At 56.9% G+C, this 115343-nt stretch carries 110 protein-coding genes (1 of these 110 running past the window's edge); 38 read left to right on the top strand and 72 right to left on the bottom strand.

Going from position 1 to position 115343, the window contains the following annotated elements:
- Together dxs and H5P17_RS05535 are read left to right on the top strand one after the other, a co-directional pair.
- Window positions 1-1064 carry the 3' portion of a 1-deoxy-D-xylulose-5-phosphate synthase gene (dxs, locus tag H5P17_RS05540; protein WP_182821759.1) on the top strand. The gene continues 802 nt to the left of window position 1, outside the view, so the window shows 1064 of its 1866 coding nt (coding positions 803-1866); the start codon falls outside the window, past its left edge; its stop codon occupies window positions 1062-1064.
- A 108-nt stretch (window positions 1065-1172) separates the two neighbouring features.
- Complete coding sequence (locus tag H5P17_RS05535) at window positions 1173-2147, top strand: aldo/keto reductase (RefSeq protein ID WP_182821757.1); 975 nt, start codon at window positions 1173-1175, stop codon at window positions 2145-2147.
- Between the two features lie 43 nt (window positions 2148-2190).
- Here the strand turns inward: H5P17_RS05535 and pgpA are convergent, their stop codons facing one another.
- The 6 genes from pgpA to nrdR form a co-directional block, all read right to left on the bottom strand.
- Complete coding sequence (gene pgpA, locus H5P17_RS05530) at window positions 2191-2685, bottom strand: phosphatidylglycerophosphatase A (RefSeq protein ID WP_041414271.1); 495 nt, start codon at window positions 2683-2685, stop codon at window positions 2191-2193.
- Between the two features lies 1 nt (window position 2686).
- On the bottom strand, window positions 2687-3670 hold the full coding sequence (gene thiL / locus H5P17_RS05525; RefSeq protein WP_182821755.1) for a thiamine-phosphate kinase: 984 nt from the start codon (window positions 3668-3670) through the stop codon (window positions 2687-2689).
- Between the two features lie 52 nt (window positions 3671-3722).
- Window positions 3723-4139 (bottom strand): transcription antitermination factor NusB, encoded by a 417-nt coding sequence (gene nusB, locus H5P17_RS05520; RefSeq protein ID WP_020825472.1) that lies wholly within the window; start codon window positions 4137-4139, stop codon window positions 3723-3725.
- Window positions 4140-4159: 20 nt separating this feature from the next.
- Window positions 4160-4630: a 6,7-dimethyl-8-ribityllumazine synthase gene (ribE, locus tag H5P17_RS05515; RefSeq protein ID WP_012005513.1), complete on the bottom strand. Its 471-nt coding sequence runs from the start codon at window positions 4628-4630 to the stop codon at window positions 4160-4162.
- A gap of 119 nt (window positions 4631-4749) precedes the next feature.
- Window positions 4750-5859: a bifunctional diaminohydroxyphosphoribosylaminopyrimidine deaminase/5-amino-6-(5-phosphoribosylamino)uracil reductase RibD gene (gene ribD / locus H5P17_RS05510; protein ID WP_182821753.1), complete on the bottom strand. Its 1110-nt coding sequence runs from the start codon at window positions 5857-5859 to the stop codon at window positions 4750-4752.
- Between the two features lie 11 nt (window positions 5860-5870).
- Window positions 5871-6320, bottom strand: coding sequence for a transcriptional regulator NrdR (nrdR, locus tag H5P17_RS05505; protein ID WP_004949256.1), 450 nt, complete (start codon window positions 6318-6320; stop codon window positions 5871-5873).
- A 186-nt stretch (window positions 6321-6506) separates the two neighbouring features.
- On the opposite strand from nrdR, the gene H5P17_RS05500 reads away from it, so the two are divergent.
- A complete protein-coding gene (locus H5P17_RS05500) occupies window positions 6507-7061 on the top strand; it encodes a DUF3251 domain-containing protein (protein WP_182821751.1) in 555 nt (184 codons plus the stop codon).
- A gap of 45 nt (window positions 7062-7106) precedes the next feature.
- Here H5P17_RS05500 and ttrA read toward each other — a convergent pair whose 3' ends face one another.
- The 3 genes from ttrA to ttrB are packed head-to-tail and all read right to left on the bottom strand — an operon-like array spanning window position 7107 to window position 11972.
- Window positions 7107-10190: a tetrathionate reductase subunit TtrA gene (gene ttrA, locus H5P17_RS05495; RefSeq protein ID WP_182821749.1), complete on the bottom strand. Its 3084-nt coding sequence runs from the start codon at window positions 10188-10190 to the stop codon at window positions 7107-7109.
- The gene (gene ttrC / locus H5P17_RS05490; protein WP_182821747.1) at window positions 10183-11241 is read right to left on the bottom strand and encodes a tetrathionate reductase subunit TtrC; all 1059 of its coding nucleotides are present in this window, start codon (window positions 11239-11241) and stop codon (window positions 10183-10185) included. The genes ttrA and ttrC overlap by 8 nt, the downstream gene beginning before the upstream one ends.
- On the bottom strand, window positions 11238-11972 hold the full coding sequence (gene ttrB / locus H5P17_RS05485) for a tetrathionate reductase subunit TtrB (protein ID WP_182821745.1): 735 nt from the start codon (window positions 11970-11972) through the stop codon (window positions 11238-11240). Before ttrB ends, ttrC begins: the two co-directional genes overlap by 4 nt.
- 153 nt (window positions 11973-12125) lie before the next feature.
- Between ttrB and ttrS the strand changes: the two genes are divergently transcribed.
- Together ttrS and ttrR are read left to right on the top strand one after the other, a co-directional pair.
- Complete coding sequence (gene ttrS / locus H5P17_RS05480; RefSeq protein WP_182821743.1) at window positions 12126-13880, top strand: tetrathionate respiration histidine kinase TtrS; 1755 nt, start codon at window positions 12126-12128, stop codon at window positions 13878-13880.
- Window positions 13858-14457, top strand: coding sequence for a tetrathionate respiration response regulator TtrR (ttrR, locus tag H5P17_RS05475; RefSeq protein ID WP_182821741.1), 600 nt, complete (start codon window positions 13858-13860; stop codon window positions 14455-14457). Before ttrS ends, ttrR begins: the two co-directional genes overlap by 23 nt.
- Window positions 14458-14525: 68 nt before the next feature.
- Here ttrR and secF read toward each other — a convergent pair whose 3' ends face one another.
- From secF to queA, 5 genes are all read right to left on the bottom strand, one after another.
- A complete protein-coding gene (gene secF / locus H5P17_RS05470) occupies window positions 14526-15494 on the bottom strand; it encodes a protein translocase subunit SecF (RefSeq protein WP_020825464.1) in 969 nt (322 codons plus the stop codon).
- Between the two features lie 10 nt (window positions 15495-15504).
- On the bottom strand, window positions 15505-17352 hold the full coding sequence (secD, locus tag H5P17_RS05465) for a protein translocase subunit SecD (protein ID WP_071827005.1): 1848 nt from the start codon (window positions 17350-17352) through the stop codon (window positions 15505-15507).
- A gap of 25 nt (window positions 17353-17377) precedes the next feature.
- Window positions 17378-17710, bottom strand: a complete 333-nt coding sequence (gene yajC, locus H5P17_RS05460; RefSeq protein WP_004949246.1) for a preprotein translocase subunit YajC — start codon at window positions 17708-17710, stop codon at window positions 17378-17380.
- A gap of 33 nt (window positions 17711-17743) precedes the next feature.
- Entirely contained in the window at window positions 17744-18868 is a 1125-nt protein-coding gene (tgt, locus tag H5P17_RS05455; protein WP_182821739.1) for a tRNA guanosine(34) transglycosylase Tgt, read from the bottom strand.
- 72 nt (window positions 18869-18940) lie between these two features.
- Complete coding sequence (queA, locus tag H5P17_RS05450) at window positions 18941-20011, bottom strand: tRNA preQ1(34) S-adenosylmethionine ribosyltransferase-isomerase QueA (protein ID WP_182821737.1); 1071 nt, start codon at window positions 20009-20011, stop codon at window positions 18941-18943.
- Window positions 20012-20255: 244 nt separating this feature from the next.
- Here queA and H5P17_RS05445 point away from each other — a divergent pair, with 244 nt between their 5' ends.
- From H5P17_RS05445 to ggt, 3 genes are all read left to right on the top strand, one after another.
- Window positions 20256-20837 (top strand): ACP phosphodiesterase, encoded by a 582-nt coding sequence (locus H5P17_RS05445; protein WP_182821735.1) that lies wholly within the window; start codon window positions 20256-20258, stop codon window positions 20835-20837.
- 229 nt (window positions 20838-21066) lie between these two features.
- Window positions 21067-21669 carry a peroxiredoxin C gene (locus H5P17_RS05440; protein WP_020825459.1) on the top strand — a complete coding sequence of 201 codons (603 nt, stop codon included), beginning with the start codon at window positions 21067-21069 and terminating at the stop codon, window positions 21667-21669.
- A 229-nt stretch (window positions 21670-21898) separates the two neighbouring features.
- On the top strand, window positions 21899-23662 hold the full coding sequence (gene ggt, locus H5P17_RS05435) for a gamma-glutamyltransferase (RefSeq protein WP_182821733.1): 1764 nt from the start codon (window positions 21899-21901) through the stop codon (window positions 23660-23662).
- A gap of 67 nt (window positions 23663-23729) precedes the next feature.
- Here the strand turns inward: ggt and malZ are convergent, their stop codons facing one another.
- Window positions 23730-25553, bottom strand: coding sequence for a maltodextrin glucosidase (gene malZ, locus H5P17_RS05430; RefSeq protein ID WP_182821731.1), 1824 nt, complete (start codon window positions 25551-25553; stop codon window positions 23730-23732).
- 249 nt (window positions 25554-25802) lie between these two features.
- Here malZ and H5P17_RS05425 point away from each other — a divergent pair, with 249 nt between their 5' ends.
- The 4 genes from H5P17_RS05425 (at window position 25803) to H5P17_RS05410 (ending at window position 28120) form a co-directional block, all read left to right on the top strand.
- Window positions 25803-27068 (top strand): mechanosensitive ion channel family protein, encoded by a 1266-nt coding sequence (locus H5P17_RS05425; protein ID WP_182821729.1) that lies wholly within the window; start codon window positions 25803-25805, stop codon window positions 27066-27068.
- Window positions 27069-27200: 132 nt separating this feature from the next.
- Window positions 27201-27470 (top strand): hypothetical protein, encoded by a 270-nt coding sequence (locus H5P17_RS05420; RefSeq protein ID WP_044552819.1) that lies wholly within the window; start codon window positions 27201-27203, stop codon window positions 27468-27470.
- Between the two features lie 84 nt (window positions 27471-27554).
- Window positions 27555-27833 (top strand): type II toxin-antitoxin system RelE/ParE family toxin, encoded by a 279-nt coding sequence (locus H5P17_RS05415; protein WP_182821727.1) that lies wholly within the window; start codon window positions 27555-27557, stop codon window positions 27831-27833.
- On the top strand, window positions 27833-28120 hold the full coding sequence (locus H5P17_RS05410) for a HigA family addiction module antitoxin (protein ID WP_044548648.1): 288 nt from the start codon (window positions 27833-27835) through the stop codon (window positions 28118-28120). Before H5P17_RS05415 ends, H5P17_RS05410 begins: the two co-directional genes overlap by 1 nt.
- 53 nt (window positions 28121-28173) lie before the next feature.
- Here H5P17_RS05410 and proY read toward each other — a convergent pair whose 3' ends face one another.
- The 6 genes from proY to phoB all read right to left on the bottom strand — a co-directional run bounded on the left by proY (window position 28174) and on the right by phoB (window position 35720).
- Window positions 28174-29580, bottom strand: a complete 1407-nt coding sequence (proY, locus tag H5P17_RS05405; RefSeq protein WP_182821725.1) for a proline-specific permease ProY — start codon at window positions 29578-29580, stop codon at window positions 28174-28176.
- A gap of 71 nt (window positions 29581-29651) precedes the next feature.
- Complete coding sequence (gene brnQ, locus H5P17_RS05400) at window positions 29652-30971, bottom strand: branched-chain amino acid transport system II carrier protein (protein ID WP_182821723.1); 1320 nt, start codon at window positions 30969-30971, stop codon at window positions 29652-29654.
- 447 nt (window positions 30972-31418) lie between these two features.
- On the bottom strand, window positions 31419-32525 hold the full coding sequence (locus H5P17_RS05395; RefSeq protein WP_182821721.1) for a cobalamin-independent methionine synthase II family protein: 1107 nt from the start codon (window positions 32523-32525) through the stop codon (window positions 31419-31421).
- 211 nt (window positions 32526-32736) lie between these two features.
- Window positions 32737-33675, bottom strand: coding sequence for a PstS family phosphate ABC transporter substrate-binding protein (locus H5P17_RS05390; protein ID WP_044548641.1), 939 nt, complete (start codon window positions 33673-33675; stop codon window positions 32737-32739).
- Between the two features lie 14 nt (window positions 33676-33689).
- Entirely contained in the window at window positions 33690-35006 is a 1317-nt protein-coding gene (gene phoR / locus H5P17_RS05385) for a phosphate regulon sensor histidine kinase PhoR (protein ID WP_044548640.1), read from the bottom strand.
- Between the two features lie 24 nt (window positions 35007-35030).
- Window positions 35031-35720 carry a phosphate response regulator transcription factor PhoB gene (gene phoB / locus H5P17_RS05380; RefSeq protein ID WP_020825449.1) on the bottom strand — a complete coding sequence of 230 codons (690 nt, stop codon included), beginning with the start codon at window positions 35718-35720 and terminating at the stop codon, window positions 35031-35033.
- Between the two features lie 201 nt (window positions 35721-35921).
- Between phoB and sbcD the strand changes: the two genes are divergently transcribed.
- The 3 genes from sbcD to licT all read left to right on the top strand — a co-directional run bounded on the left by sbcD (window position 35922) and on the right by licT (window position 41440).
- Complete coding sequence (gene sbcD / locus H5P17_RS05375) at window positions 35922-37154, top strand: exonuclease subunit SbcD (protein ID WP_182821719.1); 1233 nt, start codon at window positions 35922-35924, stop codon at window positions 37152-37154.
- On the top strand, window positions 37151-40402 hold the full coding sequence (gene sbcC / locus H5P17_RS05370) for an exonuclease subunit SbcC (protein WP_182821718.1): 3252 nt from the start codon (window positions 37151-37153) through the stop codon (window positions 40400-40402). The genes sbcD and sbcC overlap by 4 nt, the downstream gene beginning before the upstream one ends.
- 195 nt (window positions 40403-40597) lie before the next feature.
- Window positions 40598-41440: a BglG family transcription antiterminator LicT gene (licT, locus tag H5P17_RS05365; RefSeq protein WP_044552818.1), complete on the top strand. Its 843-nt coding sequence runs from the start codon at window positions 40598-40600 to the stop codon at window positions 41438-41440.
- A gap of 2 nt (window positions 41441-41442) precedes the next feature.
- Here licT and H5P17_RS05360 read toward each other — a convergent pair whose 3' ends face one another.
- The 3 genes from H5P17_RS05360 to mak form a co-directional block, all read right to left on the bottom strand.
- On the bottom strand, window positions 41443-41829 hold the full coding sequence (locus tag H5P17_RS05360) for a type II toxin-antitoxin system VapC family toxin (protein ID WP_182821716.1): 387 nt from the start codon (window positions 41827-41829) through the stop codon (window positions 41443-41445).
- Window positions 41826-42059 (bottom strand): type II toxin-antitoxin system Phd/YefM family antitoxin, encoded by a 234-nt coding sequence (locus tag H5P17_RS05355; protein ID WP_044548636.1) that lies wholly within the window; start codon window positions 42057-42059, stop codon window positions 41826-41828. The genes H5P17_RS05360 and H5P17_RS05355 overlap by 4 nt, the downstream gene beginning before the upstream one ends.
- A 102-nt stretch (window positions 42060-42161) precedes the next feature.
- Entirely contained in the window at window positions 42162-43070 is a 909-nt protein-coding gene (gene mak, locus H5P17_RS05350) for a fructokinase (protein ID WP_182821714.1), read from the bottom strand.
- A 211-nt stretch (window positions 43071-43281) separates the two neighbouring features.
- Between mak and H5P17_RS05345 the strand changes: the two genes are divergently transcribed.
- Complete coding sequence (locus H5P17_RS05345; protein ID WP_182821711.1) at window positions 43282-44022, top strand: response regulator; 741 nt, start codon at window positions 43282-43284, stop codon at window positions 44020-44022.
- On the opposite strand, the gene H5P17_RS05340 is transcribed toward H5P17_RS05345, so the two are convergent.
- The 6 genes from H5P17_RS05340 to H5P17_RS05315 form a co-directional block, all read right to left on the bottom strand.
- Complete coding sequence (locus H5P17_RS05340; RefSeq protein WP_182821709.1) at window positions 43997-45013, bottom strand: carbohydrate kinase family protein; 1017 nt, start codon at window positions 45011-45013, stop codon at window positions 43997-43999. The genes H5P17_RS05345 and H5P17_RS05340 overlap by 26 nt on opposite strands.
- The gene (locus tag H5P17_RS05335) at window positions 45010-45870 is read right to left on the bottom strand and encodes a ketose 1,6-bisphosphate aldolase (RefSeq protein ID WP_182821707.1); all 861 of its coding nucleotides are present in this window, start codon (window positions 45868-45870) and stop codon (window positions 45010-45012) included. The genes H5P17_RS05340 and H5P17_RS05335 overlap by 4 nt, the downstream gene beginning before the upstream one ends.
- A gap of 11 nt (window positions 45871-45881) precedes the next feature.
- Window positions 45882-46568, bottom strand: coding sequence for a D-lyxose/D-mannose family sugar isomerase (locus H5P17_RS05330; RefSeq protein ID WP_182821705.1), 687 nt, complete (start codon window positions 46566-46568; stop codon window positions 45882-45884).
- A gap of 62 nt (window positions 46569-46630) precedes the next feature.
- Window positions 46631-47572: an ABC transporter substrate-binding protein gene (locus tag H5P17_RS05325; RefSeq protein ID WP_044548627.1), complete on the bottom strand. Its 942-nt coding sequence runs from the start codon at window positions 47570-47572 to the stop codon at window positions 46631-46633.
- A 207-nt stretch (window positions 47573-47779) separates the two neighbouring features.
- On the bottom strand, window positions 47780-48769 hold the full coding sequence (locus tag H5P17_RS05320) for a ribose ABC transporter permease (RefSeq protein WP_044548626.1): 990 nt from the start codon (window positions 48767-48769) through the stop codon (window positions 47780-47782).
- Window positions 48770-48801: 32 nt separating this feature from the next.
- A complete protein-coding gene (locus tag H5P17_RS05315; RefSeq protein ID WP_044548625.1) occupies window positions 48802-50322 on the bottom strand; it encodes a sugar ABC transporter ATP-binding protein in 1521 nt (506 codons plus the stop codon).
- A gap of 140 nt (window positions 50323-50462) precedes the next feature.
- Between H5P17_RS05315 and H5P17_RS05310 the strand changes: the two genes are divergently transcribed.
- The 4 genes from H5P17_RS05310 to H5P17_RS05295 all read left to right on the top strand — a co-directional run bounded on the left by H5P17_RS05310 (window position 50463) and on the right by H5P17_RS05295 (window position 55020).
- Entirely contained in the window at window positions 50463-53075 is a 2613-nt protein-coding gene (locus tag H5P17_RS05310; RefSeq protein ID WP_182821703.1) for an ATP-binding protein, read from the top strand.
- 88 nt (window positions 53076-53163) lie between these two features.
- Complete coding sequence (rdgC, locus tag H5P17_RS05305) at window positions 53164-54075, top strand: recombination-associated protein RdgC (RefSeq protein WP_020825435.1); 912 nt, start codon at window positions 53164-53166, stop codon at window positions 54073-54075.
- Window positions 54076-54419: 344 nt separating this feature from the next.
- Entirely contained in the window at window positions 54420-54761 is a 342-nt protein-coding gene (locus H5P17_RS05300) for a hypothetical protein (RefSeq protein ID WP_182821855.1), read from the top strand.
- Between the two features lie 55 nt (window positions 54762-54816).
- The gene (locus H5P17_RS05295) at window positions 54817-55020 is read left to right on the top strand and encodes a hypothetical protein (protein WP_071827004.1); all 204 of its coding nucleotides are present in this window, start codon (window positions 54817-54819) and stop codon (window positions 55018-55020) included.
- A gap of 98 nt (window positions 55021-55118) precedes the next feature.
- Here the strand turns inward: H5P17_RS05295 and ppnP are convergent, their stop codons facing one another.
- The 14 genes from ppnP to H5P17_RS05225 all read right to left on the bottom strand — a co-directional run bounded on the left by ppnP (window position 55119) and on the right by H5P17_RS05225 (window position 69935).
- Window positions 55119-55409 carry a pyrimidine/purine nucleoside phosphorylase gene (gene ppnP, locus H5P17_RS05290; RefSeq protein WP_044548616.1) on the bottom strand — a complete coding sequence of 97 codons (291 nt, stop codon included), beginning with the start codon at window positions 55407-55409 and terminating at the stop codon, window positions 55119-55121.
- 211 nt (window positions 55410-55620) lie between these two features.
- A complete protein-coding gene (locus tag H5P17_RS05285) occupies window positions 55621-56298 on the bottom strand; it encodes an AroM family protein (protein ID WP_182821702.1) in 678 nt (225 codons plus the stop codon).
- 4 nt (window positions 56299-56302) lie between these two features.
- Window positions 56303-57232, bottom strand: a complete 930-nt coding sequence (locus tag H5P17_RS05280; protein ID WP_044548612.1) for a DUF1177 domain-containing protein — start codon at window positions 57230-57232, stop codon at window positions 56303-56305.
- 31 nt (window positions 57233-57263) lie between these two features.
- Window positions 57264-58829 carry an OPT/YSL family transporter gene (locus H5P17_RS05275; protein ID WP_044548610.1) on the bottom strand — a complete coding sequence of 522 codons (1566 nt, stop codon included), beginning with the start codon at window positions 58827-58829 and terminating at the stop codon, window positions 57264-57266.
- 200 nt (window positions 58830-59029) lie between these two features.
- Window positions 59030-59803, bottom strand: coding sequence for an IclR family transcriptional regulator (locus H5P17_RS05270; RefSeq protein WP_044548608.1), 774 nt, complete (start codon window positions 59801-59803; stop codon window positions 59030-59032).
- 264 nt (window positions 59804-60067) lie between these two features.
- On the bottom strand, window positions 60068-60868 hold the full coding sequence (locus H5P17_RS05265) for an energy transducer TonB (protein WP_044552817.1): 801 nt from the start codon (window positions 60866-60868) through the stop codon (window positions 60068-60070).
- A 5-nt stretch (window positions 60869-60873) separates the two neighbouring features.
- The gene (locus H5P17_RS05260) at window positions 60874-62205 is read right to left on the bottom strand and encodes an HlyD family type I secretion periplasmic adaptor subunit (protein ID WP_044552816.1); all 1332 of its coding nucleotides are present in this window, start codon (window positions 62203-62205) and stop codon (window positions 60874-60876) included.
- Window positions 62205-63983 (bottom strand): type I secretion system permease/ATPase, encoded by a 1779-nt coding sequence (locus H5P17_RS05255; protein WP_044548606.1) that lies wholly within the window; start codon window positions 63981-63983, stop codon window positions 62205-62207. Before H5P17_RS05255 ends, H5P17_RS05260 begins: the two co-directional genes overlap by 1 nt.
- Before the next feature lie 72 nt (window positions 63984-64055).
- Window positions 64056-64622: a heme acquisition protein HasA gene (locus tag H5P17_RS05250; RefSeq protein ID WP_044548605.1), complete on the bottom strand. Its 567-nt coding sequence runs from the start codon at window positions 64620-64622 to the stop codon at window positions 64056-64058.
- Between the two features lie 84 nt (window positions 64623-64706).
- Complete coding sequence (locus tag H5P17_RS05245) at window positions 64707-67394, bottom strand: TonB-dependent receptor (RefSeq protein WP_182821700.1); 2688 nt, start codon at window positions 67392-67394, stop codon at window positions 64707-64709.
- A gap of 215 nt (window positions 67395-67609) precedes the next feature.
- Entirely contained in the window at window positions 67610-68563 is a 954-nt protein-coding gene (locus H5P17_RS05240; protein ID WP_182821698.1) for a FecR family protein, read from the bottom strand.
- A gap of 76 nt (window positions 68564-68639) precedes the next feature.
- Entirely contained in the window at window positions 68640-69140 is a 501-nt protein-coding gene (locus H5P17_RS05235; RefSeq protein WP_044548599.1) for an RNA polymerase sigma factor, read from the bottom strand.
- Window positions 69141-69283: 143 nt separating this feature from the next.
- The gene (locus H5P17_RS05230) at window positions 69284-69484 is read right to left on the bottom strand and encodes a YaiA family protein (RefSeq protein ID WP_044548598.1); all 201 of its coding nucleotides are present in this window, start codon (window positions 69482-69484) and stop codon (window positions 69284-69286) included.
- A 46-nt stretch (window positions 69485-69530) separates the two neighbouring features.
- On the bottom strand, window positions 69531-69935 hold the full coding sequence (locus H5P17_RS05225; RefSeq protein ID WP_044548596.1) for a nuclear transport factor 2 family protein: 405 nt from the start codon (window positions 69933-69935) through the stop codon (window positions 69531-69533).
- Window positions 69936-70036: 101 nt separating this feature from the next.
- Between H5P17_RS05225 and H5P17_RS05220 the strand changes: the two genes are divergently transcribed.
- The gene (locus H5P17_RS05220) at window positions 70037-70795 is read left to right on the top strand and encodes an AraC family transcriptional regulator (RefSeq protein ID WP_220496718.1); all 759 of its coding nucleotides are present in this window, start codon (window positions 70037-70039) and stop codon (window positions 70793-70795) included.
- Here the strand turns inward: H5P17_RS05220 and H5P17_RS05215 are convergent.
- The 6 genes from H5P17_RS05215 to H5P17_RS05190 all read right to left on the bottom strand — a co-directional run bounded on the left by H5P17_RS05215 (window position 70752) and on the right by H5P17_RS05190 (window position 77133).
- Window positions 70752-71339, bottom strand: a complete 588-nt coding sequence (locus H5P17_RS05215) for a TetR/AcrR family transcriptional regulator (protein ID WP_044548592.1) — start codon at window positions 71337-71339, stop codon at window positions 70752-70754. The two genes, H5P17_RS05220 and H5P17_RS05215, sit on opposite strands and share 44 nt — an antisense overlap.
- Before the next feature lie 82 nt (window positions 71340-71421).
- Window positions 71422-72468 (bottom strand): aldo/keto reductase, encoded by a 1047-nt coding sequence (locus tag H5P17_RS05210; protein ID WP_182821696.1) that lies wholly within the window; start codon window positions 72466-72468, stop codon window positions 71422-71424.
- A 178-nt stretch (window positions 72469-72646) separates the two neighbouring features.
- The gene (gene aroL, locus H5P17_RS05205; RefSeq protein WP_182821694.1) at window positions 72647-73171 is read right to left on the bottom strand and encodes a shikimate kinase AroL; all 525 of its coding nucleotides are present in this window, start codon (window positions 73169-73171) and stop codon (window positions 72647-72649) included.
- A 115-nt stretch (window positions 73172-73286) separates the two neighbouring features.
- Entirely contained in the window at window positions 73287-73805 is a 519-nt protein-coding gene (locus tag H5P17_RS05200) for a GNAT family N-acetyltransferase (protein WP_182821692.1), read from the bottom strand.
- Between the two features lie 90 nt (window positions 73806-73895).
- Window positions 73896-76025, bottom strand: a complete 2130-nt coding sequence (locus H5P17_RS05195; RefSeq protein WP_182821690.1) for a TonB-dependent siderophore receptor — start codon at window positions 76023-76025, stop codon at window positions 73896-73898.
- On the bottom strand, window positions 76018-77133 hold the full coding sequence (locus H5P17_RS05190) for an ABC transporter substrate-binding protein (RefSeq protein ID WP_182821689.1): 1116 nt from the start codon (window positions 77131-77133) through the stop codon (window positions 76018-76020). Before H5P17_RS05190 ends, H5P17_RS05195 begins: the two co-directional genes overlap by 8 nt.
- A gap of 216 nt (window positions 77134-77349) precedes the next feature.
- Here H5P17_RS05190 and H5P17_RS05185 point away from each other — a divergent pair, with 216 nt between their 5' ends.
- Window positions 77350-77814 carry a GNAT family N-acetyltransferase gene (locus H5P17_RS05185; protein ID WP_182821687.1) on the top strand — a complete coding sequence of 155 codons (465 nt, stop codon included), beginning with the start codon at window positions 77350-77352 and terminating at the stop codon, window positions 77812-77814.
- Here the strand turns inward: H5P17_RS05185 and H5P17_RS05180 are convergent.
- Together H5P17_RS05180 and H5P17_RS05175 are read right to left on the bottom strand one after the other, a co-directional pair.
- Window positions 77811-78368, bottom strand: a complete 558-nt coding sequence (locus H5P17_RS05180) for a class I SAM-dependent methyltransferase (protein ID WP_182821685.1) — start codon at window positions 78366-78368, stop codon at window positions 77811-77813. The genes H5P17_RS05185 and H5P17_RS05180 overlap by 4 nt on opposite strands.
- A gap of 237 nt (window positions 78369-78605) precedes the next feature.
- Entirely contained in the window at window positions 78606-78890 is a 285-nt protein-coding gene (locus H5P17_RS05175; protein WP_044548577.1) for a DUF1471 domain-containing protein, read from the bottom strand.
- 306 nt (window positions 78891-79196) lie between these two features.
- Here H5P17_RS05175 and H5P17_RS05170 point away from each other — a divergent pair, with 306 nt between their 5' ends.
- Window positions 79197-80372, top strand: coding sequence for a low temperature requirement protein A (locus H5P17_RS05170; RefSeq protein WP_182821684.1), 1176 nt, complete (start codon window positions 79197-79199; stop codon window positions 80370-80372).
- A gap of 65 nt (window positions 80373-80437) precedes the next feature.
- Here H5P17_RS05170 and H5P17_RS05165 read toward each other — a convergent pair whose 3' ends face one another.
- Window positions 80438-81802, bottom strand: a complete 1365-nt coding sequence (locus tag H5P17_RS05165; protein WP_182821682.1) for an esterase-like activity of phytase family protein — start codon at window positions 81800-81802, stop codon at window positions 80438-80440.
- A 445-nt stretch (window positions 81803-82247) separates the two neighbouring features.
- Between H5P17_RS05165 and aqpZ the strand changes: the two genes are divergently transcribed.
- A complete protein-coding gene (gene aqpZ / locus H5P17_RS05160; RefSeq protein ID WP_182821680.1) occupies window positions 82248-82943 on the top strand; it encodes an aquaporin Z in 696 nt (231 codons plus the stop codon).
- Window positions 82944-83057: 114 nt separating this feature from the next.
- Here aqpZ and H5P17_RS05155 read toward each other — a convergent pair whose 3' ends face one another.
- Entirely contained in the window at window positions 83058-83828 is a 771-nt protein-coding gene (locus H5P17_RS05155; protein WP_182821678.1) for a class I SAM-dependent methyltransferase, read from the bottom strand.
- 117 nt (window positions 83829-83945) lie between these two features.
- On the opposite strand from H5P17_RS05155, the gene H5P17_RS05150 reads away from it, so the two are divergent.
- From H5P17_RS05150 to H5P17_RS05140, 3 genes are all read left to right on the top strand, one after another.
- Window positions 83946-84731: a helix-turn-helix transcriptional regulator gene (locus H5P17_RS05150; RefSeq protein ID WP_182821677.1), complete on the top strand. Its 786-nt coding sequence runs from the start codon at window positions 83946-83948 to the stop codon at window positions 84729-84731.
- A gap of 126 nt (window positions 84732-84857) precedes the next feature.
- A complete protein-coding gene (locus H5P17_RS05145) occupies window positions 84858-85610 on the top strand; it encodes a DUF2076 domain-containing protein (RefSeq protein ID WP_182821675.1) in 753 nt (250 codons plus the stop codon).
- A 98-nt stretch (window positions 85611-85708) separates the two neighbouring features.
- A complete protein-coding gene (locus tag H5P17_RS05140; RefSeq protein ID WP_182821673.1) occupies window positions 85709-86260 on the top strand; it encodes a GNAT family N-acetyltransferase in 552 nt (183 codons plus the stop codon).
- On the opposite strand, the gene H5P17_RS05135 is transcribed toward H5P17_RS05140, so the two are convergent.
- The 5 genes from H5P17_RS05135 to H5P17_RS05115 all read right to left on the bottom strand — a co-directional run bounded on the left by H5P17_RS05135 (window position 86248) and on the right by H5P17_RS05115 (window position 89261).
- Entirely contained in the window at window positions 86248-86511 is a 264-nt protein-coding gene (locus tag H5P17_RS05135) for a hypothetical protein (protein WP_044548565.1), read from the bottom strand. The genes H5P17_RS05140 and H5P17_RS05135 overlap by 13 nt on opposite strands.
- 85 nt (window positions 86512-86596) lie before the next feature.
- Window positions 86597-87049 carry a thiol-disulfide oxidoreductase DCC family protein gene (locus tag H5P17_RS05130; RefSeq protein ID WP_182821671.1) on the bottom strand — a complete coding sequence of 151 codons (453 nt, stop codon included), beginning with the start codon at window positions 87047-87049 and terminating at the stop codon, window positions 86597-86599.
- A 64-nt stretch (window positions 87050-87113) separates the two neighbouring features.
- A complete protein-coding gene (locus H5P17_RS05125) occupies window positions 87114-87446 on the bottom strand; it encodes a hypothetical protein (protein ID WP_020825408.1) in 333 nt (110 codons plus the stop codon).
- Between the two features lie 162 nt (window positions 87447-87608).
- On the bottom strand, window positions 87609-88244 hold the full coding sequence (ycaC, locus tag H5P17_RS05120; protein ID WP_044548560.1) for an isochorismate family cysteine hydrolase YcaC: 636 nt from the start codon (window positions 88242-88244) through the stop codon (window positions 87609-87611).
- Window positions 88245-88379: 135 nt separating this feature from the next.
- Window positions 88380-89261, bottom strand: a complete 882-nt coding sequence (locus tag H5P17_RS05115; protein ID WP_182821669.1) for a pirin family protein — start codon at window positions 89259-89261, stop codon at window positions 88380-88382.
- Window positions 89262-89389: 128 nt separating this feature from the next.
- On the opposite strand from H5P17_RS05115, the gene H5P17_RS05110 reads away from it, so the two are divergent.
- Window positions 89390-90298 (top strand): LysR family transcriptional regulator, encoded by a 909-nt coding sequence (locus H5P17_RS05110; protein WP_044548557.1) that lies wholly within the window; start codon window positions 89390-89392, stop codon window positions 90296-90298.
- Here H5P17_RS05110 and H5P17_RS05105 read toward each other — a convergent pair whose 3' ends face one another.
- Window positions 90299-90682 carry a VOC family protein gene (locus tag H5P17_RS05105; protein ID WP_044548556.1) on the bottom strand — a complete coding sequence of 128 codons (384 nt, stop codon included), beginning with the start codon at window positions 90680-90682 and terminating at the stop codon, window positions 90299-90301. It lies immediately after the preceding gene.
- 1 nt (window position 90683) lies between these two features.
- Window positions 90684-91466 (bottom strand): DeoR/GlpR family DNA-binding transcription regulator, encoded by a 783-nt coding sequence (locus H5P17_RS05100; RefSeq protein ID WP_182821667.1) that lies wholly within the window; start codon window positions 91464-91466, stop codon window positions 90684-90686.
- A gap of 134 nt (window positions 91467-91600) precedes the next feature.
- Here H5P17_RS05100 and H5P17_RS05095 point away from each other — a divergent pair, with 134 nt between their 5' ends.
- Together H5P17_RS05095 and H5P17_RS05090 are read left to right on the top strand one after the other, a co-directional pair.
- Window positions 91601-92290 carry a ZIP family metal transporter gene (locus tag H5P17_RS05095; RefSeq protein WP_044548553.1) on the top strand — a complete coding sequence of 230 codons (690 nt, stop codon included), beginning with the start codon at window positions 91601-91603 and terminating at the stop codon, window positions 92288-92290.
- Window positions 92291-92396: 106 nt separating this feature from the next.
- Complete coding sequence (locus tag H5P17_RS05090; protein ID WP_182821665.1) at window positions 92397-93014, top strand: hypothetical protein; 618 nt, start codon at window positions 92397-92399, stop codon at window positions 93012-93014.
- A gap of 9 nt (window positions 93015-93023) precedes the next feature.
- On the opposite strand, the gene H5P17_RS05085 is transcribed toward H5P17_RS05090, so the two are convergent.
- The 3 genes from H5P17_RS05085 to pagP form a co-directional block, all read right to left on the bottom strand.
- On the bottom strand, window positions 93024-93287 hold the full coding sequence (locus H5P17_RS05085) for a DUF333 domain-containing protein (protein WP_044548551.1): 264 nt from the start codon (window positions 93285-93287) through the stop codon (window positions 93024-93026).
- A 112-nt stretch (window positions 93288-93399) separates the two neighbouring features.
- Entirely contained in the window at window positions 93400-93885 is a 486-nt protein-coding gene (locus H5P17_RS05080) for a DUF2501 domain-containing protein (protein WP_020825399.1), read from the bottom strand.
- Between the two features lie 248 nt (window positions 93886-94133).
- Window positions 94134-94727, bottom strand: coding sequence for a lipid IV(A) palmitoyltransferase PagP (pagP, locus tag H5P17_RS05075; protein ID WP_182821663.1), 594 nt, complete (start codon window positions 94725-94727; stop codon window positions 94134-94136).
- Window positions 94728-95540: 813 nt separating this feature from the next.
- On the opposite strand from pagP, the gene H5P17_RS05070 reads away from it, so the two are divergent.
- Window positions 95541-97217 carry an alpha-keto acid decarboxylase family protein gene (locus H5P17_RS05070; protein WP_182821661.1) on the top strand — a complete coding sequence of 559 codons (1677 nt, stop codon included), beginning with the start codon at window positions 95541-95543 and terminating at the stop codon, window positions 97215-97217.
- 22 nt (window positions 97218-97239) lie between these two features.
- Here H5P17_RS05070 and H5P17_RS05065 read toward each other — a convergent pair whose 3' ends face one another.
- Window positions 97240-98112 carry a LysR family transcriptional regulator gene (locus tag H5P17_RS05065; protein ID WP_182821659.1) on the bottom strand — a complete coding sequence of 291 codons (873 nt, stop codon included), beginning with the start codon at window positions 98110-98112 and terminating at the stop codon, window positions 97240-97242.
- A gap of 106 nt (window positions 98113-98218) precedes the next feature.
- Here H5P17_RS05065 and H5P17_RS05060 point away from each other — a divergent pair, with 106 nt between their 5' ends.
- Both H5P17_RS05060 and H5P17_RS05055 read left to right on the top strand, forming a co-directional pair.
- Window positions 98219-99061 (top strand): alpha/beta fold hydrolase, encoded by an 843-nt coding sequence (locus H5P17_RS05060; RefSeq protein ID WP_182821657.1) that lies wholly within the window; start codon window positions 98219-98221, stop codon window positions 99059-99061.
- A 28-nt stretch (window positions 99062-99089) separates the two neighbouring features.
- Window positions 99090-99695 (top strand): glutathione S-transferase family protein, encoded by a 606-nt coding sequence (locus tag H5P17_RS05055; protein WP_182821655.1) that lies wholly within the window; start codon window positions 99090-99092, stop codon window positions 99693-99695.
- On the opposite strand, the gene H5P17_RS05050 is transcribed toward H5P17_RS05055, so the two are convergent.
- Window positions 99692-100810, bottom strand: a complete 1119-nt coding sequence (locus tag H5P17_RS05050; RefSeq protein WP_182821653.1) for a DUF1615 domain-containing protein — start codon at window positions 100808-100810, stop codon at window positions 99692-99694. The genes H5P17_RS05055 and H5P17_RS05050 overlap by 4 nt on opposite strands.
- 132 nt (window positions 100811-100942) lie before the next feature.
- Here H5P17_RS05050 and H5P17_RS05045 point away from each other — a divergent pair, with 132 nt between their 5' ends.
- The 4 genes from H5P17_RS05045 to H5P17_RS05030 all read left to right on the top strand — a co-directional run bounded on the left by H5P17_RS05045 (window position 100943) and on the right by H5P17_RS05030 (window position 104863).
- Window positions 100943-101413, top strand: a complete 471-nt coding sequence (locus tag H5P17_RS05045; RefSeq protein ID WP_182821651.1) for a GNAT family N-acetyltransferase — start codon at window positions 100943-100945, stop codon at window positions 101411-101413.
- A 119-nt stretch (window positions 101414-101532) separates the two neighbouring features.
- Window positions 101533-102393, top strand: coding sequence for an SAM-dependent methyltransferase TehB (gene tehB / locus H5P17_RS05040; RefSeq protein WP_182821649.1), 861 nt, complete (start codon window positions 101533-101535; stop codon window positions 102391-102393).
- 178 nt (window positions 102394-102571) lie between these two features.
- Window positions 102572-103210, top strand: a complete 639-nt coding sequence (gene leuE / locus H5P17_RS05035) for a leucine efflux protein LeuE (RefSeq protein WP_020825394.1) — start codon at window positions 102572-102574, stop codon at window positions 103208-103210.
- A gap of 153 nt (window positions 103211-103363) precedes the next feature.
- Window positions 103364-104863 (top strand): aldehyde dehydrogenase family protein, encoded by a 1500-nt coding sequence (locus H5P17_RS05030; protein WP_182821647.1) that lies wholly within the window; start codon window positions 103364-103366, stop codon window positions 104861-104863.
- 199 nt (window positions 104864-105062) lie between these two features.
- On the opposite strand, the gene feaR is transcribed toward H5P17_RS05030, so the two are convergent.
- Complete coding sequence (gene feaR / locus H5P17_RS05025; RefSeq protein WP_182821645.1) at window positions 105063-105977, bottom strand: transcriptional regulator FeaR; 915 nt, start codon at window positions 105975-105977, stop codon at window positions 105063-105065.
- A 201-nt stretch (window positions 105978-106178) separates the two neighbouring features.
- Complete coding sequence (locus H5P17_RS05020; protein WP_044548539.1) at window positions 106179-106820, bottom strand: DsbA family protein; 642 nt, start codon at window positions 106818-106820, stop codon at window positions 106179-106181.
- Window positions 106821-107394: 574 nt separating this feature from the next.
- On the opposite strand from H5P17_RS05020, the gene H5P17_RS05015 reads away from it, so the two are divergent.
- Window positions 107395-107616, top strand: a complete 222-nt coding sequence (locus tag H5P17_RS05015) for a hypothetical protein (RefSeq protein ID WP_044548538.1) — start codon at window positions 107395-107397, stop codon at window positions 107614-107616.
- 75 nt (window positions 107617-107691) lie between these two features.
- On the opposite strand, the gene H5P17_RS05010 is transcribed toward H5P17_RS05015, so the two are convergent.
- From H5P17_RS05010 to H5P17_RS04995, 4 genes are all read right to left on the bottom strand, one after another.
- Entirely contained in the window at window positions 107692-108276 is a 585-nt protein-coding gene (locus H5P17_RS05010) for a flavin reductase family protein (RefSeq protein ID WP_044548536.1), read from the bottom strand.
- Window positions 108277-108493: 217 nt separating this feature from the next.
- Window positions 108494-109726 carry a YncE family protein gene (locus tag H5P17_RS05005; RefSeq protein WP_182821643.1) on the bottom strand — a complete coding sequence of 411 codons (1233 nt, stop codon included), beginning with the start codon at window positions 109724-109726 and terminating at the stop codon, window positions 108494-108496.
- Between the two features lie 46 nt (window positions 109727-109772).
- On the bottom strand, window positions 109773-112709 hold the full coding sequence (locus tag H5P17_RS05000; RefSeq protein WP_182821642.1) for a condensation domain-containing protein: 2937 nt from the start codon (window positions 112707-112709) through the stop codon (window positions 109773-109775).
- Window positions 112710-112862: 153 nt separating this feature from the next.
- Window positions 112863-114986 (bottom strand): TonB-dependent receptor, encoded by a 2124-nt coding sequence (locus H5P17_RS04995; protein ID WP_044548530.1) that lies wholly within the window; start codon window positions 114984-114986, stop codon window positions 112863-112865.
- Window positions 114987-115343: the final 357 nt, after the last annotated feature.

Raw genomic sequence — 115343 nt, 5'->3', positions numbered from 1 at the left:
ACATGCGTGACCTGAAAGGCCCGCAACTGCTGCATATCATGACCAAAAAGGGCCGCGGATACGCACCGGCAGAAAAAGACCCAATCAGCTTCCACGCGGTACCCAAGTTCGATCCGGCCAGCGGTACGCTGCCGAAAAGCGCCGGCGGCCTGCCGACCTATTCAAAAATCTTTGGCGATTGGCTGTGCGAAACCGCCGCCAAAGACAGCTCACTGATGGCGATTACCCCGGCAATGCGCGAAGGCTCGGGCATGGTGCAATTCTCGCGCGACTATCCACAGCAATATTTTGACGTGGCGATCGCCGAACAGCACGCGGTAACCTTCGCTGCCGGGCTGGCGATTGGCGGCTACAAGCCGGTGGTGGCGATTTACTCCACCTTCCTGCAACGCGCTTACGATCAACTGATCCACGACGTCGCGATTCAAAATTTGCCGGTGATGTTTGCCATCGATCGCGGCGGTATTGTCGGCGCTGACGGTCAGACTCACCAGGGTGCGTTCGATTTGTCATTCATGCGCTGCATCCCGACCATGGTGATCATGACGCCAAGTGATGAGAACGAATGCCGCCAAATGCTCTACACCGGTTATCACTATAGCGAAGGCCCAAGCGCCGTACGTTACCCTCGCGGTACGGGTACCGGCGCGCCGCTGGAACCCCTCAGCGCGCTGCCGATTGGCAAAGGCGTTGTCCGCCGTGAAGGTGAAAAACTGGCGATCCTGAACTTCGGCACGTTGCTGCAGGAAGCTGCGCAGGTAGCGGAAGCCCTCAATGCCACGCTGGTGGATATGCGCTTCGTAAAACCACTGGATGAACAGCTGGTGCTGGAGCTGGCAGCCAGCCATGACGCACTGGTCACGCTGGAAGAAAACGCCATTATGGGCGGGGCCGGCAGCGGTGTGAACGAGTTGCTGATGGCTAAGCGTCGCGTTATCCCGGTACTGAATATCGGCCTGCCGGACAGCTTTGTGTCGCAAGGCAGTCAGGAAGAAGTCCGCGTCGATCTGGGCCTGGATGCCGCCGGTATACAGCAGAAGATTGAGGTCTGGCTGGCGCAATAATTTCCCCGCCTGATTTGACCGACGCCTCCGCATTGCGGGGGCGTTTTCATTTGCGTCGCCCGAAAACCCGCTACAGTTAAAGTTCTGTGCTGACACCGGGAGGAAAGCATGAAGTATCTGAAACTGGGCAATACCGACCTGAACGTTTCCCGCATCTGCCTCGGCTGCATGACCTACGGTGAACCCGACCGTGGCAACCATGCCTGGACACTGCCAGAAGAAAGCAGCCGCCCGCTGCTGAAACAGGCGCTGGATGCCGGCATCAACTTCTTTGACACCGCCAACAGCTACTCCGATGGCAGTAGCGAAGAGATCGTCGGTCGGGCGCTGCGCGATTACGCTCGCCGTGACGAAGTGGTGCTCGCCACCAAAGTCTATTTCCCTATGAGCAATCTGCAGGCTGGGCTGTCGCGCGCTAAAATCATGCAGTCCATCGACGATAGCTTGCAACGCCTGGGCACCGACTACGTTGATCTGTTGCAGATCCACCGCTGGGACTATGAAACGCCGCTGGAAGAAACGCTGGAAGCGCTGCATGACGTGGTGAAAGCCGGCAAGGCGCGTTATATCGGCGCATCGTCGATGTATGCCTGGCAGTTCGCCAAGGCACTTTATACCGCCGATCTGCACGGCTGGACGCGTTTCGTCAGCATGCAGGATCAGTACAACCTGATCCAGCGGGAAGAAGAGCGAGAGATGCTGCCGCTGTGCGCCGCCGAGGGTATCGCGGTGCTGCCCTGGAGCCCGCTGGCGCGTGGGCGTTTGACCCGCCCTTGGGGAGAAACCACCGCGCGGCTGGTGTCCGATCAGGTCGGCAAAAACTTGTACGATGAAACCGAAGGCATCGACGCCATCATCGCCGAGCGCGTGGCAAGCATTGCGCAAGAACGCGGCGTATCGCGAGCGCAAGTTGCCCTGGCCTGGCTATTGAGCAAGCCAGTCGTCAGCGCGCCAATCATCGGTGCGTCACGCCATGAACATCTGGAAGAGGCTATTGCCGCCGTCGATCTTGAGCTAACGCAGGCCGAGATAGCCGAACTGGAAACGGCTTATGTGCCGCATCATGTGACAGGATTTGAATAGTGTAGTGAGTTTTAAGGGCGCAGTAACTACTGCGCCCTCGTCATCAGAACAGCCCGGCTGGCCAGTGATGACCAATCAGATAGATGATACCGGCAGAAATCACCCCGGCGACGATGTCGTCGATCATGATCCCCATACCGCCGTGCACGTTGCGATCGAACCAACGAATCGGCCACGGCTTCCACATATCCAGAATGCGGAAAATCACAAAGCCCGCGGCAACCCACTGCCAGTCATTGACCGGCAGTGCCATCAGCGTGATCCACATTCCGACGAACTCGTCCCAGACGATGCTGCCGTGGTCATGGACCTTCATATCTTTGGCCGTCTGGTGGCACAGATAAACGCCGATACAGATGCTGAACATCACCAGCAGCGAATAGAGTTGCCATGGCAGTTGGATCAACAACAACCAGAACGGGATCGCCGCCAGCGACCCCATGGTGCCCGGCACCACCGGTGACAAACCGCTGCCGAAGCCGGTTGCCAACAGGTGCCACGGATTGCTCATCCGCAAGCGACGTGTTGCTTCATCCATGTTACGCCTGCCCTTCGCTGAAATGATCGAAACCGTGCCATGGCAGCTCCACCGCTTCATCGTTGCGATAGAACTTGATGCCTTCCGAAAGCGGGCCAATCTGACCAATACAGGTGTAATCCGCCCCCAAATGGCTCAGCGCCACTTCCAACGCACCGCGATTGATCTCCGGTACGGTGAAGCACAGCTCGTAATCCTCTCCGCCGGTCAACGCCCAGCGCAACGCCTGTTCAGCATCGGTATGGCTGCTTAGCGCCTGCGACAGCGGCAGCTCATCCAAATTGATGCGCGCACCGCACTCGGAAGCTTTCAGCACGTGTTTCAGATCGGAAATCAGACCGTCCGAAATATCAATCGCCGAGCTGGCCAGATCGCGCAGCGCCTGCCCTTGCAGCACTCGCGGCTGTGGCCGCAGATGGCGCCCAACCAGGTAATCGCGGGCGTCGGCGTCCTCCACCTGCAGACGATCCTGCACGATAGCCAACCCGGCAGCGCTGTCACCCAGCGTCCCTGTGGTGTAGATCCAATCGCCAATACGTGCGCCGCCACGGGTCAACGCCCGGCCGGCCGGGATCAGACCGTGGATCGTCAGCGTCATGCTCAATGGGCCGCGCGTGGTGTCGCCGCCAATCAACTGCATGCCGTAATAATTGAGTTGTTCGAACAGACTGTCGCTGAACGCCTTCAACCAGGGCTCATTCACTTCCGGCAGGGTTAATGCCAATGAAAGCCAGGCTGGATCCGCGCCCATAGCCGCCAGATCGCTCAGGTTAACTGCCAACGCTTTGTAGCCGAGATCGGCCGGATCGATGTCCGGCAGGAAGTGAACGCCCGAAACCAGGGTGTCGGTACTGACGGCCAAAAGCTGTTTTTCTGCCACTGTCAGGAGTGCGCAGTCATCTCCAATGCCCAACTGTACGTCCCGGCGCAGACTCTTAAACCGGTCAAAATAGCGGGCAATGAGGTCAAATTCGCCACATGCCATGGTCGATGTTCCAATAGAAGAAATTAAGGCCGGGGATACCGGCCTTAATTTTTTATTTTTTCTTGCGGATGCTTGGTGCTGCTTTGTCCAGCACGCCATTCACAAACTTGTGGCTGTCTTCAGCGCCGAAGGTTTTCGCCAGCTCGATCGCTTCATTGATAGCCACCTTGTACGGCACGTCCTCACGCATTTTCAGCTCAAACAGCGCAATGCGCAGGACGGCTCTTTCCACCTGGCCCAGCTCTTCGAGCTGACGCGACAGGTAAGGTGCCATCAGGCCATCCAGCAGACCTGCATTCACCGCCACGCCGGACAGCAGCTCCCGAAAATAGGCGATGTCCACATCTTTGACATCTTGCTCCGTCAGGAACTGGTGTTCAACATCGGCAATGTCATTTTTAGACAACTGCCAAGAGTAAAGCGCTTGAACAGCGCACTCACGAGCGCGGCGACGAGCAGCAGGTTTCACGGAATTCCCCTTAACTAAATTCAGGCTTTAATAGCTTTGATAACATTAATCATTTCAAGTGCGGTCAGAGCAGCTTCAGCGCCCTTGTTGCCCGCTTTGGTGCCGGCACGTTCGATAGCCTGTTCGATGCTCTCGGTCGTCAGCACGCCAAAGGCAACCGGGATTTCAGTGTTCAGAGAAACACTGCCCAGGCCGGAGCTGGCTTCGCCCGCGACATATTCGAAGTGCGCGGTGCCCCCACGGATAACGGTGCCCAGTGCAATAACCGCATCGTATTTGCCGGTGTTAGCCAGCACGCGTGCAGTCAGCGGCAGCTCGTAAGCGCCCGGGACCCAGACAACGGTGATGTTGTCGTCAGCAACCTGGCCAATACGCTTGAGTGCATCGATAGCACCTTGCAGCAGGCTGTCGTTGATGAAATTGTTAAAACGTGCAATTGCGATCGCCACACGGGCATTTGGAGTAGCAACAACACCTTCGATAACTTTCATGGGCTTTCCTTAAAAATGGGTTCAATACCCCGCAGGGGGGCGGATTCTATCACATTCTTTATCTGCCTGCGCGGGCGGTTTTGTAAAACGCTGACCGTCCCGGTTCGCGGGCATTAAATTCAGTATTTTGCCTTCAGGCGCAGGCGCAAATCGGGGCCAATTTGCCGTACTTCGCTGAAAACAAACTCCGGCGCATCGGCCAGACGCTCAAGGCCCGGCAGTTGACACAGACCGCGGCCATTATCGCCCAACAGTTTTGGCGCGATGTACAAAATGAGCTCATCGACCAGCCCCGCCTGCAACAAGGCACCGGCAAGCTGCGCACCGGCCTCGACCCAGAGGGAGTTTACCTGGAGTTTCGCCAGTTGCATCATCATCACCACCAGATCGACTCCGCCGCCGTGCGCCGGAAACGTCAGTTGCTCGACCTCTTGCGGCCAGGTTTGAGCGTCCGCCTGCAGGCGTGCCAACCAGGTTGCACCCGGCTGATTCACCACCCGATGCTGAGGTGTGACGCGATTTTGGCTATCGAGGATAATGCGCAATGGCTGGCGCAGATTTTCACGCGGATAAATGCTTTGAGTTGCGGCGTCCAGCTCATCCCAACGCACCGTCAGGGACGGATCATCAGCCAAAACCGTAGCGCTGGTGCTGAGAATGGCGGCACTTTCTGCCCGCAGGCGCTGCACGTCCTGACGTGCCTGCGCAGAGGTGATCCATTGGCTCTCGCCAGAGGCCATCGCCGTGCGGCCATCCAGCGAGGCGCCCAGCTTCAGTTGTACATAAGGGAAACCGGTGCGCATCCGCTTGAGAAAGCCCAGATTCACCGCCTCGGCCTCGGCCAGCATCACGCCGTGACGCACGTCCACACCGGCCTGCTGCAGCTTATACAAACCGCGACCGGCGACCTGCGGATTAGGATCCTGCATCGCCGCGACCACGCGGGTGACACCGGCGGCGACCAATGCATCGGCACAGGGCGGCGTGCGGCCGTGGTGGCTACAGGGTTCCAGCGTAACGTAGGCGGTAGCGCCACGGGCTTTTTCACCCGCCATGCGCAAGGCATGCACTTCCGCATGGGGTTCACCGGCGCGCAAATGATAGCCTTCACCGACGATTTCGCCATCACGCACAATCACGCAGCCGACGTTAGGGTTAGGTGCGGTGGTAAAACGCCCCAGCCGCGCCAGCTCGAAGGCGCGCGCCATATACAATTCGTCGTTATGCATCAAAAGCTCCCTTAGTCCTGCAGACGGGCGATCTCTTCGCCGAATTCGCGGATATCTTCAAAGCTGCGATAAACCGAAGCAAAGCGAATATAGGCCACTTTATCCAACTTTTTCAGCGCATCCATCACCAGATTGCCCACCAGCTTGGTCGGCACTTCACGCTCGCCGGTGGCGCGCAGTTGGGATTTAATGTGGTTGATCGCATTTTCAACGTCGTCGGAGCTGACCGGGCGCTTTTCCAACGCTTTCAGCATGCCGCGGCGCAGTTTGTCCTCGTTGAAGGGCTCACGAACTTCATCGCTTTTTATCACCCGCGGCATCACCAGCTCAGCCACTTCAAAGGTGGTGAAACGTTCATTACAAACCAAACATTGGCGGCGACGGCGCACCTGCGAACCATCGCCCACCAGGCGGGAATCAATGACTTTGGTATCAACGGCGGCGCAGAAAGGGCAATGCATAACACGTCCTGATAAACGTTTTCATAGTTAAGAACAGTTTACCCCGAAGTGCGGTCACAACAAAGGCCGCCGGTTATTTGTTGCGAGCCCCTCTTCGAAATAGTGCCCCAAAAGGCGACGAACATGACTTTCCCCACCAGGCGGGCTAAGCTGATATCAGGAGATGTTGAATAGGAAATGCCCGCCATGACAACCCGTTACCCCAAGATTTTCCTGCTCAGCGCACTGGTTCTGCTGGCAGGTTGCGCACCAACTCGTGAGGTGCCGAAGCTGCGTAATCAGGTGGTTGAACTGAATCAGAAACTCACCATTCTGACCAATCAGGCCACGGCGCTGGAACAGCAAAACCAGTTGAATCAGAACTCCACCAGCGGCGTCTATCTGGTACCGGCGGCCAACAATGCGGCCCGCCTGCACAGCAACCTCGGCGAGCTGAGCGTATCGCTTAGCCACGTAAAAACCGAGGCTAACGGTGCCCAGGCCTTGTTGCACGTTCGCACCCTGTCACAAGCTTCCTTGCCTGCGTTCAAGGCAGTAGTGGAATGGGGCCAACTGGATGCGGCTACCGGCAAACCGCTGACGGCAGATGCACTTTCACAACCGATCGCCACCCCGGACTCGCTGCTGCCCAAAACAGAATACAGCTTTGAGCTGCGTTTCAGCGGCCTGACGCCAGAGCAATTGGGCTATGTCCGGTTGCACAGCGTAGAGCCCACTACGGCCGCCGTCCCTCAGCACTAATCTTTGAATGCCCACTCCCGATCTTGACCGAGAGTGGGCCACCACTTAGCTCAAACGCTGCAACCTTGCCGGTAACCCCTGGCGCACCGCCGCGCCGCTGACCCAATCCAGCCAGCTATTGCTGATTTCGCGGGTCGGATCGGGCAAGCCGAGGTCGTTGAGATTAATGCCGGCGGCAATGCGCACGTCCGCGGGCAACGGTTGACCATCCAGCGTGTGTGTCCGCGCACCCATCTCGCGATGGCCATAACCATGCTCAATAGCAATAACGCCAGGCATCACGCCGTCCAGCAGGCTGATCTGGGCTTCGACGCTGCCCCCTGGGGTCTGCAACCTGACCCGATCGCCATGCCGCAGCGCATAGCGTTGTGCATCGGCCGGATTCAGCGCCACCAGATTGAACGGTTTCACCGCACGCAAGCGATCGATCGGCGCCGTAGCGCTGCTCATCAGATGCGACTTGAACGACATCAAACGGAACGGCCATGCTTCTGGCGGATAGTGCTCCCCAACGTCGGAGCCGTCGGCAAAACGCGGCGGGTAATAGGTAGGACAGCCGCTATAGCGCTCTCCCGTCATCGCATGGCGATGTCGGGCCACCTCTTCATTCCAGATATTCAGCCCCCTTTTCCATTGCGGCCCGGTTTCATCGCCACGCCACGCCTGTTCATAAGGCGCAAAACGCCCACCGCGCGCCAGCAGATAGCCCACGCGCAGTCGCTCATCCGCTTTCAACACGCTGTCCAGCGCCGGTTTCAGGCGATCGACCCCGGTCAATCGCAGCTCACTTTCCGTCGCCTCGGGCAGCGGCTCACCGGCAAAGGCCACGTTGGCCGCCGCCCGCAGATAATAATCTTCGGCATTGTGCAGCCCGAAGCGGTTACCCTGCGGATCCTGCAATGCGCCGTCGCCAAAGCCCGGTAACCCCATAGCTTTAGACAGCGCAATGACAAAGCTCTCCAGCGCCACCGGCTGCCCATCGGCCGTTTTCGCCGTACGTGCCGGAACCACCGGCCAACGCGCGGTGCTTGCCCGCACCATCACACCGGACCAGGGGGCGGTAAAACCCCAGCTCTCGAAGTTATGCGTATCCGGCACGATGTAGTCCGCCAACGCGCTGGTTTCGTTAATAAAGGCATCGACCGCAATGAACAAAGGCAGCTGTCGCGGATCCTTCAGCCGACGCTCAACCACCTCACGCAGGCCGGCCACGCCATACAGCGGGTTGCCCATATGGCTGATCCAGGCTTTTAGCGGGTAGGGATATCCCATCAGCGCCGGCGCCAGTTGCTCGGTGAACTGGCCCGCGACGAACGGGTACCAGGGCCCGCGCGCCGGGTAAGGTTTTTCCCCTTGCTCGAGCTTGCGGCGATATTCGTCGGATTGTTCATACGCCTGTTTGCTGCGCGACAGCACCAACCCTTTCGGTTTCACCATGCCGGGAAACGTCTTCAGGTTATAGTGGGGCCCGTCGGCAAACTCTTTGAACTTGCCGCCGCCCACCGAAACGCCGCCCTTAAGGTTCAGGTTACCGATCAGCGCATTGAGCATCATCACCGCCCAGCTGTTATAAAAGCCGTTGCCGCTCATCATGCCGCCGTGGGCAATCACCGCGGCTTGCCGTTGGTAAGAGGTAAACTCTTTGGCCAATGCGGCAATGGTCTCGGCGCTGACGCCGCAGCGCGCGCTGTATTCATCCAGCGTAAATCGCTCAGCCGCCTGTTGCAGGCACAGGAAACTCGAACGCACCCGAACCTGCGAGCCGTCGGCCAACTGCAATGGCTGATCCACCCGCAACGGCCCTTGCAGCGCCTGGTTGGCCGCTACCGGCTCACCCCGCAGCTCATCCCATACCAAAGGCGAACTTTCTGCCTCTCCTGGCGTGCTGCCGTCCAGATGTATCTGGCGCAAAAACTGTCCGCACAAGGGGTGATCTTCATCGGTTACTACCAGATGCGTGGCATTGGTCCAGCTTTTTTCACCGGCGACCTGCATTGCCACCTCACCGGGTAACTTCAGATAACCGGCGTTATAACGTTCCTGTTCGATAATCCAGCGGATCATGCCCATGACCAACGCAGAGTCTGTACCGGGCAACACCGGCACCCAACGGTTGTGATCGTTGGCCAGGGTAGTGGTCAAGGGCAATGCCGGAGCCACTACCACGTAACGAAACTCGTCGCGCATGCGGGCATTGGCCAACTGGCGCCCCTGACGCTTGAACGGGTTACCGGACTGCGCCGGTGAAGTGCCGAGAAACAGCCCAAAGCGCAAATTATCCCAATCCGGTTTAACGTGGGCATTGGTTTCCAGATCGCCCATTAAAGCCCCGGAACCCGCGCGATAGGCCAATCCACAATAGGCGCCATGGTGACCGAAATTACGTGTCCCAAAGGCGTTTTGCGCAAAACGCTTGATGAACGCGTCCCGGCCTTCATCACCGGCATTGGTGACCAACAGTTGATTGGCCTTGGGCCCCAGCGAAGGCTGTTCCGGATCGAGCGGCGTGTCGAGATCGCGGATAGCCCGCAGCCCCTCGACCGGCCCCTCGCCAAACAGATCGCCGCCCTCCACCACTTCCTGAATCAACTGCTCGAAACTGATGCGCTGCCACTGCCCGCTGCCGCGCGGCCCCACCCGCTTCATCGGTTCCAGCACCCGATAAGGGCTGGTTAGCCCCTCCAGCAAGGTCGCGCCCCTGGCGCAGGCCGTCGAGCGTTGCTCAAGACCTTCATCGCCTCCCAAGCGGTTGAGTGCGTCGCTCACCGGTAAAGCATAGGGAAAGTGGCGATCGTGGGACAGCGGATGATAAGGGTTGCCCGCCACCCGCACTACCTGATGATTTTCGCGATCGACCCTGACCCGCACCCCGCAAAGCGTCCAACAGCCAAAACACTGGGTCATCGATACCGCCTGCTGCGGGTTGGCCTGCCAGCCATCGGGGTGTCGACGCCCTTCGGTCGGCAAGGCGTTGGCGCTGATCCTGTCCAGCGTCAATCTGCCGCTGCTGCCGTCGCACAGCCCGGTAAACACCTTCTGCACCATCTCGCTGTAGCTGGCGCCGAACAGCGTCAACCCGCCCAGGGCCAGCCCGCCTTTTAACCACTGACGCCGTGTTGACTTAGCCATAATGTTTTTTCTCCATCAGCTGATGCTGTAATTCACGGATCCCAATGATTAACGCTATCCACAAACCCAAAGTGCCCAGAATCGCCAACAGCCCTTCGCTGCCGAGCGGTAGCACATAGGGATTGGTTAATACGTTGAACTTGGGCAGCGTCTGGGTTTGCATCAGCAGCAGCCAACGCACGCCCCAGCAGAGCAACAGCGCGACCATGCACTGGCCCAGCAACCCTTTTGCCCCTAGTGCTCGGCGGCGAACTCGCCAGGCCAGCGCCAACAGCAACAAGATCGAGGCGGCAAAGGCGATGCCGGCCAAACGCCAAACCACGCCTTGGCTAGCCAGGCGATGCAACGCGGCAGAGGACGTGCTGCCATCCAGCCACCAGCCAAGGCATGAGATACACAGCAACAATAAGGTCACGGCCTGATAGCGAGCCAAACGCGGCTGCCACTGTGGTTCGTGACGCAGCCAACAGGCCAACAGCGGCGGAACGGCCTGCATAGCGGTGAGCAACAGCAGCCAGGGTAACCAAAGGCTGTACCACAGCGGCTGTGCCCGCAGCACAGAAACCTCGCGTCCGGTATAGAGCAAAATACTGGCTGCGGAAAGTAAGCAGCCCAATGCCACCCAACGCAGCCATTTCTCTTCTTGCCATGCAGGGAAGACCTGCAACCAACGCGCCCAGATCGGCAAGGTTTGCGCTCTCAACCGGCCACGCAGCAACAGAACGAAATAGCTCACGACCGACAGGCTGAACAGCGGTAAAAACAGTGAGCCGAGCGACATCCACGACCAGGGCGTAAAATGGGCGTAGAAATGCCAGATGCGAGCGGGCTGATGCAAATCGGCGCTCAGGGCCAATGGCGCCACCGTACCGCTCACGACGGCCAACGAGACGGCGGCCAGTTCCAGCCGAAGCGTTTTACTGGGTTCACGCCAGCGCAGCCAGACGGCAATAATGACGCTGCCACAGGCCAAACCGATGAAGAAGAAATACTGCACCGCCCAGGGCAGCCAGGCGATCTCCTGCGGACGGACCATGATTTCACGGATCATGCGTGCACCTCCTGCCACAACGCCGGTTGCCCCTGAACCTGGCTGACGAAAGCCTCGTCGAGTCCCAGATAGAAAACCTGCGGATGCGTGCCCTGCTCAGGCTTGAGTACCTTGAGCTGAGGCTGGTGCTGCTCTAAAGTACGCCTGAGAACTCCCTGACGATCGTTAAGATCGCCAATCATCCGTGCGCCTCCGACACAGGATTCGACACAGGCCGGTAGTAGTCCGGCATCCAGCCGATGCACGCAGAACGTGCATTTGTCCGCTGTTTGAGTTTCATGGTTGATAAAGCGTGCCTCATAAGGGCAGGCCTGCACGCAATAGGCACAGCCAACGCAACGGGTGTTATCGATCACCACAATGCCGTCCTGCCGCTGGAAAGTGGCCTGTACCGGGCAAACCGGCACGCAGGGCGGGTTATCGCAGTGATTGCACAACCGCGGTAACAGGACGTTGGTGGTCGAGTTCTCACCCTCCAGAGTGACCTGATATTGCAGTACACTGGTGCGAAATTGCCCCTGAGGCAGCTGATTTTCCACCGCGCAGCTGACGGTACATGCCTGACAGCCGATGCAGCGACGCAGATCAATCAGCATCGCCATGCGCTTTTTGCCGTCGCCCTCTCGGCGAGTCGGCTGCAATTGCCACCCTGACTGCGCCAGCGGCACCAACGCAGCGCCGGCGGTTAGCGCACCGAGTCGTTGTAAAAACTGCCGTTTCCCACTGTCCATTGATTTCTCCCAATAAGTTCCTGCCGGGGAACTGATACAAGGGAGTGTAAAAAGGGCAACCGGCCACCAATATTGTGGTTTACCACATTACCGGCGACGGCTTGATCCAGGACAATTCAGACCGGTGATGGGGATCATAAAAGCGGAGAGGATGTGAAAAAAGCAGCGCTATTTCTGTTACTGGGCAGTTGGTTAAATGCGGCCTGGGCGGGGCAATGGAGCATTGCGGTACTGGCGCTGCGTGGCGATGCCCATGCGCTGACCCAGTGGCAGCCCTTGGTCGATCATCTCAACCGCCAGTTTCCCGATGACCATTTCCGCCTGTCGCCGGTCAGTCTTGACGGTATGAATGAAGCGGTCCGCCATCAACGCGTCGATTTTTTGCTCACCAACCCGGCGCAATATGTTCAACTGGATAACCGCTATCCGCTGCGCTGGCTGGTTTCACTGCGTTCAACCCAACCCTCTCTGCAGGGCTCAAGCAACGTCGTCGGCAGCGTCATCCTGGTGCGGGGCGACAGTCCGATAACCACGCCCCACCAACTGACAGGAAAGAACGTCGGTGCCGTCGCCGCCGATGCTTTTGGCGGCTACCTGCTGGGGTACAAAGAACTGCTCGGCGCGGGGCTAAACCCGGAGAAAGATCTGCGACCGCACTTCAGCGGCTATCCGGCGGATGCCCTGCTTTATCAATTGCGCGATCGGGCGCTGGATGCGGCGATTGTGCCGGTTTGCCTGTTGGAAAAAATGCAGGCGGAAGGATTACTGCAGGCCGGTGATTATCGCGCACTGCTGGCGAAGCAAAGCGGCCAGCGCTGCCTGACCAGCACCGAACTGTACCCTAACTGGTCCTTTGCCGCCTTAAACCACGTGCCGGACCGGTTGGCAGACGAATTGACTCGCCAATTGCTGCAGATGAACACCCCCGGTTTGCCCGTTTGGGGAGCCCCGGCGTCATCGCGTCAGGTTAACCAACTGCTGCAGGATCTGAATATCCACCCGACACAGCGTTCTCTCTGGCAGGAGCTGTACCTTTGGGCACAGCAGCATTGGCTACTGCTCAGTGGCGTCTTCGGGGGGATGGCGTTACTCGGCGCCAATCATCTGTGGGTAGGCTATCTGGTGCGCCGCCGCGGGCGCCAGCTTGAACAAATGCATCAGACGCTACGTGCCAGAGACACGGCCCTGGCCCGGGCGCAGCGCCTCAGCGCCTTGGGCGAAATGGCCTCCGGTTTTGCCCATGAGCTTAACCAGCCGCTGGCGGCGATCCGCCACTATGCGGAAGGCTGTCGTATTCGCCTTGAGCGCAACAACAGCCAGCATGAACTGCTGCCAATCCTCGAGCAGATTGGCCAGCAAGCGCAGCGTGGTGCGGAGAGCATCGTTAATTTGCGACGCTGGGCCAGCAAAACACCCCATGACGAAAGTGCGCAATGGCTGTTATTGCGCCCGCTGGTGGAACACGTCATCCAATTGATGCAAATAAAACAGCAGCATCCGCAGTGCCGATTAACGATTAACATCCCGTCGCAGACTCAGCTGTTCAGCCAGGCGACGTTATTAGAGCAAGTGCTCACCAATCTGTTGAGCAACAGCCTGCAGGCGGGTGCCGAATATATCACTCTGCGCCACGAAACCGACGCACATCAACAACGGTTGCTCGTTGAAGACGATGGCGGCGGACTCAGCGCCGAGCAACTGGCACTGCCGTTCGTGCCCTTCCGCAGTACCAAACAGGAAGGTCTCGGGTTAGGGTTGGTGATCTGCCAGCGGCTGTTGAAGGGCCAAGGCGCAGAGCTGACGCTGGAAAATTACCTGGCTTCCCCACAACAACAGGGGCTACGCGTGACTGTGCATTTCCCCATTATTCAAAAGGATCCCAGCCATGGCGCTAATACATCTGGTTGATGATGATTTTGCCGTTACCGACGCCTGCCGCTTTTTACTCGAAGGGCTGAATTACCGGGTACAAACCTGGCACGAAAGTCAAAAATTCATCGACAGCATCGATCCCTATCAATGCGGCGTCGTCATGCTGGATATCCGGATGCCGGGGATTGACGGACAGCAGGTTCATCAACAGCTGCGGCGGCAAAACAGTACGCTGGCGGTGGTGATCGTCACCGGTCACGGCGATATTGCCATGGCCGTGGAGGAAATGAAGCTGGGAGCCGTCGATTTTCTACAAAAGCCGATCGCCGCCGCGCCGCTGATTGAAGCACTGGAGCGCGGCATTATCCATTCGCAACGTCAGGTTGAGCAACGCCAACGGCAACAGCTTTTCGGCGCGCTGACGCCGCGCGAACGCGATATTGCCCGTGCCGTAGCCGCTGGGATGACCAACAAACAGATCGCCGAAAGTCACTTTATCGCGGTACGCACCGTCGAAGTGCATCGGGCCAGAGTCATGGAAAAAATGCAGGCGAGTAGCCTGGCAGAACTGGTGAACGCGCTTAACCGATTGACACTGACCAGTCTCGGCTAGCGATTTTCAGGCAAAAAAATGCCGGTCGGGATAAGCCGACCGGCATCTTATTTCAACTCACCGACAGATTACGGCAAGAGAGAAGGCTGATCTGCGCCCTCTTTCTCCACTTTCTGCTGCAGCATGTGCTCGCGTTTCATACCCAGCTTCAACGCCAGCGCGGACGCCACGTAGATAGAAGATACGGTACCGATAGACACACCGATCAACATAGCCAGAGAGAAGCCATGCAGCATCGCGCCGCCGAAGATGTACAGCATCAGCACCACCATCAGGGTGGTACCGGAGGTCATCAAAGTACGGCTCAGCGTCTGGGTCAGCGACACGTTCATGATTTCGTAAGGCGTCCCGCGACGGATCTTGCGGAAGTTCTCACGAATACGGTCAGAAACCACGATGCTGTCGTTCAACGAGTAACCGATAACCGACATCAATGAAGCGACGATGGTCAGGTCAATCTCGATATGGAACAGCGACAGCACGCCCAGGGTGATGACCACGTCGTGCGCCAGCGCGATAACCGCCCCCAGCGCCAAACGCCATTCGAAGCGGAAACCGACGTAGATCAGGATACTGATCAACGCCACCAGCAGCGCCATGCCGCCGTTTTGCGCCAGTTCGGTCCCCACGCTCGGGCCGACGAACTCAATGCGTTTTACGCTAGCGTTTTTGTCGACCGAATCGTTGATCACGCCGATCACTTTGTTACCCAGTTCCTGGCCAGCGGTACCGGTCGCCGGTGGCATGCGCACCATCACGTCACGGCTGCTGCCAAAGTTCTGAATAACCGGGTCCTGGAACCCGGCTTTTTCCAGCGTATCGCGCATCAGATCGAGGTTGGCCGGTTTTTCCAGGCTGATTTCAATCACCGTACCGCCGGTGAAATCCAGACCCCAGTTAAAACCGCGTACCGACATAACGGCGATTGACGCGATCAGCAGCACCAGCGAGATGCCGAAGGCCACGTAATCCCAGCGCATAAAGTCATAGACTCTACGGCCGTAGTTGAGTTGTTCAACAGTATAATCCTGTGCCACAACGCACTCCTCAGATAGACAGCTTGTTAATGCGTTTGCCGCCGTAAAGCAGGTTGACGATGGCACGGGTACCGACAATCGCGGTGAACATGGACGTCGCCACACCGATTGCGGTGGTAATCGCAAAGCCCTTGATCGAACCGGTACCTACTGCGTACAGAATGATCGCGGTGATCAGGGTGGTGATGTTGGCGTCAACGATACTGGAGAACGCGCCTTTATAGCCCTCATGGATCGCCTGCTGAACGGAACGTCCGTTCTTGAGCTCTTCCTTGATACGTTCGTTAATCAGTACGTTGGCGTCGACCGCCACCGCCAGCGTCAGCACGATACCGGCAATCCCCGGCATGGTCAGCGTCGCCCCCGGCAGCAGGGACATCACGCCGACAATCAGCACCAGGTTGGCGACCAGCGCCGTGGTGGCGATCATGCCGAATTTACGGTACCAAACCACCATAAACACGATGGATGCCACCAAGCCCCACAAGCAGGCTTCCAGACCTTGGGTGATGTTCTGTTGTCCCAGGGTCGGGCCGATTGTACGCTCTTCCACGATCTGGATTGGCGCAATCAGCGCACCGGCACGCAGCAGCAGCGAAAGCTGACGTGCTTCGTTCGGGTTGCCGATGCCGGTAATACGGAAACTGTTGCCCAGACGTGACTGAATGTTCGCCACGTTGATCACTTCTTCCTGTTTCACCAGAATCGCACGGCCGTTGGCGTCTTTCTTGCCGCTGTCCTTGTACTCCACAAACAGGGTCGCCATCGGCTTGCCGATATTGTCCTTGGTGAAGTTGGACATCGCAGTGCCGCCGGCACTGTCCAGCGAGATGTTCACCTGCGGTTGGTTATATTCGTCGGTGCTGGAAGTGGAGTCGGTGATATGGTCACCGGTCAGGATCACACGCTTGTACAGCACGACAGGCTGGCCTTCACGGGTGTCTTTCACTTCTGAGTCGCCTGGGACACGGCCATTGGCCGCAGCCGTGACGTCCGCATTGGTGTTAACCAGGCGGAATTCCAGCGTAGCGGTAGCACCGAGGATCTCTTTGGCGCGAGCGGTATCCTGAATGCCCGGCAGCTCGACCACGATGCGGTCGGAGCCCTGACGCTGCACCAGCGGTTCGGCAACGCCGAGCTGGTTAACGCGGTTACGCAGGATAGTGATGTTCTGCTGTACCGCGTATTCGCGCGCTTCGCTCAGACGGGCATCCGTCAAGTTGGCTTTCAGGGTGTTGCTGCCGTTGGCAGAGAACACCATGTCGCGCTGACGCGGACTGAGGTAGCTGATGGCCTGATCGCGGGCAGCATCGTCACGGAAACGCACTTCCACGCCGTTGTTGTCCAACTTGCGGATAGACGCATAAGGAATGCCCTTTTCACGCAGCTCGCTGCGCAGGGTATCCATGGTCTGTTCCTGCAGCTTGCTCAGGGCAGTGTCCATGTCGACTTCCATCAGGAAGTGCACGCCACCGCGCAGGTCCAGACCGAGTTTCATCGGTTCGGCGCCCAGCATGGCCAGCCAGGCTGGTGTGGCCGGCGCCAGGTTCAGCGCAACCACGAACTTGTCACCCAGTTCCGCCATCAGGGCTTCACGGGCACGCAGCTGAATGTCAGGATTGCTAAAGCGAGCCAGGATGGCGCCATTTTCCAGCGCAATCGACTTGCTCGCGATCTTGTCTTTTTCTAATACGGTACGGACTTGGTCCAGTGTAGTTTCACTGGCGGCGACACCGCGCGCGCCAGTGATTTGTACAGCCGGATCCTCACCATAGATGTTGGGAAGCGCGTAAAGCAGACCGATGAAGATCACCACGATCAGCATCAGATACTTCCACAAAGGATAACGGTTTAGCACGGCAATTCCCTTCGGGAAAACAAAATTACAGGGCCTTCATGGTACCTTTCGGCAGAACGGCCGCCACGAAGTCACGCTTGATCATCACTTCCGTGGTGTCGTTCAGCGCAATGGCGATAATGCCGGTGTCAGCCACTTTGGTCACGCGGCCAATCAGGCCACCGGTGGTCAGCACTTCATCACCCTTGCCGATCGAATCCATCAGCTTCTTGTGCTCTTTAGCGCGTTTCTGCTGTGGGCGCAGGATCATGAAATAGAAAATCAGACCGAACACCACCAGCATAATGATCAGAGAGTACGGGCTTCCCTGAGCCGGAGCCCCTGCGGATGCGACGGCGTCAGAAATGAAAAAGCTCATTGAAATTCCCTCATTAAGTTATCAATTATTAATTCAAGCGTTTAAAGGTGGAATCGGTTTACCGATCCGACCGTAGAAATCCGCAACAAACAGCTCTAATTTACCCTGTTCAATGGCCTCGCGTAAACCCGCCATCAGGCGTTGGTAGTGACGCAGGTTATGAATGGTGTTCAATCGGGCACCCAGTATTTCGTTGCAACGATCGAGATGATGCAAGTAGGCGCGGCTGTAATTGCGACACGTATAGCAATCACAGTCTTTATCCAGCGGAGAAGTATCATCCTTGTGCTTGGCATTACGGATTTTTACCACACCGTCAGTCACGAACAGATGGCCGTTACGGGCATTACGCGTTGGCATCACGCAGTCGAACATATCGATACCGCGACGCACGCCTTCAACCAGGTCTTCCGGCTTGCCGACGCCCATCAGGTAACGCGGCTTATCTTCCGGAATTTGCGGGCAAACATGTTCAAGAATGCGGTGCATATCCTCTTTTGGCTCACCGACCGCCAGGCCGCCCACAGCGTAACCATCAAAACCGATATCCACCAGCCCTTTTACTGAAACATCACGTAAATCTTCGTAAACACCGCCCTGAATAATGCCGAATAACGCATTTTTATTGTTCAGTTCGTCAAAACGCTGGCGGCTGCGCTGCGCCCAGCGCAGTGACATTTCCATCGAACGCTTGGCGTAGTCCCAGTCTGCCGGGTACGGTGTACATTCGTCGAAGATCATCACGATATCGGAACCCAGGTCATACTGGATTTCCATCGATTTTTCCGGGCTGAGGAACACCTTGTCGCCGTTGATCGGGTTACGGAAATGAACGCCTTCCTCTTTAATCTTGCGCATTGCGCCCAGGCTGAACACCTGGAAGCCGCCGGAGTCGGTGAGGATCGGGCCATGCCATTGCATGAAGTCGTGCAGGTCGCCATGCAGCTTCATGATTTCCTGGCCTGGGCGCAGCCACAGGTGGAAGGTGTTGCCCAGCAGGATCTGCGCGCCGGTCTCTTTCACTTCTTCCGGCGTCATGCCTTTTACCGTGCCGTAGGTGCCAACAGGCATAAAGGCCGGGGTTTCCACCACGCCGCGGTCAAAGGTCAGGCGGCCACGGCGAGCGCGGCCATCGGTAGTGTCTAATTCGTACTTCACAAAGCCTCCAGCATCAGAGAAACAGTCTGATGTCGTTAAAACAGGGCCGCGCCAGATGCGCAGCCCAGAAAATCAGGCGCCGACGGACTCTTGCTCCGCCTGAGGGTTACGGCTGATGAACATCGCATCGCCATAGCTGAAGAATCGGTACTGCTCGGCCACCGCCTGCTGATAGGCATTCATGGTGTTTTTATAACCGGCAAAGGCGGAAACCAGCATAATCAGCGTCGACTCCGGCAGGTGGAAATTGGTCACCAGCGCGTCAACCACCTGATAATGGTAGCCGGGGAAGATAAAGATGCTGGTGTCGCCGAAGAACGGGGCAATTAACGCGTCCTTGCTGGCGTTGGCGGCGCTTTCCAGAGAGCGCACCGAGGTCGTACCTACCGCCACCACGCGCTTGCCGCGAGCTTTACAGGCCAATACCGCGTCAACCACATCCTGCGGCACTTCCGCATATTCGGCGTGCATGACGTGTTCTTCGATGGTTTCCACCCGCACCGGCTGGAAGGTACCCGCGCCCACATGCAGCGTGACAAAGGCCATCTCGATGCCCTTCTCGCGCAGCGTAGCCAGCAGCGGCTCGTCGAAGTGCAGCCCGGCGGTCGGCGCCGCTACGGCCCCCGGCTTCTCGCTGTAGACTGTCTGATAAAGCTCGCGGTCAGCGTCTTCGTCCGGGCGGTCGATATAAGGTGGCAACGGCATGTGGCCGACGGCATTGAGGATAGTGAACACGTCGCGCTCATCGTTGAAACGCAGTTCGAACAGCGTATCGTGGCGCGCCACCATGGTGGCGGAGATGCTTTCATCGTCGCCGAGCAGCAGGTCAGCCCCTGGTTTAGGGGCCTTCGAGGCGCGAACGTGCGCCAGCACACGATGGTCGTCCAGCACGCGCTCAACCAGAACTTCAATCTTGCCGCCGCTGACCTTGCGGCCAAACATGCGCGCCGGGATCACCCGGGTATTGTTGAACACCAACAGATCGCCGGCTTCCAGATTATCCAGCAGATCGGTGAATACGCCGTGCGTCAGCTCGCCGCTCGGCCCGTCCAACTGCAGCAAGCGGCAACCGCTACGCTCAGATTGGGGATAGCGGGCAATCAGGGACTCGGGAAGTTCAAATGAAAAATCGGCGACGCGCATGGGTATTCACTTCTTCAATTGTATATACCCTATGAATTTCAAGTTGCAGTTAGGCGGCCAGCTTGCCCATCTCCGGGAGCTTACTTGAGTAAGTGACCGGAGTGGGCAAGTGCAGCCAACAACACTGCGGCTTGAAAGGCGACGGGTATGTTGGTCATAAAAAACAGGCGGCCTAGTCTAAAGCTGTGGGCGGTCAGCGGCAAGAAATAAGGAGGATTTGCATGACTTCAGGTATAGTTGCCGGATGAATTTTCTCGCTCATCTCCATTTGGCCCAGCTTGCGGAAAGCTCTTTACTGGGCAATCTGTTGGCCGACTTCGTGCGCGGCAACCCCGCAGGCGAGTACGATCCCGAGGTGGTGGCCGGCATTATGATGCACCGCCGCGTCGATGTTCTGACCGACAGCCTGCCGCAGGTCAAAGCCTGCCGCGACTATTTCTCCGAAGAACACCGGCGCGTAGCGCCAATCACGCTCGACGTGGTGTGGGATCACTTTCTGGCTCGCCACTGGCAGCAACTGGAACCGTCCCTCAGCCTGCACGGCTTCACCCAGCAAGCCCGCGGTCAGATCGTGCCGCATTTGCCGCTGACGCCGGTGCGCTTTCAGAATTTGAATGGCTATTTATGGCCGGAACGCTGGCTGGAGCGCTACGCCGAGCTGCCGTTTATCGGCAACGTGCTGGCGGGCATGGCCAGTCGTCGCCCGCGTCTGGCGGCGCTGGCGGGCTCTTTCGCCGACGTAGAGCGCAATTATCATCAGCTTGAAACACAGTTCTGGCAGTTTTACCCACAGATGATGCAGCAGGCAAAAGAGAAAAAGCTGTAAGGTCAAACCAAACCCATTGAAAATGCGACGCTTTACAAGAAATTGCTTTTTAAGCCTTGCCCTTTTACGGGAAAAGGTTATTTTTAAAGCTCGCTAAATTTAATCAACGACTTTGATAGGTAAAAGCTATCTCATCGATTGGTCTTTTACCCTTTATTCACCCAGTCGTGGCCCCTATACTGGCCCTTGTTTTTACATCAACCCCTTAACACCTATTACAGGAGTAATTATGGTCCTGGTAACTCGTCAAGCCCCTGACTTCACCGCAGCTGCCGTACTCGGCAATGGCGAAATCGTTGAAAACTTCAACTTCAAGAAGCACCTGAACGGCAAACCGGCCGTCCTGTTCTTCTGGCCGATGGACTTCACCTTCGTATGTCCTTCTGAGCTGATCGCTTTCGATCACCGCTATGAAGAGTTCCAGAAGCGTGGCGTTGAAGTGGTTGGCGTTTCATTCGACTCAGAATTTGTCCACAACGCATGGCGTAAAACCCCAGTCGAGAATGGCGGCATCGGGGAAGTGAAATACGCAATGGTTGCTGACATTAAGCGTGAAATTCAGAAAGCTTACGGCATCGAGCACCCAGAAGCAGGCGTTGCCCTGCGTGGTTCTTTCCTGATCGACAAAGACGGCGTGGTTCGCGCTCAGGTTGTTAACGACCTGCCAATCGGCCGTAACATCGACGAAATGATCCGTACCGTTGACGCATTGCAATTCCACGAGCAGCACGGCGAAGTGTGCCCGGCTCAGTGGGAAAAAGGCAAAGCAGGTATGGGCGCTTCTCCGGACGGCGTGGCTAAATACCTGTCCGAAAACGCTTCCAAGCTGTAATTTCAGCCTGTCAGCGTATCAACCGGCCCCCGTGGCCGGTTTTTTTTGCGCCAAATCAGGGCATGCTGCCCGTTTTGCGTGCTTCATTTCCTTGTTTCCGCTCACATTTCCCTGGCCGTTTTCCGCACAATCCCTTATCTGCAGCTAGTATCAATAACGCTGGCCCACTCTTTGCACGACACCGGGGCAAGCCAAACACAATAAGAAAACTGACAGGGTAGGAATAACTATGTTTTTACAGAAATGGAGCAAGCCGCTGACCATGGCGGCGCTGCTGGTCAGCAGCAGCCTGTATGCCGCATCCAATCCGGCGGTCGAAGCCAAAAACGGCATGGTGGTGACATCGCAACATCTGGCCTCACAGGTCGGCGTCGATATCCTGAAGTTGGGCGGCAATGCCATAGACGCCGCCGTGGCGGTGGGTTACGCGCAGGCGGTGGTCAACCCGTGCTGCGGCAACATTGGCGGCGGGGGCTTTATGACGGTGCACCTGGCCGACGGCACCGATACCTTTATCAACTTCCGTGAAACCGCGCCGGCGGCGGCCAATGCCAATATGTATCTGGATGCCGAGGGCAACGTCAAGAAAGGCGCCAGCCTGTATGGCTATCTGGCGGCGGGCGTGCCGGGCACCGTACTGGGCATGGAAACTGCGCGCGTTAAATACGGCAAGCTGAGCCGCGAACAGGTCATGACACCGGCCATCAAACTGGCGCGCGAGGGCTTTATCTTGACCCGTGCCGACACCGATATTCTCGATACGACCACCGCACGCTTTAAACAAGACCCGGAGGCCGCCAAAATCTTCCTGCGCCCGGACGGCTCTTCGCTACAGCCAGGCGATCGCCTGGTGCAAAGTGATTTGGCCGACACCCTGGCCGCTATCGCCAAAGAGGGGCCGGACGCCTTCTATAAAGGCAAAATTCCTCAGGCGGTTGAAGCAGCGGCCAAACAAGGCGGCGGCATCCTGACCGCGGCCGACTTCGCCCACTACAAAGTGACCGAAACCCCGCCGATTACCTGTAGCTATCGCGGCTATAAATTTGTATCGGCCCCGCCACCCAGTTCAGGCGGCGTGACGCTGTGTGAAATCCTTAACGTGGTTGAAGGTTATGACCTGAAGAGCATGGGCTTCAATTCGGCGGCCGCAATCCACACCATGACCGAAGCGATGCGTCACGCTTATATGGACCGCAACACCTACCTTGGCGACCCGGAGTTCATCAAGAACCCGATCGACAGGCTGGTCAGCAAGAGCTATGCCGAAGAAATTCGCAAGAAAATCGTCGCTGACAAAGCCACACCGTCGGAAAACGTACAGCCCGGTATGGAACCCCACGAGAAGCCGGAAACCACCCATTACTCGATTGTCGATCATGATGGCAACGCTGTCTCCACCACCTATACCGTCAACGGCCGCTTTGGTGCGGTGGTGATCGCCCCTGGCACCGGCTTCTTCCTCAACGATGAGATGGATGACTTCACCGTCAAAGTCGGCGAGAAAAACCTCTATGGTCTGGTGCAGGGTACCGCCAACAGTATTGCCCCCGGTAAGCGCCCACTATCGTCGATGAGCCCGACGCTGGTGACCAAAGACAATAAAATCTTTATGGTGCTCGGTTCGCCGGGCGGTTCCCGCATCATCACCATCACCCTGCAGACCGCACTCAACGTGATTGACCACGGCATGGCACCGCAGGAGGCGGTAGATGCGCCACGCATCCATCACCAGTGGTTGCCGGATGAGGTTTACTACGAGCAGCGCGGCGTTTCTGCCGATACGCTTAAAATTCTTGCCGGTATGGGTTACAAGATGGTTGAGCAAACGCCATGGGGCGCGGCCGAGCTGATTCTGGTGGGCCTGCCGGGTGCCGCGGGCGTCAGCCCGGCTAATTCCGGCAACGATTCAGCGGTGTCCGGCAAAGTGCGCGAAGGCTACCTGTACGGTGCCAATGACGTTCGCCGCCCAGCCGGTTCTGCCGTGGGATATTGATCGGCTCATTAGGCGTGTGAACGCCCACTCACTAAATGGAGGGCCGGGATGCCGGCCCTTTTCTGTCTTAACCCAGACGTCGCCACAGGGTAACGGACTCTTCGCTCAATTGCAGCGACATCGCGTTCTGCGTTTCTTCCATTTCGCCCTTTCCTTCCAGTCGCTGCCATTGGCCTGCGGCCAGCAACGGCGTGTGCGGCAAGGTCACTGCACCGCTGCCGGCACGCTGTAACGCCACCAATACCTGTTCTTGTTGATAGAGACGCACGAACACCAAGGTCTCTCCGCCCGCATGCAGCACCTGACAGCCACCGCGACGCAACGCCAGACTCTGCTTGCGCAGTGCCGCCATACGCTGGAACAACGCCAGCAGGGACCGATCCCAGTGGCTTTCATCCCACGGGAAGGGTTTACGACAGAACGGGTCGTTAGCGCCATCCAGGCCAATTTCATCGCCATAATATAAACAGGGCACACCGATCCAGCTCATCAGCCACACTGCCGCCATCTGCATCCGCGCCCGGTTGCCCTGCAACAGCGTCAGAAAGCGCGCGGTATCATGACTGTCGAGTTGATTGAACTGAATCAACTGGCGGCCATGCGGCAAGCCGGCCCGGTAGCCGTCCATCCATTGTGCGCAGTCCGCCGCCGACATCCGCACCGGGTGATGCGCGACGTCCAATCCGGCGAGGAATCCCCTGACCGGCAGGGCGAAGCCCATATAATTCATTGCCGCATCTTCAACGCCGGCATGCAGCCAGCGCCGCGCATCGCCAAAATGCTCGCCTAGCACATAGGCCTGCGGATTTTCCTGTTTAACCGCGTGATAAATGCCTGCCAGATGCCGCAGGTTGCCGGTGGCTCCGCCGTTTTCACCCAGCATATGCACCACGTCCAGCCTCCAGCCGTCAATGCTGTAGGGCGGGCGTAACCAATGGCGCACTACGCTGCCCTCACCGCGATAAATCGCTTCCGCCACCTGGGGTTCCGCAAAGTTGAGCTTCGGCAGGCTGGCGTTGCCCTTCCAGTCAAGCGCACGGCCATCCAGGTAGAAATTAAACCAGCCACGGTAGGGAGAATCCAGATGGTGGCAAGCGCCGTTGTCGCCTTGCTGGTGACGATCAAACCACGGGTGGGAATCGCCGGTATGGTTAAACACCCCGTCGAGCACCAGTTTCATTCCCACTTTGTGAGTGCTCACTCGCAAACGTTGCAAGGCAACGTTGCCGCCCAGGTAGGGATCGACCTGATAATAGTCTTCGGTATCGTATTTATGCACGCTGGGCGCGGTGAAAATCGGGTTCAGATAGAGCGCCGTCACGCCCAACTGCTGCAGGTAAGGCAATTTTTGGCTAATGCCGTCCAAATCGCCGCCATAGAAGGTGGACGCGGCGTGTCGATCCTCCAGCGGCTGCTGCCAGTCGCAGCGAACGACATCGCAGCCGGCGGCATGATGACGATAGCTGCCGCTCTGAATGCCATGTTCGCCGCCGCTGCTGGCAAAGCGATCGGGAAAGATTTGATAGAAAATCTGGTCGGCCACCCATTGCGGACTACTGTCAGGCACGTCGACGGCAAATTGCGCCAGTTGCCCTGGCGGCGTCAGAGACTCTCCCTGTGGACCGAACCATTGCTGGCGGTCGGCCCAGACCAGCTTGAAGCAGTAGCGGCGGGTCGCTTCGCCCTCATTCAGGGTCAGGCTGGCCTGGTATCGCTGCAGCCCGCCAACCTGCTGCCCCTTCATGATCAGCAACCATTCTTCATTGTCCGGCTCGGCACGTAAAAAAACCTGTTCAGGCAGTTCATTGCCCTGTAACCACAGCGTGATATCCAGGCGTTGTCCCTTCTTCACCACAAAAGGCGAGACCGGTTGATGCCAGGCGTTAAGCATGACTTTCCTCCAGCTGTACAAAACGAAATCGACGACGTTATTCAATGCCACGAACAATGCCACGTTGAGTGTCAGTCCCCCTCCTCTCTGGCCGGTAAACTCGGGGAGGAGCCGGGGGGTGGAGATAATCAGTCAGCGCTAACCCTATGTAAAAAAGGGTAAACAGCCGCACATTATGACCCGTAACCATTAGGCTAACGTCTTTTGAGTGTATTGGATATTTTTTGCGCATTTTTTAAAGGAGCGGCAATGCAACAACAGATAACCCTGTGGCTGGAGAAGTTCGGGCTGGAGTTCAGCGGGATGATGTCCCTGTTGATGGTGCTGGGACTGATCCTCTTGATTTCGGTGGTGATCCACCTGGTGTTGCACCGCGTGGTGCTGGCGGCGATCCAACGCCGTGGCCAACGGTCGCAACGTGTCTGGCAGCAGGCTATCACCCAGTACAAGCTGTTCCAGCGTATGGCGCTGCTGCTGCAAGGGGTGATCATTAATCTGCAGGCGGTGCTGTGGTTGCACGCCGGTAGCGAGACTCAGGCGATTATCATTACCGCCGCCCAGGTGTGGATCATGGGCTTCGCCCTGCTGTCGCTGTTTTCCCTGTTGGACACGCTGCTGGCGATGCTGCGCCAAAGCCCGATCTCCAATCAGCTGCCGCTACGCGGTATTTTCCAGGGCCTGAAGCTGGTGGCGGCGATCCTGATTGGCATCATGATCGTTTCACTGCTGATGGGGAAATCGCCCTTGCTGCTGCTCAGCGGCCTGGGGGCGATGACGGCGGTGCTGATGTTGGTATTTAAGGACCCGATCCTCGGCCTGGTGGCCGGCATCCAGCTTTCCGCCAACGACATGCTGAGCATCGGCGACTGGCTGGAAATGCCGAAATACGGCGCCGACGGCGCGGTGACCGACATTGGCCTGACCACGGTGAAAGTGCGCAACTGGGACAATACCGTCACCACCATCCCGACTTACGCGCTGATCTCCGACTCCTTCAAAAACTGGCGCTCCATGTCGGAATCCGGTGGCCGTCGCATCAAACGCAGTATCAATATCGACACCACCAGCGTGCATTTCTTGTCGGAGGAGGAACAGCAGCGCCTGAACCGTAACCCGCTGCTGCAACGCTACCTGAACGATAAAACGCAGGAGCTGAGCCAGCACAATCAGCAGACGGGTGTAGATCTCAGTTCACCGCTCAATGGCCGCCGCCTGACCAACCTTGGCACGCTGCGCGCTTACCTGGTGGCCTATCTGCGCGCCCATCCTGGCATTCACCAGAATATGACGCTGATGGTGCGCCAGTTGGCACCGCTGCCAGAGGGGTTGCCGCTGGAGATTTACGCCTTCACCAACACCACGGTATGGGCAGAATACGAAAGTATTCAGTCGGATATCTTTGACCATATCCTGGCGGTGATTAACGAATTCGATTTGCGGGTGCACCAAACGCCGACCGGCAACGACATGCGCAGCATGCTAAGTCCTCTGCGGCAGGCGGCAGACATTTCCTGACGCAGGCTGACGTAACTGTTTCTGCTGGTAATTATTCTCCACCAATTGCCAGCAGATATCTCCAGCCTCTTTTCTTGCCCACCGAAAGCGGTGTTAATACGCTCACCCAGCCACGTGAAAGAAGAGATGCCATTGCTGAAACAGGTAAAACATCGGCTGTTTACCCTGCTGGCCACGCTGTTGTTCATCGGCTGTCTGCACAGCGCTTCGCTGGATGAAAGCCGCATGAGCCGCACTCTGCAACCGTCGCTTAGCGCCCTGAGCAGCAGCATGCAGGATATTCGCGAAGTGCTGGCTCGCTGCGCCGGAGAAGGGAAAGAGGAAAGGCTGAGCGACAGCAGCCTACGTATCGAAGCGCGCGCTTCCGGTGACGACGAACCTGAGGATAAGCATAAGCAATAGAGGTCACAAAACCATCAAAAACGTTGCGCCATGCGCGGCAGGAAATTATGATGCGTATAACGCAACACCTAAGGAGCCATCAGGATGATAAAAAGCTTCAGGCATAAGGGACTAAAGAAATTTTTTGAAACGGGTTCAACCGCAGGTATTGATGCCAAACAGGCGAAAAAAATCCGCCTCCGTTTAAGCGTGCTGAATCTGGCCAAAGAGAGCAATGATGTCGATCTTCCCGGTTTCTTGTTGCATTCGTTAACCGGCGATCGGAGCGGACTTTGGTCAATAACAGTAACCGGTAACTGGCGAATCACCTTTAAATTGGTAGAGGGTGACGTCTATATCGTTAACTATGAGGATTATCATTAATGACTCAAATGTTTAACCCGCCACATCCCGGGGAATTGATAAAAGAGACCATGGAGACATTAAACCTCAGTGCTCGCGGCTTGGCCAAAGCATTAGACGTGGCACCATCAACGGTACAGCGTCTGATTAATGGTAAATCAGATATATCGCCAGAAATGGCTATCCGTTTGTCCATTGTCATCGGCAGCTCCGAGCGGGTCTGGATGGAAATGCAGGATACTTATGATTTGTGGCACGCCAGACAATCTATCGACGTATCAAAGCTGCGCAAGCTGGATTTTGCCTAGAACACAAAATACACCTACAGAAAAACACCGGCTCATGGCCGGTGTTTTCATCTTCAATCCTGTTGCTGTGCCAGTATCGCCAGCTTTTTCTGGCGGTTGACCTTGAAGTAATACCCCGCCAGCAGCACCGCTACCCACACCAGCCCGGCGTACAGCGATACCCGAGTCGTTGGGAAGTAACCGATCAGACCGATGATAAATACCAGGAAGACGATCGCCACCACCGAGGTAAACACCCCGCCGCGCAGTGGGAACGCCAGGCCTTTCACCTGCTCTTTGCTCAGGCCGCGGCGGAAGGCAATCTGCGAGGACAAGATCATGATCCACACCCATACGGTGGCGAAGGTCGCCAGTGAGGCAATTACCAGGAACACGTTTTCCGGCATGATGTAGTTGAGATACACCGCCAGCAACAGCGCCAGCATCATCACCACCACCGTGACCCACGGGATCCCGCGTTTGGACACCTTGCTGAACATCTTCGGCGCATGGCCCTGCTCGGCCATGCCGTGCAGCATGCGGCCAACGCCAAACACATCGCTGTTAATCGCCGACAGCGACGCGGTGATCACCACGAAGTTAAGGATGCCCGCCGCCACGGTAATGCCCATATGCTGGAAAGTCAGCACAAACGGACTGCCGTTGGTTCCCACCTGATTCCACGGATAGATCGACATAATGACAAACAGCGTACCGACGTAGAACACCAGGATACGCCACGGCACCGAGTTGATGGCCTTGGGAATGGAGGTTTTCGGGTCTTTGGCTTCACCGGCGGTGATACCGATAATCTCGATGCCGCCGTAGGCGAACATCACCAACTGCAGCGACAGGATCATGCCGATAAAGCCGTTGCTGAAGAAGCCGCCGTTAGACCACAGGTTATGGATGCCGGTCGGCTGACCGCCGTTGCCAATCCCCCAGATGATGATACCGATACCGGCGGCAATCATGATGATGATGGTGGCCACTTTGAAGAAGGAGAACCAAAACTCCAGCTCGCCGAACACCTTCACGCTCATCAGGTTGATGGCGCCTATCACCAGCACCACGCTCAGTACCCAAATCCAGTGCGGCACCTCGGGGAACCACACCCCCATATAGATCCCGAAGGCGGTCACGTCGGCAATGGCGACGATCAGGATTTCAAAACAGTAAGTCCAGCCGGTAATGTACCCGGCCATAGGGCCCAGATAGTCCTGTGCATAGCGCGAGAACGAACTGGCCTGCGGGTTGTTGACCGACATCTCGCCCAGCGCACGCATGATGATAAAAGCGACGATGCCGCCAATCAGGTACGCCAGCAAAACGCTTGGCCCGGCCATTTTAATCGCGTCTGCCGAACCGTAGAACAGGCCGGTACCGATAGCCGAACCCAGGGCCATAAAACGAATGTGACGGGTGCTGAGACCGCGTTTTAGCTTATTGGGCGCGGGAGCGGTGGGTGACTGTTGTTGCATGAAAATAACCCGTGTTTTTTAAACGTAAAAAAGCCACGGACAAGTCCGTGGCCCAAAATTTAGCCGGGAATTTAGGAGTGCGCGGTCACTTCGGAACGCGTACAAACCCGGTCATAAATCGCGACCAGCACCAGCATCAACAGCGAAGGCGACAACCATGCCAGACCCTGTTCCGCCAGCGGCAGGTGATTGGTCCAATCCGGCAGCACTTGCTGGAAGGCGGACGCTTTCACCGCGTCAAGGATACCAAACAACAGGCTGACTAACATCACCGGCGCAATAATACGCGGCGCGCTGTTCCACCAACGCAGGGTGAAGCTCAGCACCACCAGCACGATGCACGGCGGGTAAATCGCGGTCAGCACCGGGATAGAGATCTGGATCAGATGGCTCAGGCCCAGGTTGGAAACCACCATCGAGAACAGCCCCAGAATAAACACCAGCGTCTTGTAGGAAAAAGGCAGATATTGGGCAAAGAACTCGGCGCAAGCGCAGGTCAGGCCAACCGCAGTCACCATACAGGCGATGAAAATCAGCGCTGCCAGGAAGAAGCTGCCCAGCCCACCGAAGGTGTTTTGCACATAAGCATGCAGGATCACCGCGCCGTTGGTCGCGTCAGGTACCAACACGCCACTGCCGGAGCCCAATTTAAACAGGCTCAGGTAAACCAGCGTCAGGCCCACACCGGCAATCAGCCCGGCCAGAATGGTGTAACGCGTCAGCAAACCGGCATCTTTGACGCCGCGGGAACGCGCGGCGTTAACGATAACGATGCCAAATACCAGCGCGCCCAGCGTATCCATAGTCAGATAGCCGTTGACGAAGCCGGAGGAGAAAGGAACGTTCTGATAAATGTCGGTCGCCGGGATAGGCGTGCCTGCCGGCCAAACCAGCGCGGCAATGCCGAGCGCGCCCAGCGCAACAATTTTCAGCGGTGCCAACACGTGGCCCACGGTATCGAGCAGACGGCCCGGATACAGCGAGATGCCGATCACCAGTGCGAAATACACCAGGCTGTAAATAAACAGCGGCATGGCGCCATCACCGGTCAGCGGTGCAATGCCCACTTCAAAGGAGACGGTCGCGGTACGCGGCGTGGCGAACAGCGGGCCTACGGCCAGATAGCAGACGGTAGCCAGCAACAGACCGGCGCGACGGCCAATCGGCGAGCTCAGGGCGTCAATACCGCCACCGACGCGCGCCAGGGCGATCACGGTCATCACCGGCAGACCGACGGCGGTGATCAGGAAGCCGACAGCTGCGGTCCAGACGTGCTCACCGGACTGTAAACCGACCATCGGCGGGAAAATGATATTCCCGGCGCCGACGAATAAGGCAAAGGTCATAAAACCCAATGCGATAATATCTTTTGACGTTAAACGATGACTCATACGATGTCGTGTTGCCTGTTCAAATGAAAAAAAATGCCCGATATGGAGGTAGCGTTAAGCCCCATCCGGTTGCCGGCTTGCCATTTCATCGCGAGACCAATAAGAGCAGAAAACGCATAACGTCCGGCGTTTTGTCCTTATTCGAAAGTGACCACTCATGATGATGGGCAGAGTTTTAGGAGTTATAAATGGAGGTTTAGTCCGACAACGGAGGCTAAGTTAAACGTTTATAGCGTTGAAAGGCAAGTCGCATGACAAAAAGCAGAGCTATCGACCAGATAATCTTTCGGCACCAGTCGATCATAGGGGCTATCAATAAATATACAATACATGATTTGTATCATTTTTGAGCAACGCATTCACAAAACGTGAAGCAGATAACTCATGACCGCGCGAAAACGCCAATAAACCACCAGTTTCCGCACGGTATGAACCGATTTTTTTGCCCTACCAAACCTGTTCGGCAATATTCACCACGCTTTGCAGCTTATTCCACTGCTGCTGCTCACTCAGGCTGTTACCCTCTTCGGTCGAAGCAAAACCGCACTGGGTGCTGAGGCAAAGCTGTCGACGATCGACAAACTGCGCCGCCTCTTTAAGCCGCTGTTTCACCTGCTCGGGATTTTCCAGTTCGCCGTTTTTGGTAGTAATCAGGCCCAGCACCACCTGCTGTTTGCCCGGTTTGATAAAACGCAGCGGTTCAAAACCCCCGGAACGCTCATTGTCGTACTCGAGGAAGAAGGCGTCGATATTCACCTGACCAAACAGGATCTCCGCCACAGGTTCATACCCGCCCTCGGAGATCCAGGTGGAACGGAAATTACCGCGGCAAACGTGCAACCCGATGATCAGATCCTCAGGTTTGTCGGCGATCGCCGCGTTCAGCACATCGGCATAAATCCGCGCCAGAAGATCGGGATCCTCTCCACGCTCGCGGATCTGCCGCCGTTGATCGTCAGAGCACAGGTAGGCCCAGACGGTGTCGTCAAGCTGCAGATAGCGGCAACCGGCATCATAAAATGCCTTGATCGCGTCGCGGTAGGTCTGTGCCAGATCGTCAAAATAGGCGTTCAGATCCGGATAAACCTGGCTGTCGATGGCCTTGCGCCCGCCGCGAAAATGCAGCACGCTCGGGCTGGGAATGGTCATCTTCGGCACCACATCACCGGCGATAGTCTTCAGAAAACGAAAGTCAGCTAGCATCGGATGTTGCGGGTTGAAGCCCAATTTGCCGACCACCTTAATGCTGCGCGCCCGCGTCTGTACGCCGTTAAACTGGATCCCCTGCTCCGCGTCATAACCTTCCACGCCGTCCAGCCCTTCCAAAAAGTCGAAGTGCCACCACGCCCGACGAAACTCCCCATCCGTCACGACCGCCAAACCGAGATCTTTCTGTTTTGCCACCGCCAGACGGATCTGTTGGTCTTCAACCTCCCGTAACTGAACGGCATCAATCTCGCCCTGCAGAAACTGTTGGCGAGCGGTTTTCAGCGCCGCAGGGCGTAACAAACTGCCGACAACGTCAGCGTGAAAGGCAGAATTGCAATCGCACATAATATAACTCCCGCTAGCCGGCAAAAGCTCGGGCCTTTACCTCAGTGATTTACAATGTGAACTATTACGTCGGGTTACAAAGTGGACTTCCAGACGTCTAGATGACTTATATTCAGCATGCTGTCACGTCGACTGCCGGGCGGCAATGGAAGAATTTTCACGGGAGATGAAAGAAATTCATGTTGGGCACCCAGGGTGCCCAGAGGCCAGTTTATTGCAGGCCCAGCGCCAGGCGGGTTTTCTGCAGAGTCTCTGGCGGCAGCGGCAGATAGCCGTCGTGATTGACCAGATTTTGCCCGGTATCCGACAGCACGCGATCGAGAAATGCCGCCGTCAGCGGTTCCAGTTGCTGGTTAGGCGCCTTATTGATGTAAATATACAGATAGCGCGACAACGGATAGCTGCCGTTGCGCACGTTGGCGTCATTGGGGGTGACGTAGTTTTCGCCGAATTCCGCCAACGGCAGCAGCCGCACGCCGCTGGCGCGAAAACCGATGCTGGCGTAGCCGATACTGTTCAACGAACCGGCCACCGCCTGCACCACCGAAGCCGACCCCGGCAGTTCATTGACGCGCGGCATGAAATCACCGCCACACAGCGCACGCAGCTTGAAATAACCGTAGGTGCCGGAGGCTGAATTACGTCCAAAACGTTGCAACGCACGCTGTTGCCAATCACCGGTCAGCCCCAGCTCCCCCCACCGGGTCAAAGGCTGGCTTTCGCCACAGCGCAGGGTCGCGGAGAAAATTCGGTCGAGCTGCTGCAGGTTAAGACCGCGCAGCGGATTGTCCTGATGCACCAGCACCACCAGCGCATCGACCGCGACCGGTACCGCCAACGGCGCATAACCGTAACGGTGCTCGAATGCAGAGACTTCCGCGGCCTTCATCGGCCGACTCATCGGGCCGAGCTGAGCGGCACCCGCCGCCAATGCGGTTGGCGCCGTCGAAGAACCGGCGGCCTGGATCTGCAGGTTAACGTTGGGATAATGCTGGCTGAAGTCCTGCGCCCACAGCGCCATCAGATTCGCCAGCGTATCGGAGCCGACGCTGGACAGGTTGCCGGACAGCATGCCATCCGGCTGCGCCAGCGCGCCTCGGCTTGCCAATAGCGCCAGGCAAAGCAACAGCCCTCGGGTGATTCGGATCATGCCAGCCTCTCGCGTTAATTTTTCACCGCATTCTCTGACAAAGCTGCGGGAACAATCAACCGGTTAGGCAAGGTAAAGATAAATCGGGTGCCGATGCCCTGCTCGCTGAGGATCTCCAGCCGCGCATCGTGGTGGCTGAGCGCATGCTTGACGATCGCCAACCCCAGCCCACTGCCGCCGGTCTGGCGTGAACGGGCTTTGTCGACGCGGTAGAAGCGTTCGGTCAAACGGGGAATATGTTCGGCCGCGATGCCCGGCCCATTATCACTGACCTGAAACTGCGCGCCGCTTGGCGTCTGCTGCCAGCTGACCTCAATATTAGTGCCTTTCGGCGTATGATTGACGGCGTTATACACCAGATTCGACACCGCACTGCGAAGTTGGTCATCGTTACCGAACACTTTCAACTGCTCATTCACCCGGAAGGTGATTTCGTGGTTGCCGCCGCTCAGCGATTGCGCCTCACGTTGTAACACCCGCAGCATCAGGGGGATATCAACCCGCTCGTTCATTTCAACGTTAGGCGCCGCCTCGATGCGCGACAGCGTCAGCAGTTGCTTGACCAGTCCGTCCATGCGGCGAGTCTGCTCCTGCATGGTGCCCAACGCCTTACCGCGCAGCGAACCATCCAGCTCTTCGTCGCTCATCATTTCCAGGTAACCCTGCAATACCGTTAGCGGCGTGCGCAGCTCGTGACTGACGTTAGCGAAGAAGTTGCGCCGAGCCCCTTCCAGTTGACGCATCTGGGTCACATCGCGGGCCACCATCAATAATTGCCCTTCAGAGTAGGGCATCACACGAAATTCGACGTAATGCTCGTTATTCAGCTGCAGCGTCAAGGGGCGGGAGAACTCCTGCTGTTGCAGATAGTGACTGAACTCCGGATAACGCAGCAGGTTAAGGATGTGCTGACCATTGTCTTCCGGCCAGCGGAAACCCAGCAAATGCTGCGCCAGCCCGTTGCACCAAAAGATATTGCCTTCGACGGTGGTCATCACCACCGCATCGGGCAGCGATTCCGCTCCGCTGCGGAAGCGTTTGATCAACAGCGCCAACTCACGGCGTCGACGGCGGTTCCGTTGCTGCATCTGATACAGACCGTAAAACAGCGGTTCCCAGCTCCAGCGACCCGGCGGCGGCGTCATGCTGCGGTCAACCCACAGCCAGTGGGAAAGTTTAAGTTGGTTGTAGAAATTCCATGCCAACGCCGCCAGCACGGAGGCCAGCAGCAACCAGGGCAGATAACCGAAAATCAGCCCCAGCAGTAAGGCAGGCAGGCAGAAAAGGGCCAGCTCCAGGGCCAGCCTCTTCCAGGATAGACGTTCTAACACGGCATATTCTCCAGCGCGGCGCGATCAGTAGCGCGTTGAGAATCGGTAGCCGGTGCCCCGAACGGTTTGAACCATTTTGTCATGACCACTGGTCTCTAACGCCTTACGGAGCCGACGGATGTGCACGTCAACGGTGCGGTCTTCCACATAAACGTTAGTGCCCCAGACGTGATTAAGCAACTGCTCACGGCTATAAACGCGTTCCGGATGGGTCATAAAGAAGTGCAACAGCTTGAACTCGGTCGGCCCCATATCCAGCGCTTGTTCATTAGCCATCACGCGGTGTGAGGAAGGGTCCAGGCTCAGCCCTTGCATTTCAATCACTTCTTCCACCGCCATCGGTGAAATACGGCGCATTACCGCCTTGATGCGCGCCACCAGCTCCTTCGGTGAGAAAGGTTTGGTGATGTAATCATCCGCCCCGACCTCCAGGCCGCGCACCCGGTCTTCTTCTTCACCGCGCGCGGTCAGCATCATCACCGGAATGTCACGGGTCAGGGCTTCACGCTTCATATGTTTAATAAACTGAATGCCGGATCCCCCGGGTAACATCCAGTCGAGCAACACTAAATCAGGGAACGGCTCAGACAGGCGCGTCACGGCGCTGTCATAATCCTCAGCTTCCAACGGTTGGTAACCATTCTGTTCCAACACAAAGCACACCATCTCACGGATCGGCGCTTCGTCTTCCACCACCAGTATGCGTCTTGCCATCGTCAATCCTGCCAATGTGTTAGCGATCACAGTTGATTGCGGGCGCCATTATGCGTCAGTTTTGTGACAGATTTATGAAATAAATAGCCATGAAAAAAACGGGCTGTTATGGGCAGTAAGCATAGCGGTTATTTCTAATCACACAGAAACATCATATTCCCTTTATAATCACCGCCATTACCCTATCGCCCCGGGAGTGTCATGCGCCTGATCCACACCTCTGACTGGCATCTTGGCCAGTACTTTTTCACCAAAAGCCGCGCCGCCGAGCATCAGGCCTTTCTGCGCTGGCTGATCGAACAGATCGAACAACACCAGGTGGACGCGCTGATCGTCGCCGGGGACCTGTTCGATACCGGCTCGCCGCCAAGCTACGCCCGCGAGCTGTATAACCGCTTCGTGGTGGAACTGCAGCGCACCGGCTGCCAGTTGGTGGTGTTGGGCGGCAATCACGACTCCGTGGCAACCTTAAATGAATCGCGCGAATTGCTTTCCTGCCTGAATACCACCGTGATCGCCAATGCACAGAGCGAAATCGAACAACAGGTGCTGGTACTGAATCAACGCGACGGCCAACCGGGCGCCATATTGTGCGCCATTCCTTTTCTGCGGCCGCGCGATCTGCTCACCAGCCGCGCCGGTGAGTCCGGGGTGCAAAAACAGCAGGCGCTGCAAGAGTCTATCGCCGACCACTATCACACGCTGTACCAGGCCGCCTGTGCGCGCCGTGATACGTTGGGCTTGCCGCTGCCCATCGTCGCTACCGGCCATCTGACCACCGTCGGCGTAACGACCTCCGATTCGGTGCGCGACATCTATATTGGTACGCTGGACGCCTTCCCCGCCCAGGCCTTCCCCCCGGCAGATTACATCGCGCTGGGGCATATTCATCGCGCGCAAAACGTCGCCAAATCTGAGCATATTCGCTACAGCGGCTCCCCTATCCCGCTCAGTTTTGACGAGCTGGGCAAGGCCAAAAGCGTGTTTATGGTGGATTTCGACGCGGGTGCCCTGCAGCAGGTCAGCGCATTGGAGATCCCAACCTTCCAGCCGATGCAGCTCATTAAGGGAGATTTGGCACAGATCGAGCAACAATTACGGCTGTTTGCCGATTATCAGGGTGAATTACCCGTATGGCTGGATATCGAAGTGGCGACCCAAGATTACCTTAGCGACATTCAGCGTCGCATTCAGCTGCTGGCCGATCAACTGCCGGTAGAGGTCGTGCTGCTGCGCCGCAGCAAGGAGCAGCGTCGCCAGGCCATTGAGAAGCAAGACAAGGAAACGCTCAACGAGCTGAGCGTCAACGAAGTCTTCGAGCGGCGGTTGGCGCAGGAACCTGAAATGGCCGAAGCACGCAAACAGCGAATGAGTCAGATGTTCCAACAGGTCGTCGAAGCCGTACGGCACCAGGATCAGGAGCCGAACCAATGAAAATTCTCAGCCTGAGATTAAAAAACCTGAATTCGCTGCAGGGGGAATGGAAGATAGACTTCACCGCCGAGCCCTTCGCCAGCAACGGATTATTTGCCATCACCGGCCCTACCGGAGCGGGTAAAACCACCCTGCTGGACGCCATCTGTCTGGCACTGTACCACCAGACGCCGCGTCTGAATGTCACGCCAAGCCAAAATGAGCTGATGACCCGCCACACCGCCGAGTCGCTGGCGGAGGTCGAGTTTGAGGTTAAGGGCATCGGTTACCGCGCTTTCTGGAGCCAGCGCCGTGCCAAAAACTCCCCGGACGGCAACCTGCAGGCGCCGAAGGTGGAGCTGGCGTTGCGCGATGACGGCAAGATCCTGGCCGATAAAGTCCGCGACAAGCTGGATCTTACCGCCGCGATCACCGGGCTGGATTTCGGCCGCTTTACCAAATCGATGATGCTGTCCCAGGGGCAGTTCGCCGCCTTCCTGAATGCCGACGCCAATGATCGGGCCGAACTGCTGGAAGAGTTGACCGGCACCGAGATTTACGGCCAGCTTTCGGAACGTGTTTTCGAGCAGCACAAGCAGGCCAAAACCGATCTGGACGCGTTGCATCAGCGCGCCAGTGGCATTGAGTTGCTGAACGAGGAACAACACCAACAGCTGGAAAGCCAGCTCGTGGAGCTCAGTTCGCAGGAAAATGCCCTCGGTGAACAGACCCAGCGTCAGCAACGGGCGTTAAACTGGCTGCAGCAATGGCAACAGACGCGGCAGAAACAGCAGGAATACCAGCGTCAGTTGAGCGCCGTGCAACAAGAGCAGGCTGAGGCAGAACCGCAGTTGCAGCAGTTGGCGCGCAGCGAGCCTGCTGAGAAACTGCGCCCACTGCTCAACGAACGCAACCGCTGCCGCAACGATCAACAGGCGCTACAACAGCAGATTGCCCAGTTGACGCAGCAACAGGAGCAACAGCTTGCCCAAATGGCCCCGTTGCAGCAGGCAGTGGAACAAGCACGTGCGCAACTGCAGGCGCATGTCGAACACCAGCAGATCCAACAACGGCTGATCGACGAGCAGATCGTCCCGCTCGACCACCAGATAACCCAGTTGCAAAAAACGCAGACAGAACTGCAACAGGCCTGCGATGTCGCCACGCAACAGTACGCACAGCAACAAACGGAGCTGGAACAGCTCAAGGTTTTACGAGCCCGGCTCACCGCCCAGGCCGGACAGCATCAGGAACAGCTTAACGGCCTGACTGCCGCACTGGCAACGCAGCAACAGCAGCAAAATGCGCTGGAAGCCCAAGTCCCCTTAACAGGGCTGCGCCAACGTCAGACTGAGCTGGCCGAGCTGCGTCCGGTTCGTCAGCAATTATTTACCCTCTCCTCGCTGTTTGGCCAGGTCAGCGAACGTCTGGAACAGCAACGTAAGGAATTCACGGCCCGTCAGACCCAGCTCGGCGAACTTGAAAAACAGCTCGAAGAAACACGCCAGCAGTACAAACAGCAAAAAGCACATCAGACGGACGTAGAGAAAGCCCTTGAGCTGGAGCAACGCATCGTCAGCCTGGAGGCTGAACGCGCTCGCCTGCAAACCGGCGAACCTTGCCCACTGTGCGGATCTTCCGAACATCCGGCCATCGAACAGTATCAGGCGGTAAAACCCTCTGAGACAGCCCTGCGTTTGGCGGATATGCGTATCAAAACCGAGGCCTTATACACCCAGGGCACGGAGCTGCGCACCCGCTGCGAAAGCCTGAAAGAGCAACTGCAACGCCAGCAGCATCTTATCGGACAAGATGAACAACAGCTGGCTGCTCATCGTCAGCAATGGCAAACCCTCAGCACGCCTCTGGCGTTTGATTTTGATCTGCAGGACACCGCTCGCCTTAGCCAGTGGTTAAGCGACTGCGACAATGAGGAACGTCAGGCTCAGGCCAGTCTGCTGCAACACGAGCAGGCAGCCCAGGCGGTACAGCAGGCTAAAGATCGCTTGGCCGCACTGCAGGCACAGCAGCAACAGGCGCAGCAAGAAAAGGCGCGGCTGGACGAGCGTTTCAGCCTGCTGGAAAAAAGCCACGCAGAGGCCCAATCGCAGCAGCAACGCCTGCAGCAGCAGCGTCAGGAAGCAGAACTTGCCCTTGGCGAACAGCGTACGCAGCGGCTGGCACTGTTTGGCGAACGGCAAATCGTGCAGGTACGTGAACAGTTGCGCGCCCGGCTGACGGCCTGCGAACAGGCTGTACAACTGGCCGCAGAGCAATGGCAGAAGGCGCAGGAACAACGCGATCGTCTGAGCGGGCAACTTACCGGGTTGCAGCAACAGCTGTTGCACCTGACCGAACGGCTGCAACAGACTGAGCAAGATTGGCAGCAAGCGTTGTCCACCAGCGACTTCAGCGACGAAGCGGCCTTCAACGCCGCCCTGTTGAATGACGAGCAGCGCCAACAATTGCAACGTCGCAAGGAGCAACTGCAGCAAAGGCAAGTTGAAGCCAGCGCCCTGCTGACCCAGGCCGTAGCCAATCTGGAACAGCAACGCCAACAGCGCCCGGAAGGGCTGGATGAAACCCAGGCCAATCCTCAAACCCTGGGCCAGGATCTGGCCGCGCTGGCGCAGCAGCTCAAAACTCTGCAGCTCCGACAGGGTGAAGTGCGCAACCAGTTGGAAAGTGATGCCGCGCGCCGTCTCAATCAGCAGTCGCTGTTTGAGCAAATCAGTCAAAGTCAGCAGCAGTACGACGACTGGAGCTACCTCAATCAGCTCATCGGCTCCAAAGAGGGGGATAAATTCCGTAAGTTTGCCCAAGGACTGACGCTCGATCATCTGGTGTACCTGGCCAATAACCAGTTGGGGCGGTTGCACGGCCGCTATCTGCTGCAGCGCAAAACCAGTGATGCATTGGAATTGCAGGTGGTGGACACCTGGCAGGCGGACGCACTGCGCGACACCCGTACCCTGTCCGGCGGTGAAAGTTTCCTGGTGAGCCTGGCATTGGCACTGGCGCTATCCGATCTGGTCAGCCACAAGACCAGCATCGATTCACTGTTCCTTGACGAAGGCTTCGGCACGCTGGATGCGGAAACCCTGGATACCGCGCTGGACGCCCTCGACAGTCTGAATGCCTCAGGGAAAACCATCGGCGTGATCAGCCACGTTGAAGCCATGAAAGACCGAATTCCGGTGCAAATTAAGGTGAAAAAGGTGAACGGCCTCGGTATCAGCCGGCTGGAACCGCAGTTCCGACGGGAATAACTTTGCACCGGCCTGAGAAATGTGACCGCGGCGGCACTCCCCGGCGAAAAGCGTTGAGCCGCCGCAGACAAGGGTTATGATGCTATCGATAACAGGATTGTTACTGTAAATATACAGGCAAAACCTGACGCACGGGATCGCTCCTGGACGTCAGGTTTTTTCGTTTTCAGCATGCTGAAACATCCGGGAAAAACCATGAAGATCGCAAAAATACTTAATAATAACGTGGTGATTACGCTGGACGACCGTCAGGAAGAGACGGTGGTTATGGGAAAAGGCATCGGCTTTAAAAAGAAGGCCGGCGATCTGCTGGACGAAAATCTGATCGAGAAGGTCTTCACCCTTAACGGCAGCGAAATGGCTGAGCGCTTTAAAACGCTGCTGTCGGAGATCCCCCTGGCCTGCGTGACCACGGCCGACAAGATCATCACCCTCGCCCGCCAGCGTTTGCCGGGCAAACTGCATAACATCGTTTATATCACGCTGACCGATCACATCCACTTTGCGCTGCAGCGCCATGCCCAGGGGCTGGACATCAAAAACGTGCTGCTGTGGGAAATCAAGAAGCTCTACCCGGCCGAATTTGCCGTCGGGCTGGAGGCACTGACGCTGATCGCCGAACGGCTCGGCACCACGCTGCCGGAGGACGAAGCCGGGTTTATCGCCCTGCACCTGGTTAACGCCCAGTTGAATGATGAAATGCACAACACCCTGCATATCACTCGCGTCATGCAGGAAATCCTGAATATCGTCAAATACCACTTCCGTTTTGACTACAACGAAGAAGCCCTCAGCTATCACCGCTTTATCACTCACCTGAAGTTCTTCGCCCAGCGTCTGCTGGGTAAAAACTATGTCGACAGCGACGACGACTCACTCTATCTGGTGGTGAAAGAAAAGTACCCTGACTCCTTTGCCTGCGCAGGCAAGATCAATCAGCACATCGAGAAAAACTATCAACATCAGCTCACCCGCGAAGAAATGATGTTTCTGACCATTCATATCGAACGGGTACGCAGCGAGAGCGAAGTGAAATAGATCTAGCGCCGGGCGTCAAACACCCGGATACCATATTGCGGGAAAGCGGCATCGGCGGAAACCAGCGTCAGCCCTTCGGCCTGCGCCTGGGCGATCAACATGCGATCAAAAGGATCCTGATGATGTGGCGGCAATTGGCCCGCCTGCTGACCATGAAAGGCGGCCATCGGCAACGGCAGAAAATCTTCGGCCTCAATGACCTCGAAAATGTCCTCCGGCAGCGTCAGCTTGCCCAGCGCCCGCTTAATCGAAATCTCCCAAATGCTGGCCGCGCTGACATACACCACATTACCGGGATCGGCGATCTGCCTTCTGGCGTTCTCCCCCAGGCTGGCGTCATCGATCAGCCACCACAGCAACGCATGGGTATCCAGCAGCAGACGTTTCATTCATCGCCCTCAAACAGCGCGGTGATATCTGCATCGCCATCATTAAAATTGTCCGGCACGGTAAACTTGCCCTTGGCGGCACCAGGCTTGCGGGTTTGCCCCTTGATGGCGACCAGTTGAACATACGGCTTCCCTGCTTTCGCTATAATCACGGTTTCTCCCTGTGCGGCTTTATCCGCCAATTGGCTCAGGTTGGATTTGGCTTCGTGCATATTGGCCTGAATAGGCATACGCGATCTCCTTAGCTAAGTTAGCTAAAGCATAGAGGGGAGTCTAGTTTTTGTACAGCAAATTGATTAAAGCGCGAGCGGGCCCGCGCTTTTTTGCAACAGTTACAGCTGTGGCCACAACCAGGCCGCGCCGCGCACGCCGCTGGAGTCTCCGTGGACGGCCTTGCGGATCGGGGTTTCACATTCGCCACCGAAAACCCAGGATTTCACCAACTGCGGCACACGCTGATAAAGTCGATCCACGTTGCTCATACCACCGCCCAACACCACCACGTCCGGATCAAAAATATTGATCACGTGCGCCAGCGACTTTGCCAACCGCAGCTCATAGCGGCTGATGGCTTGCTCCGCCAGAGTATCCCCCTGCGCCACCAACGCCATGATCTCATGCCCTTTCAGCGGATTGCCGCTCAGGCGCGCATAATCGATGGCAAAGCCGGTGCCGGAGATAAAAGTCTCGATACAGCCCTGCTTCCCACAGTAACAAGGGACCTCAGCGCGAAAACGCAGTTCGTCATCGTCCAGCCACGGCAGCGGGTTATGTCCCCATTCGCCAGAAATGCCGTTACCGCCCGAGTGCGCCTGGCCGTTGATCGCCACCCCTGCGCCGCAGCCGGTGCCAATTATCACCGCAAATACGGTTTGTTTGCCGGCGGCAGCGCCGTCGGTGGCTTCCGAAACCGCCAGGCAGTTGGCGTCGTTGGCGATACGGACTTCACGCGCCAGCATGGCCGACAGGTCTTTATCCAGGGGTTGACCGTTGAGCCACACCGAGTTGGCATTTTTCACCAGCCCGGTATAGGGCGACAGCGTACCGGGAATGCCCACGCCGACCGAGCCCTGTTGCCCGGTGTGGTCTTCCGCCAGCTTCACCAGTCCGGTGATGGCCTCCAACGTTTGCTGATAATCATGGCGCGGCGTGGCAATACGATGGCGGAACAGCTCCTGCCCGTCGTTGGCCAACGCGATCACTTCAATTTTGGTGCCACCCAGGTCGATACCAATGCGCACGATTTTTCTCCTCAATGCACTACAACATTGCTACAGCCTAATGTAACCGGCTTGCGGGATCACCCCATTAACGCCGAGTGTGACGGCGATGGCAATTTCCGCATCAGAACCGCACCGGCTACCGCTTATTAATTAGCCATCGGGTACACTGGATTTTATCAGTTAACCTGTTGATAACATTTTTACCCATCATAAAATTCGGAGAGCAGCGATGAAACCTGCCATATTGATCGTCGACGACGATCCCGCTATCTGTGATCTGCTTTGTGACGTACTCAATGAGCACGTGTTTACCGTACATGCCTGCCACCGGGGCAGCGAAGCACTGGCGTTACTCAATCAGCAACCGGATATTGCGCTGGTGCTGCTTGATCTGATCCTGCCGGATACCAACGGCCTGCTGGTGTTACAGCAGATCCACCGTCTGCGCCCGGATCTGCCGGTGGTGATGCTGACCGGTCTCGGCGCCGAATCCGACGTGGTGGTCGGCCTGGAAATGGGCGCCGACGACTACATCGCCAAACCCTTTAATCCCCGCGTGGTGGTCGCTCGCGCCAAGGCGGTTTTGCGCCGTACCGGTGCGCTGGCGCTGGAACCTGCCGCTGTCGGCCAGACCAGAGCGGAAGGCTGGCAGTTTAACGGCTGGTGTCTGAACACCAACCGCTGCACGCTGCACAACCCTCAGCGTCAGGCTGTCGATCTCACCCAGGGCGAGTACGGTTTGTTGCTGGCGCTGGTACAACATGCGCGTAAAGTACTGACCCGCGATCGTCTGCTGGAGCTGACACACGGCGAAACGCTGGAGGTCTTCGATCGCACTATCGACGTGCTGATCATGCGACTGCGCCGCAAGATCGAAATCAATCCGCACCAGCCCGAACTGATCCGCACTATTCGCGGGCTGGGTTACGTCTTTGCCGCCGACGTCAGCCAACCGGTGGCTGCTGCCTGATAAAATCCTGCAGTTCAGGCAGCGGCCGAGCGCCGTCGATAGCATTGGCGCACAGTAGGTTGAAACGCGCACAGGCATGCGCCAGCTGCAGGGTCTCCACCAAAGGCCAGTCTTCATGGCTGGCGTACAGCACGCCGGCGCAGAACGCATCACCGGCACCGACGCTGCCGACGATTTCAGTTTCCCTCACCCGCCATGAGGGTTGCCAACGCGCTTCGCCACCGCTCTCCAGCCCGTAGGCCCCTTCCGGACAGTGGATCACCACCCGCCGCCGCACACCGGCCCGCAATAATTGTTCTGCGGCCTGCGCCATCAGTGACTGCTGCAACGAGCCATTAGCCGTACGCAGCGCCAGTCCGGTAAACTCACCGGCTTCCAGCTCGTTGATCACCAGATAGTCCAGCCAGCGCAGCGCCGGCAACACCAAAGGCCGATAGCGTGGATCGCCCTGGCGCGACACCAGATCCAACGAGGTTTGGTAACCGCGCTGCTGCATTTGCGCCAGCAGGCGTGCGCTACGAGTGCCGAACTCCTGGTCCGGACAATCCAGGCTGTCGAGCAGCAGCAGATAGCCCAGGTGGAAAATTTTATGGCTGCTGTGCAGCGCGTCAAAATCGCCGAGGTCCAACAACCGATTCGCGCCCGGCGCATGGAAAAAGGTCCGTTGCCCACCCGACTCGGTCATCACCTGCGACATCGAGGTCATCGCCGTTTCGCTGCGTCGCACCCGGCCGCTATCGACTTGGTGCTGCGCCAGCATTTGCAAAATATAGTCACCATCGGCATCGCAGCCGATCAGCCCAAGCGCCGCCAGCGGCAACCCGGTTTCCATCCGTGCCAGCGTCAGCAATACATTAAGCGGCGCACCGCCGGTAGCACGCTGGCTATGCTCAATCTCCACCAGCCAGCCCGGCTGAGGCCAATGCGCAATTTGATGGACATGATCCACCAGCATGTTACCGGCAGAAACAATGCCGCGCCGGATCATCACAACCGCCCGGCGCTGCCGAAAATATGCATCTGCTGCTGTACCACTTCGCTGATCGACCGCTCCACCGCCAACAGCACTTCGGCAAACTCATCATAAATCGCGTGACGCTGCGTCATCCGCTGTTCAATCGCCCCCAGTGCCGCTTGCGACATGCCGGTATAGAAGTTGATTTTGTGAATGCCCAGGCTGATTGCCCGCTTGAAGTCGGCATCGCTGATGCCGGAACCGCCGTGCAGCACCAAAGGGATGCCAGCCTGCTGCTGGATAGCCGCCAGACGTTCGAAATCGAGCTTGGGTTCGCCCTTGTATTTGCCGTGCGCGTTGCCGATCGCCACCGCCAGTGCATCGATGCCGGTCAATTCGACAAACTCGCGCGCCCGCTGCGGGTCGGTAAATTTATTGCTGTCGGCCTCGCCATACAGAGCACCGCCTTCGTCACCGCCGACGGCACCCAGCTCGGCCTCCACCGAGACGCCCACCGCATGACACATGCGCACCACTTCCTGCGTTTGGCGCACATTTTCTTCGTAACTCAGGCCGGAACCGTCGAACATCACCGAGCTGAATCCGAGACGCAATGCCTGCACCACCGCCTCAAAATGCAGACCGTGATCGAGGTTCAACACCACCGGAATGTCGTGCTGCGCCGCTTCGCTTTTGATCGTCGCGACCAAAGACTCCAGCGAGACGTACTTAAAGTGGACTTCGGCAATATTGATGATAAAGGGCGATCGCGCGGCCTGCGCGGCGGCAAACAGCGCGCGGAGGAAGTGGCTGTCGAGCACGTTGAACGCACCCAGCGCATAGCCGTGTTGACGCGCGTGCGCTAACCCCTGTGCCAGTGAAATCAATGCCATGGTGCATCTCCTTAATCGATAAAGCGCAAGTATTCGTTACACAGCAACCACTGGGGCGGCTGATCCTCTTCGATCTGGCTAAAGCGGCTGAGCGGCGTCAGGAAACGGTTATCGCTGTCGTCGTCATTCACCGTAGAGACCTCCCCCACCAGCACGTCGCCGAAACCTTCCTCGCCCCAAAAGCTGTGATAGATCCCCGGCGTCAGGCAGATGCTTTCCCCCGGCGCCAGCCGCAGGCGCGAACCGGCAGTATGGGTTTGTCGGCAACCGTCCAGGGTCACGCTCACCGGGCTGTCGGTCAGCCCTTCCTGTGGGTCAGCGTTATGCAGCTCAACGATCAGGTTGCCGCCACCGCGATTGATGATGTCTTCCCGCTTGCGCCAGTGGAAATGCATCGGCGTCACCTGCGCTTCGCGGCAATGCATGATTTTCTCCGCATAGCATTTGGCATAAGGTTGACCGCCGGGCGAACCGTTTCGCAACGTGAACAGCGTGAGCCCCTTGTGAGCAAAATCCTCGCCGCCGAACGCCGTGACGTCCCAACCCAACTTCAGGTCGAATACCTCCTGCCACGGCTGGCGATCGAGCTGACGCCAGACGGTTGGGCTAAAGTGTGCAAAGGGCGGCAGATGGACGTCGAAGCGGGCAAAAAAATGCTGGGTTTGTTGCAGAATCTGGTTCACGGCGGAACGGTTCATATCGCCTCCGAAAGTGGGGATGAAATGAGGGGCCTGACGTAGCAGACCCCGCCGATAACAGGTTATTTCACCGTCCAGCCTTTGTAGCTGCCAATATTGTTTTTATCGATCATGGTGACCGGGATCAGCACCGGACCGGTTGGTGCGGGTTTACCCTGCAGAATTTCGTAACCGATCTCGACCGCTTTGGCCGCCATCACCTGCGGATCCTGTGCTGGGGTTGCCACAAACAGCGAGTTGCCGCGCTTGAGCGCCTCTTCGCCGTCCGGCGATCCGTCTACGCCAACGATAAAGAATTCGCTGCGCTGCGCCTGCTTGGCTGCCAGATCGGCACCGATCGCCGTAGGATCGTTAATCGCAAATACGCCGTCGATCTTCGGATTGGCCGCCAACAGCGCGGTCATGATCTCCAGCCCGCCTTCGCGGCTGCCCTTAGCGTTTTGGTTATAGGACAGCAGCTTGATCTCCGGGTGTTTCTTCAGTTCGGTCATGCAGCCTTCCACCCGGTTCTGTACCGCAGACACCGGTGGGCCGTTGATGATCACCACGTTGCCTTTCTCTTTCAGGCGATCGCTGATGTATTTACAGGCCATGGCGCCGGCCTGGGTGTTGTCCGAGGTGATGGTGGCATCGGCACCTTCGGCCGCTACGTCAACCGCCACCACCACGATGCCGGCGTCCTTGGCGCGTTTTACCGCCGGGCCGATACCCTTGGAATCTGCAGCGTTCAGGATGATCATATCGACCTTGGCGGCGATAAAGTTATCGATCTGCGCCACCTGTTGACCGAGATCGTAACCGCTCGACACCAGCGTCACGTTAACCTTGTCACCGGCCAGTTCGCGCGCTTTCAGTTCCGCACCTTTGGTGATCTGCACAAAGAACGGGTTGGCCAAATCGCCCACCGTCACCCCTATCGATTTCAACTCTTTCGCCTGCACCGACGAGGCACTGCCGAGCGCGGCGGTAACCAGCAAAGCGGTAATCAATGGTTTGAAACGCATAGTGTTTTCCTCATTATTTTCTGAGATACGAAAAACCTGCCCCGGTGGGCACCAACCAAACCTTTCTTTATCACTCAACCTTACCCTATGGATTTCAAGTTGCAGCTAGGCGGCCAGCTAGCTCCTCCCCAGGCGCTTACTTTAGTAAGTAACTGGGGATGAGTTAGTGCAGGTAACAACGCTGCGGCTTGAAAGACGACGGGTAAGTCAATGTTGGTAATTGCGGGTGCGGTACTTGTCGATTAACACCGCTATGATGATCACCGCCCCTTTGATCACCAGTTGCCAGAAGTAAGAAACGCCCATCAACGTCATGCCGTTGTTCAGGGTGGCGATAATCAACGCCCCTACCAACGTGCCGGTAATGGTACCGATGCCGCCGACGAAGCTGGTGCCACCGAGAATGACTGCGGCGATCGCATCCAGCTCATAGCCCATGCCAAGGTTACCGTTGGCGCTGTACAGCCGCGAGGCGCTCATCACTCCGCCCAACCCGGACAGCAGGCCGCTCATGCCATAGACAAACAGCAGCACGGCACCGACCTTGATCCCGGTCAGGCGCGCCGCCTGCATGTTGCCGCCTACCGCGTAGATATGAACCCCCAGCGTCGTGCGGCGCAGAATGAACCAGCACACTGCAATCACCGCAAAGGCGATAATCACCAACCAGGGGATAGGCCCCAGGTAAGCGTTGCCGATCCATTCAAAACTGATATTGGAATTGATGATGGTGGTGCCGTCCGCCAACAGATAAGCGGCACCGCGCAGCGCGGTGTAGGTGCCGAGGGTGACGATAAACGGCGGCAGACCGGCGTAGGCCACCAGAAAACCATTAAACAGCCCCATGCCTAAACCGGCCAGCAGCGCCAGCGGGATCGACATTCCGGCCATGCCAGGCATCAGTGACACCGCCATCGCTACCACCGCGGTGGTACCCAGCATCGAACCGACAGAAAGATCGATGCCGCCGGTCAGGATGATAAAGGTCATGCCCGCCGCCAACACGATGTTGATCGACGCCTGCCGAGCGATATTCAGCAGGTTGGCATCGGTAAAGAAGTTTGGTGCGACAAAGCCGAAAACCGCGACGATCAGGATCAATATCGGCAAGATACCGACGGTTTGCATCATATCGCCCAACAGTGCCCGTTTCAGCGTCGGATTTTTTGCGCCTGGCGGCAATGGATTCGAAGTCATGGTCGGCTCCTTGAGCGTAGGGATGGAATTATTCATGCGGTAGTCGCCTGCGGCTGGGCGGCGTCAACGCCGGTGGCCAGCGTCATGATGTTTTCCTGGCTGATCTCACCGCCGCCCAGTTCTCCGACAATGCTGCCTTCGTGCATCACGTAAACCCGGTCGCTCATGCCGACCACCTCAGGCAATTCACTGGAAATCATCAGGATCGCCACGCCCTGCTGTGCCATCTGGCTCATGATGCGATAGATCTCGCTCTTGGCCCCCACGTCCACGCCGCGTGTCGGTTCATCGAGGATCAGGATCCGTGGGCCAATGGCTACCCAGCGTGAAATCAGCAGCTTTTGCTGATTACCGCCGGACAGGCCGCCGGCCCGTACCTGAGCATGTGGCACGCGGATATTCAGCAGGCCGATAGCGTCGCTGGAAATACGCTGCGCCTTGCGGCGATTGAGCAGGCCATAGCGGCCGTCGCGTTCCAGCGTCGCCATCACGATGTTTTCATGCGCGGCCAGATCGAGAAACAACCCCTGCTCCTTGCGGTTTTCAGTGAGGAAGCCGATGCCCAGAGCAATGGCATCGCGCGGCGAGTGGATACTGGCCAGTTTGCCGTCGATCTCCACCGTGCCGCCGCTGGACTTGCGCACGCCGAAAATCAGCTGCGCCAGTTCGGAGCGGCCGGCGCCCACCAGCCCGGCAAGGCCGACAATTTCACCGGCGCGGACCTGAAGGCTGATCGGCTTCACCTTTTTGCCGTCAGTCAGGCCGCGCAGCGTCAGCCGAGGTTCCCCCACCGGGATGCCCTGTTCCTTATTGAACAAGTCGCTCAGCGGTCGCCCCACCATCATGCGAACCAACTCGCTGGCGGACAGCTTGTCGCGCATCAGGCTGCCAACATACTGACCGTCGCGCAGCACGCTGACGCGATCCGACAGCTCGTACACCTCCGCCATGCGGTGGCTGATATAAATGATTGCCATGCCTTCATCGCGCAGCCGCTTGATCAACTCGAACAGTCGATGCGTCTCGCGTGAAGAAAGCGCCGCCGTAGGTTCGTCCATCACCAGAATGCGGCTGTTACGGTGCAGCGCACGGGCGATTTCCACCTGTTGCTGCTCGGCGATGGTTAATTTCATCACGCGATCGCCGGCGCTGAACTGCGCCCCCAAACGATCGATCACCTTCTGCGCTTCCAGCAACATCTGCCCGCGTTTTACCAGGCCACCACGCTGGATCTCGCTGCCCAGAAAAATGTTTTCCGCCACCGTCAGATTCGGGGCCAAATTCATTTCCTGGTAAATCAGCGTGATACCTGCCGCCAGAGCATCTTTTGGCCCTTTGATGGCGAACGGCTGCCCATCGATAATAATTTCCCCGCTGCTGGCGATATAAGCGCCGGCCAATATTTTCATCAAGGTACTTTTACCCGCGCCGTTTTCACCCATTAGCGCGTGGATCTCACCGCGATACACCGTCAGGTTGACGCCCTTGAGCGCATAGAACTGACCAAAACTCTTGGCGATGTTGTGCATTTCCAGAATCGGGGTCGCGCTCATCGTCATACCTCTGGTAGCGGTTCGGATGGCAGCAGTTAACCACGCATAAATAAATGCAAAATGTCAGCGCTCGTTCATCTTTGTCATATTGTTAATGGGACGGGGATTTATACTGCGAACAGTCAGTTACGGGGGATTCGATGCGCAGACTGCCTTTCCTTGCCGGCGCGCGTGGGCGCCTGTTGATGTTCAACCTGCTGGTGGTGGCGGTGACGCTGATGGTCAGCGGCGTAGCGATCTTCGGTTTCTACCATGCGGGCAAGCTGCAGGAACAGATGCAGGCGCAAACCCTGGCAGAAATGAACGGCAGCATGGCGCTGAGCCGGGATACCTCCAACGTGGCGACCGCGGCTATTCGGCTCTCGCAAGTGGTGGGTGCGCTGGAATACCAGAGCGAATCCGCCCGGCTGAAACAAACGCAGTTGGTGCTGCAAACCTCGCTCAGCCGGCTGGCCGACGCCCCGTTGGCCCACAGCGAACCGGCACTGGTCAAGCGCATCATCAGCCGCAGCAACGCGCTGGAAAGCAGCGTAACCCGCATGCTGGATCTGGGACACCAACGGCATCTGCAACGCAATATTCTGCTCAGCGGGCTGTATCAGTCACAGAGTACGCTGCGGCATATCGCCACCCTCAATCAGCGCAATAATCTCAACCAGCCCTCGCAGCCGCTGCTAAGTCAGATCGACCGGCTGCTGGCGATCGCCATACAGACCCCAACGCCCAAGGCTGCGGCCCAGCAGCTCGACAGCGTTATGGCCTACTGGCCGCAACACAGCCCAGATGCCTTGGTAGACGAGAAAATGCGCCAGTTTCGGCTCAGCGAACAGCGCCTGCTGCCCGAAACGCTGGAGCTGGAACAAAGCGACCTGGCCCTGGCCTATTACACCTACCACATCAAAGCGTTAGTCGCGATGCTCAACGACGATATCAACCTTTACGTGCAAAAGGTGGCCAACGAGTCGGAGCTGCGCACCCACCAAACCCATAATGAGCTCAGCTCCATCAGTTGGTTTATCGGCCTGTTCGCGTTGCTGGCACTGGTGATTACCGGCTTCGCCGGACTGTATATCTACCGCAACCTCGGTTCCAACCTGACGGCAATCGCCGGCGCCATGACGCGGCTGGCGCGCGGCGAACGTGACGTCAGCGTACCGGCGCTGCAACGCCGTGACGAACTGGGCGAACTGGCGCGCGCATTCAACGTTTTTGCGCGCAACACCGCCTCGCTGGAGCAGACCTCCCGCCTGCTGAAAGAAAAAAGCACCCAGTTGGAAACCACCTTTCTGGCGATGCGCGACGGTTTTGCGCTGTTTGATAACGACGGTCAACTGGTGGTGTGGAACCCGCAATACCCCTTGCTGCTGGGACTCAACGAGCACCAGCTGCACCGCGGCTTGCACTACCGTGAGCTACTGCAACAGGTTACGCCACCGGCAGGCCAACGTTGGGAGGCGGTGCTGGCCAATCTGTCGAGCGAACTGCCACAGCCGCAGGAACTGCGCCTGAGCGATGGCCGTACCGTAGAGCTGCGCTTCAGTCCGGTACCGAACCGTGGCGTGGTCAACGTGGTGCTGGAACGCACCGAGCGCAAAGCGCTGGAAGAAGCGCTGCTGCACAGCCAGAAAATGAAGGCGGTCGGCCAGCTCACCGGCGGCCTGGCGCATGATTTCAACAATCTGCTGGCGGTGATTATCGGCAGCCTGGAACTGACCACTCAACAAACGCAGGACGCACAGACCGAACAGCGCATCCTTCGGGCGCTGAAGGCCGCCGAACGTGGCGCACAGCTCACCCAGCGGCTGCTGGCATTCTCGCGCAAGCAGGCTCTACATCCGCAGGCCATCATGCTGCAGGCGCTGGTGGAAAACCTGCAAGAGCTGCTGCGCCATTCACTACCCAGCACGCTCTCGCTGAGCATCGAGGCACAGCGCCCTGGCTGGCCTGCCTGGATCGATGCCAATCAGTTGGAGAATGCGCTCATCAACCTGGTGGTCAACGCGCGCGATGCGATGGAAGGCCGCAGTGGAGTGGTGAATATTCGCATCTACAACCAACGGGTAGTGCGCAGCGGCGGCAAAAAGCAGGACATGGTGGCGCTGGAAGTGATTGATACCGGCTGTGGCATGTCGGAAGAGGTGAAGGCTCAGGTGTTCGAACCCTTCTTCACCACCAAGGCGGTAGGCAGCGGCAGTGGGTTGGGGCTGTCGATGGTCTATGGCTTTGTCCGCCAGTCCGGCGGCCGGGTACAGATTGAAACCACACCGGGCAAGGGCACGCTGGTGCGCCTGCAGTTGCCGCGAGCACCGACGCCAGCGCCAGAGGAAGTGCCTTCACCCGCGCTTGAGGAGAGCCTGAACACCGACAATCTGGTGCTGGTACTGGAAGATGAAAACGACGTTCGCCATACGCTATGCGAACACTTGCACCAGCTCGGCTACCTGACGCTGGACTGCGCGGACAGTCAGGAAGCTTTGGCGCTGCTGCGCCAGACGCCGGATATAGACATACTGATCAGCGACCTGATGCTGCCGGGTGAGCTGGACGGCGTGCAGGTGATTGGGCTGGCGCGAGAGATTAACCCACAGCTGACCGCCCTGCTGATCAGCGGCCAGGACATCCGCCGTCAGCACGAAGAAAATCTGCCAAACGTTGAACTGCTGCGTAAGCCTTTCAGCCAGCGGCAACTGGCGTTGGCGCTGCAACGGGCACGGCGTTCAAACGCGGACGGCGACGCAATTCGGAGGGAATGAGGCGATTTTTCGCCTCTGATTCGTTATTATGCCGCCCTGCTTTTGATGAATAAGCGTGCCAGGTGCACGCCCAGCCAGGGATAACATTATGCTGTGGTTTAAGAATTTGATGGTTTACCGTTTGAGCCGCGAAGTTGCGCTAAACGCGGATGAAATGGAAAAACAGCTCAGCGCTTTTGCTTTCACCCCGTGCGGCAGCCAGGACATGGCGAAAACCGGCTGGGTCTCCCCGATGGGCTCCCACAGCGACGCATTGACGCATGCGGTTAACGGCCAGATCGTCATCTGCGCACGTAAGGAAGAAAAAATCCTGCCGTCACCGGTCATCAAGCAAGAGCTGCAGGCCAAAATTGAACGCCTCGAAGGCGAGCAACACCGTAAACTGAAGAAAACCGAAAAAGACGCGCTGAAAGACGAAGTGCTGCACAGCCTGTTGCCGCGCGCCTTTAGCCGTTTTAACCAAACCTTTATGTGGATCGACACCGTCAACGATCTGATCATGGTTGACGCCGCCAGCGCCAAGCGCGCGGAAGATACCCTGGCGCTGCTGCGCAAAAGCCTGGGCTCTCTGCCGGTGGTGCCACTGACCATGGAAAGCCCGATCGAGCTGACGCTGACCGAATGGGTGCGTTCCGGTGAACTGCCCGCCGGCTTTATTATTCAGGACGAGGCGGAGCTGAAAGCGATTCTGGAAGACGGTGGCGTGATCCGCTGTAAGAAGCAGAACCTGATCAGCGATGAAATTGCGGTACATATTGAAGCCGGCAAGCTGGTTACCAAACTGGCAGTGGACTGGCAAGAGCGCATTCAACTGGTGCTGGCGGATGACGGTTCGTTGAAGCGTCTGAAGTTTGCCGATACGCTGCGTGAGCAGAATGACGATATCGATCGTGACGATTTCGCCCAGCGTTTTGATGCCGATTTCATCCTGATGACCAGTGAGTTGGCGGCGTTAATCAAAAACACCATCGAAGCTCTGGGTGGCGAAGCCCAGCGTTAATCCCACCGAAAATACCAAGGGCTCTGCATGCAGAGCCTTTGATCTACTGCACCATTCTTTATCAGGGACACATCCGACTCCTCCAGTAGCCGATATAAATTGAGCTAACTCTCTCATCCTTATAACTGCCAATTTTTTACATATATAATCAGCGACCAAATATTTAAAAACATATCAATCAGTGACTTATTTACCTTTCAACATTCCTTTTTAGTATAACCATTAACTGCCTTTTATTTTTCTTTTACCCCCGTATTGATCTTGACGGAAAAATAAGCTACCTGTAAATGGTTTCACACACTAATATATATTCATATCAATCACATCATGAAAAGGAATTATTTATGAAAGTTATTGATTCATCGATGCTTGACTCTATTTCTGGCGGCGGCGGGAATAATGGCGGTGACCGGATTGACAATAGTAGCCGGGCTAATAGCGCAGGCAAAACGGCAGCTGCTGGGGCAGGAGCCATAGCAGGGGGGTACATCGGCGCCCTCGTTACCGGGCCCGGAGCACCTCTGGGGGCCGCTCTTGGAGGCTGGATCGGTGGTATTATCGGCGAAGCTGGTTATAATGCCGCAGTAGATGCAGTAAATGATCCCCGGAATAATGGCGATAACGGACGTGGTGCTTTTGGCGGAGACAGAAATAAGAATAGTGTAAACGGTCAATGCCATTGGTAAGTAGTTACGTGAGGAGAGATTGTAATCTCTCCTTTTTAGGAAAAAGGGATGCATTGTGAAAAAAGAAAGAATAAGAAGATTGGCATTTATATCAGGAGTTTCTTTTTCCACTTATTTAATCGCAAACATCAGGATACTTACTTTCCCAGCATCATTAATAAAAGCATTTCTTGCGTCTATTATATTCACATTAATTTATGCATTTCTTTCCAGCCGTCTTTGGAAAAAATATGTTTTAAAAATAAAAGATGATGAATGACCGCACCTTCTACCGCAGCGCGCTCACTAATATCTCATTTTGTAAGACGTCTTAGGGCTCTGCATGCAGAGCCCTGATTTATCACACTGGGGCGAAAATTATTTGCTTAAATAACGGCACAGATAGGCGGTTGCATCGGCAACCTGCAGGTTGAACTCACTGTGGCCCGGTACGAAGAATTTCTCACCCGGCATAAACACCTGCCAGTCCGGCGAGCCCGGCAGCAACACTTTCAACGCGCCGGTAATCACGGTCATTTCTTCCGGCTGGGCGGTGCTGAAGGTGTACTCTCCCTCTTCCATGACACCGACGCTGGTAAGGCCGATGCTGCTACTATCGAAACCGATAGACTTCACTTTTCCGGCAAAATACTCGTTCACTTTCAGCATAGACTGACACCCGCGTAATCAACTTTATGGGAAAACCATATTGGGGGATTGCGGTTGATCTGTCACTGGTTTTTCACGCGAAATGCGATCGCGACGCAGAGTAAAATTCTGCCGGGCAATTGCCCCTCAGCCAGCCGTCCTGGTTCCATTTGCAAAAAGGCGCAGGCAAGCCGCAGACATTCAGCAAAATAAGATTTTATTTGCTTTTTATTCAGTTAATTAGCTCAGCCGCTAACTTGGCGACCAGCACATTGGACAACAGCACCGGTATTTCAAGCCGCGCCTGCAGGAAATCGCGATGCTGACGGTGATAGCCGATGCAATCCAGCACCACCACCTGCGCCCCTTGCCGCTGCAACTCACTTGCTGCCCGTTCCAGCGCCACGTCGTCCGCCAGATAGGGACTGGCCACGGCGAAACAGGGCGGCGTCGCCAGCCGTTGCCACTTGCCGGCTTGCTGGCTGATTTGCTCCACTACCGGTACCACAATGCCGACCCGATGCCTGCTGACAATGGCGGAAATCAGCGGTGGAATAATGCGATCCGGCTCCAACAACAGCGCATGTTCGGCGTCCAGTCGGCCAAATTCCCCGGTGCACAACAGCAGGATCACCTCACAGCCTTCCGCTTCCAGCTCACTGATTTTCTGCTGCAGCCCCTGCTCAACCCGCGGGGCAGCCAGCTTCACCTGCGTGCCGTCCAACAGGCGTGAAACCAGCACCTTCTCACCGGCTATGGGGGCGTAGCCTTGGGCAATCTGGCCGAGGCTCAGCCCGTCCAACAGCCCGACATGCCTCACCTGATCCGCAGGTAGATAGGCCGACAGCAGCGGCATGATGTCGTTGCGCGGTGCCTGGCCGATAGTCAGCGTGGCAAATGAGGCATTCATCCGGTTATTTCCTTTTTTGCAGGTGGCTGAGGCTGCCGTACAACGCCAGCAACTGCGCGTACTCATCGGTCTGGTAAAAATGGCAGGTACCGCGCCCGAACTCTTTCGCCACTTCAACCGCGAACTTCACGGTCAGCGCAATATCCACCTCATGGCTGGCACCGGTACCGCAGCCCGGCACCACCGACTCGGTACAGATCGCTACGCCAACCACCGGCGCTGAAGTCGCGGTGGAAGGTTGCAGGATGCTGTTCAGGTGATGCACCCCATTGCCGTACGGCGTAATGTCCTGCGTGGTGATCGGGAACGTCACCGCCGGACGCCCGCTGGTCATCTCCATAATCCGCAGCAAGTCTTCCGCCACCCGCAGGATGTAGCCTTCTTTCACCGTCGGCGACAGCGCGTAACCTTTGTGGTTGATGATGCGGTTGCCTTTGGTGGTGTCGATAGACAAAATCGCATCGGCTTCCGCCACCACTTCATTGTCGTTCATCGTTACGTCGTCGATCGGCGAATCCATAAAATCCACCGGATCATGCGGACGGGTTGGAGCGTCAGGACAAATATGGGTGGTGATGATGACATCCCCCGCCAACACATCGCCCTTGCGCTGCATTTCCGCCAGCTTCAACGCGCTGGCAATCGCGGCAATCGCCCCGTCGCCGTCGGACACCAAACCGATGCGCGTAGGCCGCGCACCGATGCCGCCCAACCGGCCGACAATGCCCAGGGTTGGCGCATCCCCACCCCGTTTTTTACCGGCGCTGCCGGGGATGTCGATTCGCACGAAATCGGTGGCGCCTTTCGGTCCGCTGGCACGCAACGTGCTGGCTCGAATGCCGGGATAAGACGCAAACAGATCGACGACATCCTGACCGCTTACATAAGCATTATCTATTAATTCAAAAACCTGCAGCGTTTGTTGCAAACTCATAATCGGCTGACCTCACAATTTAACCGGGGGGTTATTTCCCTTTGCTGGAAAAAATCGAATTGAAAAAGTTGTACAGCGCGTCGCCGGCAATAAAACCGGCCGCCATGATCTCCATCGGCGTGCGGCCCTTGTCGCCCCAGCGACGGATAATCAGGATGCGCAGCGCAATGCCAAGGAGAACCGCCCACCCGGCCAACGCGTTGTTGATCAGCAGGCCCGTAGCTAACAGCACGCCGAGCTGGCGTTTGGGTCCGCCAATCAGCTGCACGATGGCCCCGGGAATGGCCCAGATCAGCAAGCTGAAGGCAATGCCCGGCTGCGCGCCCGCCTCGATGGTTTTGGCGTACACCCGCGCTACCGGTGGGATCAGGTCCTGCAGGAAGTAGCTGCTGTAAGCGAAGTACACCACCGGAATGGCAATAACAAAGGCGATCAAGGCGGCGAACAGTTGAATGCGACGCCCCAGCAGCTCCTGCTGCAAATCTTTACCGTAGCCGCGCAGAATAAAGCCGGCTTTCAGATCAAACCCCATGTCGGCAAACGCCGGACCGGTGGCGGCGGTAAACCCGGTCAGCACGCACAGCGCCACCGGCGGGAAACCAATCAAAATACCGATAATCAGGGTGATCAGCGCCACCGCAAAGGCCGGGAACCAGCCAGAGTGCATCGCGGCGATACCGACAATCAGCTCATGCACAAAGGCGGCGAACGCGGCATAAATCACAAACAACACCAGCATGGTCAGTGACATCTCGCTGTACAGTCCGCCGGCCAACGCCAGCAATGCAGCGATGACGACATAGCCAACGGCTCCCAGCCCCAGCGCCTTACGCACTTCGCTATCTGCCTGGCTGTAACCGGCTGCGTCGACGTTTTTGCTACGGATCACCTGCACCACCTGGATCAACGCCACCAATCCGGCGCCGACCATCACCCCATGAGGAATAAAATGCGCATTGATGTCGAAACCTGCCATAGGTTCTGCGTAGGCGCGCAGCAGCAGACCGACGCCAAACATCCCCAAAGCCCAAATATTGCCAATGAAGGCGGTGCCGAAGGCCGCCATCGGGATTTTAAGCATCGACCCGGCGATACCCACCGCTACGCCCACCACCAGTAACCAGGCCTGTTTGCCCCCACGATCGCCGGCCTTGATGGCTTCCGCCGCCGCAACGCCCGGCGGCCAGGCGTTGGCGGCAGGAAATATTTTGGTGTCAAACATGCGATACAGCAGGTAGGCGTCAAGCAACATTGCCACGGCCACACCGCTGAACATCGGCAGGATCAGCTGTGGCTGCCCCATCACATAAGGCACGGCAATGGGCATCAGCAATGAGTTGGCCGCGCCAAAGGTGGCGGAGGAGATCACCGTTTGCGCCAGGTTTTGCGTATGCACCGACCGGTAACGCTGAAACATCTGCAACGGAATTCGCGCCAACAGCATCGCAAACAGCGCGCCAATGATTGACGTGTTGGGCGTCACGCCCAGCGTGGTGATCAGCTGTACGCCGATGATGGCGCCGACGATGGACAGGATCACCATCACCAGCAGCGTAGCTATATCTTTCAACGGATTTATGGTGGTATTGGGTTTCATAAAGTCAATTTCCCTGAATATTCGCTGACGCTGGGCAAGGGGCATTTTTTCGGCGCAGAGTGGCCGTCACAGTTCCGATATTTGGAACTGTGAGTTGAATTAATAATTTATTGCCCCTTAATCCCAAGTTAAATAATTAATAAACTCCCTGGTGTTGGCTTTCATTAATTATTGGGTGGTAGCGGAATTATTTCAGTGCGTTATTTGATCTGTTGCCAATAATCATCACCGAATTTTTCCGCCAATTGCCGGGACACCGTCATCAATGCCGCCAATACGGCGGAAGAAAACGGTTGTTCATCCGCTTGGGTAGCAAAGGACAAACAGAGCCCTACCGTCTCATTACGGTGCTTGTTGGTCACCGCCGTCGCCAACGAACTGATGCCCTGCAGGGTTTCGTTACGCGCCAGCGACCAGCCCTGCCGCCGAATCTGCGCCAGCTTGCTCAACAACGCATCCGGCGATTGCGGAGCATTGGGCGAAGCCACGCGGTAACCCGCGGCATAGCGCGCAATAGCCTGTTCATCGCTGTCACGCGCCAAAATTGCCCTGCCTACCGACGTTTCCGCCGCCGGTGAACGGCTGCCCGCCGGCGTCACCACCTGGAGGAAATGACGGCCCGGGAACATGCGCATCACCATGATTTCCTGCCCCTCGAGCACCGAAACATAGCCCGTGCAGCAAGTCTGTTGACTGAGCTGCACCATGCTGGCCGCCACGCTGTCCACCAGCGGCGTCGACAGATAATGGCTGGAAACCGATAGCAGCAAGCGACCGATTTTATACAGCTTGCTGTCGGGATCGCGCTCCAGCATGCCCTGCGATTCCATGGTCTGCAGCAGGCGCGATACGGTACTTTTCGGCAGCGCCAGTTGGTTCACCACATTGCTGAATGAAATACCGGGTTGCCCATGCATCATCCGCTGTTGTGAAAATAACTTTAATACCGCTGCGGCATTTTCCAAGGTTGTCATGGCACGCCTTGTTCCACTATATGGAACTTAGTTCCTGTTTGATAATAAGAAACTAAAACCCGCACAACTTATCGTCAAGCAGTTTATTTTTTACGCTGTGGAAAATTAAAGAGAATGATGCTTTTGAAAATAAAATAGCGGACAGATCGCCAAAGTCATGGCGGTAATTAATTTGCACATGTACTTAAGCTGTGGGAAATATCAGCACAAGCTGCTGAAAACGTCATTCACCAGAGCAGGCAAATAGGCTTTGCCGCCCCAGCATCAGAAGCGAGCGTTATGCAGACTGAAATCTATCGGCATGGTTAATTCCACCACGCCGTTATGGAAAGTGTCGGCCGGCGGCGTAGGTAAAGGTGAAGCGCGTTTTACCAGGGCAATAATTTCACGATCCAGTGAAGGCAGGCCGGCACTGCTGACCAGTGAAACCGCCAGCACGTTGCCCTGCCGATCCAGCGTAAAATTAACCCGCCCGATACCCTGACGCTTCAGGCGAAGCGCGTCTTTGGGATAACGTTTAAAACGGTTGAGACGGCTATTGATACGGCTACGCCAACTGTCTTCACCTGCCTGCGAATAAGGCGTCAACTGAGTTTGCGGCGCGGCAGTCCGATTGGCATTCCCCGGGGGCGGCGCACCGGCATTTTGTTCGAGAGCCGGCGGATGGCTTTTCACCGCCTCCTGAGGCGGCTTCGGTTGCGCGATCCTGCGCGTTTTTTCAATCGGTTTAGGCACCTTCTTTTTTACCGGCGGCAGCGCAATACGTGGCTGTGAGCTCTCGGGCAACTGGGGGAGCGGCAAGGGTTCTGGCAGCGCCGATGGCTCAGGCTCAGGTTGTGGCATGGCCTGCCCCGGCGGCGTACTGTCGGCCGGAGCCGCCTGTGGCGCTTCGGCAAACACCATCATCACCGCCGGCATCGGCATCGCCGTCGGGGCCTGTCGATTTTGCCATTGCCAGAACAACACCGCGCCAAGCAGGTGCAGTGCGAGCACCACCAACAGGCTGCGTCGCCACGGCAAGGCTTGGTGTGGCGCACCAAACGGCAACGTCGGTTGCGAGACCACGAGGCTCACTCTTCCGTCAATGCCAGATGCAGCCGATCGGTCAGCGGCTTGAACAGGTAGTTCATCATCGAACGTTCGCCGGTGCGGATAAACCCTTCTACCGGCATGCCCGGGCGGATCTCCAGCCCATTAAGCTGCTGCAGGCCTTCCTCCCCGACCTTGGCCCGCACGTTGTAGTAGGGAGCCCCGGTTTTCTCATCGTTCAAGCGGTCAGCGCCGACCAAGGTCACCTCTCCCTCCACCCGTGGCGTGGTGCTTTGGTTAAAGGCCGAAAACAGCAGTTCAACAGGCAGCCCAACCTGTACCTTGTCGATCAGCTCTACCGGAATATGCGCCTCCACCAGCAGGCCCCGATCGCTGGGCACAATCTCCATCAGCTGTTGACCCGCGCCGATCACCCCTCCCTCGGTGAAGACGCTCAGCCCCACCACCGTCCCCGCCACCGGTGCCCGCACCTGCGTATGTCCGAGATCTGCCTCTGCCTTGGCCAGCCGATTGTCCAACTCGTCAAGCTTCATCCGCACATCGGCCAACTGGCTGTTCACCTCTTTCTGATATTCTTCTCGCCGTTGGATGCTCCGCAGCTTCAGCTCAAGAATTTGCCGACTTAACCGACCGATATTGCCGCTGTCCTCGGATGCCTGACCGTCAATTTGCGCTTGCTGCCCTTCGAGATCCAACAACCGGTTACGCGCCACATACCCCTGCGCCGCCAGCTTGCGCATACCGTTTAGCTGTTCCTGCAGCATGCCTTTCTGCCGCTGCTTACTGGCGTAAGATTGCCGTAGGCCAATCAGCATGGCCTGCGAGCCGGCGATGCTCTCTTCTATAGCCGCAAGCTCACTGCGCAATGCCGCGCGGCGGCTGGTGAATAATTGTTGCTGCAGCAGCATCAGCGACTGGATCTCCGGTTGCGACCCCTGCTCCAGCAAAGCGGCGGGGAACTGCACCTCACTCAAATCACTACGCTCAGCCTGTAGCCGCGCCTGCTGCGCGATGTTGGCCAGATGCTGGCTGCGCAACGCATCGCGCTGGGTCCGGCTGTCGACGGTATCCATCAGCAATAACACCTGCCCGGCGCTAACCCGATCGCCTTCGTGGACGTTGATTTGCGACACCACGCCACCGCTGGGATGCTGTACCGCTTTACGATTGCCGGCAACCACCACGCTGCCGGAAACCGGCACCCCTTTGTCCAGCGGTGCCAACAGCCCCCACAGTAAAAAGCCGCCAAACCCCAGCAACACCAGCCAACCGCCGAGGCGCAGATGCCGCCGTTCGTCAAACTGCGGGGCTATTGCTTCAAGATCCTGGGAAATGGCTGTCTGATGACTCATCATTTACGCTCACCGCTGGCCGTTTTGGCAAAGTTGGCATAACCGACGTTAAACCCACCGCGGTGCCCGGCATTCGCCGGTGCAACAGAGGCGGCGGGCGCAAAGCCGGGCAATTTCTTCAAAATGGCAGCGCTGGGGCCAAAGTGCTGCACCTGCCCGGCACTCAAAACCAGCAGCTTGTCAGTCGCCGCCAGGATCGCCGGTTTATGCGTTACCAGCACCACCGTTGCCCCCTGCTGTTTCAGCGCCACGATCGCCGCCTGCAACGCCTCTTCCCCTTCACGGTCAAGATTGGCGTTCGGCTCATCCAACACCAGCAAGGCCGGCGAGCCATACAACGCCCGCGCCAGCGCCACCCGTTGACGTTGGCCGCCGGAAAGGCCACTGCCCCCTTCGCCCAGTTCGGTTTCATAGCCTTTGGGCAGGTGCAAAATCAGTTGGTGTACCCCGGCTAACGCGGCGGCGGCGACCACCTTTTCGGCGTCAACCTGACCAAAGCGGGCGATATTCTCCGTGAGCGTACCGGCAAACAGTTGAATGTCCTGGGGCAGATAGCCGATATAGGGCCCCAGCGACTGCCGGTCCCACTGATGGATGTCCGCCCCGTCTAACCGCACGTCACCGCTCAACGGCGACTGCGCAGCCACCAATTGCCGCATCAGCAAGGTCTTGCCGGAGCCTGAAGCGCCGATCACCCCCAACACTTCACCGGCTTCCAGACGAAAGCTGAGGTTATGCAGCACCGGCGTACTGCCCCCCGGGGCACAAGCCACCAGTTGATTGACGCTCAGTTTTCCTGTGGGAGCAGGCAGCGGCAAGCTTTCCGCCCGCGTCGGGTTGGCCGCCAACATCACTTCCAGCCTTTGCAACGACTCTCGAGCGGAAGACCACTGCTTCCAGGCGCCAATCAATTGGTCAATCGGCCCCAATACCCGGCCAATCAGGATCGACCCGGCTATCATCATCCCGGGTGTAATATCGCCATTGACCGCCAGCAGCGCACCACACCCCAGCATCAGCGATTGCAACGCCAGCCGCACGGTTTTCGACCAGGCGGAGACCGTGGCGATTTTCTCGCTGGCGCGATTTTGCAATAGCAGAAACTGCTGATGTTGACGTAGCCAGCGCTGGCGCAGGGCGGTCAGCATGCCCATGGCGGCAATGGCTTCGGCATTGCGCAAATTGCCGTTGGCCTGTTGAGTGGCGCTCAGGGCGACCCGGCTGGCCTGCGCCAGAGGTACCTGCGATACCCGTTGGTTGAGCCAGGCCAACAGCACCAAAATGATCACCCCAACGCTTGCCAACGCGCCAAGCCAGGGATGCAGCAAGAAAACCACCAGCAGATAAACCGGGAACCAGGGGGCATCAAAGAAAGCGAATAAAGCATTGCCGGTAGCGAATTGCCGCAGATGGGTGAGATCGTTCAATGCCTGTCCGGCCAACGGGTTGCCCGTTTTTAGATTGGTTTCAAAGGCGGCGTTATACACCCGCTGGTTTAAACGCATGTCCATCTGGGCGCCGAGGCGGATCACCACCTGGCTGCGTACCCACTCCAGCAGGCCCATAAACAGATAAAGGCCGACCACCATCAACGTCAGCATCGCCAACGTCATGCGATTACCCGAAGGCAGCACGCGATCGTAGACTTGCAGCATATACAGTGCCGGGGCCAGCATCAGCAGGTTGATCACTGCGGTAAACAGCGCGATGCCCCAGAATCCGCGCCGAAACGCGGCCAGCACGCTTAACACTTCTCCGCGCCTGACGGCGTTTTTCATGATGTTTCCCATAGGTTAGAACCGATAAAGCGCCCGCCGGGGCTCCCTGCACCGGCGGGCAAACGACCTGAATCAGGCCGCCAGCAATTCCGGACTGTCGGCGTGCTGCACGCCCACCGCCGTTGCCGCCGCCACCTGATCGAAGGTGGAATTGACGTTCAAACCGTAGTCGTCGAGGATGCCGTTCAACGCGGTTTCCAACGCGCCAGTGTCGCCGGACATCAGGCCGTAAACTACCTGGTGCACCACGCCTTCGTGTCCCTGCGCCTGCAGGCTGCTGAGGTTCAGACCGCCGAAGCTCACGTCAGGCACCTGAATGTTGTACGGCGAAGCCCCGCCGCCGCTCAGACCGTCACCGAATGACAAGCCATCCAGTTGGCCATACAGCGTGTGCGCCGGCTCGTTAAACAGCGTGTAGGTCAGGTTGCCTTCCGCGACGAAAGAGGTGAGGCCATTGGCGGTGCTGGTAATGGCATATTGGCTGCCGGACAGGCTGCCACCATAGAAACCGCCGCTGTTGGAGTCGGTGACATTGCCGTTGGTGTGGTTGACGTCGCCGAACGCCGTAGACCACTCGTTCAGATAGTCATGAATGCTGTAACTGCCGAAACTGCTGTCATAATTTACTGAAAATGCCATTTCTCTATCTCCATTGATTAACGGCGCCCCTTGCGGAGCGGCCCTTGTGCTCAACGATGAGCAACGCCCTTTTACTGCTACTGCTTAAAAACGGTATTCCACGCCCCCCTGCACCGTACGGCCACGCCCCAGGGTATTGGCCAGGGTTTCGCCATAACTGACGACATAGGCGCGGTTGGTCAGGTTTTCCACCGAACCGCGCAGGGTCAGGCTGTCGGTCAGCTTGTAGCTGGCGTACAGGTCAAACAGGGTGTATTTCGGCCAGTCGGCCAGATACGGGTAGTTGGTCGGCACCGAGCTGTCTTGATAACCCGGCGCAAAGCGCACGGTGACCCCGGCGTCCAATTTGCGATCGAAAGCGCGACCGCCCAACGTGACCGAGCCGCGATCCCCCGGCAGGTAGGCCGCGGTGCCAAACTGTGAACCCCCGTCGCAGGAGACATAGTCATTGCTCGTTGGATCAGGCTCCATGTAGTAGTTGCCCGGGCCTACCCCTGCGCCATAGCGCAGGCGGTTGCCGAGCCAGGCATTTTTCGAGCAGAAGTCGTTTTTGCCGATCATGTGGGTGTAGGTCAGGTCGGCGTAAAATACGCCGGCGTCATAATTAAGCTGGTATTCCAACCCACGGAAACGGGTCTTCGACAGGTTATTGACGTAGGCCGCGTTACCGATGCTCGGCTGCACCAGCCCCGGCTTGTCACGGTTAATCGCCAGATTGATGTAGTTGTCGACCTTGGTGTCAAAGTAGGCCACCTTGGCCACCAGGCGATCACCGTTGAAGAACAGATCCGGCTGCTGTACGTTGAAACCGACTTCCCAGGCGCGTGAACGTTCGGCCTGCAGAAAAGGGTTGGGGTATTGAGTGGAAGAACTGTGAGCGCTGCCGTTGGTCAGCGTTTCGGTGATGGCCGGCGGGCGCCAGGATTTGCCGTAGGTGCTGTACAGTTCCAGCCACTCGACCCCAGGGCGCACGGCCACTGCCAGCGTCGGTGAAAGCTTGCCCTCATCGCTATCGACGTTCCACTCCTGATGGGTAGTGGTGGCCAGGCAATTACGCAACCGCAATTGCTTGCAAGGGTTGTCGATAGTGTACGGGAAATCAGCATAGCTGAGGCCCGTTTGGCCACGCAGCCGATAGTGGTCATAACGCAACCCGCCTTCCAGCGTTAGCCAGCCGTCATAGTCATAGGTCAGGTTGGCGAACAGGCTGCTGACCGAGCGGTTGCCGGCCGGCGTTACCCCATCCATCCCTTCGCGAGAAGAGTCGCTGGTGGCCTTGTCGTAATACCCTTCCAGACCATAGTTGGCGCTAAAGTCATGGCCCGGCGCCAGGCTGAAGCGCGAAGTATTCTGCACCTGCACGCCATAAGTGCGTAGCCGGATGCGGCTGTCATAGCCGTTGTTCAACAAGGTGCCGGTGCCGTACGTGTCGCTGTCATCCTGGGTATCGACGTAATACAGCTTTGCCTGAAGATCCAGCCAGCCGACGTCCTCCGGCGCCAGGCTGTAGTCCAGCGCCGCATTGCGCGCCATCACTTCGCTGTAGCCGGTACGTTTCCAGCCCAAATCATAGGGCGGCGTGTTACTCAGATTGGTTAGCGTGCCGGCGATCGGCGACGAGGTTTGAGTTTGCAGATAGCTCAGTTGTACACGCTGATTGGCCGGAAGATTCCAGCCCAGCTTGGCAAGCCGGGAATGCATGCGGTAGTGAGTATCGGGGATCTTGTTGTTTTTGATGTCATGGGCGTAACGATCGTAATTCCCGGTATCGTTATTGATGCGAATGTTGCCGATGCTGCCCTTGTTGCCCGGCCAGTAATCGCCCAGGTGACGTTCGCTGGCGGCCAAAAGGATATCGCCGGTTTCATTGCCCAGCGCCAGCACGCTGCTGCCAATAAAGTGGGTGCCGTTATCGCCGGTGCTGGCGTGCAACTTGCCGCCCAGTTCTTTTCCCGGGGCCAGGAAGTCGCTGGCACTGACGGTGTTGAAGGTCGCGATCCCCCCCAAGGTGCCCGCGCTGCCCATCCCTCCGGTCGTGCCCTTATCTATGGTGACGCCGGACAGCAGTTCAGAATCGATGTACATGGTGCCGTTGCGCTGGCCGTGGCCGCTTTTCTGGAAGTTTTGGCGCATGCCGTCAATGTTCATGTTCACCCGACCATAATCCTGAATACCGCGGATATTGACCGACAGTGCAGGATCCTGCTGGCTGACGCTGGAATAGGTACCGCTGGTTTGCTCCAGAATATCGGCCGCGTGGCGCGCCGGGCGATTATCCATCTGCTCGCGGCCGATCACGCTGACCGAACGCGGTTCGTCATAAACCCAGTCATTGGGAGTAAAGCCGCCGGTGCCCACAACCGTCAGGCTGTCCAGCTCCAGCGCCCCCTGGGCGCCCACCGTTGCCGGTAAGCGGCTCAACACAATCTGCCCCTGCGGTTGCAGGCGAAAAGCCACCGGATTACCGCCAATCAGGCGCCGCATGCCCTGCTCAACGCTCATGTTGCCGTTCAGCGCTTCAGCTTGCATGCCGTCGAGCTTTATATCGTCAAAAAACACCTGCATCCCGGCCTGTTCGGCAAAACGCAGCATGGCGCTTTGCAACGGCTGGGCCGCGATACTGAAATTTTTTTGCTGCGTCGCCTGCGTGTTGGTCGCTGGGACCGGCGCTGCGACGACAGTTAACGGCTGTGATAGAACCATCGCCGCCAACGCGGCGCGTACCGCCGTGGTCAGTTGGCTGGCCGGTGTTGCTGCCCTGAGGTTAAACATGGTGTGTGCGTTCCGCCCTGAAAATGTCAAACTTAGTGATAATGGAAATCAATCTCGTTTAAACATAAGGACGTTCCGGGGACTAAAAACCCGTAAAGATTTTTTACAAAGAATGAAAAATAAAGGTTAAAACGGGCACCAGGCCCGTAATATCAATCGGTTAAGAGTTTGGAAAAAGCCAGGGCGCCCCGGGGGTGAAACGCCCCAAAAAGACGTCAGTAGAGAAGCGTTATGCCGGGAAGGGTTAGCTGATCGGCGGACAACTCCTGACGGATCGCCTGCATTGCCCCTTCGAGATTGTTCAACGCAAATACGCCGCTGACTTTCCGCTGCTTAAGCGTCGGGTTAAGCACCACCACATTGGTGCGACGATAACGGTTAAGCTGCTCAAGCGCCTGCGCCAGCGGCTGACGGTCGATCACTAACCAACCTCGCCGCCAGGCATCGTCGGAGGTTTTTTGCCTGGTCAACTGCAGCGCTTGCCCTTGATAATGTGCGGCCTGTCGCTCAGCCACCACCAACGAGCGTTCGCCCCCCTCCAGCGATACGCGCACGCTGTGCTGATGGACGCTGATATCAACCCCTTGCGCCACATGCGCCACGCTGAATTCGGTACCCAACGCCTGAGTGACGCCATTATTTGCCTCTACCCGGAACGGGCGCGTTTCGCTGCCGGTCACTGGTGCCACGGTAAAATAGGCCGCTCCGCTCAACAGCCTGACCTTGCGTTCACTCCCGCTGTAAGCCAGCGCAATGGCACTGCCGCTGTCGAGATCTACCTGGCTGCCGTCCGGTAGCGCGATCTGACGCACTTCACCGCGCAGGGTCTGATAGTCCGCCTGCATATCAATCCACCAGCCGGGCCCGCCATAAACGCCAACGGAAACCGCGATCACCACCAGGGCAGCCACCGCCCAGGTGCGCCATATGCTTCGCACCGGGCGCTTCAGCTCGGCGACTTTCGGTTGCAGCCGTTGCCGCTGTGATTCGGGCAATTGGCCCAGCGCCGTCCACAGCTGCCGGGCCTGTCGCAACGCCGCTTCATGCTGCGGTTCACTGGCCAACCATGTGCTCAACTCGCGCTGGTCTTCAGCAGACAGCGGGCCTTCGGCCAGGCGCACGGCCCAACTGGCCGCCTGTTGTCGCACCTGCGCAGTAAGCTGTTTCATGATGGCGTAGACCCCTGTTTTGTCTGGTTATAGAGTAAGACGTCTGAACGCGGATAAACCCGTAAAAAAATTGTCATTATTGTGCATCCATCCGTGCCATCAGGATTTCCAGCGCACCGGCCAGATGTTTTTCCACCGTGCTGAGCGACACGCCCAGCTCCGCCGCCACCTGCGCCTGGGTCAACCCCTCAAGCCGATTAAGCCGGAAGATTTGCTGCGTGCGCACCGGCATCGATGCCAGTGCCTGTTGCAACAACAGCAGCATCTGGCTATCTATCGCCAGCTGTTCCAGAGCCGGTCCGCCGGCGGGAAGCTGTGCCAGTACGTCATCTTCGACCAGATCGGTCTGCCGACGCTGCTGCTGCCGGATATGATCCAGCATCAGATTCTTGGCCGTTTTATACAGGTACGCCTCAATGTCGATAATATTGCCCTGCGGATACAGCTCAGTCAGCCGGGTAAAACTTTCCTGAGCCAAGTCCGCGGCCAGCTGTGGATCGCGCAGTTTGGCGTTCAAATAAGCTTGCAATGGCCGCATGTGGCGTTGAAACAACGCCTGCAACTCGGAATTGGACATCTCTTTTCCCAGAAGTGAAACACCCAATAGGGGCGATAAAAATCACACAAATGATTATCATTATCAATAAAAGACTGGAAAATAGCGGCCATGGCGGGCAAAACAAGAAACCGGCTTTACGCCGGTTTCTGAGGGAGAAGTGATTAGTCTTCCAGCGCAGGATCCTCATAGCGATGCTTGGCATCCAGCGCCTCCTGCTCGGTTTCGTGCTCACTGAGCAGCGTATTGGGCTCTATATCATCGGTGCGCACCTCAAAACGGTGCATATGCAAGCTGGGATCGCCTCGGTCAACGGCGACCACTCGGGCGGTTCTCGGATAGCCAGGTCGGTTATTTTCGCGCATGCTGATCTCCCGTGTTATTTCACACAGCTAAGTATAGCAGCGCGATTTATGCCGACATGCGGGACCCCAAATCACGATCGGCGCGATCGCCTTCCAGCAGCTGCGTCAGTTCATCGCAGGCGCAGATTTTGCCCTCACGCACGGTGAAATGCGCCAGTACCTTAACCCGACTAAGGCTGCCATCGCGCTTTTCCACCCGCACCCTATGGTGTGTCAACACCGAGTCATCCTGCCCGGCAATGGCGACCATCTCCAGCGTCATGCTGCGAGTCAATTGCTTGAGCAACGCCATGTGTTGCACAAACTGCATATAGTCCAGCGTCTTGCCGTCCACCTGTTGACGGTAATCCGCACTGAAAAGCTCGGCGATCAGCGCCGGCTGGTGTTGCGGAGCGGCGACGATCTTTTGCAAGGCATCGAGCACCAGAGCTGTGGGGGTTTTCGGGGTCATGGTCGATCTCCAGAATTGAATGACGCGGAGATCATAAAACGCACAAGGCATGGCATAATAACCACATCTGGACATTTTATACCGTAAATCGGCCAATCATTATGATCCTGCAAAGCCAGCGACTTTGGCATGAGAAAAAACACCTGACGCCCTGGCACCAGCATGCCAGCGGACAGATCTACCTGTTGACCCATGGCATGATGGCGCTGGAAACCCGGGAGCGGCAGTGGGCGATGACCGCCGGCAGCATCGGTTGGCTGCCACCCAACTGTGCGCACCAGGCGCTGGCATGCGGTAACGTCGCCGGCTGGAGTCTGTATCTGCCGGAGTCCTGCTGTGCGACGCTGCCGACGCAGCCGCATCTGAGCCCTGCCTCCGCATTGATTCAGGCGCTAATGGAGCGCATAGCTTCTTTTGCCGGACAAAAGCTGGCTCCGGCGCAACAACGCCTATTGCGGGTCTTGTTGGATGAGATTTCTGTGGAACAGAGCATACCGCTGCAGTTACCGCTACCGCAGGACGCCAGGCTGTTGAAAATCGCCCGTGCCCTGCTGAATGAACCCGCCAGCGAGCGTACCCAGAGTGACTGGGCCGCCTGGGCCGGGCTGAGCGTGCGCACCCTCAGCCGCCGTTTTATCAGCGAAACCGGTGTGACCTTCGCCCGTTGGCGCCAGCAAGCACGGGTGATCCGCTCGCTGGAGCCGCTGTCGCGCGGTGAATCGGTCGGTCGAATCGCCAGCGAATGCGGTTATGACAATGTCAGCGCCTATATTGCCGCCTTCCGTCAACGTTTTGGCACCACGCCTGGGCTGTATTTTAGTCAGCGTCAGCCGGCAACAGCGCCTGACGCGTCGCGTTAAGAAACTGTTCTGACAGCGCATCGCCCTGCGTTGCCCGCGCCAGCGTCAGTGCCCCCACCAGCATCGCCATCTGCACCAGCGCCTGCTGGTGTCGTTGAGGTTGCTGTTCATCTGGCGAAAGCGACTCCAGGCGCGCCAACATGGCTTTCACACCGCTCAGGTAAGCCTGATGCACCGGTTTATCCGCATCTTCGCGCGCCACATCAGCAGCCAGAGCGGCAACCATGCAGCCTTCGCCCGGGCAGTCGCGGTGCCTGACATTCAGATAGGCGTCAACCAAGGTCTGCAAATTGTGCTGGTCCGGCTGACGGCTGGCGGCTTCCCAGCGCTGAGCGGATTCCTCTACCGCCCTGCGGCTGGCCACCGCCGCCAGTTGGTCCTTGGAAGCAAAATGGCCATAGAAGCCACCGTGCGTCAGCCCCACGGCCGCCATCAGATCGTTAACGCTGACGCCATTCAGGCCGCGTTCGCGAAAAAGCTGTGAAGACACCTGCTCAATCGCCTCGCGATTGCGCTCCATCTGCTGCTTTGAAACCCGTGCCATGGCGTTTTCTCCTTATCAATCAGGCATCATCTTAGGCTATCCACCGACAGCGCTCAATAGATGATGCCTTTCATCCAAAGACTCAGGCGCGCGGGGTGCTTGGCGCGGCAAAGCGGGAACTGTCGCCGCCCTGCGCACGCGCCAGCGTGTCGGCAATCTGCCGATGAGGCGTGCCCGGTTCAATGGCGCTGACCCGATCAAGACGCGCCATCTGCTGCTCATCCAACGTCAAATCAAGCGCCGCCAGCGTATCCTCTAACTGATCCAGCGTGCGCGAACCCAGAATAGGGATCAGACTGGTGCTGGAATGCGCGGCCCTGCTGCGCAGCCAGGCGATAGCGACGTGAGTTGGCTGGGCATGATGTTCTTGCGCAATCGCCAGCACTTCATCCAGCAACGCGGTATCTTTCTCACGATGCACCAAACGTCCCAGCTCACTCAACCGCCCGGCGTCGCTGTGGCGATACTTGCCGGTCAGCAGGCCACCGCCCAGCGGCGACCACAGGGTGGCGGCCATTCCCAGCGCTTCGACCATCGGCAGCAATTCACGTTCTGCGGTTCGCTCTACCAGGCTGTATTCCACCTGAATGCCCGCAATGCGCGCCCAGCCGCGCAGTTCGGCCATCGTATCCGCACGGGCAATACGCCACGCCGGAAAATTGGACAACCCGGCATATTGGATCTTGCCGGCGCGGATCAGATCGTCAAAGGTACGGACGATCTCTTCAAGCGGCGTCAGGTTGTCAGAAAAATGCGCCCACAGCAGATCGATACGATCGGTTTTCAGGCGTTTCAGGCTGTTCTCTACCGAGGCAATCATGTTTTTGCGGCTGTTGCCGGTATAGGCAATACCCGCGTCCGGCGCAGCACCCAGGGTGTATTTAGTGGCGACCACGAAACGGTCGCGTTCGGCGGCGATGAAATCCCCCACCATCTGTTCTGACTGACCGAATTGGTAGGTATCAACCGTGTCGATAAAGTTGCCGCCGGCATCGACATAACGATCGAAAACCTGTTTGGCCTGTTCTTTTTCCGAACCGTAGCCCCAGCCGGTGCCAAAGTTGCCGGTCCCTAATGCCAGTTCAGAAACGCGCAGGCCGGTATTGCGGCCAAAGGTGGTGTATTTCATAGGAAAACCTCGCGATTACGTTGCGTTTATCAATATAGATGATGGTCATCATTATTTTATATATGTCATTCATCATCTATAAAAGAAAGCGCAATCTGCCATGAACAAAAAAAGACCAACGGGGAGAATGGGAGGAGTTCGGGCACAAGGCTCGGTGCCCGATAACATAAGCGGCGGATTACTTTACCGTTTCCCGCTGCAGCACGGCCAGGATCTTTTCGACCACCTGCTGTGGATTTCCGGTACCGTCCATCACGTAGTGCGCGGTCTCCTGATACAAGGCCTCGCGTGCGGCCAGCACTTCCAGCATCTCTTCGGCGATCGGACGCCCTGTCAGCGTAGGGCGCTGCGCGTCTTGCGGATACTCTTCCAGCCGCTGAGCCAACACCTCGGCCGGTGCGCGCAGGTAAATAACGGTGCCGTGCTGGCGCATAAATTGGCGGTTCTCTTCCGCCAGGATCGCGCCGCCACCGGTGGCAACTACAGTTGACGGTTGAGTCACGGTTTGCAGAGCAATGCTTTCACGGCGGCGAAAGCCCAACCAGCCTTCGTTTTCGACCATTTCCGCCACGCTCATCTGCGTGGTCTGTTGCATAAACAGATCGGTATCGGTGAATTGATAGCCCAGCGCCAACGCCAGTGCACTGCCCACCGTGGTTTTACCGGCGCCGCGAGCGCCCACCATGAAAATGGTTTGTGTCATTACGGGTTGTCCCTTATACGGTGACTTGAATGCGTGAGCACGCCAGAATCCGGCGTGCAAATCGTGCGATGGCGTAGATGCTGCATCATACCGCCATCAGCCTGTATTTCAATATTTACGATAGTGTAAATTCCATGGCACAGCGGCTGCCTGCGGCAAAACCCTGCGCCACCTCTTCCGCCACCCCCGCCCTCAACGACGGGCTGAGCCGCTCGGCGGCTATCGGCATGAACCCCAGGCGCCGGTAATAAGGCGCATTCCAGGGTACGTCAATAAAAGTGGTTAGCGTCAGGCGCTGTGCGCCCAATAATGCTGCCTGCGCCGCAACCTCGATGAGCAAGCGGCGCCCAATGCCCTGACGCTGCCAGTTGGCGCCCACCGACAGCTCGGCGATATGCCAATCCTGCGATTGCGGCACGACGGCGATAAAGCCGGCAACCTCCCCCGCCGTACTTTCAGCCAGCCACTCGTGCTGTCGCTGAATAAAATCGGCATGCCGATCGGCACTCATCACCGGGCCTTCGGCGATAAAACGCCAGGCCGGCTGTTGGCGGAACAGCTGGGCTGCCGAGTGCTCAACCGCCATCAACTGGGCGATATCCTGCGGCTGCGCTAACCGGATTTGCAGGCTCATCGGGCTCTCCTTAACGTCAGGGCCGGCTATTTAATCAGATTTCCCCGACGGCAGATACCCGCCGCCGGGCATGTATTCCCGCTCGAAAAATCAGAAGTCGACGCTGGCGCGCAGCACCACTTCTCGCGGTTCCCCTATCGCTACGCGCAAATTGTTGCCGCTGGAAGGGTAATAGGTTTTGTCGAACAGGTTCTTCACGTTCAATTGCCATTTCACCCGATACCTCTGTACCGGCATGGTGTAAGCGGCGAAGGCGTCGGCAACGGTGTAGTTATCGAGAGTGAAACTGTTGGCGGTGTCGCCTGGACGGCGGCCCACATAACGCGCCCCTGCGCCAATACGTACGTTGTCCCCGCTGTAAAGCCCTGGGGACCCCAGATCCTGCGTCAGGAACAGCGAGGCGGTATGACGTGCCACGTTGGTCATCTCCTTGCCCTTGTTGTCCGGATCGTCCACCACCCGTGCATCGGTATAAGCATAAGAACCGATCATGCTTAACGAATCGGTGATATTGCCGGCAACATCCAGCTCCACGCCCTGCGAGCGTACGCGCCCGGCGGTTCGGGTGACGGTTTCGCCATCCACCAGTTCGCTGACCATCACGTTGCGTTTGGTGATGTCGAACAACGCCAGGGTCCCGGTGACGCCATTGGGCAGTTCAACCTTGCTGCCCACTTCCCAGGCCTTGCCCTGTTCCGGCGGCAGCGAGCCAATCTGGCTGGCAATGGAGGAGTTTGGCTTGAACGACTCGGTGTAGCTGCTGTACAGCGACACATATGGCGTCAGTTTGTAGACCACCCCAAGGCGCGGCACCAGCTTGCTGTCGGAGCTGTCGGTATTGGTGACAAATGGCCGCCCTTTACCGGCAAAAACGTCAAAGGCGTCATAGCGCAGCCCGCCCATCACCAACCATTTATCGGTCAGTTGAACAGAATCCTGCACAAACCAGCCGTAGCTGGTGAGATTTTCGCGCTGATCGCTGTCTTTGGCGCTGACGGCATTAGAGGTCGGCATCAGGCCATACACCGGGTTATAGATATCGAAATCGCTGTTCTTTTTGCCGCGGATCATGTCGCCGCGGTAGGTGCGGTTATCTTCAAAATCAAACCCGAACAGCATCTGGTGGTTGATACTGCCCCAGTCAACGTCGCCGTTGAGCGTCAGTTGCACCGCATTGGCATGGCTGACGGCATGGGCGGTGGAGTCGGCCTGGCGCGTCAGTTTGCCGTTTTCAGGATCCAAAGCCAGCGCACGCGCCTGATTATCGCTGTAGCTGTTGCGGCTGTAGGCGTAGGTCAGAGAGCTTTTCCAGCTTTCATTCAACACCTGATCAACCTGCAGGGTGACGCTGTCCTGATCGCCACGCGTGGCGTTATAACTTTCGTCAAAGCGACGGTCGCGCGGCGTATTCACAGGTTTGCCGGTACGCGAATCAATAATGGTGCCACGATCGAAGGGCACTAAATATTCCATATGTTCGTAGGCGACGCGTACCGTGGTGCTCTCACCAAACCACATCAGCGACGGTGCAATCACCGTTTGGCGGTTACGGCCAAAGTTGCGCCAGTACTCGGTTTCATCGTGGTCGACAATCATCCGATAGGCGAACCCGGAGGTGCCAAGCGGCCCGGTGACGTCCAACTGGCCGCCGCCGCCCTTGAAGCTGCTGCCCCAGCCTTCCACGTGGGTATGCTGCTGCAACTGCGGCTTTTTGGTGATCATGTTGATCATCCCGCCGGGTTCACCCATGCCGTAAAGCATCGAAGCCGGGCCTTTCAGCACCTCAACCCGTTCGGTGGTCGGGGTAAAGTTGCGGGCCTGAACCGAACGCACGCCGTCACGCAGAATGGAGCCGTCGCGGTTATCGCCAAAACCACGCTTCATCACCGCGTCCTGGGTGCCACCCAGGGTGTTCGCCTGGGTAATGCCGCTGACGTTATTTAGCGCTTCATCGAGGTTGCTGACCGCCTGATCGATAATCACCTGCTGCGGCACCACGTCGATAGCCTGCGGCACGTTCAGCAGGCTGGTCTCGGTTCGGGTGCCGGTCACGCTGGTCAGCGGCTGGTAACTTTGCACGCCCTTCGCCGACGCCTGGCCGACCACCACCAGGGTTTCCCCTTTTTCTTTTTCGGCGGTTTTGTCGGCGCCGATCGCCGGTACAGCCGCACAGGCCGCCAGAGGCAGTGCGCACCACCAGCCACGCTGGGTATTATTCATTATGTAACTGACTCCAATAGGTCCCTGAAAAAGGTAACGGCAAAAATTGTTGATAGAGCTGTTTGAAGGTCTGTTGCGGGTTGATGTCTGCAAACAGATCCGGGTAAAACGCTTTGGCGAACATTTCGACCGCCACGACGTGGTACGGGCTGAGATAGAAGTTGTGCCAGATACTCCAGGCCTGACGGTCTTTTACCGCTTTCAGGTTGGCGAGCATCGGCTGTTTTTGCATGATCTGACGGAAGCTCTCATCCGCTTCCTGCTGGGTAACCAGCGGTCCCAGACGCAAATCGGAAAAGCGCTTGCCCTGTGGGCCGGCCATGCCGGTGGCAATGTAAATATCAGGATTGGCGGTCAGAATGGTTTCCGGGTTCAGCTCGCCGTAAACCCCTTTGATGCTGGCGCTGGCGATGTTGTCGCCGCCGGCGAAGGCCAGCAGATCGCCGAGGTTGCCATGAGCCGCGGTGGTGCAGCAGGTTTCACGCCGCCCGAGGTGCAGATGCAGCATGACCTTGGGCTTTGGCCCCTGGTAGCCGGCCAGGCGCTGCTGGATCACCGCCATATGCTGCTGGTAGAAGTCGATAAACTGCTCAGCACGCTGCTGACGGTTGAGCACCTCGCCCAACAGTCGAACGCTGGGTACGGTGTTATGCAGCAAGTCGACCCGTAAATCGACGTAGATCACTGCAATACCTGCCTTACTCAGCGCCGTTAGCAGCAAGTCACTGTCGCCCTCCTCCTTCGCATAGCGGGCAAGGATCACCAGATCCGGTTTCAACCGGATCAGATTTTCAATGTTAACCTGGCGGAAGTTGCCCTTGCTGATAGAGGGTATGGCTTTGATTTGAGGAAATTTCTGCGTATAGAGCTGCCAGCTCTGCGCATCGAAACGCGCCATGTCTTCCGGCCAACCGACGATACGCTGGGCCGGATTGCCCGGCTCCAGCAACGCCAGGGTATACAGCATGCGGCTCTCGCCCAGCACGATACGCTGCGGGTTATCCGGCACCTCGACCTGGCGGCCGGTGATATCGGTGACCCTTTTCGCCTGAGCACTAAAACCGCCAAGCAGCATGGAAAACAGCAGTAACATGAGGGAATTGCGCATAAGTGGGCCGGATCAACAAAATATGTGCGCATGATAATCACTCTCATTAGCACTTTCAATCACAACGCTTGACGGGACGGTTAAATCCGCTGAATCACGCTCTTTCGGCGCGGATACGCGAAAAATCGCTGTAAATGCCGTTTTATAAAGTTAAAAAATCGGTCGATAATCCAGTAAAAGGCCAGTCAGATTGCAGGTAATTCAGGAGGTACCGAAATGACCCAAAGTATTATTCCACTGGCGGAGTGCCCACAGTTCAGCGACGTTTGCGCCGCATGGGCGTTTGGTCAATGGGGTTCGCAACGCGGCGGTTCACTGGAACGCACGCGCCAACGCTTTGCCCAGTGCGCCCAGCCGAGCGAAGATTACACCACTCTGCTGGTGATTGAGGACGAACGCCCGCTGGGCATGGCCAGCCTGTGGCCGAGCGACGATCATCATCGGATGGACCTTTCTCCCTGGCTGGCCGGCGTATTCGTCCACCCGGATCACCGTCGCCAGGGTATTGCACAGCGGCTGGAGGCGGCCATCGTGTTGTTGGCACGCCAGCGCAATCACCCCGTATTGCACCTGATCACCGATAAATCCGAGGCGCTGTATGCGGGTTGGGGCTGGCAGACCATCGAACGCCGACGGCAATATGATGGCGAAGTGGTGGTGATGGAAAAAAGGCTTGGCTAACGCGGCGTGCAGATGTAAACCAACGCCGGCGGGAAGTTGCGCACGACCCGCAGCCGCTTCCAGTGAAAATAACGGGACAGCAGCTTTTCCGACAGGTGACTGTACTGGAACAGCACCAGGGTGCCGTTGCGCGCGAGCAAACGCTGCTGGGCCTGCTGCAAAATACGAATGCTGATTTTTAGCGGGATCGACAGCAACGGCAGGCAAGAGAACACCACGTCATAATCGCCGGCCATCTCTTCAGCCGAACGATCCATTACCTGCAGGCGGCGATCGTCGATTTTCCGTAGCTGATGGATAAAATGAGATTGGATTTCAAAGGCCTCGAGCGAAGCATCTGCGCGCATCCGGCCTAATATCCGCTTGGTCAGCACGCCATCCGCCGCGCCCAGTTCGGCGATCGACAGCGCCCCGGTCCATTCAACCTGATTCAACATCGCCTGACACAGCCAGGGAGAAGAAGGCGCCAGCGTGCCAATGGTGCGCGGCGAAGCCATAAACTGTTGGAGGTAGGAGAAGTGGTTTTTCAGTTGCAGCCGTGTCGCGTTTAACATTGGGGCCTCCTTCGGTTGAGTAGCCACCAATCTGACCCCAATTTCTTAAGTATTCATTAACATGTTTCCTAAAACCGCCGACGCAGTTGTAATAAAATGCAACCGACACAGAAAAAAAAGGGTGCGGAAATCATCGTCGGGTAATCAAGTCATTACATTACCGGTCAGATTATTATCCACACCCGCTTATTTTATCGGCCAGCTATTGCCCTGGCCGAATTTATTTACTGTAACCGATTAACGGTATATTTCCGCATTACCGCGCCAGTTGCTGGAATCCCCCGGGGTGTCCAGCCCGATAATACGAATGCTGCTGGCGCCATCCGCCTGAGCTTTTTCTTTCAGTGCGTGAACCGCATCGCCCGGAGAACCGCTAATGCCGGAAACCGACACTACACCAAGGCTTTGCATACCGCTGGCCTGCTCTGTATTGATCTGTTTTACCGATGACAGCGGCGCTGCAAAGGAAGAGAATGAAGCGGCTGCCAAAAGAACTGCTGCGATGCCAGGTAATAGTTTCATAATGAACTCCAGATGTTTTTGTTTATTTCTCGTATCAGTGGAGTTAATTATCTACCAGGCAATGAAAGCGGACGTAATCCAATGTAAAGAACATCAATCATTGTGATGAAAATAAGGAGGAAGTACGTGCAGGTATGTCTTTGGCAGGACAACGCGGGTCTATGCAGCCACTCTACCCCTGACAGATGACAATTAAAAGTCCGTTTGGCCAAGGGATATAAAAACCGGCCCTTTTAAGATTCTTCTCCCCGTACCCGCGACTGAACTACGCTATTTCTGAAGGTTATCATTATGGAAGGACTCCCTATGTCGCAAACCTTACTGCGTGTTCGTGATGGTCATGGTGCTTCGGTTTCGTTTTCGGAACTGCTGTTCGACCTGATTTACGTTTTTGCCGTTACCCAACTTTCCCACTACCTGCTGCACCATCTGACGCTGACCGGCGCGGTGGAAACGCTGCTGCTGTGGTTCGCCGTTTGGCTGGCCTGGCAATACACCGCCTGGGTCACCAACTGGTTTAATCCCGATACCCGTCCTATCCGTATCCTGCTGTTTGGCATCATGCTGTTGGGGCTGTTCGCTTCTTCTGCTCTGCCGCAGGCCTTTGGCGAACGCGGGCTGACGTTTGCGCTGTTTTACGTGGCGATCCAGGTGGGCCGATCGTGCGTGGTGCTGAACCTGCTGCCCGCCGGCCATCCACTGAAACAAAACTTCCGCCGCATTCTTGGCTGGATGTGTATTTCAGCGGTGTTCTGGATCCTTGGCGGGCTGGCGGAAGGTCATAACCGACTGTTGCTGTGGGCCCTGGCAGTATTGTGCGAATACGTTTCGCCGATGTTCGGTTTCCGCTTGCCGGTGCTGGGTCGCTCCGACAGCAGCAGCGAATGGACTATCGAAGGCCATCATCTGGCGGAACGCTGCCAGCTATTCGTGATCGTGGCGTTGGGGGAAACCATTCTGATTACCGGTTCGACCCTTAGCGAAATGGAGTCCTGGAGCGCACCGGTGCTGATTGCCTCACTGGTGGCGTTTCTCGGCAGCCTGGCGATGTGGTGGGTCTATTTCGATACCAGCAGCAAAGCCGGCAGCCATGCTATCAGTCAGGCAGAAAACCCCGGCCAACTGGGCGCCAACTTCCATTACGTACACGTGGTGCTGGTTGGCGCGATCATCGTCTGCGCCGTTGCCAATGAACTGGTGATCGCCCACCCTGACGGCCATATCGACAATGTGACGGCAGCAGTGCTGCTGCTGGGCCCGGCGATTTATCTGCTCGCCAATGCGCTTTACAAACGACTGGTGTATCGCCGTTTCCCGCTTTCGCACCTGGTGGGATTGATCGCTTTGGCGGTATTGACACCGATAGCTTACCTCACCGATTTACTGATGGTGAATGGCCTGACCACGCTGATTATGGTTGCCGTCGCGGTGTGGGAGAGTATTTCACGCGGCAGAACGCCGCAGGCCAGCGACGTTCACTGATAAAGTAGAAAACAGGGGACGCGTTCACTGAAGCGCAATTAGGGCGGCGGTCCCCTGTTTCGCTATTACTTCAGCGGTTGCGGTAGCGTCATTACCCACAGCTCGCTGAGCGATTCCGGTTTCTCCAGCGGTTGCAGCTCAATGCGGGTGGATACCGCTTTACCGTCCAGGCTCAGGCTACCCTGCTTATCCAACTGATAATCGCCAATTTTCTTGGCCTTGGGCAGGGCGTCCACCAGCTTGGCCTGCAGGCCAAAATCGTTATCGTTAATCACTGCCAGGGTACGATCGTCAATTAGCGACAGACCCTCCACCTTCTCCTGCTGCCAGCCCAATTTACGCAAATCCACCACTTCACGTTTCTGCGCCAGCTTCACGCCGCGCTTGGCGAGATCCTTGGCATCGTCAAACTCCAGCGCCTTGCCTTTGCCGTCGAAGGCCGTCAGATCGCTCGCCTGGCTGAGATCGACCAGATAGATCTTGTTGATCATCTGCTTGTCTTTATCACTGCCCTGCTCAACTAACAGGATGTGTTGGTTGTCCACCGCCACGATGTCACCCACCTTGGCGTCTTTGGCCTTTTTATAGCTGTCGATATCGATCGGATAGCCGTACATGGCCGTTTGGCCGCTGGCCGGATCAAAACTGACCAAGCGAGTAAATTGGGCCTTGTTTTTACTCTTACCGTCTACGTCGAGCGTACTCTGCACCGCAGCCAGAATGCGGCCGTCCGGCAAACGGGTGATCCCTTCGAAGCCCCGGTTCGGCTGACGCCACTTGATGATGTTCGGCAATCCGCCGGCGACCGCTTGCTCTCCCTGTTCAGGGGTCGGGCCGTATTTGGCGAGGATCTTGCCCTGGTTATCGATGTGGATCAGGAAAGGACCATATTCATCACACAGCCAGTAACCACCTTTACCGTCCGGCGTGATGCCTTCGGTATCCAGCCCGCGTCGATCGCTCTCCAACGTTTTCAGCGTGTCGCTCAGCGCCACTTCGTTGGTTGTACCGATCAACCCCGCCGGCAGAGGCAATCCGCTGATCGGCCCCTGCTGATCGTGCAGCGGGCGCAAGTTGCTGGCGACCGCCTTGCCGTCGCCAACGCGAATATCCATCAACAGCGGCACAAACTTCGGATTAGCGAAGATTTTCGCTTCCTGTTCGCCCACCGCAGGCGCGTCAGCATTCGGGCCGCGATCGGTCAAAGTCGTTAACAGCAAGTCCTTACCCTCGCGCCCATTGAAGACCAGGCCCGAGCCAATGCCCACCGGCAGCCCCTGAGGGAAATTCTTGGCGAACGCTCCCTGATAACTCACATGCTCCCCGCCGGGAAAGCTGACCACATAACGCGCCACTTCAACGTCGGTGGCAGCATAGGAAAACAGGGGAAACAACGAACTGATTAACAGCGAAACCGGTTTTATTTTCATGGTGTTGGCTCAGAGTTAAGGGGGAAGTTTGCAGCCTGTTAATGTATTAACCCATCATGACATTTTGATGACGGGAGCATCTAATGCCATGAATTGAAGCAACAATTAAGCATGGCAAATAGGAATTAACAATTAACGAGAACAAATCGAATGGAATAATCATATGAAAAAATGAATTTAACCGTGGCTATTTCTCACTGGAAATACTTATATCGATAAAGCATAGGGTAAATTCTTATAATAGTGCTAAAAAAACCGCCAAACAGGCTGCGAACCTTAAAATATAAGCGTATTCGCATAGACAAAATTAATCTCCGGGGATTTAATAACCTCGGTTACTCAAGGTGCATTAAGAAATTACTGATAGAAACCTGCATTTATTTAAAAAGGTGTTCTATAGTTTTTAGTGCTAACGCCCGTTAGTATTTTCCGTGGGATGGAATCTATGTCAAAGCGACTTTTTGCCGAATTTTTTGGCACATTTTGGTTAGTGTTCGGTGGTTGTGGTAGCGCAGTATTAGCAGCAGCATTTCCACAACTGGGTATTGGTTTTCTTGGTGTCGCACTCGCATTTGGTCTTACTGTGGTCACCATGGCTTATGCCGTTGGTCATATTTCTGGCGGGCACTTTAACCCGGCCATTACCGTGGGATTGTTTGCCGGTGGCCGCTTCGCCGCCAAAGACGTTATTCCTTACGTGATTGCTCAAGTGATTGGCGGGATTGCCGCAGCGGCGGTGTTGTACCTGATCGGCAGCGGTAAGGCAGGCTTTGATCCTACCGGCGGCGGCTTTGCTTCCAACGGTTATGGTGAACACTCACCGGGCGGTTATTCTCTGCAATCCGCCATCGTCATTGAATTGGTGTTGACCGCATTCTTCCTGATCGTTATTCATGGCGTGACCGATAAGCGTGCACCGGCAGGATTTGCTCCGCTGGCCATTGGTTTGACATTAACCCTGATTCACCTGATCAGTATTCCGGTAACCAATACTTCCGTTAACCCAGCGCGCAGTACCGGCGTGGCAATATTCCAGGGAACCTGGGCATTGCAACAGCTTTGGGTATTCTGGCTGGTACCGTTAGTCGGCGGTGTTATTGGCGGCCTGATTTATCGCTGCCTGCTGGAAGACAAGAAGTAATTTATACCCGTTCTTGTTCTGTCAGGGCAGCCGCTATATCCCAGGGTTTTCCGATTATTGCCGATTACGCGGCAATCGAAAAACCAAAGGGTATATTGGCTGCCCTGAAGTTATTTAGCCTCTGGCCGCTTCAAACATCATGATGTCGCTGGTGAATGAGCCGTCCGGCTGGATGGCAAAATGCTGCAGCACCTCTTCAGAAACCCCCTGTTGCAACGCTCGTATCGCGGTAACGAAATGCTCCGGCGTACGCATGCGTGCGACCCAACTGCTGAATTCCAGATATAATCTGTCAGACGTCACCTGCCGTACCAGCAGCCCTGATTCGGTCAGCAGGCTCAGCCATTCGCCCGGTGCATAATTGCGGACATGCGAAGTGTCACGCAGCACCTCAACGGTTTGCAAATAGATATCCAGCAGCGGATGCCCCGGTGAGACTACATCCATAAAGATGGCTCTGCCACCCGGTTTGAGCACCCGACGCACTTCACGCAGCGCCTGGCCGACATCGTGCCAATGGTGGGCCGAATAACGGCTAATCACCAGATCAAAGCTGGCCTCTTCAAACGGCAGGGATTCCGCCACGCCCTGCTGCACCTGAATATTATTGATACCTTTGTCTACCGCGGCCTGGCTCACGACCGCCAGCATTTGCGCCGACAAATCATAGGCCACTACCTGCGCCACTTTCGCTGCGGCGGTAAAGCTGGCATGCCCGGCTCCGCACCCCAGATCCAGCAGCCTGGCATCGGGATAAGGTTCCAGCAACTGAGCCAGTCGCTGCAGATCCTTCCCCTGTGCATGCACTGCGCTGGTGAGATAGGCGTTGGCCTGCTCGCCAAACTGACGGTCGACCGCATTCTTATGGCTGTTGCTGTTGCTCATATGTGCTTCCTTTTTGTCGGGCTTGCGCCGGTGCCGGATGGCTTTTTTATTACTATAATCAGCTTAATATACGGGTACAATATGAGCAGTTATCCTAGTATAAACAGGTACCAGCCTATGCAAACTGAAGCCTTGTCCGGCCCCAAAGCCCTCGGCGCATTTCTGCGTGCACACCGTGAGCGCATCACGCCGGAAATGCTGGGTTTACCCACCGCTCCCCGCCGTCGCACCAGTGGACTGCGCCGTGAAGAGCTGGCGCAAATCAGCGGTATCAGCGCCACCTGGTATACCTGGATCGAGCAAGGCCGCGAGGTCTCCATCTCGCCGCATACGCTGGCGCGTATTGCCAAAGCACTGCGGTTAGGGCATGCCGAGCGCCACTACCTGTTTACCCTGGCGCGAGTCGCCGATCCCGAACAGGAACAGCCTCACGAAGCCGACAACAGCGCGGTGCTGCAAAGCGTTAACCAGGTGACGGTGCCTTGCTACCTGCTGGATATCACCTGGAATATGCTCGCCTGGAACCCGGCGGCGGAAAGCCTGTTCTGTGGCTGGCTGGACCAAACCGCTGCGCCCAATCTGCTGCACTTTATGTTTTTCCATCCCTTGGCCAAAGCGCTGGTCAGCGACTGGGAGGACCGGGCACGACGCGTGGTCGCCGAGTTTCGCGCCGAAACCAGCCATCATCAAAATACCGAAGAGATGCGCGCTTTCGTACGCAACATGACGCACAACAGCGAGGCCTTCCATCACTGGTGGAAACAGCATGATGTGCTGGCGCGCGAAGGGGGAGAACGAGCTTTTACTCATGGGCAACAAGGCGAGCTGCGCTATCGGCAACTGACGTTTAATCCGGTGGAAAACGGCGGGCTGAAACTGGTGATGCTGATCCCTCTGACGTAACGGGTAACAAATTCATAAACAGGTTTACCTGCCATTTATTTATTGGTTCATCTAAACGCGCTAGGGTGACAGCTACCGATGAGATCTCTCATCCAGTACCGTTATTCATCTCCTTGAGGTAATCCTATGCAATCCGAAGAACAACGTCTTATCGATGGTCTGTTTGGCCGCTTGAAAGAAGCCGAGACCAAGACGGGCCAGAGGGATCTTCAGGCAGAGCAGCAAATCAATCAGCACATCCGCGAACAGCCTTCCGCACCTTATTACATGGCGCAGGCGATGATCATTCAGGAAGCGGCGCTGAAACAACTCGACCAGCGGGTGAAGGATCTGGAAAGCCAGATTGCCCAGCAACAGCAAAATAACGCCAATCAACAAAGCAGCGGCGGCTTCCTGGCCGGGCTGTTTGGCGGCGGTAACCGTACCGCGCCAAGCCCGCGCGAACAGTATCAGGCGCAACAGCAGAATAACGCGGCATGGAACAACCAGCCTCAGACGAGCTATGCCCAGCAGCAACCCGCCTACAACAATCCACCGCCACAGGCGGCGCCTTCACGTGCCGGCGGGTTCCTCGGTGGGGCATTGCAGACCGCTGCCGGCGTGGCGGGCGGTGTGGTGCTGGCTGACATGTTGACCGGCATGTTCCGCCATTCACAACCTCAGGAAATTGTTAATATTATCGATGAGACGCCGACAACGCCGGTGGATGACAGCGCGATGAATAATTTCGACGCGTCCAATAATCTCGATACCTTTAACAACGGTGGAGATAGCCGCTTCCTCAACCAAGACAACGGCTTCCAGAACGCGGATTATCAAAACGACGATAACACCGACTTCTCCGATGACGACTACAGCGACGACGATTCGTTTATCTGATCCCTTCCCCCTCTTCCCGGAGAGGGGTTTTCTGTTTCCTCATTCCCCACGTCTGGTCTACAGTTAAACCTGCCCAATCACAGCAGGTTACGTGAACCATGTCGAAAATGAACCCTACCGATCCCTATACCAGCCCCCGCCTGTTGATGCGCCCCCCGGTAGCCGATGATTTGGCCCGGTTTTACGCCATTTTTGGCGATCCCGACACCCAACGCTTTAACCCCGCAGGCCCCATCACCACGGAACAACGGGCGCGGCTGGCGCTGACGGAACGGATCGAATGCTGGGAGCAACACGGTTATGGTTCCTGGGCAATTGCGCTACGTGAACGGCCGGAGTGGATTATCGGCTTTGGCGGGCTGTCTTGGCGGCCGCTAGGGGCACAGCGCACGGTGAATTTGGGCTATCGTTTTGATACGCAGGTCTGGGGCAGTGGCCTGGCCACGGAGTTGGCGCTAGCCTCGCTGGGGTATGGTTTCAAACACCTGCAGTTGGCAGAGATTTCCGCCCTTGTGCGCGAAAAAAATCTGGCCTCATGCCGCGTGCTGGAAAAAGCGGGGTTAAGTCTGGTCGATACTCTGGATGACGTGCCCGGCGATACGCCAAGCCTGGTTTACAGCATCATGCGCAGCGAATATCAAGGCTGCTGAACCGGCGGTTCGTCATTGATCCTTGCCAGCGCCCGACGGTAGGACTTCACCTTTTGGCGCTTCTTCAACCAGGTGGTGGTTGAGACAATAAAAATCAGCCCGGACATGGTCAGCACGCCGATCGGATGGCCGTAAAACACCATAAGGGCGAAATAAATGGCGGAAACGATCGCCACCCATTTTGCCGTATTTCCCACCGCATTCTTTTCCTGACTTAAACGGCGGATGTACTCTTCTTCGCTGATCCCCATACGCACTCCTTTTGGCTGAACGTTCCATTATATGGGGCCAGAATGATGATAATTCAATCGATTAAAGGGTAAAGAAGCGTAAAGCTCAGCGAGATTTCCCACGACGATGGCGCAGATAACGCCCCGGCAAAGCCTCTCCAGGTAACGCCGTGCCGGCATTGCGGCCAAACAACCTATAGCGGTTGCTCGCCACTGCATTGTAAAACCCATCCGCCAGCCGCTGCGGCAAAAAGCGCGCCAGCGCCAACAGGCGAAATGGCCAGCCAAGCTGACGCAACGCCTGAAAAAACGCCGCCGAACGCAGCCAATGTCGGTCCGGTTCAAGATAGACGATGGAGTCAAAACGGTCGGTGGGCAAAGCCAGCCAATTCAGGATTGCCTGCCCTTCTGCGGATTGCACCGTGGCCAACAGGATCTTGCCCTGCCGATCTGCACGGATCAAAAATCTCACCAGCCCGTGACACAAATTACACTCGCCATCGAATAGCAGCACCCGGTCACCGGGCTGGAGATAAGGGGGAAGTATTGACGGATTCATCCTGCCTCCTGAGGTGATTCACCCCAGACTAACGCGCATTCCCCTTCAGAACCAGCAAGGCCGCTTACGGCGCTGGGGACGCAGGTGGCGTATCCGGCAATGCCACTACCGAGATTCGTACTTCGTAATGCTTGGCGTTACCGGCGGGGATCACCGAAGTCAGCTTATTGATGGTTTCAGTAGGATTATCGCTGGCGGAGGTCGCACAGAACAGCTCACCGCCGTGGCAGAAGCCCGGTTTAGGCATATGCCCACCAGGGAAAGGAGGTAAGCGGAACTGCTGTTCTGCAGGGGGGACGTTTTTTTCTACCGGAGCCGGAGCTGAAAGTGCGCTAACGCTGAACAGCGTCACGGCAGCCAGCACAGGAAGCGTCAGTACTTTGATTGCATTTTTCATGTTGTCGATCTCATTTGCCGGGATTGGGCCTAACCTACCCCGCCCCCGGCCGATGAGAAAGCCGCTTTTCACGACCTTTGCATCCCGATGATCTTTACTTACATCCCACCGCTAACGTGATGAAAGCTTAAGGATTGTGTAAAGGTCGTTCGGCTTTTCTTTCTATTTTGATGACTTGCCTTTGGTCAGCGTGCTGTAGCTGGTCATCAGGTTGCGGTAATCGGGAATGTGGTTGGAGAACAAGGCCCCCAAGCCTTCAATATCATTGCGCCAGTCGCGGTGCAGCTCACAGGCCACGCCGAACCAGGTCATCAGCTGCGCGCCTTCGGCTTCCATACGGCTCCAGGCCGATTGACGCGTCAATTCGTTGAAAGTGCCAGAGGCGTCGGTGACCACGAAAACCTCGAAACCTTCGCTCAGGGCTGACAACGCCGGGAAGGCAACGCACACTTCGGTCACCACGCCGGCAATAATCAGCTGCTTACGGCCAGTGGCTTTTACTGCTTTGACGAAATCGTCGTTGTCCCAGGCATTAATCTGTCCAGGGCGTGGAATAAAGGGCGCATCGGGGAATTGAGCTTTTAGCTCGGGGACCAGCGGGCCGTTGGGGCCGTCTTCGAAGCTGGTGGTCAGAATGGTCGGCAGGTTGAAATACTTCGCTAAATCACCCAGTGCCAGTACGTTGTTTTTAAAACGATCGGGATCGATATCGCGTACCAGTGAAAGCAGCCCTGCCTGATGATCCACCAGCAAAACGGCCGCCTGGTCCTTATCGAGGCGTTTGTAATTTGCAGTCATGGTTTACTCCTTTGGGGTTGATTGATGCAGCTAAAGGTTGCCCTTGACCGACAGGCCAAAGCGCAGAGGTTACTTAAGTGTAGAACCGGATCCGGAGGTGTTTCTCCGGATCGGTTCTGAGGGCGTGCTGAGGGTTTAGACGGCGTCGTGTTTTGCCGCCATGCTGCCGAACTTGCCCCCGTTGAAGTCACGGAAAGCCTGCTGAATTTCCGCGTCGCTGTTCATCACAAACGGACCATAACCGACGATAGGCTCGTCGATCGGCTCGCCGCTCAGAACCAGCAGGCTGACATCGTTATTGGCTTCGAGGGTGATTGAATCTCCCGCACGGTCAAACCTGACCATTTGGGTTTCGCGCACCACTTCTTCGCCGTTAACATGAATAGCGCCATGCAATATGACCAGCGCCAACGTATGCCCTTCTTCCACCGTCAACGTGGTGGTATGACCGGCGTTCAGCTTCATGTCCCACACATTGAGCGGGCTGAAGGTACGTGCCGGCCCCGCATGACCACCGAAGTTACCGGCAATCACCCGAACCTGACCTGCGCCATCCGCCAGTGGAACGACCGGAATATCCACATTCAGCAGCGTCTGGTAACCCGGCTCAGCCATTTTGTCCTTGGCCGGCAGATTCACCCACAGCTGGACCATTTCCATGGTGCCGCCGTTGCGCGAGAAATCCCGTGAGTGGAACTCTTCGTGCAAAATACCCGAGGCGGCGGTCATCCACTGCACGTCACCGGGACCAATCACCCCGCCGCTGCCGGTGGAATCACGGTGCTCTACTTCGCCCTGGTAGACGATGGTCACCGTTTCAAATCCGCGATGCGGGTGCTGACCCACGCCACGGGTGCCGGAGGCAGAGCGGAACTTGGTTGGCGCAGCATGATCCAACAGCAGGAACGGGCTCATTTCTGCCCCCAAATCGTTATAGGAGAACAGCGAATTCACCAGGAAACCGTTGCCGACCCAGTGGGCTTCAGGGCTGTTGTAAATACCGAGGATCTTTTTCATCTTGAACTCCTGTTTCAGGTCTCACGACCTTAAGTTGATGTCAGAAGTTTAATCCTGTCGCGTTTGCCGCAGTAGTAGGCAAGATGTACACTCAGTGTTCTAGATATGGAACGATGATAAGGACGGCGATGTTCACCGATTTGAACGATCTGTTTTATTTCGCCAGCGTGGTCGACCATCAGGGATTCGCCCCCGCAGGCCGTGCGCTGGGTATCCCCAAGTCCAAACTGAGTCGACGCGTGGCGTTGCTGGAAGAACGCCTGGGCGTGCGCCTGATCCAACGCTCGACGCGACGGTTTTCCGTCACCGACGTCGGCCAGAATTACTATGCGCACTGTAAGGCAATGCTGGTGGAAGCCGATGCGGCGCAGCAGGCTATCGAGCAAACCCGCGCCGAACCTTGCGGCACGGTGCGCATGACCTGCCCGGTGGCCATTCTGCATACCCGGGTCGGCAGCATGGTCGCGGCCTTTATGGCCGATTACCCGAAAGTCACGGTGCATCTGGAAGCCACTAACCGCCGGGTGGACGTGGTAGGTGAAGGCTTGGATCTGGCCATACGCGTGCGGCCACCGCCGCTGGAAGACAGCGATCTGGTGCTGAAAATTTTGGCGCAGCGCACCTGGTGCATCGCCGCCAGCCCGGCGCTGGTGCGAACCCTCGGCCCGGTGGAACGGCCCGAGGAATTGCATAAATACCCCACACTGGATCTTGGCCCGGCACGCGCACAGCACCTGTGGCAGTTGACCGGACCACAGGGTGAGAAAATGGAGTGGGAACATCGGCCGAGGTTGGTGACCGACGACATGCTGATGTTGCGGACAGCGGCGATCGCCGGGGCCGGCATCGTGCAGCTGCCGTCGATGATGATGCGCGACGACATGCTACGCGGCGAATTGGTACAACTGCTGCCAGGTTGGCAACCGCAGGGTGGCGTGGTGCATGCGGTGTACCCTTCACGTCGCGGCCTGCTACCGGCGGTGCGGCTGCTGCTCGACTATCTGGCGCAGCAGTTTGCCAGTATCGAAGAGGAGTGATCAGGCGGTAATTTCGATGGCATTACCGTCCGGATCGCGAACGATCGCCTCATAAAAACCATCCCCCGTCCGGCGTGGCGCCGCCAGCAGGATCCCCTCCTGCTGTGCGCGCTGCGCCAGCTGATCGACGCGGCTTTCATCTCCCACCGACAATGCAATATGCGCCCACCCGATGCGTTCATTGGTCTGCTCCAACGGCAGCAGTTCCGGCAGACTCATGATCTCCAGCGTTGGGCCGGCCGCCAGGCTGACAAAACGCGAAACAAACCCCGGGCGGTTTCGGCTAACGTACTGCTCCCCGGCAACGCCGTCAAAATACCGCTGCCAAAACGCCACCTGGGCATCGATATCGCGGGTCCAGAGTGCAACATGGGCTATTTTCATCTCAGTCTCCAATGGGTGAATTGCTGTACAGCACCTTGCCGCCGCTGTGAGTTATCTGCTGTTCGAGCTGCGGATGGCTGCCGGCTGGCGTAACCAGATAATCGACGCGGCTGGCGGGCAGAAAGCTATAAGGGGCATAGGTGTTAAGTTTGTCGCCGGTGCACAGCACCGCCAGGTTACCGGAGCGCGCCAGCAAACGTTTCTTGAACTGGGCATCCTGATAATTCAGCGCCGAAAAACCGCTGCCTGGGTCATAAGCACAAATGCCGACGAAAGCGAGGTCAAAGTAAAAATCGTCGATTTCCTGCACCGCTTTGGCGTCCACACAGCCGCCGACGTCGGCATCCAGTTCGCCGCCGATTAAAATCGTGCGGATCCCCGGCTGTTCCAGCATTTTGCCGGCAATAGTCAACGCGTTAGTGACCACCGTCAGCCGCAGATCGCACGGCAACAGGTCGGCCAGATAAAGGTGGGTACTGCCGGCATCGAGGAAAATAACCTGTCCTTCCTTGATCAACGACAGTGCAGCCAGCGCCAGCGCCTGCTTCTCGTCACCGCTCAATTGCAGCCGTGCGCTGATAGGGCCGGTTGCCGGCGTGGGTGCCAGCGCACCGCCATAAATGCGTTTACACAGGTTTTGTGCCGCCAACTGACGCAGATCGCGCCGAATGGTGGCTTCAGTGGTTTTCAGGCGCTCCGCCATTTCAACCGCCAGCACTCGCCCCTGCTGCTGCAAGGTGGCGAGGATCGCATCATGGCGCTGATTGGGTAACAGTTTGGACATTCGACTTCTCGATGGCGAACAAGTGATCACAAATGTACAGAAACGTTTAAAATCGTACAAATGTTTTTTGCGACGGTGCGAAGGAGTAGCACTCGACTAGACTGAAACTTTACGTCTCAGATAAAGGAATATTGATGACCTCAGCCGTGCTGTATACCTTATTTCCCGCCGCAGCGACCGTCGTTGGCGCCGCCATCGCGCTTTATCGCCGCCCTGGCGATGCCGCCATGCGCATCATTCATCACTTTACCGCTGGCATCGTCTTTGCCGCTGCCGCAACCGAAATTCTGCCCGATCTCAAGCAACAATCACCTTGGGCAGTGCTGCTCGGCGGTGCCGCAGGTGTGCTGATGATGCTGCTGGTCAGGCGCTTGGGAGAACGGGCTCAGGGACCGGCGGGCTTTGTGGCAACCGTCGGCGTGGATATCTTTATCGATGGTCTGGTGCTGGGCATCGCCTTCGCTGCCGGTGCCAAAGCGGGCCTGTTATTGACGCTCGCGCTAACGTTGGAAGTGCTGTTTCTGGGGCTGTCGATCGTGGGCGATTTACGTGATTTTTTCGGCCGGCGGATAAAAGCCATGCTGGCAATTGGCGGTCTGGCTCTGCTGTTGCCAATAGGCGGTCTGTTGGGTGCACCGATTGCCATGCTGGGGGCTTTCTGGTTAACCACGTTTCTGGCCTTCGGCCTGATTGCCTTGCTCTATCTGGTCACGGAGGAGCTGCTGGTTGAGGCGCACGAAGGAGGTAAAGATACCCCGCTCGCCACCGCGATGTTTTTTGTCGGTTTTTTACTGCTGTTGCTGCTGGAAGAGGGGATGGGGTAACACGCAGGAATTTTACGGGGCTATTACCTCCCCCCAGGTGATTTGGCTATACTGAGGCGAGCAAGGTTACCGCAGAACGTAACGGCTTGGGCGCTAAGGGAAAAGGATGCTGTCAAAAATTGCGAAGTGGCTATTTCAATTGCCGGGCAGGCTGTTTGGGGGCATTTTCAGGAGCCGCCTGACGATTTTTATCTTCTTTATGCTGATTGCCGCTGGGGTTTTCAGCGCCAAACGCTATCTGCGAGCCCATCAAAGCGACGATGAGTTTGTCACGACGGCCACCACAGATTACAACCGGGCAATCCAGCGTGAAATGCCGATGCGCGAAGCACGCGAACAGTGCGGCGGCCCGCTGCATGACAACGCCGGGCACCCCTGGCCTCTTTCGGCCGGCTATCTGCATCAGCCGGAAGGCAAAGCCGCCGCCCCACAGCAACAACTGACGCTGGATAATCAAAACAACAATTTTGCGGTGTTGGTCAAACTGGAAACACCGGGCGCGCCACAGCGTTTGGCGGAGGTTTTTATTCCCGCAGCCGGCAGTTTTAATATCAAAACCAACCCAGCCGGGGAATACGTAATGAAAATCAAAAACATCAAAACCGGCTGTAACTTCCGTTCCAAACCCTTCACCCTGAGTCGTCATCAGGATTGGCGGCTGTCGCTGAAGCTGCAAACGGACGGCAGCGTGCAATACCAGCCGATCAGCGACCGCGAGTTTTAATCGCGAGGCTTATTTCTTCACCGGATGATCGCGGCGGAACAATTCCCAGCTTTCGATTTCCTGGCCGTTCGGCAAGGTACAGGTGGAGTACTGGCCGTCAGCATTTTGCTTGGCATTCAGCTTGCCGCCGATCTTGGTGCAATAAACGTCCGCCGGGTTCGCCATGCCAATTGGTTTTACCTGCGGTGGCGGTGGTGCATCGTTAGATTTCATGGTGCAGCCCTGCAATATCGCCATCCCTGCCAACAGGGAGACCATCAGAATTTTTTTCATTTTTTCTCTTACCACTCCCGGTCTATTTCACGCCGCGGATAGCCGGCCCATTTGAAATACGGCGGGGAAAGTTAAAAACGGCGGCAGCCTGAGCCTACCGCCGTTTAAGCTATCAGGAAATAAAGGATGCGCCCTGTTTCAGGACCAAATCACAGGCTTTTTGCTTCACTTTTTCAGTGATTTGCGAAGTACCCAGGCTGTTCAGATCCAGACTCTTGCCTTCGCCGGTTTTCAGCAGGCCACCCAGCCCTTGCTGGTAGTCCTGGCTTTTGGCGTTCTCTGTGCTGGTGATGCCCAGTTTGCTCAGCAACTGGTCTTTCACCGCTTCGGTGCCGTTGGCCGACAGGACGTTATTTTTCACGCAGTACTGCAGGATGCCGGCCGCGTTGGTCATGCTGCTGGAGCTCAGCGCCTTGTCGCCACCGTTCAGTAAACCGGTAAGTGAAGACAGTGAAGTGCCACTGGTGCTGCCACCCGATTTACTCAGTTCACCGGCCGCGCTGCTGAGGGAATCCATCAGTCCGGCAGCCTGAGCGGCGCCGCAGGTCATGGCGGAGGTCAATGTCAGCGCCAGCAGTAAACGATGCTTGGTGTTCATGGGGTAAAGCTCCTGTTTATCTCGCCATCCTTTCAGCATCCCCCTAGCCATTGGCGACGGGAAAAAGCGGATGGGCGAATCGTGTGCAATCAGCGCAATGCGCTGGGTCACATCTTCGGACGCCACCCGCGGCGACAAGTTCCTTTTAGCTGGCAATACGGCGTTTTTTCAGAATTCAGGTAATTTTTTGGGCGAAGAATGTACAGCTCGGGGGCTATGGGCCGCTAAACTGAGCGACCCACCAGGGATCAGAACTGCCAGCGCAGCCAGGCAAAGAACACGTTGCCGTTATTATAGGTACCGGGAATATAAGTGGCCTGGAAGGTCAGGCGCTTATAACCGATAGAAGCCAAAGGCAGCGGGGCCGGGATAGGAATGTAATTCCAGTTATCGCGCGCGGTGACACTGGCGGTGAAGCCCAGACCCAGACGGAAGTCCTTGTCGTCCAGAGGACGCCAGATCTTCTCATAAGCGTAACCGCCAATCGGTTCCCACTTATTGAACGAATCCTTGAATGCCATCAGATAAATGCCGTGCCAGTCACCGTCGCTGTCGTAGCGCGAAATGCCATAACCGGCGCCCCAGGGACGCTCGTTGTACTTATCGATATGCTCGTCGTCGTAAGTCCAGCGGTTATGCCAGGTAATGGCCGGCAGATAGATGTCTTTATTCGGCGAGTTATTCCAGGTTTCCGCCACGTTATTGGTGAAACGCTGCCACAACCCCGGTTTTTCAGCCTGCGTCGCGCTGCCATTTCCTGCACCAACCTCAGCGTAAGAAGGTAGTGCAGGAAATAGCAGCGCCACTGAGCAAGCTAAAATTGTCCGCTTAAAAAACATCATCAAACTCCTGTAAAAAATAAGGCCGGCGATTCTTACCGATCGACCCATCAAGATCAAGCTGTATCTTATTTATCCAACCATTTTCTCCTGCCTCGTTGTCACTTGGTTAAGTTTAGCCGCAGGTAAAGGGAAACGGCCCGGCGGGTCGACTCCGGGCGCTCAGGCTACTGCGCCCCCCCTGCACCGTCTGTCGGAATACTCCGCAATAATGCTGCTCCCAGAGTAAAACCCGGCGGCCCGCCAGCCGGCTACAGAACTTCTTTCCTGCTCTGAGCGTAGCGAAATCTTTACTGCCGCCCCATAAGCAACTGGAATCGCCGTCACGCTTTTCGTGGGTTCTCGCCGCCCATTTTATGGCAATCTCAATCAGCTCAAGGCCCTGTCAGGCGCCATGGCTGTAAATTTGCAGTTACATCACTGCTTTAGAGACCTGCAACGGCAAAAACGAGGGACTTCCCGCCATTATTTTTACCGGCAGGCAAAAGTACCGGTGTTCATCCCGTATGCCATGTTCCGGCCCAAGCCGCCATATTTCACATCTCTATTACATTAGGTGAAAAATACCACCCATCACATCGCCGCGGTTAATCCCACCCACCCCCAATGTAAACCCGAAAATACAATAAGCTACCCTTTCATGCGCCCCACTCAACTTGAACAAGCCGATAGTTTAAATAATTGTTAATGCTAACGAGCACGACCCGGTCAGCAAGGGCTGAACGTTTATTGGATTGCTCAATAACACAACATCGCCAGCAAGTTATTTGCTGCTCTCTGCCTGATAAAAGAAAGATAAAAAATCCGGAGAAACACATGAAAATCACTATCGGGGCATTCATCCTGCAACAGCTCCGCACCCTGAACATCGATCGTATTTATGGCGTACCCGGCGACTATAATCTGGCGCTGCTGGAATTGATCGAACACGACGGCAATATTGAATTTATCGGCAACTGCAACGAGCTGAATGCCTCCTACGCGGCCGACGGCTATGCGCGGTTAAAAGGGGCTGGGGCGCTGATCACCACCTACGGCGTCGGCGACCTTGCTGCGCTGTCCGGCATTGCCGGGGCTTATGCCGAATCCGCACCGGTGATCTGCCTGGCCGGTACCCCGCCGCTGCACGCGATGAAAAACCATGAGCTGTTGCACCACACGCTGGCGGACGGCAACTTTGATAACGTCATGAATTGTTTTAAACAATTCACCGTCGCCCAAGCGTTGATCACGCCAGAAAATGCGGCGGTGGAGATCCCTCGCGTTATTTCCCGCGCCTGGACGGAAAAGAAACCGGTTTATTTACAATTGCCTTCTGATATTTGCGATGTGGAAATTGAAATCACTCAGCCAATCGCCGCGCCGCAATTGCCACCCAGCGACCCATATAATGTCCAACTGGCGGCCATGGCATTACTGGCGCGAATAAAACAGGCGAAGAAACCGATTATTCTGGTCGACCAAATGGTGGATCGCTTTCAACTGCAGCAACTGGTGATTGAGGTCGCACATAAATTTGCCATTCCCCTCACCAATATGCCGACGGCAAAATGCATCATTCCGGAAACCACACCGGGCTGGTTGGGCGGTTACAGCGGCAACCTTTCACGCCCCGAACTCTATGAACACATGGCGCACGCCGACTGCGTGCTGAGCTTCGGCGTTCGTCTGGTGGACTCCACAACCGGCTATTTTTCGCACCGGATCCCGTCTGACGCGCAAATTGATATTCAGCCGTTCTCCGTGAAGCTGGGCACTACCTCTTACCCGGCAGTGGCGACCGCCGACCTGTTACAGACGCTGCTGGCACTGGGTGAAGAGGTAACGGGTCATCAGCCGGCGCCCCTGCCTGAAGCGCGGCATCGGTTGGCAACGCCCAGCGATGCCCCTATCGATCAGGCTTATTTATGGCAACGCATCCAACGCTTTATTCGCGCCGATGACGTAATAGTGGTGGAGAATGGCACCTCGGGCGCGGCGATTGGCGGCATGCGCATGCCGGACGGTGTTCAGGTGGTCAATCAACCGATCTGGGGCTCGATTGGCTATACCCTGCCGGCACTGCTGGGGACCATGATGGCCGCACCGGATCGCCGGCACCTGCTGTTTATCGGCGACGGTTCTTTCCAACTGACCGCTCAGGAAGTTTCCACCCTGCTGCGCTACGATCAGAAGCCGATTATCTTCTTGATTAACAATGAGGGTTACACCATCGAACGTTATATTCTTGGGGAGAACTCGTCGTATAACGATATCGGCCCCTGGGACTACGCCAAACTGCCGGCAGTGCTCAATACCCAGGCGAAGCCGTTCAGCGTGGCGGTAGAAACTACCCACCAGTTGGAATTGGCGCTGGAGCACGCCTCGCGTCAGGATCGGCTGGCCTTTATCGAAGTTAAGGTGCCGATGATGGACACCCCACCGGTGATGAAGGAATTCTGCAACCGCTGCAATAATTTTAACTTCGGCTTGACCAATCCGCGTCGCGCTTAACCCCGACAAGATCCGCCGTAGCTCATAGCTCGGCGGATCCTTCCAGACCTTGCACAACCTGCCGCTGCAAACTTTGCAGCAGCGGGTGTTGCCGCCGGTGGCCCAAACGCAACGCATGTGCCACCTTCGGCAAGGGTAACTTACGCTCAAATACCGTCTCGATCCGCACCCGCCGATCGACAGATTGCTGATTGAGCAGGCCAATCCCCATACCGGCAGAAATCGCTGCCAACATACCGGATATCGAAGGACACTCCACCGAGACCTTGTGGGCAATGCCCGCGGCACTCAGGCGCTCTTCAGCCAGCCGGCGATAAAAGCAGTCTGGCCCGTAACTGACCAATTTCACACAGTCACCAGGCTGAAAACGCCACCCTGGCGGTACACACCAGTGAATGTGTTCCGTTGCCAGCACCACATCTTCCGAGCTTAGCGCATCGCAAAACTGCTGATGCAGTACCAGGTCCAACTCTCCCTGAGCCAAAGCGTTACGCAATACCTGGCTTTGATCGATGACCAACTGCACATCAACCTGCGGATGTTGATGGGTAAAGGTCGCCAGCAAGGTGGCCAACCGGGACAGCGACATCTGCTCTGTGGCGCCAAAACGTACTGTCCCCTGCAATAACGAGGGGGAAAAATGCGCCAAGGCCCGATCGTGTGCCTGCAAGATCTGTCGCCCATGCATCAACAGCGCCTCACCGTCCACGGTGGCGATCAAAGCGGCTCCCTGGCGATCGATCAGAGTGCGGCCCAGCTGTTCCTCCAACCGTTTGATTTTCCAACTCACTGCCGACTGACTGAGATTCAGCTGTTTCGCCGCACGCGTCATGCTGCCGGTATCGAGTACGCTCTGCAGCGCCCGCAATGCATCGATGGATAAACGCTGGTTCATAAACGCCCTCATGACAAAAGTTGGATTCAATCACCATAACTTGTCATTGGCGTCATGAAAAGACGAGAGGTAGGGTGATATTCAACAAGGTAATGGGGAAATCATCATGAGCGGCTTAACTTCTCAGGTTAATCAGCAGGTCATTATTCAAGGGTATCGGATTGCCACTGGCGTACAGGGGACTGGTGTGCCACTGGTGTTGGTACACGGAACCCCCGCCCATTCGATCATCTGGCGAAATTTGCTGCCCCGCCTGACGGCGGCCGGCTTCCAGGTTTATTACTATGATCTGCTGGGTTACGGCGCATCGGAACGCCCATTGTCCGCAGAGACCTCGATTGTCGCGCAGGCGGATTTACTGATCGCCCTGCTGAACCACTGGCAACTGGATTCCGCCCACGTATTTGGCCACGATATTGGTGGCGCGTTATCACTGCGTGCGGCTTTCGAGAACGCCAATCGCTTTCGCTCGCTGACCATTGCGGATATTTGCAGCTACGACTCCTGGCCTTCACCCACCTGGCGCAGCATCCGCGATAATTATCGTCAGTACGCCGTCATGGACCCCTTACAACATCAACAAACCCTGACGCGCCAGTTGCAAATGGCCGTGTTCAACAAATCGCTGATGACGGGAGAGCTGTTGCAGAGCTATCTGGCCCCGATCGTCGGCGTGCTCGGTCAACCGGCCTTTTATCAGCAACAGATCGCCCATTATGATGCCCGCTATACTGATGATTTCGCGCAGCGTCTGCCAAAACTGCGCCTGCCGGTGCAAATTCTGTGGGGAGAAAACGATGAATGGCAGCCGGTCAGTTACGCCTACCGTTTACAAGCTGACATTCCCGGCGCCAGGCTGCAGGTGATCCCGCAGGCGGGGCATTTTCTTATGGAAGATGCACCGGAAGCCGTATCCCAACGGCTGGAGACCTTTATTCATTCACTTTAAATCGGGCGAATGCGCTCAGGAGAACACAATGCAATTGATAGGCATGCTGGACTCACCCTATGTGCGCCGGGTCGCTATTTGTTTGAAATTGTTGGAGATAGAGTTTGAGCACCGGGCAATTTCAGTGTTCAGCGGTTTCGACCGGTTTAAAGCCATTAATCCGGTGGTAAAGGCCCCAACGCTGGTGTTGGCCGACGGCCAGATCTTGATGGATTCTTCGCTTATTCTGGAATACGCCGCAGGTATCGCCCCCTCTGGCAGAGCTTTACTGCCAAACCAGGGTGCGGCGAGACTGAACGCCCTGCAGTTGAACGGGCTGGCATTGGCCGCCTGCGAAAAAACGGTGCAAATCGTTTATGAACAGCAGTTGCGTCCGCTAGAAAAGCAGCATCAGCCCTGGCTGGATCGCGTTCAGGGCCAACTGCTGGCGGCCTACGCCGAACTGGAAAAACAGTTGCTGCAGTCCGCCGTGTCACCCTTTATGGGCAGCGCAGAGGTCAGCGTGGCGGTGGCCTGGAGCTTCACCCAACTGATGCTGCCCGGGCAGATTAGCGACGAGCAACACCCGACTTTGGCGGCACTTGCCGCTCAGGCCGAACAACACCCGGCGTTTATCAGCACTCCGCAGGTTTAACCCGCCGAAGCGCGCGTCATGCAGCGTTGGCGCCGCTCATCCACCCGTTTGGCAAACCAGGCGGTGGTCAGCTTACGGGTGATTTTCGGGCTTTCCAACTGAATGCCTGGCAGCATTTCCCGCGGCAGTTTCTTGCCGGTGGTTTTCTCTGCCAGCGCATACACCCGCTCATACAGGTCAGTGTCGGCAAATTCGGGCAGGTCCCCCTTCTCCAGCGCCCGACGAATTGACGAGTCGCTCATATTGAGCCGTTTGCCGAGGGTGCGCACCGCCAGTTCGGTGGTGCCGGGTTTGTCGGTGCCGTAGTTAATCAAGTCGCCATCCAGTGCCAGCGGAATGCCCGTCGTGCGGCTGACCGCACTTTGGAATGCGGCATTACGGCTGGCGTACCAACCGGCATTGAAGTCGGCGAAGCGGTAGATCGGCTGGCTGTAGTTGGCCGGGTACCCCAACAGGTGCGCAATACCGAAATACATGCCGCCGCGGCGGCTGAACACTTCACGGCGAATCGAACCGTCAATCGGATACGGATAACCTTTGGCATGCGCTTCGGCAAAGGCGATGCTCACCTGCATCGGCCCGGCGGTATGCACCGGGTTCAGGCTGCCAAACAGCTTTTGCCCCATCGGCACCGAATCAATCATATCGTCAAAGATATCGCTCAGGTCTTTCTCGGTGCGCACCTTATCCAAACGCTCGCTGTAGCTCTTGCCGTTCGATGACTTGATCAACAAAGCGGTATGCACCAGAAAATTGGGAATATGGAGTTGGTCAGCGCGGCGGTCGATCTCTTTCCAGGCGATTTTGGGCAGCCCCGGCACTGGCGGATTGGCCTGGAAGGTCGACTCCTGCTCGGTTACCGCCAGCACTGAACACAGATTTTGGTCGCTGGGATCGATACCCTGTGCGGCAAAAGCGGCGGTGATATCGGTGGCCCACCCCTGGCGATCGGCGGTGTTAGCCGGCATCAAGCGCACCAGTTGGGCTTTCACGTCAGCCGGGCGTTGCACCGGTGAAGTGGTGGTGGTTTTCGTGGTACAACCGGCCAGCACCAGCAGCGCGGCCAGGCTCAACGGACGCAAGGTCATCGGGTTGATAAAACGGCGAATTGGCATCTTTTCCCTGATCGTTTTGACATACACTGCAGTGACGTTAGCCCAGCAGCGGAACCCGATCCAGTCTAAATGTATTGATCCGGCGGAAAGAGCCGGCGGGTGCCAGGAAATACACCTTAAAGGAATGACCGCATGATTGAACTCAGAGATATGAGCCCGCAAGAATTCGAGCGTTACCGCGCACATGGAATCGAAGAATATGCCCGGGATCTGGAGCGCGCTCTGCAACTTAGCCGGGAGTTGGCACGGGTGGAAGCCGTAGCCACCTACAACGCCTCACTGCCCCAAGGGTTGGCGACACCAAACCACCGGCTAGTTTGCGCCCGACTGGCGGGTTCAGAAGAAAATATCGGCATCGTCTGGTACACCCTCAAACAACGCACCTACGGCAAGCAGCTGTTTGTCTATGATTTCGAGGTGGATACGGCCTGGCGAGGCAAAGGCTACGGCGAGAAAATACTTTGCGCAGTACTGGAAGCCGGACGGATTGCCGGTGCGGAATATGCCGAGTTGGCGGTGTTTAACGACAACCCGACGGCGGTCAGGCTGTATACCCGGCTCGGATTCAAAGCCGTCAATACCCGAATGCATCGAAAACTCTAAACCCGGCCTTTCTTGATCGCGGGCATTTTCAATGAGCCGATAAACATGTATTTTATATGCAACATATAAAATCGTTTATTCGCCCACACCAGGGCAACGCAAAATTTAAGGAGAGACGCATGAATGAGCTGCTTTGTTATAAAACCCTGCCGGTATGGAACAGCGCAACGCTGCCGGAGAGTTTCCAGCAAAAGCACAACACCCAAAGCGGTACCTGGGCCAAACTCACGCTGCTGAGCGGCACCCTGACCTTTGCGTTGATGACCGAAGAGGGCGAGACCACCGAAACCTGGCAGTTCAGCCCTGAGAGCCAGCCGCCGTTTATCGAGCCTCAGCAATGGCACCGCATCGTTTCATTTTCCGATGATATGACCTGCCAACTGGCTTTTTACTGCTCACCGGAAGATTACTACCACAAAAAGCACCAGCTGACGCGCACCCATTCCGAGGTGATCGAAGCCGTACAGCGCATAAAACCCGGCAAAGCGCTGGATCTGGGCTGCGGTGGCGGACGCAACTCGCTCTATCTCAACCTGAAGGGCTTTGACGTCACCGCCTGGGACAAACATGGCCCGTCGATCGACAACCTCAATAGCCTGATCGAGAGCGAAGGGTTGTCGCACATTCGCGCCAGCGTGCAAGACCTCAATACTCACACCTTCAGCGGCGATTACGACTTTATTCTTTCCACCGTGGTGTTTATGTTCCTCAGCCGCGAACGGATCCCGGGGCTGGTGAAAAACATGCAGGACAGCACCCTGAACGGCGGTTACAACCTGATTGTCGCCGCGATGGATACGCCGGACTACCCTTGCAGCCTGCCCTTCCCCTTCACCTTTAAACCGGACGAGTTGAAGGAATATTACGCCGACTGGGAAATCCTGAAGTACAACGAGGATGTCGGCCAGCTACACAAAACCGACGCCGCCGGCAACCGTATTTCACTGCGTTTCGCCACGCTGCTGGCGCGTAAGCCCTAAAATCCCTTCAAATGGCGCCGCTCGATAGGGTATTGACCGGCGCCGGCCTGTAGCAAAATACGGCAAACAACATGAAGTTTAATACGTTGCCAACCTGGCGCTGCGGCGTTAGGATCGCGCCCGGCTACGGGTGTAGCCAGTGTTATTGGCTGTCAGTTCCGCGCATGGAGAGGTTATTGTGTTAGAGAGTTTTGGCGTCCTGAATCTTTGGACCTATTTGGCCGGGGTGGTTTTTATCATCATCCTGCCTGGCCCGAATACGCTGTACGTGCTGAAGACCGGCGTGACGCGTGGCGTACGTGCTGGGTATACCGCCGCGCTGGGCGTGTTTATCGGCGATGCAATCCTGATTTTCTGCGCCTATATTGGCGTGGCTTCGCTGATCCGTACCACGCCGTTCCTGTTTACCCTGGTACGTTTCCTCGGCGCGATTTACCTGCTGTTCCTCGGTGCGAAAATTCTCTACGCCACCTTTATCCAGAAAAACGCGGCGCAGCAACAACAGATTGAAGGCGGCCACAGCATTCTGCGTAAATCGCTGACGCTCAGCCTGACCAACCCGAAAGCGATCCTGTTCTACGTGTCGTTCTTCGTGCAGTTTATCGACTTTAACTATGCGCACACCGGCCTGTCGTTTACCATTCTGGCGCTGATCCTCGAATCGGTCAGTTTTATCTACATGACCACGCTGATCTTCTCCGGCGCGATGCTGGCGCACTTCTTTAACCATAAGAAGGGCCTGGCAAAACTGGGTAATGGCCTGATCGGCCTGCTGTTCCTCGGCTTCGCCACTCGTTTGGCTACCCTCAGTTCCTAGTTCGCCGCAATAACGGCTGATCCCTTCAGCCGTTTTCTCTACTCTGTCACGCACGACAAACCGAATGTCAGACAGACAAAAGCCCTCCTTCTCTGCCTGCTATAGACTTTTAAGGTTAACGATAGCGACCTTTTTTGTCTGACAGGAGGGCGTATGCCTGACAATAACGTAGCAGTGATGGACAGCGTTTCGCGTTTTCTCGATCGTCATCATGGTCTGTATATCGACGGCCAATGGTGTGAATCCACCGCCGAAGGCCGGCTGGCGGTGTATAACCCCGCCGACGGACAACAGATTTCCTCCACCGCCGACGCCAACGCACAAGACGTCGCGCGCGCCGTACAATCGGCCCATCAGGCTTTTATCTCAGGGGTCTGGGCGCAACGTTTACCTGCCGAGCGCGAGCGTATTTTATTGCGCTATGCCGATTTGGTTGAGCAACACACCGAAGAACTGGCCCAGTTGGAAACGCTGGAACAGGGCAAGTCGATCAATATTGCCCGCATGTTCGAGGTGGGCTGCACGCTGAACTGGATGCGCTACACCGCCGGGCTGACCACCAAGATCACCGGCCAGACCCTGGACGTGTCGATCCCCATGCCGCCGGGGGCCAAATATCAGGTGTATACCCGTAAAGAGCCGATTGGCGTGGTGGCCGGCATTGTGCCCTGGAACTTCCCGCTGATGATCGGCATGTGGAAAGTGATGCCGGCACTGGCGGCGGGTTGCTCCATCGTGATCAAACCCTCGGAGACTACGCCACTCACCCTGCTGCGCATGGCTGAACTGGCGACCGAGGCCGGTATCCCGCCGGGCGTCTTCAACGTGGTGACGGGCAAAGGCACCGGCTGCGGCAAAGCGCTGACCGAACACCCGCTGATTGCCAAAGTGAGCTTCACCGGCTCCACGCCGGTCGGCAAAAACATCGCCCGCGCGGCGGCGGATCGCCTGACACGCGTGACGCTGGAGCTGGGCGGTAAAAACCCGGCCATCGTGCTGAAAGATGCCGACCCGCAGCAGGTTATCGAAGGCCTGATGGCGGGCAGCTTCCTGAATCAGGGGCAGGTGTGCGCCGCCAGCTCGCGGATTTATATTGAAGCGCCAATATACGACACGCTGGTGGCCGGGTTCGAGCAGGCGGTGAAATCCCTGTCTGTCGGGCCGGGCATGGATGCCAGTACGCAGATCAACCCGCTGGTCTCTAGCGACCACCGCAATAAAGTGGCGGCCTATCTGGATGACGCCAGATCCAAACAGGCGGAGCTGATCAGTGGCGCAACCGGGCCGGACTCGCAAGGGTTCTATATCCCGCCAACGCTGGTGATTAACCCGGACGACAAGCTGAATCTGACGCGCGAAGAAGTGTTTGGCCCGGTGGTCAATTTGATCCGCGTGGCGGATGCTGAAGAGGCGTTGCGCAAAGCCAACGACACGGACTACGGCCTGACCGCCAGCCTGTGGACCACCAGCCTGCAAGCGGCAATGGCCTTCACGCCACGCATTCAGGCCGGCACGGTGTGGGTCAATACCCATACGTTAATCGACGCCAACATGCCTTTCGGCGGCTTCAAACAATCGGGCAGCGGCCGTGATTTCGGCCCTGACTGGCTGGATGCTTATACCGAATCCAAATCGGTGTGCATTCGTTACTGAACCGCGTCTTAATCGCCAGTAGCGCCTTCAGGGCGCTACTGAGACTGCTGACAAACATAAAATGTTTGGCGGCAGGCGGTAAAGGTTTTGAAAATAGATAGGGAAAATCAAATTATTGATTTTCGGCTGATAACTCAAAGGGGGAAAAACCGCGCTTTTATCCCCCTTTGTCAATAATCTGAGTAGCGCCTTCAGGGCGCTACTGATACTGCTTGCGGTATTCGCTGGGCGAAACGCCAAAACGGCTTTTGAAGGCGGTGGAGAAATGGCTGTGATCGGCAAAACCCCAGTCATAGCCGATAGTGACCAACTTTTGCCGCTCAGGCGCCGTGCGTAGCGCCTGGGCGCACAAATCAAGACGGCGGTGCTTGATATATTGCGCCACCACCAGTCCCTGACGGGCAAACATCCGGTACAGGCTGCGTACCGAAACGCCCAACTCACCGGCGATCCACTCGGGCCGCAGCTGCGGCGACTGGATATGCGCATCGATAAACGCCAGCGTTCGGGTGAAAGCCTGCGGGAAAACCTCAGCCCCCACTTCAGGTTCGATCATTGCCGGGCGCAACAGCGTCGCCACAGCACTCAGTATCGCCTCGCTCTCCGCTGCGCTCATCTGCGCGTCCTGCATGCATCCCAAGACCAGTTGCCGACTGAGGCGCGCCATGCTGTTTTGCCCATCCAGCCGTCGCGCGAATTGCAGGTCGCTCAAGCGTGCAGAGCGTTCGAAATAGCTGCGCGGCATCAGTAATGAGATTTGGCGGGAGTCCTGTTGAAAGGTAAAACTGCTGGTACGTGAAGCGTCGATCAGCGTGACGTCACCGGCGGACAAGACCGCCTGTCGGTCACCCTGCTCCATCAATGAACTGCCACGCAGTTGAAAGACCGTGAAAAAATGCGAGCCGTCGCTACGGTCAATCTCTTTTTGGGTTCGATACAGGCGGGTTTGCGCCGCATCCACCACGCTCATACGTAACGCGTGGGCGCGGAACTCTTGCATCGCGCCGCTAAATCCCGGCCCCAGAGTCCGGGCGCAAAACCGGCCACAGGCGGAGTTGATTTTCGCCAACCACTCTTCGAAGCCAACCTCTCTGACCGGGACAGAAATTGTCATGGATCCCCCCTTCAAACATCAGCGATGGACGAGTTCGAACCGCAAGCGGCAATGCACAGAAAATCAACATAACAACCCGATAACATACAAGCAATGCCGAGCGTGGGATCTGGCGCCGGGATCACAGATTACATATTACTCATCAGGCATGAAAAACCCGGCCGCAGCCGGGTTAATAAAAACGACAATAACAAAGGAAGACTAGGGCTGGCTATCCAGCAGATAACGCACCACGGCCGCGTACTCTTTCGCATAACCGTCGACGCTTTGGCTTGCCATACCGGCATTGTCGATTTTGTACTTGCCGGAAACATAAAACGATGGAGTTGCGCGTACGTCCAACGCTTTCACCGCTTCATTTTGCTTGGCAATCATGCCCTTCACCAGCAGGCTGTGGCGCGCATTTTCATAGGCCGTGGCATCCACGCCGGCGGCGGCAAACACCCGCTGGATATCTTCTTCACTGTTGATGGCACGCTTCTTTTGCAGTTCTTCGAACAGCAGGCCTTCGATTTTGTCCTCAATCCCCATCACCATCGCGATCGACCAGGCTTCGGTCAGCTCATTGCCCAATTTGCCCATCAGGCCGACGTGGTATTTGGTCAGCTTGGTGCCCTCAGGCAGCGCCTGGCTGACGGTGCTGCCCACATGGTAAGTTTCGGCAAACTGGTAGCAGGGGCCGCAATAAAAGGAGAAAAACTCCACCACCGCCGGGGCCGATGCCACCGGTTTGTCCAGACGAGAATATTGCTCGCCAGCATGGTAATCCGCCGCCACGGCGACAGCAGGAAGCAATAGCGCCAGGAGCGCACCGGCGAACAGCCGATTAACTTTAGCCAACATAACTACTCCAATTCAGATGAGAACATTGTCCCTAACGGCGGTGTTTATAATCAAATTATCGGAACAAGACCAGTTTTTATTACCTTCTGTTGGTGTCCCCTTGACCCAAATCAATGACCAGGAATAAATGTTCCACGTCATTTCCAGCCGTTGGCCTCACTCATTGCACCTACGCAATGGTTCAGCCTCCAACAAGTGAAATGCCGTTATGATAAATTTAATCCAGCGGCTTACCGCATGAGTGTTTATCCCGATTAGAATATTCTTACTTACAGAATCTTTTCGTTTTGCCTACCTTTTCCATATTGCTAACAGATGCAGCCTAAGATGATACTGCCCCCTCCAATATAGAGATTAAAGGTTATATTATGCGTCGTATTCTAATGTTCATCAGTGCGCTGACGATTAGCGCTGTGCTTTCTGGTTGCCTATTCCCACCGCCTGGCGGTGGTGGCGGCGGTCGACATGGCGGTCCAGGTGGGCCGGGTTACCTTTTTAACGGTCCTCGTTAAAGATACCCGCCACCTACCCGGTGGCCACTCAAGAATATGATGAGACAGCTCAGGATATAACAATGAAAAAAACAGTATTTATTATTGCCGCAGTAATGGCATTAAATTGCAGCTCGGCATTTTCCGCACCGCCGATCAATAAAAATAATGAACACCCGGTTATTCATAAGAATAATAATAAAATACCGTCCAAGCCGCATCCCAATAAAAAACGGCCCGCACAGCAGCATAAAAAAGCGCAAAAAAAACCGCTACCCGAACACCGTTTGGCTCAAAGTCATTAAGTTATCGCTGACAAATACCGAATACTCGCACTCACAGTGCCGGACGTGAGTGCGAGGGTACCGCATGAACGTCGCCTACAGGCTTTTTGCCCGCAACGTATCGCCGCTGCGAATAAAATTACCCGCCCCCAGATGATGGATGGTATGCAATTGTGGATCGGTATCGGCAAAGTTCCATCGCCCTGCGCGAAACACTCGCTCGTCCGCAGCCGCAGCCACCACTTCACCGAAACAGGTGTCATATTTCTGCTGCGCACCGCTTTCCGGCAACAGACGGCATTCCAGCCAGGCTACACAACCCTGTTCTATCAAGGGGACTTCCAGTTGGGCACTGGAGATCGTGGCAATATTGAAGAGAGAAAATTTATCCTCCACCTCCACGCCCGAGATATTGCCCACCGCATAAGTCGTATCGACAAACATCGCCGCCGGAATACAGATGCCAAACACGCCGCTTTCTTCGATCATCTGCCGGGAATGCGCCCCCTTGTCGACCACAATGGCAATGCGAGGTGGCGTGAACTCAACCGGCATCGACCAGGCAGCGGCCATCACATTACGTCGAGCCCCGTCCTGGCTTCTGCTGGTGATCAACACCGTCGGGCCATGATTTAGCAAACGGCTGGCATGTTCCAATGCAACGGGACGAAAATGATTCATGGAGGATCCTTAATGAGTAGCTCTGGGAGACAAAATCGCAGCTGAACTGGCAATGAACTGATGTTCAGCAGTGTAAATCTGCGTTGCGGCGGGGATCAATCGCGTTGGTGATGAAGAAGCACAGAATGTGTGTACCCGATCGGCATGCAGCCGCAGGGCTATGGAAGACGAACCAGAATAGGCTGCGTCAGCGAAGGCTGACGCAGCGGGATAAAAATCAGTTTTTTGGCAGTTGAATACGGACAACGCTTTCCGGTTTACCGGCTTTGGTGCTGGCGCCGTCATTCTTCACCGTCACGAACAGCACGTTGTTGCTGGTGTCCAGCGCCAGGCTGTTAGGGTGCGGTGGCAGTTCTACGGTTTGCAGGCGCTTGAGGCTGTTTGAATCAAATACCGTCAACGTACCAGCACCATGATCGACGCGGATCCCTTTGCGGTTGGCGACGTACACACGCTGGTTGCGATCGTCCAACAGCAGGCCGATCGGTACTTCATCGGTCAGTTCGCTGGCCAACACTTTGCCGCTGTCCGCATCCAGCGCAAACACCCGGTGACCGCTGCTGCGCTTCACGTAGTCGCGCTCGAGGTGGGTGTTGCGGTAGTTGTCGCGATCGATCCCCTGATCCACCCCTAACAGGCGGTTGTTCTTCCCGTCGTACACCAGGTTCAGCAGTTGATCCGCCTGGATCTCTTTGGTGGAGGTGATCGCCAGAGTATCGGCATTCAGGGTAATCAGTTGCCCCTGCATGTTAGAGACAAATACGCGCCGTCCTTTTTCATCCAGAGTGATGCCCACCGCGTTATAGCCGAAACCGGGGACCATTTTCTCCAGCTTTTGAGTCCGGGTGTTGACCACAAACAGCACGCTATCCACCCCGAACCCCAATCCCGGCAAGAACAGGCGGCCGCTCTGCGCGTCATACTTCATTTCGCGGATGCGGTACTGGTAGTCCTCGGTGATCTTGAAACGCTTAAGCTCCTTGAGCAGGAACTCCAGACGCTTGCCGCTGATGCCGGCCTCTTTGTAAGTCTGCTCCAGCATCGTTTTTTCGGTTACCGGAATGCTGCTCAGCGCGCGGTTGGTGGTGGTATCCACCACGCCGACCGAGCCATTGAACCCTTGAGTCAGATACAGCCGGTGACCGGCATCATCCAGCGCTACGCCGAAGCCTTTCACCTGAAGAGGGATCTCCGCCTGCACCGTCAAGGTGGTCGGATCCAGACGCAACACGCGGGATTTCGCCTCTTCCTTCCAGTCCGGCGCGCTGACGAACAGCGACTTCTGGCTTGGGCTGTAGGCCATCTCCACCAGCGCCGACGACAATGGCTGACGCTTGATATCCTGCAAAGTGATCCCTGCGTCACGGGCCTGCGCCGCACCGGCCACCACCAACGACGTTGCGATCAACAGCGACAGTAAAGCGCGGGGTGTTCCTATTGTTCCAGACATCCGTTTATCTCCATGAAAGTAATAAAGTCAGTTAGGGTGAACAACGTTATTGCTGCGGCGCCGGCGGTAAAGCCGACAGTGGCATGTCCCCGCCAGCCTGCTGGGCAAAGTGGGAGAACACGTGCTGAATAGTTGAAGCGATCAACCCCGCCTGTTGCGCGGTGTAATGATCGGTACGGTAGGTCATCATCACGCGCAGGGATTTCACGCCGTCGAGATTTTCCTCCATCACTTCAAACTGCAAACCGAGCAGCGATTCGGTTTTCTCCGGCTCCACCTGACGATAGGCCACCGTGCTGCCGTCCTGCAGGGTAAATGCTCCGTTCAGCTTGATACGGCTGTGGATCTGAATGAACACTTCGAACATGTGGTTCTTGCGATCGGCATGGGCGCCAAACAGCCCTTCCTCCACCAGATCGATAGGAATATCGGTGTAAGGCATAGAACCGTTGATGGTGTTTTTCACCTGGTCAATCAGACCGGCGACCGTCAACTGTTCAGCGAAGCGAACCCGGTGCACCACCACGGTCGTGAAGTAGCCGATAGTGTCAAAGAACTCGGCGTCGTTACGGCCGGAGGTGGACGTCCCCACCAGCAGGTCCGTCGGGCCGCCCAACAGGCGCAGCGCCGTAGCGATCCCGGCGTAGACCACGTTGAACAGTGAGGCGTTGTTCTTCCTGGCCTGTGCGTACAGCCCCTCAGCCACCGTCGGTTCGACGTCAAACTCCAGCCATCCGCCGTTGACGTCTGCATCGGCCGGAACTGCAGGATGGTGCGAAGGTTCCTGCTGGAACAGCGGCTGGCCGACCGGTGCATCGCGCAGGTTATCGAGCCAATAGTCCAGATGTTGCTGTGCGACGCCGCCAGCCTGCTGCTGCCGGGCAAAGGCATAAAACTGCGGCACTTCACCTTTCCACTGCGGCTTTTGCCCCGCCACACGGTGGCTGTAGGCGATGCCCAGTTCGTCCATCATCAGGTTCAGCGACCATTCATCCAGCACCACATGGTGGAACAACAGCGAAAGCAGCTGTCGGCCGGTTGCTGCATCACGCAGGAAGGTTGCGCGCAGCGGCAGCTCGCGGGTCAGATCAAAGCGGTGGTCACCGGCCTTGGCCAGCAGTTCGCCGGCGTTCCCGGCCGGTGTTTCATGGGAGAAACGGAACCAACCGTAGTCCAGCAGTTCAGCCGCAGGCACAACCTGTTGGAGAACCTCCCCCTGATGTTCGATAAACAGTGAACGCAATACGCTGTGGCGCGTCATGACGTCGATAAACGCCTGACGCAGGGTCATTTCATCCACCGGATCGAGGAAATTGATGGCGAAAGGCAGATTGAAAATCTCGTCGTGACCGAAGGCCTCGTAAACTTTCCACAGCGAATGCTGGGCCAGCGACAGCGGTGCCTGGACGACCTCATCCTGCTGCTGCGTACTGAGCATTGGTACCGCCGGTGCCGCAACCGCCTGACGTTTGGCGTAGGCCGACAGCCCTCGGGCCGTGGCGTGACTGAACAAGTCATTAATGTTGAGTTCGATACGGTGCAGGCTTAACAAGCGGCCGATGACACGGGTCGCGACCAGCGAATGCCCGCCGCGATCGAAGAAATCTTCATCGACGGTCATCTCCGGCGCCACCAGGGCGTCGCGGAATTCCGTCAGGATCAATTGGGCGATTTCATCATTTTCCTGTTGTTGCGCATCCGCTGCCGTCAGGACGGCTTCGGGCTGGGCCAACGATTGCTCGGCAGCGGGCAACTGGGCTGCCGTGATCGTCCGTCCAGCGAGATAAGCGACGAACTGTTCCAGCAGGAAAGGAGCTACGTACGGGGTCATGCGTGGATCCGCCGCTAACTCCAACACCACCGAATCCTGATCCGGCAGGCTCAAAGCCAGCATCAGTTCAAATGGCGTATGCAGCGGCGGCAACAACAGGCGTTCAGCGCTTATCCCATCCAACTGCAGCGCCACCGAAGGATCCGCCAGCCAGCTCACCAGGATCTGAGCCAATTCTGGGTTGAGTGCTTCCGCCGTTTGCTGCGCCAGCAGTCGACTTTCAGCCTCCTGATCGGCAGGCTGCAAGGTCAGGCGTTTCAATCGGCTGGCACCCTGCCAGCCGTCCATGCCGTTTGCCTGTTGAGCGTCGTCCTGCGGCACGCACAGCTGCACCGGCTGCCCGCCGGACTGAGCGGCGATAAAGCGGCCAAAGCGAACGGCGATCGCCGCCAGTAAGGTGGTTGGGTTATCGGTTACGGGCAAAATCTTGCGCGCCACGCGGGTCGCTATGCGTACCCCGGCCTGCGCCAGATGCTCATCCTGTGCTGCCAATTGCCGATAGTCCCGCAGCGCCGTTGCATGGCGTGGCCACGGCAGAACCAGTTCCGTCGTTTCCGACAATGGCGTATTCAGTGCAACCGGCGACAGAGCGACGGAGACAGGCAGGGGATCATGGCGGTTATACAGCGCCGACAGCGTCGTCAATAACTGTCGGCAAGACAGCGTTTCCGCCAAAATATCGTGAGCGACGACGCCCAGCACCGAACCGGCACCGGTAAACAACAGAAAACGAACCGGCGCTTCGCTCGCCAGCTCGAGAGGAGAGGCTTGCGCCTGCAACAAACGGCTTACTGCCTGCTGCTCATTCGTTATCGGCTGAATGCTCACCGGGTTCAGCGTTGCGTTGCCGCGCAGTTTGCGTAAGCCTTGCTCATCGTCGAAATCGTAACGAACATCCAGTTCAGGTATCAGCCGGGTCAGGGCTTCCAGCGCGCTGGCCAGTCTGCCGATATCCGGCTCGCCGCCTAGCCGCCAGGCCATCGCCTGCTGGCAACCGCCATCACCCCGTTGCTGGTGCATGAACCATGCTTGTTCTTCCGCTTCGCTCAATGGCTGAGAGGCATCCGCCGCCCGCTCGCCCAGCGTCTGAAACGCCAGGTCCAGACGCTGGGCCTCGTCATCGCTGAGAATATTGTCAAAATAACCGCTCACTGCTCTATCTCCTTGTGCCCGGTCATGCCGGAACCTCGGGGGAACGCGGGTCATAAACAGGGGCGTATCCTCCGCAGATTGCTGACACACTCGCGCAAGCGCCAACAATCCAGGGTGTGGATACGCCCCTGCTGCAGACCGATTGCTATCGCATCAGAATGTCAGTTCCAGCGCCGCACCGATCATGCGTGGACGCTGCTGAGTCGCGGTGTAAACGTCGTTGCCGCTGACCATCACGCGACGTTCCGAGTCAAACAGGTTCTGCGCATACAGGGTGGCGCGACCATAGGCGAAGGTGTACGCCAGTTGGGTATTTGCCGACCAGTAAGAACCGATGCGCCCGCGAGAATCGTTGTCGTACTGCGAGTAGTAGGAGTCCGAGAACGCCACGTTGCCGCTCAGTTCCAACCCGGCCATCAACTGGTACTTGGCGCCCATGTTGGCGGTATAAGCCGGCGCACGCGCCAGTTCATGCCCATCTACGCCGCTGCCCGAGAACTTCTTGATCTTGGTCTTCAACAGACCGACGTTCGTGAACAGTTCGAAGTCCCAACGCGGTTGCCAGGTCGCTCCCATTTCCGCGCCGTAGGTTTCCACCTTATCGGCATTGCGGATCACCGATGAGTTCGGCCCCAGGGAATACGGCAGCTGCATATCCTTGTAATCGTTGTAGAAGACGTTGCTGGTCAGAATGACGTTGGCATCTTTCAGGTGGTGGCGGGTGTACAACTCATAGTTCCAGACATATTCAGACCCGTAGGTGTAGTTAACCACCGGCGTACCGATGGTGATGCCTGCGCCACCGGCGTTATAGCCGCGTGCCACCTTGGCGCCGTAGGTCTGGGTATCCGTCGGTTTCCAGGCCAGATCGAGCTTCGGCAGGAACACGTCGTAGGTTTCATCAAAATCGATACGCACGGCCTTGCTGCCGCCGGTACGCTGGCGGTGTTCACGCTCCACACGGCTGGCGGCGGTGATATCCACCTTCGGCGTGATGGCGTAGGTCAGCTCGGCAAAGGCCGAGTTGGTGTCGGTTTTATCCTTGAAGGTCGAACCGCCGAAAATGTTAACGAACTCATCCTGCTTGGAGTGGAAATAACGCAGCCCCGCCAACCCACGCAGGCGGCTGTCTGGCCCACCAAAGCGCGCCACCGGCTCGACGTGCACCTCTTTTCCGCCGATATCGGCGTATGGCAAGGCATAAGCCGTAGGACGATTAATATTGAAGTCGGTATAAATAACGCGGTTTTCCAGCGTCAGGCTGTCGGATTGCTCCCAGGACAGATCCCAAACGCCGCTGTTGGTGTTGCTTTTAAACACCGCTCGGCGCGGATCGTGTCGCAGACTGGTCGGGTGAACCAGCGGGTTGAGGCTCTCGTTTTGTGGCGAGGTGCTGCCAAAGTGGTTAAAGGTCAGCTTGGTGGTCAGCTCGCGCAGGCCTGCCGGATTGAACAACAGCTTGGCACGTGCGGTAGTGGCTTCAACCTCACGCGGATCGCCCACCGGCTCATAAGCAGGAAGATCGACATCGCTGCGGCGGCGCTGGCGATCGACGCTGACGCGGAAGGCCAATTGGTCTTCCACCAACGGGCCCGAAACCATGGCGGACAATTGTGAAGAGTGCTGGTTGCCCGCACCGCCCTTGAAGGCGCTTTCCCAATCGAAAGTGGGATCCTTACTGGCCATCACGATCGCACCGGCAATGGCGTTACGCCCCTGAATGTAGCTCTGTGGGCCGAGGAACACTTCGACGCGATCCAGATCCCACAGCGACTGCGGGCCATAGGCCTGCTCGTTATAGGTCAGGGAGCGGCCATCCAAAGACAAATTGAGGCGTGGACGGGTACCGCTGAGGAAGGCATTGGCGCCGGTGTTCGGGCCGGAACCGTCGATACCGCGCACGGTAGGCAGATCGTTACCGATGCCGACATCCATGACGTTAGCCGTCATGCGTAATAAATCGGGGATCTGCAACGCATTGGGCATCGCGGCGATCCGCTCGCTGTCGAACACCTGCACGCTGGAGCCGGTGTCGAAAATGCTGCGTTTTATTTTTTCCCCGGTCACCAGCAGACTCTCGGAGTCCTGCCAATTATCGTTACGTTTGCTGTCGGCGGCTTCCTGAACCTTTTCATCCACTACGGCGGCGTTAACGCTCCCCATAGATAAAGTACAAAGACCCAGAAAGAGTGAGGAAAATGCCCCAATGGCCTGCAAGCCTGCTTTTTCCTTGTTTCCTACGATTTTATGCCTTTGAGCCGCTGAATGCTTGCTCATAGATGTATTCTCCTTTCATCCCAGATGCACAAAAATATGTTTTATTTCACATAGGTAACGACGCTGATTCTCACACTGACAATGGCATTACGGCCTTCCTGACCTTGCTATTGCATATCCCTGCCGCAGACAGCCGCCCAACCCCAGATAAACCGGGGGCGGATGCAGATTTTTTGTCTGGAAACGTAAAGAAATGTTAATAATGATAATATTTTACATTTTTTAATGCAAATCATTATCACCTAAGTAAATAAACATCACGAGAGGAGGTCAGTAAAGCTGACAAGGGAGGATGGGGGTTTCGTCACTTTCAAAACCAATGATTTCACTTAAAATGAATATAAAACATAATTATAT

The sequence above is a fragment of the Serratia sp. OS31 genome (assembly GCF_014164835.1).
GTDB classification, from domain to species: Bacteria; Pseudomonadota; Gammaproteobacteria; order Enterobacterales; family Enterobacteriaceae; genus Serratia; species Serratia liquefaciens_A.
This window is presented reverse-complemented; position numbering and strand designations above follow the sequence as displayed.

Coding starts and splice junctions, on each gene's coding strand:
- H5P17_RS05110 (WP_044548557.1), top strand. CDS start 89,390: ATGTTCACCGATTTGAACGATCTGTTTTATTTCGCCAGCGTGGTCGAC.
- ppnP (WP_044548616.1), bottom strand. CDS start 55,409: ATGCTGAAAGTGAACGAGTATTTTGCCGGAAAAGTGAAGTCTATCGGT.
- phoB (WP_020825449.1), bottom strand. CDS start 35,720: ATGGCAAGACGCATACTGGTGGTGGAAGACGAAGCGCCGATCCGTGAG.
- H5P17_RS05170 (WP_182821684.1), top strand. CDS start 79,197: ATGTCGCAAACCTTACTGCGTGTTCGTGATGGTCATGGTGCTTCGGTT.
- H5P17_RS05195 (WP_182821690.1), bottom strand. CDS start 76,025: ATGAATAATACCCAGCGTGGCTGGTGGTGCGCACTGCCTCTGGCGGCC.
- H5P17_RS05185 (WP_182821687.1), top strand. CDS start 77,350: ATGACCCAAAGTATTATTCCACTGGCGGAGTGCCCACAGTTCAGCGAC.
- aqpZ (WP_182821680.1), top strand. CDS start 82,248: ATGTCAAAGCGACTTTTTGCCGAATTTTTTGGCACATTTTGGTTAGTG.
- H5P17_RS05175 (WP_044548577.1), bottom strand. CDS start 78,890: ATGAAACTATTACCTGGCATCGCAGCAGTTCTTTTGGCAGCCGCTTCA.
- proY (WP_182821725.1), bottom strand. CDS start 29,580: ATGCAACAACAGTCACCCACCGCTCCCGCGCCCAATAAGCTAAAACGC.
- H5P17_RS05045 (WP_182821651.1), top strand. CDS start 100,943: ATGATTGAACTCAGAGATATGAGCCCGCAAGAATTCGAGCGTTACCGC.
- H5P17_RS05535 (WP_182821757.1), top strand. CDS start 1,173: ATGAAGTATCTGAAACTGGGCAATACCGACCTGAACGTTTCCCGCATC.
- rdgC (WP_020825435.1), top strand. CDS start 53,164: ATGCTGTGGTTTAAGAATTTGATGGTTTACCGTTTGAGCCGCGAAGTT.
- H5P17_RS05050 (WP_182821653.1), bottom strand. CDS start 100,810: ATGCCAATTCGCCGTTTTATCAACCCGATGACCTTGCGTCCGTTGAGC.
- H5P17_RS05215 (WP_044548592.1), bottom strand. CDS start 71,339: ATGGCACGGGTTTCAAAGCAGCAGATGGAGCGCAATCGCGAGGCGATT.
- pgpA (WP_041414271.1), bottom strand. CDS start 2,685: ATGGATGAAGCAACACGTCGCTTGCGGATGAGCAATCCGTGGCACCTG.
- H5P17_RS05180 (WP_182821685.1), bottom strand. CDS start 78,368: ATGTTAAACGCGACACGGCTGCAACTGAAAAACCACTTCTCCTACCTC.
- aroL (WP_182821694.1), bottom strand. CDS start 73,171: ATGACACAAACCATTTTCATGGTGGGCGCTCGCGGCGCCGGTAAAACC.
- ttrC (WP_182821747.1), bottom strand. CDS start 11,241: ATGATCCGTGAAATCATGGTCCGTCCGCAGGAGATCGCCTGGCTGCCC.
- H5P17_RS05080 (WP_020825399.1), bottom strand. CDS start 93,885: ATGAACACCAAGCATCGTTTACTGCTGGCGCTGACATTGACCTCCGCC.
- H5P17_RS05225 (WP_044548596.1), bottom strand. CDS start 69,935: ATGACCCCGAAAACCCCCACAGCTCTGGTGCTCGATGCCTTGCAAAAG.
- H5P17_RS05095 (WP_044548553.1), top strand. CDS start 91,601: ATGACCTCAGCCGTGCTGTATACCTTATTTCCCGCCGCAGCGACCGTC.
- H5P17_RS05240 (WP_182821698.1), bottom strand. CDS start 68,563: ATGAAACAGCTTACTGCGCAGGTGCGACAACAGGCGGCCAGTTGGGCC.
- H5P17_RS05500 (WP_182821751.1), top strand. CDS start 6,507: ATGACAACCCGTTACCCCAAGATTTTCCTGCTCAGCGCACTGGTTCTG.
- H5P17_RS05005 (WP_182821643.1), bottom strand. CDS start 109,726: ATGTCTGGAACAATAGGAACACCCCGCGCTTTACTGTCGCTGTTGATC.
- H5P17_RS05100 (WP_182821667.1), bottom strand. CDS start 91,466: ATGTCCAAACTGTTACCCAATCAGCGCCATGATGCGATCCTCGCCACC.
- H5P17_RS05085 (WP_044548551.1), bottom strand. CDS start 93,287: ATGAAAAAAATTCTGATGGTCTCCCTGTTGGCAGGGATGGCGATATTG.
- H5P17_RS05425 (WP_182821729.1), top strand. CDS start 25,803: ATGCAACAACAGATAACCCTGTGGCTGGAGAAGTTCGGGCTGGAGTTC.
- H5P17_RS05355 (WP_044548636.1), bottom strand. CDS start 42,059: ATGCCTATTCAGGCCAATATGCACGAAGCCAAATCCAACCTGAGCCAA.
- H5P17_RS05150 (WP_182821677.1), top strand. CDS start 83,946: ATGCAAACTGAAGCCTTGTCCGGCCCCAAAGCCCTCGGCGCATTTCTG.
- H5P17_RS04995 (WP_044548530.1), bottom strand. CDS start 114,986: ATGAGCAAGCATTCAGCGGCTCAAAGGCATAAAATCGTAGGAAACAAG.
- H5P17_RS05115 (WP_182821669.1), bottom strand. CDS start 89,261: ATGAAAAAGATCCTCGGTATTTACAACAGCCCTGAAGCCCACTGGGTC.
- H5P17_RS05395 (WP_182821721.1), bottom strand. CDS start 32,525: ATGTGCGATTGCAATTCTGCCTTTCACGCTGACGTTGTCGGCAGTTTG.
- ggt (WP_182821733.1), top strand. CDS start 21,899: ATGTTTTTACAGAAATGGAGCAAGCCGCTGACCATGGCGGCGCTGCTG.
- H5P17_RS05335 (WP_182821707.1), bottom strand. CDS start 45,870: ATGGCATTGATTTCACTGGCACAGGGGTTAGCGCACGCGCGTCAACAC.
- feaR (WP_182821645.1), bottom strand. CDS start 105,977: ATGACAATTTCTGTCCCGGTCAGAGAGGTTGGCTTCGAAGAGTGGTTG.
- H5P17_RS05390 (WP_044548641.1), bottom strand. CDS start 33,675: ATGATCCGAATCACCCGAGGGCTGTTGCTTTGCCTGGCGCTATTGGCA.
- ttrA (WP_182821749.1), bottom strand. CDS start 10,190: ATGGCTAAGTCAACACGGCGTCAGTGGTTAAAAGGCGGGCTGGCCCTG.
- H5P17_RS05130 (WP_182821671.1), bottom strand. CDS start 87,049: ATGAATCCGTCAATACTTCCCCCTTATCTCCAGCCCGGTGACCGGGTG.
- licT (WP_044552818.1), top strand. CDS start 40,598: ATGAAGATCGCAAAAATACTTAATAATAACGTGGTGATTACGCTGGAC.
- H5P17_RS05285 (WP_182821702.1), bottom strand. CDS start 56,298: ATGAATGCCTCATTTGCCACGCTGACTATCGGCCAGGCACCGCGCAAC.
- H5P17_RS05275 (WP_044548610.1), bottom strand. CDS start 58,829: ATGAAACCCAATACCACCATAAATCCGTTGAAAGATATAGCTACGCTG.
- pagP (WP_182821663.1), bottom strand. CDS start 94,727: ATGATGTTTTTTAAGCGGACAATTTTAGCTTGCTCAGTGGCGCTGCTA.
- ribE (WP_012005513.1), bottom strand. CDS start 4,630: ATGAAAGTTATCGAAGGTGTTGTTGCTACTCCAAATGCCCGTGTGGCG.
- nrdR (WP_004949256.1), bottom strand. CDS start 6,320: ATGCATTGCCCTTTCTGCGCCGCCGTTGATACCAAAGTCATTGATTCC.
- H5P17_RS05070 (WP_182821661.1), top strand. CDS start 95,541: ATGAAAATCACTATCGGGGCATTCATCCTGCAACAGCTCCGCACCCTG.
- H5P17_RS05010 (WP_044548536.1), bottom strand. CDS start 108,276: ATGAATCATTTTCGTCCCGTTGCATTGGAACATGCCAGCCGTTTGCTA.
- ttrB (WP_182821745.1), bottom strand. CDS start 11,972: ATGGACAGTGGGAAACGGCAGTTTTTACAACGACTCGGTGCGCTAACC.
- H5P17_RS05410 (WP_044548648.1), top strand. CDS start 27,833: ATGACTCAAATGTTTAACCCGCCACATCCCGGGGAATTGATAAAAGAG.
- H5P17_RS05415 (WP_182821727.1), top strand. CDS start 27,555: ATGATAAAAAGCTTCAGGCATAAGGGACTAAAGAAATTTTTTGAAACG.
- H5P17_RS05060 (WP_182821657.1), top strand. CDS start 98,219: ATGAGCGGCTTAACTTCTCAGGTTAATCAGCAGGTCATTATTCAAGGG.
- sbcC (WP_182821718.1), top strand. CDS start 37,151: ATGAAAATTCTCAGCCTGAGATTAAAAAACCTGAATTCGCTGCAGGGG.
- H5P17_RS05235 (WP_044548599.1), bottom strand. CDS start 69,140: ATGTCCAATTCCGAGTTGCAGGCGTTGTTTCAACGCCACATGCGGCCA.
- H5P17_RS05210 (WP_182821696.1), bottom strand. CDS start 72,468: ATGAAATACACCACCTTTGGCCGCAATACCGGCCTGCGCGTTTCTGAA.
- H5P17_RS05250 (WP_044548605.1), bottom strand. CDS start 64,622: ATGGCATTTTCAGTAAATTATGACAGCAGTTTCGGCAGTTACAGCATT.
- H5P17_RS05020 (WP_044548539.1), bottom strand. CDS start 106,820: ATGTTGGCTAAAGTTAATCGGCTGTTCGCCGGTGCGCTCCTGGCGCTA.
- H5P17_RS05145 (WP_182821675.1), top strand. CDS start 84,858: ATGCAATCCGAAGAACAACGTCTTATCGATGGTCTGTTTGGCCGCTTG.
- H5P17_RS05105 (WP_044548556.1), bottom strand. CDS start 90,682: ATGAAAATAGCCCATGTTGCACTCTGGACCCGCGATATCGATGCCCAG.
- brnQ (WP_182821723.1), bottom strand. CDS start 30,971: ATGAGTCATCGTTTAACGTCAAAAGATATTATCGCATTGGGTTTTATG.
- H5P17_RS05125 (WP_020825408.1), bottom strand. CDS start 87,446: ATGAAAAATGCAATCAAAGTACTGACGCTTCCTGTGCTGGCTGCCGTG.
- ttrR (WP_182821741.1), top strand. CDS start 13,858: ATGGCGCTAATACATCTGGTTGATGATGATTTTGCCGTTACCGACGCC.
- H5P17_RS05320 (WP_044548626.1), bottom strand. CDS start 48,769: ATGACTTCGAATCCATTGCCGCCAGGCGCAAAAAATCCGACGCTGAAA.
- tehB (WP_182821649.1), top strand. CDS start 101,533: ATGAATGAGCTGCTTTGTTATAAAACCCTGCCGGTATGGAACAGCGCA.
- H5P17_RS05280 (WP_044548612.1), bottom strand. CDS start 57,232: ATGAGTTTGCAACAAACGCTGCAGGTTTTTGAATTAATAGATAATGCT.
- H5P17_RS05270 (WP_044548608.1), bottom strand. CDS start 59,803: ATGACAACCTTGGAAAATGCCGCAGCGGTATTAAAGTTATTTTCACAA.
- H5P17_RS05255 (WP_044548606.1), bottom strand. CDS start 63,983: ATGAAAAACGCCGTCAGGCGCGGAGAAGTGTTAAGCGTGCTGGCCGCG.
- H5P17_RS05015 (WP_044548538.1), top strand. CDS start 107,395: ATGAAAAAAACAGTATTTATTATTGCCGCAGTAATGGCATTAAATTGC.
- H5P17_RS05065 (WP_182821659.1), bottom strand. CDS start 98,112: ATGAACCAGCGTTTATCCATCGATGCATTGCGGGCGCTGCAGAGCGTA.
- H5P17_RS05155 (WP_182821678.1), bottom strand. CDS start 83,828: ATGAGCAACAGCAACAGCCATAAGAATGCGGTCGACCGTCAGTTTGGC.
- H5P17_RS05165 (WP_182821682.1), bottom strand. CDS start 81,802: ATGAAAATAAAACCGGTTTCGCTGTTAATCAGTTCGTTGTTTCCCCTG.
- H5P17_RS05030 (WP_182821647.1), top strand. CDS start 103,364: ATGCCTGACAATAACGTAGCAGTGATGGACAGCGTTTCGCGTTTTCTC.
- H5P17_RS05325 (WP_044548627.1), bottom strand. CDS start 47,572: ATGCGTTTCAAACCATTGATTACCGCTTTGCTGGTTACCGCCGCGCTC.
- thiL (WP_182821755.1), bottom strand. CDS start 3,670: ATGGCATGTGGCGAATTTGACCTCATTGCCCGCTATTTTGACCGGTTT.
- queA (WP_182821737.1), bottom strand. CDS start 20,011: ATGCGCGTCGCCGATTTTTCATTTGAACTTCCCGAGTCCCTGATTGCC.
- H5P17_RS05315 (WP_044548625.1), bottom strand. CDS start 50,322: ATGAGCGCGACCCCGATTCTGGAAATGCACAACATCGCCAAGAGTTTT.
- H5P17_RS05230 (WP_044548598.1), bottom strand. CDS start 69,484: ATGCGCGAAAATAACCGACCTGGCTATCCGAGAACCGCCCGAGTGGTC.
- H5P17_RS05200 (WP_182821692.1), bottom strand. CDS start 73,805: ATGAGCCTGCAAATCCGGTTAGCGCAGCCGCAGGATATCGCCCAGTTG.
- H5P17_RS05345 (WP_182821711.1), top strand. CDS start 43,282: ATGAAACCTGCCATATTGATCGTCGACGACGATCCCGCTATCTGTGAT.
- H5P17_RS05440 (WP_020825459.1), top strand. CDS start 21,067: ATGGTCCTGGTAACTCGTCAAGCCCCTGACTTCACCGCAGCTGCCGTA.
- H5P17_RS05245 (WP_182821700.1), bottom strand. CDS start 67,394: ATGTTTAACCTCAGGGCAGCAACACCGGCCAGCCAACTGACCACGGCG.
- H5P17_RS05090 (WP_182821665.1), top strand. CDS start 92,397: ATGCTGTCAAAAATTGCGAAGTGGCTATTTCAATTGCCGGGCAGGCTG.
- H5P17_RS05445 (WP_182821735.1), top strand. CDS start 20,256: ATGAATTTTCTCGCTCATCTCCATTTGGCCCAGCTTGCGGAAAGCTCT.
- ycaC (WP_044548560.1), bottom strand. CDS start 88,244: ATGACTGCAAATTACAAACGCCTCGATAAGGACCAGGCGGCCGTTTTG.
- ribD (WP_182821753.1), bottom strand. CDS start 5,859: ATGCATAACGACGAATTGTATATGGCGCGCGCCTTCGAGCTGGCGCGG.
- H5P17_RS05055 (WP_182821655.1), top strand. CDS start 99,090: ATGCAATTGATAGGCATGCTGGACTCACCCTATGTGCGCCGGGTCGCT.
- H5P17_RS05300 (WP_182821855.1), top strand. CDS start 54,420: ATGAAAGTTATTGATTCATCGATGCTTGACTCTATTTCTGGCGGCGGC.
- sbcD (WP_182821719.1), top strand. CDS start 35,922: ATGCGCCTGATCCACACCTCTGACTGGCATCTTGGCCAGTACTTTTTC.
- yajC (WP_004949246.1), bottom strand. CDS start 17,710: ATGAGCTTTTTCATTTCTGACGCCGTCGCATCCGCAGGGGCTCCGGCT.
- H5P17_RS05140 (WP_182821673.1), top strand. CDS start 85,709: ATGTCGAAAATGAACCCTACCGATCCCTATACCAGCCCCCGCCTGTTG.
- H5P17_RS05360 (WP_182821716.1), bottom strand. CDS start 41,829: ATGAAACGTCTGCTGCTGGATACCCATGCGTTGCTGTGGTGGCTGATC.
- H5P17_RS05310 (WP_182821703.1), top strand. CDS start 50,463: ATGCGCAGACTGCCTTTCCTTGCCGGCGCGCGTGGGCGCCTGTTGATG.
- H5P17_RS05190 (WP_182821689.1), bottom strand. CDS start 77,133: ATGCGCAATTCCCTCATGTTACTGCTGTTTTCCATGCTGCTTGGCGGT.
- H5P17_RS05330 (WP_182821705.1), bottom strand. CDS start 46,568: ATGAACCGTTCCGCCGTGAACCAGATTCTGCAACAAACCCAGCATTTT.
- H5P17_RS05260 (WP_044552816.1), bottom strand. CDS start 62,205: ATGAGTCATCAGACAGCCATTTCCCAGGATCTTGAAGCAATAGCCCCG.
- H5P17_RS05135 (WP_044548565.1), bottom strand. CDS start 86,511: ATGGGGATCAGCGAAGAAGAGTACATCCGCCGTTTAAGTCAGGAAAAG.
- malZ (WP_182821731.1), bottom strand. CDS start 25,553: ATGCTTAACGCCTGGCATCAACCGGTCTCGCCTTTTGTGGTGAAGAAG.
- H5P17_RS05220 (WP_220496718.1), top strand. CDS start 70,037: ATGATCCTGCAAAGCCAGCGACTTTGGCATGAGAAAAAACACCTGACG.